An 84,030-nucleotide genomic window follows, 5' to 3' on the forward strand; every position below is an offset into this window, starting at 1 on the left:
AGCCTGTTTTACAGGCAGATATCAATTCAGTCAGGATACGTTGGAGTAGCCAGACCTAAAGCCCTTTGGGCTTTTCGCCTTATATCCCCGCCCGCACTGGGCAAGGGTTTACGGCGGTTTTTGCTAACTTCTAACTCGAACCAGCCAGGTGTTACCTCTCTCGCTCCTGCCCAGCGGTGATAAAATCGAGCCAAACATTCGTCATTAAGGGGTGAATCAACCAAGGTATTAACTTGACCATAAAGCCAACTACCCGGCCCAAGCATTTCCATAGTCACTTTTGCCAATAGATAAAGAGGAGCAAATGGATTAGCAAGTCCCTGGCGTTGCCGGGTTCGGCGCAACATAATGATCCAAACCCTCGGTGCATCATAGCGCCAGGCAATTTCACAGCCTTCACACCGCACACGCCAGCCAAGAGGAATTGAGCTATTCCCCATACAGTGAGGTAGCACCGAATAACCGTGCGCTTCAAACCACGGGGTGAGCGGATCATGATTCATAGACAAACCCTACCAAGAGGCTGAATATTAATCTGTTGAGTCAACTCTTGGTATGAAAGGACTGGTAAACCATGGTGATCACCCTCAATTAACTTACGTACATAGCGACGAATATCCATTGATACGATCAACACTGGCTTATTCTGCATCTGCGTTAAATCGCCTACAGTTTTCTTCATCTGTTCAAGGAAACTTTGAGTCACCACTGGGTCCAGCGCCAAATAACTCCCTGCACTCGTCTGGCGAATTCCTCCCCGGATCTGTTCTTCTACCTGTTGGTCCAGCAGATAAGCAGGCAGAATGTTATTGCCGTTAGCGTATTTGTAACAAATGTAACGTTTGAGGCTACTACGAATATACTCCGTCAATTGCACCACATCTTTCTCCTTTTGCCCCCATACCACCATGGCTTCGAGAATCGCACGTGTATTGCGAATAGAGATATCCTCTCCTACCAGTCGTTGTAGTATCTCTGTCATCCGTTGCAGTGGGATTATGCGCATAGCCTCCTTGACCAACTCACCATAGCTGCCTTCCATCTGCTCCAAAAGATAACGGGTTTCCTGAACACCAATAAAATCTTCCGCATATTCCCGCAACACATGTGACAAATGCCAAGTTATTACCTGAGACATTGATAAAACCGCCAATCCAGACTTAGATAAACGCTCTTGGTGTGCTTCAGCTACCCACAAAGTAGGTTGATTCGGTAACAACGGCTCTCCTTCCTCATAGGGAATAGCCAACAATTCCAACTGACTGACCGGTTCCTGTACCAGTAAATGTGCCAAACGCAACCGACCACGGGCAACAGGTACCTCTTGTAGTTGGATCAGGTACTCTCCTTCCTTCATACCCTCATTAAAGCGTAAATGGATACCTGGAAATGGGACTCCCAAGTCTAAATAGAGCGCGCGTCGTACCCGTATTAATTCATCATTAAGCGAAATAGCTTCCAGCTCAGCTTGTAACCCAGCATCCACATCAATAAGTAAAGGAACCGTCATAGCGAATTCCTCTTTCTCACTAAGTTTCCCACCTTTGGCCTTACTACCGATCTTAGGCTTAGATTTAGGTTTAGCTGCCGGAGCCCCCGCCCCTTGAGCTAACAAACTAGGAAGGTCAGTTTGCTGGCTAGCGTTGACTTGCCGCTGACGTTGGAACAAAAAATAGCCTCCACCAGTCACCACCAGTGCAAGCATCAAAAAGGTTAATGTAGGGAACCCGGGAATAAGTCCAAACAATACCAATAAAACACCACCAATCAGCAGCGCCTTAGGTTGAGCAATGATCTGCTCGCCAATCTCATTACCCAGATCCAAGGAATCTTCCGATGAAACCCGAGTAACAATGATACCCGCCGTGATAGCAATCAGCAGTGCCGGAACCTGAGCAACCATGCCATCACCAACGGTCAAAATAGCGTAGAGTTGCAATGCCTCAGAAGCTGTCATCCCCTTCTGAGTAACACCTATAGTTATTCCCCCCAAGATGTTGACAAAGATGATGAGGAGACTAGCAATAGCATCACCCTTAACAAATTTCATTGCGCCATCCATTGAACCAAACATCTGGCTCTCTTTTTCGATAATGCTGCGCCTCTCCCTAGCTTCATTGACGTCAATCACTCCAGCACGCATATCTCCGTCAATGCTCATCTGCTTACCGGGCATAGCATCAAGGGAAAAGCGGGCGCTGACCTCAGCCACACGTTCCGAACCTTTGGTTATGACGATGAATTGTACGATAGTGATAATCAGGAAGATCACTATCCCTACTATCAAATTTCCACCAACAACAAAATTACCAAAGGTATAAACAATCTTCCCGGCATCAGCCTGCAAAAGGATCATTCGGGTGGTACTCACTGAAAGCGCCAAGCGAAACAGCGTTGTTACCAACAAAACTGCCGGGAAAGCAGAAAATTGCAAAGGTGAATTTATATAGACCGCCATCATCATTAGCACGACAGAGATAGTCATATTAATGGCGATCAAAATGTCAAGCAGGACAGGAGGAAGTGGCAACACCATCATGAAGACAACAGCCAGCAACAATATTGCTAGCATAATATCTTTACGCTCGCCGAGCAGACTTAATAACTCAAACCCACGATTCACAGTGGCGTCCCTTGGGAGAGATAACGCTGATAAGCACTACGAGCCTCTTCCAAATCTCCCTCTTGTTGGCAGGCTCGGCTGACACAAAGCCAGAGGGCTGCACCTTGTTCTCCCTGCTCCTGTAAGAGCGTACAATGCTCTTTTGCCACACCTCCCCGTTGCAGCTTAAGTAATGAAACTACCAAAGCTCGACGTCCTTCTTGATGCTCAGGATGTAAAGCCAGCAACGCATCCAACAAAATGCGAGCTCGTTCAGGATGACCGTACTGGAGTTGAAGCCAACCTAGCAGTAGCAAAGCGCTCTGCTGTTTAGAACTGAGAGTCATGGTCATACCTTGTGTAACAGATGCAGAGCCATCTGCAACAACTGTTCATCTTGATTCATATTTTCCAACAAGGAAACGGCATTCCGTACCCTAATATTATCACCTTGTTGTAAAGTCGCTCGCAGGCTACTGACAGCCTGACGGAAGTCCTGCGGACGCAACAGAGAATGAAATCCATCTTTTGGGCAAGCAAAGGCCAGTAAAGCCTGATCAGCTTTGTTAGCTGGATAAAGACGTGCAGAATGGGTCTCAACGGATTGACCATCAGGCAATAACGCATAGCGTTCGGGCAAACCAACTGCTATCTCTTCCCGGCTGATCGCCGTCAGTTGCTCAATTCCTATATGGGCGGAAGCGATTCTACTCACGAAGCGAGCACCTCACGCTGTACCCTTAATAAAGAGCAAAATGCCTGATGCAGCAAAGGCAGCGTTATGCACCGTTCATCTAATGTAACAAACAATAACAGACGATCATCCCCCAACCAGCCACAACGCAGAGGCAATTCAGGCCCCAGCCCGCTAAAAGTAAGCGACATTGCCTTAACCATCACGTCGCCCCCCTGATGCCAAGGGATTTCACGGGCCAGCCAAAGCGTTAATAACTCACCATAACGCTCAATCTGTAACGTGCCAGAGTACTCAAAATCTATTTGGATCAAAGGACTGGAAGCATCAGACATTTCCACACCCAAATCCTGACAAAATTGAAGCAATTGTGGCTCTACCCAGTTCATGATGTTCCTTCTCCTGACCACAATTCATCTTCGCTCTCAATTGCCGTATCAAGTGCCGATTGACAAGAATTAAGCAGGTTTTGGCGCTGTTCCTCATCACTAAACACTTCCACCGGAATCAGCCGAATCAATCGTTTCAATTCCCGGTAGAAATGAATTTGAGTTTGGCTATCCTGCAACCCTAAAGCATGACAGAGCATTTCAACATCCCGCACATTGGCCCAGCGTTTCTCGACCAAGGAAACAACATCTCCCATAAGGTCAGAAGGCCCGTATGCCATGACTTTCCCCTTCGATCACGCTTTTCCACAACTGCTCAACCTGAACTGACAAACTGTTAAGCAAACGGAGCTTATGCATGTCACTCATCACGCGCTCCAGCTTCACAGGATCAAGGTGCCGCGGTTGGCTGTCCAGATCAGCACTCAAGGCTTTCATGATAAACCCGGTCACATCCATCACAGAACTACACTTGAAATGGGACTGGATATCCCGCCAAGCAGCCGATAACCCTTGATAATCCATAACTGCATCACGATAGATATTACGCAATGCCTGCAATTCACCCACTCCATCTTGAGCCGCTATTGTCGCATCAGGAGTAATGTGAGCACCTAATTCAATAGCTACACCTTGCTCTTGTGCTAAACGTGACAATTCATGTTCAATCAATGTCAATATAGCGCGTGCTTCTGGCTTACCTGTTAACGCTTCGCGGGCTTGACTTAACGCATAAAATTGCTCACTCACCTCTTCAGAGAAACTCTCTAGGTAAGCTTGTAGCTGAGAAATATTAACCAGTTGACCGTTATTTAAGTGAGAGATCAATGACTTGATCTTTTGTTGACGCTCTAAATCCGGTATCTTCTGAAAATATTCACTCACCAATGCCTCAATTTCCCTCACCCGGGCATGCCCATCACTAACCTTACGTCTGGAGAGCGGCATATCCTTACGTTCCGAAAATGCAAAGGTAAGTTCTTCAGCTGCATCAGCAAAAGATTGGGATGCAGCTACCAGCACCGCTTTTTCTCCCTGAAACTGACCGACCTCCGGTCTCTGTTGTGCTGCAATCCCGGCATCAGGTTCTGGCAAAGTCATCGAATGAAGATGATTTTGGATAATACCCACGGTTTAACCTGTCATATCAGAGTTAATAATGGACAAATTATAAAGATACCAACCCAGTGTCTATGCCAAAATCAGTCGTGAATTTTTAGCAAAATCCGCCAGAAACTGCCCCTAAAGCGATTGGGGAATCGTCATGTCAACTACAACCATTTTCTAAAAACTCCCGACTCAGACTGTAATCCTTCTTTTATTCCCTACTTTATAGTGTTGGTAGTAAAGATTACATATAACGACTATGAAGCTTTCCCTAGACCACATTCCTGACCAAATGCACCACGCCATTAGGGAATGTCGACTGATTCAGATTCGCGGTAGAGTTACCCAGGTTACAGGCACCCTGCTCAAAGCTGTCATTCCTGGTGTACGGATAGGTGAGCTTTGTCACCTGCGCAATCCTGATAACACATTGTCGCTCTTGGCGGAGGTTATCGGTTTCCAGCAACATCAAGCTCTGTTGACACCACTTGGTGAGATGTTTGGTATCTCTTCGAATACAGAAGTGAGTCCAACTGGTGCTATGCATCAAGTTGGAGTTGGTGATTATCTATTAGGACAAGTCCTTGACGGATTGGGTAACCCATTTTCTGGCGGCCAATTACCAGAGCCACAAACTTGGTATCCAGTTTATCGAGACGCTCCAGCACCAATGAGTCGTAAACGGATTGAACACCCGCTCTCACTTGGAATCAGAGCTATTGATGGCTTGCTAACCTGTGGTGAAGGGCAACGTATGGGGATTTTTGCCGCTGCGGGTGGTGGAAAAAGTACGCTGTTATCTACATTGATTCGTAATGCCGAAGTTGATGTTACCGTGCTAGCACTCATCGGTGAACGAGGTCGAGAAGTACGAGAGTTCATCGAATCGGATCTAGGCGAAGAGGGATTAAAACGCTCAGTGCTAGTAGTAGCTACCTCAGATCGCCCAGCAATGGAGAGGGCTAAGGCAGGATTCGTAGCCACGTCAATCGCCGAATATTTCCGCGATCAGGGCAAACGAGTACTACTATTGATGGATTCCGTGACCCGTTTCGCCCGCGCTCAACGAGAAATAGGTCTGGCGGCAGGTGAACCACCAACCCGACGAGGATATCCTCCATCAGTCTTCGCGGCCTTACCACGGTTAATGGAACGTGCGGGTCAATCTGACAAAGGTTCGATTACAGCCCTTTATACTGTATTGGTAGAAGGGGATGACATGACAGAACCCGTGGCAGATGAAACTCGTTCTATCCTAGACGGCCACATTATTCTGTCACGCAAGTTGGCCGCTGCTAATCACTACCCGGCCATTGATGTATTACGTTCGGCTAGCAGGGTGATGAATCAAATTATCACCCCCGAGCACCAAGCTCAGGCCAACCTGTTACGCCACTGGCTAGCTAAATATGAAGAGGTTGAACTTCTGCTCCAGATTGGGGAGTACCAAAAAGGGCAAGATCCTGTTGCCGACAACGCTATTGCGCATATTGAAGCAATACGTGGTTGGTTGCGTCAAGGTACTCATGAGCCAAGTGATCTGCCGCAAACTCTGGCGCTCTTACAACAGATAACGAAATAATGATTGATCGCTTACAACGTATAAAAGCGTTACGTGTCAAACGCGCTGAACAATATCTGTCACTGCAACAAATGAAGCTTCAAACGGCTCATCAGCGCCACCAACAAGCCTTGCAAAACGTACAAGATTACTATCAGTGGCGAATAAAAGAAGAACAACGTCTTTTTAAACTGTGTCAAGGCAAACTCATTGACCGCAAAGGGCTTGAGCATTGGCAGCAACAAGTTGCCCAGTTGCGCGAAAATGAAGCGCAACTGGAGAAGAAAATCGCTGAAATACTCGAACAAGTGGAGCTAGAGTTCCGCCAATTACAAGAGTGCCAACGCGTATTGCACCACGCACGCCGTCAACAAGAAAAATTTAATGAATTGAGTCGCCAGAAACAAGAAGCGCTCCGTATCCAAAGTGAATACCAGGAAGAGCTGGAACAAGAAGAGTTCCATCGTCAAGAAAGAGTATAAAACAGAAAGCATGAACCCACTGACAGCTATCGGCAAAGGTGTATCCCCCCTCCCAGAGCCCTCCGTGGCGGCAGACGCAGACTTGCAACGCCGTTTCGAGCTGGCTATCACCTCTCACACACGTCAGCCAACACCACCACGGTCGGAACAATCGTTAAATGACACAAAGACAAATAACAGAACAGCGAATTTGCATTCCACGGATGACTCAAATGAGGAACTTTCTTCATTCGACTCCATGCACCTAACAACCAATGACCCGGGTATACATTCTTTACCACAGCCACACCATAGTATCTCTCCCGTTTCACATAATAGTAGAGAAGAGAGCCAGGCTAGCCCAAATCAGAGGGAAATCTTACCAACATTTGTTTCTCCCCCTGCGGAGACAATCATTGAACACAAACAGAGAAACACCATAGCTGTACAGAAAGACGCAAACGGTGAACCAGCATATTATCCAATGACTAAAACAACGCCAAACATATTCGCCACCCAACCAAATACACAGCAAACGACTCTCCAGCCACGGCTAAACCGTGATGCACCAACCCTCTCTCAAGGAGGTGATATAAACTCTAGCCACTGGGAAGCTGAACTGGATCAGAAAGAAAATCTATCGGCATCTGTTCATCACCTCAATGAAATCGCGATTGAAATAAAACAGTCTCTGACACATAAATGGACAGGCTCTCTGGCAACACCTGATATATCCACACGACTAGACACACAACAAAGGGTAATTCCTCGCCAGCAAGAAGATCTGACTTTACCTATACCTATCTACCATCCCAATGAACTTGGTATTGCAGAAAGCAAGCTCCTCAACGAATTAGAGATGCCCCCTCTGTCGGCGTCGAAGCCAACAGAATCTGACACTCAGCCCTCTTACCCTAACGAATCAGATGGGAAAGGGCTTTTCTTGCCACAAACACAACTCCTGCCAGGAGAGCGCATACTAGCTACGATGCAAGCAGCCTCAGCCTCTTCTCCCCTTTTAGCGGCGCTGATTGATAAACTGGGTATAGAGATCAGTATAGAACTAACACGACATCCACATCCGACGACATTACATCTGACACTGCCTAACCTAGGCGCTCTTGAGATCCAACTAACCAACGAGAATGGCAAACTTCAAATAGAGATTCTGGCGAATCCGACAACCCAACAACTACTGAAGCAGGCACGCTTTGAGTTGCTTGAACGTTTACAGCTCCTTTATCCAACACAAACGATCGAACTCTCTCTTCCCTCTCAAACGGATAGCGAGCATGGTTCACGCCAACGTCGCAACATATATGAAGAATGGAAAGACGATGTATGAATAGCCTGACCTTACCCAAAGTCTCACTGGAAGAATTGACCGTGCGTCAAACCTTGAGTCGTCATCAGCAACAATTTAGCTGGGCTAATGGTCACCTCTCCCTAGATGTCGTCTCTCCCCCGCAAACCTTGGACAGAGTACTACTTGCCCATTGGAAAGGGCATACATTCTGTTTTTATTGCCATGCAGCTGAACTGAGCCTGTGGCTTGCTCCTGAGCTGCAACAAGCGGACTTATCCTCACTTCCTCAGGATTTACTGCTATCACTACTGGAACACCAGAGTAAGATGCTATCCGATCTATCATGGTCAGCACTGCGTACCACATCGGCTCCCTCTTTGTCAGTCTGCTTACTATTGCGCTTTGAACGGCAAGGTGCCACATTACCGCTCTGGTTACCAGAACCCTCTCCCTTATTTGCCATATTGCCAAAACGTCAACCGGGCGAATACCTGACCATTCCATTACTACTTTCTCTACAATGGGGAGCAATAAACCTGACCTTGAACGAATTTCGCACCCTGGAATCTGGGGATGTACTGCTATTGTCCCCCCAGCTGCAACCAGATACTCCTCTGTTAGGGTACCTGGAAGGGCGCCCCTGGGCCTACTTTAAATATCATGAATATAAACTGGAGTTAATCACTATGCACACACCCTCTCCTGACAGTCCCAGCAACACTTCGTCAGTAACGGACTTAGACAGCTTAGAGGTTCATGTCAGTTTCGAAGTAGGTCGCCAGATTATTGATTTGCATACACTTACCAGTCTACAACCCGGTTCATTACTTGATCTTGGTATCCCGCCAGATGGCGAAGTGCGTATTCTCGTCAACCAAAAATGCCTCGGCTCAGGAAGGCTAGTGGATATTCAGGGACGTTTGGGAATAAGAGTTGAGCACCTTGCCATGGAAAAAGAATCATGATCCAGCTACCGGACGAGCTAGATCTCATCATCGGACTTGCACTACTATCACTGCTCCCTTTTATTGCCGTGATGGCCACCTCTTTTCTCAAACTGAGTGTGGTATTTTCCTTATTACGTAATGCCTTGGGAGTACAACAAATCCCGCCCAACATGGCTATGTATGGGCTGGCAATTATCCTCACTATCTACGTGATGGCTCCTGTGGGGTTTGCTACTCAGGATTACCTGCGTCAGAACGAAGTTTCATTTAGCAACGCACAATCAGTAGAAAAATTCCTGGAAGAGGGCATGGCGCCTTATCGGAACTTTCTCAAACAACATATTAAGCCCAGTGAACGCACTTTCTTTATCGATAGCACCCGACAAATTTGGCCAAGCCAATACGCAGACCGGCTAGAACCAGACAGCCTGCTAATCTTACTACCAGCCTTTACCGTCAGTGAGTTAACCCGAGCATTTGAAATTGGGTTTCTTCTTTATTTGCCATTTATTGCGATCGATCTCATTATTTCTAATATTCTGCTCGCAATGGGAATGATGATGGTTTCTCCCATGACCATTTCTCTTCCTTTCAAGTTACTACTATTTGTCCTGCTGGATGGCTGGACACGCCTGACACACGGCCTTGTCATCAGTTATGGAAGTTAAATATGAGTAACGCTGACATTCTACATTTCACCAGTCAATCTCTCTGGTTAGTGTTAATCCTTTCCCTGCCACCTGTACTGATGGCTGCCGCAGTGGGAACACTGGTTTCTCTGATCCAAGCACTCACCCAAATACAAGAACAAACATTAGGTTTTGTCATCAAATTAATTGCGGTCATCATCACTCTATTTGCCACTGCTACCTGGCTTGGCAACGAGCTCTACAGCTTCGCCAACATGGCCTTTCTCAAGGTGCCATTGATCAAATGACGCTACAAGAGCTTCAGCAACACATACTTGCCTATACCCTGCTGTTACCACGCATTATGAGTTGTTTTGTGATATTCCCTGTCCTCAGCAAACAGATGCTGGGAGGTGGAATGATTCGTAACAGTGTAGCTTGCTCACTGGCCCTTTATGTTTACCCAACGATAGCCGGTAGCGCCCTGCCCACTTTTGGCAGCCTGGAATTGATGCTGCTGCTTGGCAAAGAAGTCTTGCTTGGCTCACTAATCGGCTTTATCGCTTCTATCCCATTTTGGGCCATGGAAGCCACAGGTTTTATTGTGGATAACCAGCGGGGAGCAGCAATGGCTTCAGTACTTAACCCTTCCCTTGGAAGCCAAACTTCACCTACCGGTCTGTTATTAACTCAAACTCTGATCACACTTTTTTTCTCCGGCGGTGCTTTTCTTAGTCTACTTAGTGCCCTATTTCAGAGCTATAACAGTTGGCCGGTAGCTCAGTTCTTCCCCCAAATCACCAACCAGTGGATCAGTTTTTTCTATGGTCAGTTCAGTTATCTGCTACAACTTTGCGCCTTGATGGCTGCCCCCCTGTTAATTGCCATGTTTCTGGCAGAATTTGGATTGGCATTGATTAGCCGTTTTGCTCCCTCTCTCAATGTTTTCGTGTTAGCAATGCCGATCAAGAGTGCAATTGCCAGTCTGCTACTGGTTATCTATATCTGGTTACTGATGCACCATGCCTATGATAAGGTGCTGTTAACCCTCTCTCCTTTGAACATGTTAACCCCGATCCTGGAGGTCCCATGAGTGGAGAGAAAACTGAAAAACCTACGCCCAAGAAACTCAGAGATGCCCGCAAAAAAGGCCAAGTAATCAAGAGTGCTGAAGTAGTATCTACCTCCTTAATCCTGGGACTGATTGGTATGATAATGGTTATGTCTGATTACTATCTGGAACATCTGAGTAAACTGATGTTGATTCCTACTAACCTGCTGGAGAAACCCTTCCCCCAAGCCCTCAATCATGTCGTTGAAAACCTGATGCAGGAACTGGTCTACCTTTGCCTGCCAATTTTGAGCGTTTCCGTTTCATTATCGCTGGTATCACACTTCGCTCAATACGGTTTCCTGCTGAGTGGAAATTCAATCAAACCTGATATTAAAAAAATCAACCCTGTCGAAGGTGCCAAGAGAATTTTTTCTATCAAGAGCTTGGTAGAATTCGTCAAATCAATACTCAAAGTAGGTCTACTCTGTACCCTAATCTGGGTTACTCTGGCAGGTAATCTACAGGGGCTACTAAACCTACCGGAATGCGGGTTAAGATGTATTATTCCTGTACTTGGTATGATGTTAACCCAGCTAATGACTGTATGCGGTATCGGGTTTGTTATTATTTCTATTGCCGATTATGCCTTCGAACATTACCAACATATTAAACAGCTCAGAATGAGCAAAGACGAGATTAAACGGGAATATAAAGAAAGTGAAGGCAGCCCAGAGATCAAAAGTAAACGGCGCCAGTTTCACCAGGAATTACAATCAGGCAATATGCGCGCCAGCGTCAAGAATTCATCAGTGATAATTGCTAACCCAACTCACCTAGCCATCGGTATCCGTTATAAAAAAGGAGAAACACCTTTACCTCTCATCACGCTCAAGTTTACCGATGCCCAAGCCCTACAGGTCCGGCGTATTGCCGAGGAAGAAGGTATCCCCGTATTACAGCGAATCCCTCTCGCACGAGCACTTTATCAAGATGCTCTCATCGACCACTATATTCCAGCTGATCTGATCCAAGCCACCGCCGAAGTTCTACGCTGGTTAGATCAATGGCAGGATCGCTCTCCTGAATTATAACCTTCTCCATATATTATTAGACTTTTGATAATGCAAAACCGTCCATACTGATAACACCACAGGTAAATGTTCACTATGTTTCGATCATCGTCGGCAACTCTATTTATTTAAGGTTTGTTCAATTTATAGCTTGTTAAACCACTTTTCTTTTAAGCGACGAAGCAACTTGATAAAAACTCGACTAATTACGTAAAACGATTTGTGTGTCTTGCATTAGTATCTCTCTAAAATTCTTTTGGAGAGTATCTAAAGATGCAAATTCAAATTAATCCTTTAAAAATATCTTCTCCTGCTCATGAAGCAACAAAAAATTATACGTCTCCAACAAACGTTACCAAAGACCCCGTAGTTCAAAGTCTCACCAATGCTTTGAAAAGTGCAGCGGCAACTTTACGTCTCCCAGCCGAGACGACCGTTCGTAACCTAATCCAGTCTCCAGCCGCACGGGGCAACGCCACTGTTATGGCAGAAGATGCTGGAAAACGACACATTACGTTAAAACAATTTGAAAATGGTAGTGTCAGCCTGGAGTTGAATCGCCCGCCATTAACTAGCCTGGTACTCAGTGGAGGAGGAGCTAAAGGCGCCGCCTATCCCGGAGCTATCAAAGCCTTAGAAGAGCAGGGAATGTTAAAAGGCATCCGTACCATGTCAGGTTCTTCTGCGGGCGGGATTACTGCCGCACTATTGGCATCGGGTATGAATGCGGCAGGCTTTAAAAAACTTTCTGATGAAATGGACCTAATTTCCTTGTTAGATAAACCCAACAGCAAGACACAATCAAACTCGCCCCCTATCACCCGCTCCGGTAAACAGTTTGCGGGTCCTTTTGGCGCACTAGGAAAGCTGGTTGACCTACTTTATAAGCTGCTTCCGCGTATACAGTCCAAAGCTATACCACTGGAAAAAGTTATCCGCCAGGAATCCGCTAAATCAATGCTAAAGCAGATAGCAGCCCACCCAGAACTTTCCAATAAACCTGACATTACGTCCATCCGTGATCGGCTCAGCAATGGGGGAGGAGTAACATTTAAAGATTTGGATATTCTGAGTAAACACATTCCCGAAATAAAAGCACTGAATATTACCGGAACCGCAATGTTTGATGGTAAACCACAAATGGTCGTTTTCAGCTCAACGCTCACCCCATACATGGAAATTGCGCGTGCTGCCCATATTTCAGGCTCTTTCCCCATCGTATTTTCCAAACCTGAAGAGCACAGCCAACCTTTCCAGACAGAACAAGAAATTACCCAATTCCAAGACGGCGGTGTGATGTTAAACGTACCGGTCCCTGAGATGATCAACCCACATCATCAACACTCTCCTATTCGGCAAAATGATAATCTGATCCTGGAATTTGAAGGAGAGAAGGTACATGTACCAGCCAAAGGTAGCCTTGGCTCCACAATAGTAGATTGGATCGTCGGTGCACCTGTAACCGCCAGAAGTGCATTACAGGTCAAGGATCTGAAAACGTACAAAGAACAAACCGTCACAGTCCCGCTAAAAACAGAGATGGGTGATTTTAGCAATACGCTCAGCGGAACGTTGAATTTCACCATGAGCGGCGAGATAAAAAACCACCTACAAGAAAAGCTGAGTTCCACAGTAACAGAACACTTGCAGAATCGGGAAAAACAAACAGAACAGCACCGTTTTGATAACCTGGAACAAGCATTACTATCTCTGGATGATGAAATGTTCTCAGCTGTTACGGCACAATCCAGAGAAGCAACCTCAGACATTGAGCAATTCCGTGCTGAAGCCCGGGAATTCCTGTCTGAATTAGCGGCTGTGATTATCAGTGAAGAGAACGATCATCAGTTAACCATAACCCCATTCATGCAATCTACATTGCAGAAACTGGATGCCTTAGCGACGACACCTGAGCGTAAAGCATGGATTGCTGGCGAATTGAATCAGAGCGATAACCCAATATTCCAACGATTACTCAGTGCCAGTGCAGGGAAAAAAATTGACTCCCCTGTATTAGGACAAGCACTGACAGAAGCAAGACGCAGAGATGTCGCTAATATTGCGTTGAATATTACACGTGAAGTCGTTTATCCATCATTATTCCGAATGGGACAACCGGCCTCTAACATCGCACTATTACGTAAAGTCGAACATAGCCTTGCCAGAGCAACAACCGCCGAGCAAGTCAATCAAGCTCTCACAGAACTGGCGGATAACTACGGAGCAAGAATGAAACCTTGGAAAAAACCGTTCTCTTCAACAACGGTAGAACTGGCTAAAGCCTGGATGATCAAAACGGCATAGGAATAATATATGTTACAAGAATGGTTAAAAAAATATCAACTAGAGTTGCCTGTAGCGGGAGAAACGCTGTGTATCAAAAACAAACAAGCTCCCGATGTCCTGCTAGAACGGTTTGATGAGAATTATTTGCTAGCAGTGAAATTAGGTGATTATCCAGGTAAAGTTCTGCAAGGCGTTATGCTGCAATTATTGCAAGTGAACAATCCCTTTTCAACTTTATACCCTGTACGGCTCACTGCTGATGTTGCCGGGGATTTGCTACTATGGCTGCCCCTTTCCACAGAAGCAACAGAAGACGAATGTGATTCTGCTTATCATAAATTACTTGATGGTCACCAAGCCCTAAGTCCTATATTAAATCCACCTGACGACGACATTACTAAACCAACGGAGATGATGTTTGTTTAATTCAGATAAACATCACCACCGTGAATACAGTAAACATAATATAATATGAATTGAGCATTGGCGTTAAAGTATTTCCCAATGCTCAATGCAAACAAAAATGACTCAGGCTATCGTTACCAAATTGTATAATTACAATAAGTTTGAGATAAAACAATAAGTTTAAGATAAAACAATAAATTTAATAAAAATTACCAATGATGGCGTAGTATTCTTTAAACGATATTAAAATAAACAATTCAATGCGCTTGGGTTGATTTCTTATTTTTATTTATCAATCAAATCGTTCAAACCAAATTTGAATTTCTTATCAAATGATCTATTATTATGCGAGGACTATTTGAGCTATTAAGTTTCATTTTATACTGATTTTGTATCTTTTAATCAATAACATTCAGCTAATCATTACAATAATTGACATATTCTGAATTATTTATACATCATTTGAAATAAAAAGGAGAAAATTTAAGTCTGGATAAAAACTCAGTTTATACCTAATGGATTTCAAGATGCATCGCGACGGCAAGGGAACGAATCCCCGGGAGCATATACCCAATAGATTTCAAGTTGCAGTGCGGCGGCAAGAGAACGCATCCCCAGGAGCATAGATAACTATGTGACTGGGGTAAGTGAACGCAGCCAACAAAGCAGCAGCTTGAAAGATGAAGGGTATAGATAACTCTGTGACCAGGGTGAGTGAGTGCCGCCAACAAAGAGGCAACTTGAAAGATGACGGGTATATGACTAACTGCTTATCCATTAGGTTATCTTATTTATTTGCTGCGTTGTTTTAATGTAATAACAATGCAAATCTGAGCAGTGTTTACTACTCATACATAAGAATGTCATTCAAAAAAACGGTATGCAACAATTCACACTTACTGAGATAAACGCTAAGAATACTAAATCTATAGGTACTTGTTATTATGAATAAAAATTTATCACTTTTTATCTATCGTTTATAAAACGTAAAAATAATACTATTATTTAGGTAGGGATAGTAAACCCACCAAAAGAAAAACTATTTTAATCAAAAGGCATTACAATTCACTATCCAATTTAAGTATGCAAAATTATTCTTCCTGTCTATTACAGGTAGTAAAATTAAAGAAAACATATAGTTAATATCAATAAAAATAACGTGATTTATATTTTTTTAAGACAACACCAATAGATCCAGGACAATAAAATGAACGGCATCATAACATCAGGGAAAGGAATGGATATCACTCTATTCCAGAGTAGCATGCCTGCCTTCAACGTTATAGAACATCATCAGGAAGGGATATATATCCTGCTCGAAGGTGAAATGACATGGCAGGACAGTACCAATACCTACGATATCTCCCGCAACGAGCTGCTTTTTGTTCGTCGTGGCAGTTATGCAGCAAAAACTCGTAGTAATACCTGTAAGGTACTCTGGTTGCCTCTGAGTACAACTTTTCTTCACGGTTTTCTGCAACGTTTTGGTACTCTACTTAGTGAAGTCGAACGACACAATGTGCCAATGCCCGAATTAATTACATTTACCTCATCCCCTCTATTATCTCAAAGTATTCACGGACTGGTTGATCTATTGGCTCATGATTACCCTCCAGCCTTGGGTCAACTAAGAACAGAAGAATTGTTATTGTTGTTAGCATTTGGGGAGCAAGGTACTTTGCTCATGTCAGTGTTACGACAACTAAGCAATCGCCAAGTAGAACGTCTGCAAAGTTTTATGGAAAATCACTACCTCAAAGAGTGGAAACTCAGCGAATTTGCGAAAGAATTCGGTATGGGATTAACCACTTTCAAAGAGCTGTTTCGTTCTGTATACGGAATATCACCACGGGCCTGGATCAGTGAGCGCCGTATTCTTTATGCACATCAGCTACTCCTCAATAGCGAAATGAGTATTGTTGATATCTCTATGGAAGCTGGATTCTCCAGTCAATCCTACTTTACTCAAAGCTACCGACGGCGTTTTGATTGTACCCCCAGTCGGGCCAGATATGGCAAAGAGTAACGATTGGCTAAAATAATCTGACGTTTTTTACAAGTTAACCATTGGCCTGACAGATAAAATAAGGCCATTCCTAATTTAATCGACAAAAGTGACTAGCAGCAAGATGAGCATAGCATGAGCCAGCAAGACCATAATCAGACTCGAACCAGCATGTTTCTTGGTCGCAAAATCTCTGTCATGCAGTCTGGGATTCCGCGCCGGGATCAATTACTCGGAAAATCACAGGCAGCTCAGTGTCAGACTGCTGACATTATCAATAGCCAGCAGTCTGTTTTATTACAACGTCTCCTACCAAGACACCGTCTGGAAAGCTTGGTGAAATCGGTCTGGTTTCGCCGAAGATTAAATTGTGGGCAAATTTTGAGACGTGATGAACTACAACAACTCATCAGAGCAGCTACGCAACCAGAATGCGACTGGAATAAAGTACTGGGCGACCACATTAACCTAGCCGACAAATGTCTTTTACAGCACTGGGTACTACAGCCACTATTTAACTGGTGGCTCTGCCTGCTAGAACCAGAGATTGAACTCTGGTTCACCGAACTTGAACAGTTACAGATTCAAGAACGGCAATTACGTGCTAAAGCACATTTTTGGCAGCAAGCTGAAAACGTACCATCACAATATCGGGAACGACATCAGCAAGAGGTTATATCCTTGCAAACAGAGCTTAACCAACGCAAGCAACAGCTAGAAAAACAGCTAGTTACAATTGAAACCCAAGCCCGCGAAGCATGGCCAAATTGGTTTACTGGGCTAGATGCACTCCAGACCGACGGCAACCTGATGGCTTTTATGCCAGTACCCAAAGCATTGTCATCATGTTGGGCTTGGTTAGCGGCCGTAGAATGTGACTCCGAGGCGGCCAACCATTTGCAACAATGGCTTTGTGCCCAGGCTTTATGTTTACCACAGGACAATTTTTACTGGCAATCGACGATAGCCTAATTATTCAGAGGAAACATGCAAACTCTACTCAATCATTTGGCCAATCACTTGGGCCATAAGCCTTTTGTTTCCGACAGACAAGGACACTACCATCTGCACATTGATAACTACAACCTGTTCCTTCGCCAACAGGGAACCGAACTTGTGTTATCCAGTCCGCTAAACTGGCGTCATAACCTAAAAGATCCGACAAGCGCTGAATTACTAAAAATATTACTTCAACAAGTCACTCACTGGGGACGCTATGCTCCTCAAGCACTCGTCCTGGATGAATCAGAGAATCTTATTCTGGAAGCACGTCTTGATCCTGACAATCTGGATGTTCAAATACTGGAACAGATGATAGCCATGCATATCGACCTACTGGAACAGGTAATGATTTTATTACCAGAAACGCCATCTGCCCCACCATGGAAACAGGTAATATGGCAGCCATGAAGCAGTTCCAACGGATATGCCGTTTCTTACTGTTGTCATTAAGTATCAGCGGAATGATGCTCCCCTCTGCATTTAGCCAGGATCTAGACTGGTTGCCCACACCTTATAACTATCTGGCTAAAGGAGAAAGCCTACGGGATGTGCTGGTTAATTTTGGTGCTAACTATGAAGCATCAGTGATTGTCAGTGATAAAGTGACTGATCAGGTTAGCGGTCATTTTGAGCAAGATAGTCCTCAGGCATTCCTGCAACATTTATCTTCTCTCTACAATCTGGTCTGGTACTACGATGGAAGTGTGCTTTATGTATTCAAAAATAGCGAAATACAATCGCGTCTCTTTAAGCTTGAACAGACCAACGCAGCAGAATTAAAGCAGGTATTAATACGTGCTGGCATCTGGGAATCACGCTTTGGTTGGCGCCCTGACTCAACCAACCAACTAGTTTACGTATCTGGCCCTCCCCGCTATCTTGAACTGGTCGATCAGACCGCTTCTGCATTAGAACAACAGTCACTATTACGTAGCGAAAAAACGGGCGCATTAACCATAGAAATGTTCCCACTTAAATACGCTTCAGTTGTCGATCGCAAGATCCAGTATCGTGATACCAATATTGAAGCTCCGGGTATAGCCACCATCCTCTCCCGCCTGCTTAGTGATGCCAATGTCACTACTGTCACTGGTGAAAAGTCATCATCTATGGGAGGAAACCATTCAAGCCGTGCTGTCATACAAGCAGAACCCGCTTTAAATGCAATCATTGTACGAGACAATCCTGAAAGGATGTCCATGTATGCGCATTTAATCAATGCACTGGATAAACCATTAGCTCGTATTGAAGTTGCCCTTTCCATCGTTGACATCAACGCGGACAATCTCTCAGAGTTGGGTGTCGACTGGCAGGTAGGCATCAACACCGGTCCACGTCATGTGATTGATATTACAACCTCAGCTAGGGAAAGAGAGAAGAGCGGAGGAAAAAGCGAAAGCCCCAGTTCAACTGCATTGGGTAGTTTAGTCGACCGCCGTGGCCTGGATTATTTACTGGCCAAAATAACCTTGTTAGAAAGCAAAGGCAGTGCTCAGGTAGTTTCCCGCCCGACACTTCTCACTCAGGAGAACACCCAGGCAGTCATTGACCACAATGAAACCTATTACGTAAAAGTTGAAGGTGAGCGGGTGGCTGAACTTAAGAGTCTTACCTATGGCACCATGCTACGCATGACGCCCAGAGTCGTCAAAATAGGAGATGCCCCTGAAATCAGTTTAAATCTACACATTGAAGATGGTAACCAGAAACCCAATAGTTCAGGCTTAGGTAGCATTCCTACAATTAACCGAACCATTGTCGATACAGTTGCCCGGGTTGGGCATGGTCAAAGCCTGCTAATCGGCGGGATCTACCGTGATGAGATGAGTGAAACTGTACGCAAAGTACCATTCTTAGGCGACATCCCCTACTTGGGTGTCTTGTTCCGCACTACCACTGAACAGGTCAGACGATCAGTACGATTGTTCATTATTGAACCACGACTAATTGATAGCGGAATAGCTAATTATCTGGCTTTGGGTAACGGTCAGGATCTACGTACCGGATTACTGGCAACACAAGATATCTCTAATCAGAGCATTTCTCTGAGTAAAGCACTAAGTAGTGCACAATGCCAACCATTATCCCCTGCCCGTCAAGTACAAGAAACGTTACGGCAAGCAGGTAAAAGCTCATTTCTGGCCTCATGCCGAATGGGCAAAGTTTATGGATGGAGAATCATCGAACAACAATGTTCACTTAAGGATAATTGGTGCGTTCGTGCACAAAATAAGGCGAGCAGATGAGTTGGAAAATTCGCTTTTACCGCGGGCTAAATAAAAGTATTGAGGTCAATTTAGCTGAAGGACGTCTAACCATCGGCTCCGACCCTCTACAAGCAGACATCGTCCTGGTAGATGAGGATGTTGCCCCTGTGCATCTCATCTTAGAAGTAGAACCAGACGCAATCCGTCTGTTGGAATGGGCTGGTGAAGCACCACCAAATCAGAACGGCGAACCGTTGTCGCCGGGTGCCTTATTGCAAGCGCTGGCCCGTCAGGAAGCAGGCCCATTGCTATGGGCTTTCTGTGACCAACAACATACCTTCCCAAACCAACTTGCCGAGCCAGTGACAACCCCATACCAGCACCCCGCCCGACAAAATCGCAACCGAGTCGCCGGCTGGATGTTGGTATTCTGTTTGGTACTGGCACTCGGTTTTCTGGCTCTACTTGGGCATGAAGGATGGAAAAGAAGCAACACGTCCAATGGTATAGCCGAGCAAGAACTACGCCGTTTTCTTAATGACGACTCAGCCTATCGTCAAGTTAGTGTACAAATGACACCTAATAACGGGCCTCTACTGATAAAGGGTTATGTGGACCGCAACCACCATCGGCTGGTACTGCAACAATATCTTGATACTCACCCTCTTAATTACCGCCTAGAGTTACGTACTATGGAAGAATTACTTCAGGGAGTAGATTTCATCTTACAGAAATTAGGTTATACCCACATCCAAAGCAGCAATAGCAAACAACCTGGTTGGATTCGCCTTACCGGAGAATTAACTGATGCTGACCAGAACTGGAATGACATCGAATCACTGCTTAAACGCGACGTTCCTGGATTGCTTGGCATAGAAAACCAGACGATGCAAACCGGTAGCCATCTCAAGAGACTACATACGCTACTGGCTAAACATGATTTACCCAGCACACTAACCTATCAGGATAAAAGTGATCGTATCGAGTTCACAGGTCAATTGGATGAACACCAAACTCACAGCTTCTACCGCTTACAGCAAGTATTTCAACAAGAGTTCGGTAACCGGCCAGCTCTGGTATTACTGAATAACAACCGGCTCTCCCGCCATGATGAACTGAACTTCGATGTCCGAGCAGTTTCCTTGGGACGCGTACCCTATGTGGTACTAAAAAATAACCTGCGTTACCCGGTTGGAGCAACGACAGAAAATGGTTTAAGGATCGAAGCAATCCGCAACGATGCCATTGTCATTATCAAAGGTGAACAGCAATTTATCATCAAACTTAACAGGAGCCCCGCTTTATGATGACATCCCTGGAGGCCCGACTGTTCGGTGCTGATCCCGATTATGTCAACGAAATACAACACCGCCTCTCTCGGGCGCTAAACGATATCAAACAACGCTTGAGACGTGGAGGTTCGGTACAAGAATACCAACAGTGGCAGTTGGAAGCTGATGCCATCCAAGCTGCAATGACAATACTTAACACAACAGAAGGGGGCCATCATGGCTAAAATTTTTGAACACACAGGCACAGTCAATACACTCGATCAGGTTGCTGAAAAGCTTAGTACCCAAGCCAACACAGCTAACACCGACGTTAGTAATGCAATCACCGCTCTTAATAGCGGCCCTGATAACCCCGCGTTGCTGGCTGAATTGCAACACAAGATTAACAAGTGGTCGGTAATCTACAACATTAATTCTACTGTCACCCGGTCTATGAAAGACCTGATGCAGGGTATATTACAGAAGATCTAATCATGACACGTTCACTCAAAGGGTTACTGGCAGATATTGCTCTGGTTGGAAGCGGTCATCACTGCCATAACGAAGCCAACATTATTGCCGATTGGCTGATGTCAAGCGATGAAGGACAAGAAGCAGCAAGCCTGATTCGGCTCTCTTCTTTGACGAACCAAGGTAAATATCAACAGGCTCTGGATTTTGGCCGGGACCTTCCCTGGCCTGGCCTCGAACCTTGGTTAGCTTTGTGTGAGTGGCGTCTGGGGCTGGCATCAGCTCTGGAACAAAGGCTGACGCGAATGGCGGGCAGTGACGATCCACAATTGCTCTCCTTTGTTGACGGCATGCGGGAACAACTGACTCATGAATAGGATAGAAGGGTCATCCTATAACACCGTGTCGCAACCAACGACACAGACTCCGGTCAGCTCTGGGCATCAACACAGCTTCGAGCAAGCACTGGAAATCCTGCCCGATCAGCAAATGCTGAAAGAGCGGCAGCAACGCTGGATTCAGGGCGAACCGCTGGAAACTGTCTTAGGCGACTTCGATTCAACGACACAGCGTAAAACTATCTGGCAGTGGTATCAGACCTTATCGCCTGAAAGCCAACCTTCGCAACATGCCCAGTTAGAGGCCAAACTTACTACCCCTGTCCAAGAACGCTTGTGGTCGCAGTTTGGTGGCTTGGCATTGCCCGTCAACCCATCCCTAGATATACCAGAACTCAGAGCAATTGTTCGTGAATTCGCGCCTACAGGCCGCCAACAGGAAACCGTACTTCTCAAGGTACTGGGTAAAATTGAACCGTTAGCAGGTAATGAGTACCTGAATGACCTAATCCAACGTGAGTTAAAAACACTGATCCCCCGTAACGGTATGATGGATAACCTGCTACGAAACTCACACAAACTCGATTTGGAGGAATAATGGACCTACCACAAATAAGCGAGACACTGATAACCAACCTGGATGAACTCAACACACCTCAGGCCAGTGCCGAAAATATTGCCCGTTTTGAACTTGCTATGTCCAATCAAAATCAGGGAATTGAAAACAACCTGATCAGTGAATTGGGTCAGCTCAAACAACAGATTACTCAAGCTAAACAAGAACTGGAAACACAGCTAGCTATCCCTGGCAGTGATCCCAATAGCCTGATGCAAATGCAGTGGTCTCTGATGCGCATCACCCTGCAAGAAGAGCTGATTGCCAAAACGGTAGGACGACTCAATCAAAACGTTGAAACTCTAATGAAAGCCCAGTGAGGAGTTGTGAAGAAACCCTATATAATCTGCGTTATGCTCGCTGTCCTGATGCTAACTGGCTGTAAAATCGAACTCTACACCGGAGTTAGCCAAAAAGAAGGCAACGAAATGTTAGCCTTGCTCAGGGAAGCGGGCATTTCCTCTGATAAGCAGCCAGATAAAGATGGCAATATCAAATTGTTAGTTGAAGAATCTGATGTCGCACAAGCTGTTGAGGTGCTCAAGAGTAAAGGGTATCCACGAGAAAACTTTTCCTCTCTACAGGATGTCTTCCCCAAAGATGGCCTTATCTCCTCCCCGGTAGAAGAACGCGCTCGGCTCAACTTTGCCAAAGCACAGGAAATTGCCCGAACACTTTCGGAGATCGATGGAGTACTCGTGGCACGAGTACATGTGGTTTTACCGGAGGAGCAAGACAGACTGGGTAAAAAATTATCACCGGCCTCTTCTTCCGTGTTCATCAAACACGCGGCTGACGTTCAACTGGACACTTACATCCCCCAGATAAAGCAATTGGTCAATAACAGCATTGAAGGGCTGAGTTATGATCGTATCAGCGTCGTATTAGTTCCTGCGGCTGGCGTGCGTCAAGTACCATTAGCACCAAGGTACACGACTTTATTCTCTATCCAAGTCACTGAAGAATCACAGGGGCGCTTGGTTGGGCTTTTGGTTTTATTATTAGCCTTGCTATTTATCAGCAATTTAGCTCAGTTCCTGTGGCACCGAAGCAAGGTGCAATAATGGCAACAGAATTAACCCCCTACCAGTTCCGATTCTGCCCTGCCAGCTATATTCATTCTGACCATCTGCCACCAGAATGGCTTTCAGTCTTGTCCTCCCTTCCTGAATGGCGTAGCTCTCCTAGGATCAATAGGCTGTTGTTGACTCAATTTGATCTGAATGTGGACTATGAATTTCCGACCCGGTTGGGAAATATCGCCCTATTAAAGCAATCCTATCTAGAGCAGATTCTTACCTGGCTGGGAGCCTTACTTCATGGACAAGCTATTCGCCATTGCCTGCTGGCGACAGAACTTCGCCACTTGCATGACTCACTCGGGAGAGAGGGACATCATTTTTGCTTAAAGTACCTCGATATCATCATCGGCAACTGGCCGCCTGGTTGGCAACGTCCATTACCGCCTACAATTACTGCGAACTATTTTCGTACCAGCGCGCTACAGTTCTGGCTAATGGCAATAAGTCCCCTTCCCGCTGACTTCGTTAAATGTCTGAACCTGCGGCTTCCTCTCCATGAAAACCTCCCAGACTGGCCGGTCAATCAGACCGAACGACCATTGGCACAAGCATTGTGTCTCAAATTAGCTAAACAAGTGAATATAGAATGTTACCTTTTATTAAAATAACAAAAGAACACCTTCAACTATCTCCTGAACTTCTGATACTACGTAAAGCAGACTATCAGACCTGTCTCAGTGCCGAATCATTGCTTGATGCCGCCCGTGCCCAAGCGAGAGAAATTGAACGAGAGGCTCAAACAGTTTATGAACAGCAAAAAGAGCTGGGTTGGCAGGCAGGAATTGATGCCGCTCGTGCAGAACAAGCTAGCCTGATTCATCAAACTCAATTGCAATGCCAGCAATACTACCGGCAAATTGAGCAACAAATGAGCGACGTGGTATTACAGGCTGTACGAAAGATCCTGAAGAATTACGATCAAATTTCCCTTACCTTACAGGTGGTTCGAGAAGCGCTTTCATTAGTCAGCAACCAAAAACAGGTCATCCTACGTGTTAATCCTGAACAGGCCGCAACAGTGCGCGAACAGATATCTCGAGTACATAAAGACTTTCCTGAAATTGGCTACTTGGAAGTTACTGCTGATGATCGCCTCGATCAGGGCGGTTGTATTCTAGAAACAGAAGTGGGGATCATTGATGCCAGCTTAGATAGCCAACTCGACGCGCTCATGTCCGCGATTAATAGCAAATGGAAAAGTTAATGATTTTGTCACCTTGATAGATTCACAAACAACCATTTTCAACGCGATAATCCATGAACTCATTACCACCAAACACGTCAGATTCGTTATTTCTGAAACATACACAAAAATGAGGTTAGTACGTTTTAAAGAGAGTTTTACAACACTGCGGAAGGGCTAGACAGGAGTTCACTCTAAAGGTGAAAGCACCTTTAATTGGAAGTCAGAAAAGACGATTCCATGTTAATCCTCTAGTTTCTATTTAAACAGCCAATACGAAAAAGCCGAACAGAAAATCAAATAAAATACGGCTACCACCAACAAAAAACCCGCAATCAAGCGGGTTTTAACTTATTAACAACTTTAACTGCTCAGGATATCACCTTCATCGCTATCGTAAAGTCGCTAATGGATTCAAGCAACTAAGTCAAATCAGGATAATACGATAACATTTACTGCTGCTGGGCCTTTAGCACCATTCTCAATAGAGAATGAAACTTCCTGACCTTCTTCTAGTGTTTTGAAATTATTGCTCTGAATTGCAGAATAATGGACAAAAACATCCTTACTACCATCTTTTGGAGAAATAAATCCAAAACCTTTATCGTTATTAAACCATTTTACTGAACCAGTCATTGCATTAGACATAACATTTTCCTTTAATTTTATTAAGTTGCCACGAGGCGTATGAGGTCTGTTTTTCAGTTTTACTTATGGGTACTAATTAGAAGGAATTCGCAATGAAGAGGTATCAGGGATAACGCTAAATGGTGAACTGCTTTAACTTTCTTTTTCATAAATAGGTCTGTACTTCCAAACCAGTGACGCTATTAACTCACATTTATTGACCATTAGCAAGTTTTAATTTCTTTTATTTTTTCTATTAGTGTTCCCCTTTATCTTAAATTTCGGCTTTACCATAGCCATAACTAACTAATTATAAAAAATTTTTATCCACAATCTCTATTTGCCAAGATTACGGCACTGATTTGAATTTACAATTTTTCCATAACACCCTAATCAAGCTACAATCCGTAGCCTGAAATTAATGAAAATAAAGTTAACATCTATAAGTCTTTAAATAACCATCGCAGTTAACGAGCTGTGATACCTTAGAATATGGGAAAAACCGAGTACCATTCTCAACAACTGGTCCATGAGCAACACGACATATACCTGTCATTTATCATATATTGCTAATGGTTAAATATAGCTAAAGTTCCATCCTTTACCACTAAATTCCTAACATTTTATCCAACATTCATATTCATGGCTAAAGGGGAAAAAATACAGGAAAAGCCGTCATTGATGTTGCACCAAAAGATGCTAATGCTTATGGTCTGAATACCATGTTGCGTAAGAATTTCACAGCCATCAACGGAAAGGTAGTAGAAACCGTAGACCAGATGAAATATTTTGATTTTAATTATGGAAAAGATATCCGCAACGGTAATCATGTCGGAACTATAACTATTTCTCTTAGAAATCCTGACCTACAATTACCTTAGCAAATAGATTAAAGGTACGACATAAAATACCATGTCGTACCTCTCAGCATTACCAAATTATCCCGGCACCATACACCTATAAGGCTAGAGTTAATCAAACCCATTAGAAGCCCTTCACACTTACCCATTTTCGCCCTTGCTCCTGCTCAACAACACTTTCTATACTCCCAATCACCGCTTTCCCCTTACTCTGAACGGCGAGGTTTTTCGGAGGCTAATTGATGAAGCAGGAAGTCAATCAACGACACCGTGCCCTTTCCGATAGCTACGGCTGGGAGCGGATCTTGACTAACAGCCCCAAAATGATGGCCTTATGCCGAGATACAGCGAAAATTGCCCGCAGCCATGCGAGGGTATTGATCACCAGCGAAAGTGGCACCGGTAAAGAACTAATCGCTAAAGCCATTCATTACAACAGCCCACGGGCTAAAAGACCGTTCATCAAAATCAACTGTGGAGCTTTACCTAAATCTTTACTGGAAAGTGAACTGTTCGGCCATGAAAAAGGGGCCTTTACTGGCGCACAGATACAACGTCAGGGTCTGTTTGAACGCGCCAATCAGGGCATTCTGTTGCTGGATGAAGTTGGCGAGATGCCACCTAACTTACAAGCCAAACTACTGCGTGTATTACAAGAAAAAGAATTTGAACGCCTAGGCGGCAACCAGACTATTAAAACCGACATTCGCTTGATTGCAGCAACCAACCGTAATCTGACTGCTATGGTGGAAAGAGGAGAATTTCGTCATATAAGTCAGCTTCTGTACATCATATAAGGGAATAAATATGAAAAATAAATGCATTAGCATCCAGCAAGCCACAAAGCATTTTTATGATGGCATGACTATCATGATAGGCGGTTTTATGGGCATAGGGACACCTCCCCGGTTAGTCTCCGCATTACTAAACTCCGGTGTAAAAGATCTGACCCTCATTGCCAACGATACTGGTCACATCGGCATGGGTATTGGTCTTCTTGTGACGAATGACAGGGTGAAAAAAGTCATCGTCTCACATATTGGTACTAACCCAGAAACCGGACACAAAATGATTGCTGGAGAACTAGAAGTGGAACTGGTTCCTCAGGGGACGTTGATTGAACGTATTCGCTGTGGCGGAGCAGGTTTAGGCGGATTCTTGACCCCTACTGGAGTGGGTACGGTTGTAGAAGATGGAAAACAAAAAATAACCCTCAATGGAACAGACTATTTGCTGGAACTGCCACTGCGCGCCGATCTAGCACTCATTCAAGCCCATATTGCCGACTATCATGGTAACTTGACCTACCAATTAAGCGCGCGGAATTTTAACCCTTTGATCGCTCTGGCTGCTGACGTCACGCTGGTTGAGCCGGATGCGCTAGTTGAAGTGGGAGAAATTGCACCGGATTGCGTTATCACACCTGGTGCACTGATCGACTACATCGTTTATCCAGGAGAAAACAATAATGAATGCTAAACAACTTATTGCCCACCGCGTTGCTCTCGAACTACAAGACGGCGACGTTGTCAACCTTGGCATTGGCATTCCCACGCAAGTCGTGAACTATCTGCCCGATAATATTCATGTTACCCTCCAATCAGAAAACGGTTTTCTCGGCTTGGGTCCCATTACAGAAATCCACCCCAATCTGGTTAACGCCGGTGGAAAACCCTGTGGCATTCGGCCCGGAGCCTCCATGTTTGATAGTGCCTTCTCTTTTGCTCTGATCCGAGGTGGTCACGTAAACACCTGTGTTTTGGGCGCTCTTCAAGTTGACCAGCATGCCAATCTGGCGAGCTGGACAATACCGGGAAAAATGGTCTCCGGCATGGGGGGCGCCATGGATCTTGTCACGGGTGCCCGCAAAGTGATCATTGCAATGGAACACTGTACCAAAGATGGTTCTGCAAAGATTGTCAAGCAATGTACTCTGCCACTTACCGCCATCAACAAAGTCAGCATGATTGTCACTGAACTGGGCGTCTTCTACTTTGAACAAGGCCAGTTAATCCTGAAAGAACATGCACCAAACGTCACACCAGAAGTTCTGCGGGAAAAAACTGAAGCAGAATTTAGCATTGCGCATGACCTCAAAGTTATGCCTATTCCGGTACAAGAGAACGGCGCATAATTAGCAGTAACCAGCTGGTTTTATAAGCCATTATTTCACCAGCCCACCAAATTGCCATACTATTGACCATGGACGTTCACCTGATACAGAATATGTTTTTAACATAGAGCTGTGCCTCGCCGGATTATAAATAAAAGAAAACCGAACAACAGTGAATAAATATACCCGTCATCTTTCAAGCAGCAGCTTGAAAGATGACGGGTATATAATTTTTTATCGATTATAAGTTACGTATAAACTGATTTATTTTTTCACCAACACATAATACGCATAAAACAGAGTGAAATGATATAAAAAACATATTACTTAGAACAAATTCAATATATTTTACCTTACTAAATATCCATACAAAATATAAATAGCTTAGATATATTTCTGGTTTAAAAATATTAAATAATTTATTTACACCAATTATACAAAAATAGTTAACCATCTAAGTTATAAGAACATTTCATTATTCTCACTTCGAACTAAACTGTCATTAACGTGCATCTCAGAGAGTTACTTTCATAATAATTTAATACATTTACCATAAAACGGCATTATTTAATTTGAGGAGAGTATATGAGTACGAAGAATGATTTTAAGGCTTTTTCTATTAGCAATAATGCAAATGTAGTAAGCCAAGAAAGATATGAAGAAGAACAAAGTTTGAAAACTGGGTTTCCTCCAGAGCATATTACCACTCATGTGTTAAATAAGGTATTACGTCAGTCATCAACCATATCATCTGTCGTAGCTAATTTTATAGAGACACAATCTGGCAATGATGTTCTGGATGATGGAAATATAGTCAAACTCACTACTCAATTAAATAAAGCCTTAGAACAAAAGATCGCAACAGAAGTTCCCAGTGCTTCATTAACTCAAAAAGGAATAGTTCAACTCACAGACAAAACCGGCAACAGTAATTCACTTGCAGTCACTCAGAAACTTGTTTCTGATGTCAATGAGAATGCTAACAACAAATTGGCAAAAAACCAAAATGGCGCAGACATTCCTGATAAAAATGCGTTTGTGAAAAATATCGGATTAACGGAAACGGTGAATCAGGCCAAGAATGCCGTGCCGAATAGTAGAAAAATTAACGGCAAGGCGTTGACCGGAGATGTCATTCTGAATGCCGGGGATGTGGGAGCATTTAAGCTCGGATTAACAGAAAGATACACTGTTAATAATCAAGTCCCCTGGAACGCAAACACAGGGTTATATGATTTGCTGAACCCTGGAATAGATTCTTCGCATATCGCTCATTTCAATAACGGCATTGGAAGTTGCCCCGCTTTTCAATTGAAAGTGCAATACAGAAATGGCGGAATTGCTTATCGCTCTGCCCGTGATAGTTATGGTTTTGAGGAAGATTGGACTTATATTTACACAACAAAACATAAACCAACTGCGGCGGATATCGGAGCATATGCAAAATCCGAAGGATCTGAATTTATCCAACCAAAATATGTGACTCAAGCGAATATAACTGATTTTACAGCATGGATAAAATCATTGCCGCAGGGCGGTCATTCATTCAGATTTAACGGGGATCATGGTATTGGCTATCCATGGTCAGGCGGCTATATAACCAGAATGCATGACATATGGGCAGGATTTGTCGCGCATTATGACTATGCCGGTATTAGCTTTATCCACGGAAATGATGGGGGCGGAAATACAAAAGTTAGCCGACTTTGGACAGACAAAAACGCACACCCTGACGCTAACGGCATTCTTAGAAAAGCCAGCCCAGTTGTAGATATTCATCCAGACGGAACTTACGAGTTAACCTGCGAAGCTGAAGGAATGACTGTTAAGCGTGTAGATACCGGGAAATATCGTATCAGCGGCTGCAACGGTTTTGCCAAAGATGGAGCATGGGGAATTCACGGTGGCACTGTCGTTCCAGCAGACAGCAACGGGTTAAATCTTATTTGGGTTCGCGAATCGGTAGACACATCCAGCGGCGATATAACTATCGAATGTTATCATCGTCAAAATACCGACGCGCCAGAGTTTGCTCAAAACAAGCGCGTCAAAAGCATAACTGCCATAGGAGAAATCGTTTATTACAATGATGGTGAACTATGCGATATTCCAGACGGAAGAATGATCAATGTTCGTGTGCAAGCACCTGAAAAACCATAATAATGGCAATCAGGGCTATATAGCCCTGTAATAGAATCTCGGTATTCCTCTCCAGGAGAAATAAAAGCTGTGTAAATATGTATTACCAATAAAGCAATAAACATTCTCATTGATATAATGCCAAGTGAAAAATCACATTATTTCACTTGGCAGACAACAGCCCACAATTCCCTATTCTTACTTTTGGCATCCCCGGCCATCCAACATTAGTAGCTTGTAAAATATCTACCTTGCTTAGTAATACTCTGTATTACTTCCATTCCGGTAAAGTTGCTTCTTGTGTTTTTTGGGCTTTCAATAAGCATATTTTTGTTCAGTCATTATGCTGCTCTTACTATGTAATTAAAGGCAATATTGCGGGGACGGGTTTCGTGCTCACCATTCATTCCAATAGACTTTCTTTCCCCTAAACCCCCTCGATAGCTAGCTCCTCCAATCAGACTACCACGCACGGGGTCTGTATCCTCAAGAGTTTTACTCGGGCTATTAGTAGTCGAAATACTGTGATTGTGCCTTTTAAACGCATCAGCCTGAGTACTCAATAGATTACGTCCAATATCGATGCCACGCCCATCATCCCATCCGCGGATAAACTCATCTCTTAAATCGGGTAATCTCCCATCAGGATAAGCTTCAGCTAATTTTGGGTACTGTAATTTATTAAAAGCTGAACCGTTACAAGTGAAATAGCCAATAGGTGGATGGGGCAACAGCCATGGAATAGGAGAACCGATAGGAACTTCACTGGCTATGTTAATCCTATTATCTATCTCTTCACGGGTATATTCACGTAATGAACTTATTACCTCCTGAATAAGCTTTTGTGTAACCGCCAATGTGTCGCTATTGCCAATCACATTTGTCAGTTGGACAACACCTTTTTGTGTTAATGAAGCACTGGGAATATCTGTTGTAATTTTTTGCTCTAAAGCTTTATTTAATTGACCGGTGAGACTGGCTATATTTCCATCATCCAAAACATCATTGTCAGATCATGTTGCAATAAACTCAGCTACGACAGATGATATGGTTGATGCTTGACGCAATACTTTATTTAACAAATGAGTAGAAACATTATCCGGTGGAAATCCAGTCTGCAAACTCTGGTTTTCTTCATATTTCCCCTGGCTTATTACATTCGCATTATTACTAATAGAAAAAGCCTTAAAATCATTCTTGTGACTCATACACTTTCTCCTAAAATTAAATAATGTTGATAGATTCACATAATAAGTGCAACATCATTAATTATATAAGCCTTCACTTTGAGTGACTTTTTCTCTGGCAGGAGTATTTTATGCTTGATTACCGCCCTGAAAACTCAGAATAAGTACTCGACCACTGACGGGCACTTATTAACAGTATTATTGAGCAAAATCATCTCACATTTAAGTAAATCCTGACTTTCGTTTTATGAGAACATATTGACTGCTCAGTAAAAGACACTCTCGCCCACTGTTCTTGTAGCTCGGGCGAAATTAATATTATTGCAGTGCTTTTCTATGATATAAGTAGATTTGGTTATTTTCAGGATAATGAATATTAAGATAAACATCTTGCCTGTATAGAAAATGCAATTTAGTTTTTAAAGTTAATATGCTTTGAAAAATAGATCCTAGGAGTAATTGAATAATGTTCAACAAGTTTTTTCCATGACTGTAAAGCCAGTAAGAATTGAATAGAGTTTTTTTCAGTTATCCGTTTAATATCCTGTTCAAATACGAACCAAAGAGATGCATATTTAATTTCCTTATCACTTTTAACCCCCCCATTTAGGATCAATTCCAGTGCATCCTTCGACTGCTCAATGTTGTAAATTAGCTCTTTATCTTTAGCAGAGATTTTCACAGAAATTATTTCCCCATCTTTATATAAATCAGCAATTTCAAGCTTATATTTCTTCTTTTTATTTTCAATAGAATTTATTAGCGTTAGCTCTCTATCTAACAATTCATAGCCTTCTTCATTCGATTTCTTCTCATTAAAATAATATTCCCTGTAAGTTAATTTGTTTTCAACATACTCTCCTTTTTCGATCTTATCCTTTTTGACTGAAAGCCATTCCAAATAATCATTTTCATCTAAAGGATCTTGGATCTTTAAATCAATATTGTTTAGAGAGTCCCTTAAATAGCTCAAAAAAGGTTGATTAAAACAACACCAATCACCATTACTTAGAAAATAGTGAACATCACCGCTCTGGATATATATATCTAAAATTTCCTTAAGTGGCCTCGTAAACTTACTGCCTTTATCCTCTATGTCAAATGTGATTACTAAGTCATTTAAAGATTTTATTTTAGGATATGCTTTAACGTATTTGGATATAGCTTCAATACTGATAGAATTGCCGAGTTCTTCTTTAAGAAGATGTTTCCTACCAATCTTTGTTGCAATTTTATAATTATATTCTGTAAAGCTAAAACAAAAGTTAACACCATAAACTTGGAACTCTTCTAATCGAAGAGAAGCATCATTTCGCTTTAAATAATCAAATAGCACACAATCTAAGTTTAATGTTAATTCCTCATCAGTCACCATCTCTCTTTTTGGAAGGCGGATGCTTTGCGTATCCGCCATTGCCAATATTATCTTATCAAAAATATGTGCTAACTCTTCTGGTTTTTTATCAATATCCATTTGGATGGAATCAGCAAAGATAATATTTTTCGCTCCCCAAACATCCTTGTCCGTAGCTTTTAATTTCAAATGGTCTACTGATTCTCCCGGTTCATAACTATCTTTTATGAAATTTTTATATGACGATATCTCTTGCTTTTTTGATCCAGAAAAATACGTGCTTTTCTTTAGCAAGATAGTTTCTTCGTTCGCAATCCTGATAGCTAACTCAATACCAAAGTTCCGTTCGATAAACTTATTAACATAAAAATGAGACTTACCAAGTGTTATTGCAAATCCAAAATCAGGGTTTTTGATATTTTTTATACAAATAAGCAAACCATAATAAAATTTATTTTTAGGTTCATCCACTGCCTCATCAAAAAACTGCCTATACGTTTCCCACCACCATATTGGACTCCCCTCTAATCCTTTAGAAAAGTAAAAACACATTTTATAATCATCAATATCTTTTTCCTTTTGTTTGATCAGTCCAACTGAAATGGCTTTATCAATCAGTTTTTTAAGATTAGAAATGCGAAATCTATAAATATTGTATGTGTTAACCATAAATACTTATCCTTCTTTAAGAATCAACGAGCAAGAATACCCAGTGAATTAAGTATTTGAGTATCCAAAGTTTCGGTTGTAGGAGAAGGCAATCCATTCTCAACACGATATGTTCTTAAAGCTAACCGTGTTAAGGGTCCCATCTTTCCATCGATTGTTCCATTGTAAAATCCTTTATCAAGCAATGCGAACTGAACCCGCATAATGAGTCTTTTACGCTTTTCTGAATCTGAAACTAAATCATTTGATGATCTGTCTACTCCAGTGATGCTTGATGAGTTAGTTGTGGAAGAATTGTTGTGACTGTTTGAACGAAGAGAACGGACTGAAGAAGATGAAGAACCTGAGCTCGAGTTATCAGATGAACTTGGTGAGCTATATTTTTTTGGATAGTAAGGAGCACTACCTCCATAATAACCACCGCCTGATGATGACCTGTGAGAACTATGGCTACGGTGTGAACTGTGACTACGATGCCCAGCAATGTAGAACGGAACTTCTGTATTCAATGGAGCTATCACCAAATCATGCTCGTTAAGTGTCATGCCAGGTAGCTCACTCGCTCCAGTAGAAGAATCACTTGCCCAAACGGAGTTATTGAGTGCAAGAAATCCCGGAAGTAATGCAGCAAAATTGAATTTTTTCATTTAATTGGACTCGGAGGTTGATGAAAACGGCCTTTTGATGAACTGAAATAACCAGCACAGGAAGATTTCTGAGTGCATTCATCACATTCTTTTGGGTAAAAATTTTTCCAGTCAGAGATTGATTGTGTAGCTATTCTCCACGCCTTTCTGGGTAAATGACAAAGAGGAAAATTAAATATGGCCAGAGGGATACCACATCTGTGAGCACTATCAATGGCAGATAGCAGACTATCAGTATAACTTTCATGCTCAATGAAAATCGCTGACCAGTTTTTTCTTGCCCAACCAATCGACTCCAGTCCCATGAGTGATATCTGGTTGATATTTGAGAAAACCCTCCCTGAAAACTCAACTATTTCGTTTAGTTCGTTATGGTTATCTTGAGTAGGAATGATCCTTAGTTCAATGTTAATGCCAGAATTTCCGGCATTTATGAGTCCTCTTACCGTTTCGTCAAATGCTCCTTTACTACCTACTAACTGGTCATGTACCGCTTGCCTGGATGAGTAAAGTGGAATTCCAAAGGTTATCTTAAGCTTTTCGCATCGATCTTTAATCTTCTCTGCAAAGCTTGCATCTGAAAATTTTCGTCCGTTAGTCAAAATATGCAGAGAAGTTTCAGGCGAGTTTTCTATGATGAAATCGAGGAAGTTTAGAAAATCATCCCCATACAAAAGAGGCTCCCCACCGCTTACCCCTACCACTCCATCTAAAGCGAAGGAGGCTATGGCAAGTGCAGACTGGTTGAGTAACCAATCATCATTTCCTGTTTTTGGAGGTTGAGAACAGAAAAGGCAAAGGTTATTACATCTCTCTGTAACTAGAACAGTATTGTGGTTGGCTTTACGAGACAGGATAACCCTGATCATATTGCCATTATTAACTATCCCAATATCTCCATCTTCAATCGAATCGTATAACTGCTTACTACACACTGAACCTAAGTAATAAGGAGGATTACTCGAATCATCGAGATTTTCCTTGATTAAGAGGTTTGGAAGGTAAAACTGCGGATTCACTGGCTTATACTTACAAAGACGATAGAACCCCCGCTGAACAATCTCTTCAGATGAAAAGTGAAAAATATCGTTTCTCAACACCTCAGACATAAGCCCAGCCTTTGAGCATTTTTGCCATCGCTCCATCCTTGGAAATCTCGTTTAACAAATAACGGAACATTCCTTTGTGGTAATGGCAAAAGGTAGACCGACTTTTGTCACCTACTGGTTCTCCATGAACACTTATGCTCTGGCAGGGATCAGACCCGCAGAAAGGCTGATAAGCACAGGTGTCACAGCCAGGCATGGCGAAGTTGAATGATGATACTAACGAAGATTGATAATATTCATTGCTACTGAAAGACAGTGATGAGAAATTCCCTGCACTGAAATCCGCTTCTGGATTTGCTTTCTGAAGCATACGGCTTTCATCACTACCATACGCCCTACCGTCATAGTTGAAAAGGATACAGTTGAGCACCACCCCACTCGGTGATTTCAAGTCTGCATAACCGCTAAAGCCCGGATTGAAGATACGTTTAAGGTGTATCGCGGCTGAATGCTCAACTACAGGGATTCCCTCCTGGTTCTGCCAGAGGATTTCCTGCATTAGTTGATCATAAAATTCAAAATACTCTGGCATCGAAAACGTACAACTTTGCTTGTGAGCAAAACCATAGGGACTAACAGGTCTGATAAACATATCCTTCAGACCTAACGACAAGTGAGCTTCAACTATTGAGGCAGGATCAGCAGTCAGTTCTTTGGTTACGGTAGTTACTGTTGCTACACGACTTGGACCAAGTTCATCACGGATAGTCTGGATTCCTGCGACCACCTTAGAATGGGCTTTTGCTCCGGTCAAAATTCGATTTTTATTGTGAACATCTTCCTTACCATCGAGGGAAACAGAAAATGTAATGTTCCGATCTTTCACCCAGTCAATGATCGAAGCATCCAGAAGCGACAGGCTAGTTGCGATCACCATTTCAAAGGCATCATGCCCAAGTAAACTTTGGCATTCGTCATATATCCTCTGAACAAGATCAAACCTAAGGAGAGGTTCTCCTCCCTGAATCTCAATTTTATATGGGGTTGTTCCAAGTTTCTTAATAACACTGACGATTTCAGGGATCAGTGCAGGGTCCAAGTCGTAACCATTCGCCCCAACCGCTGCTCTACTGACCTGACAATACTTACAGGTATGGTCGCACCTCAGTGTTGGAACGATCATAAAGATAGGTCTGACAGCCAACTCATTCATCAATCGTTTAGCGAAACCAGAACTTAATGAAGCTTTGGCTAAAGCTTGAGTAGAATCCCCTGTTATAAACAGTCGCCCTTCCAATTTTGCAGAGGACGGATGATCGCTAGGGAAACGGTTTTGAGAAAGAAGTCGCAGCTCTTCGTCTTCTACGAAGTTATGGAAGCCCGCCAGGTTGCTAATGAAGATTTTGCCATCATTCAACCGGTCAAAGTTAAACGGCATGGTGTTCATTGAGCAAGTCTCGAATCAATGCTTTTGAGGACATTCTCGATGATCGAATTCCTGACCTGCTCTGTCTGGCTCTGGAGTCTTTCTCGAAGCTTATAGTCGTTGAGAAGTCGTTCGAATTCGAACTCAACCTCTCCACTATAAGTATCGAAGGACACGATCCAATAGTCATCATACTCATCCAGCTTCCAACGGCTATAGGCACTCATCCAGTAAAGGCTGTTTCTAATGACCCATTCTGAACATGCTGTTTTTCTTATGTTTTTAATCAAAGTCATTACCTCAAAATATACGAGTAAATCTTCCAATCTACTTGGATTAAACTTTTTTAATAAAGCGTCGTGCTTGTTTAAAACATTAAAAATGAAAAAAAAACACAATCAACTGTTTTCTAATAATTTTTTTTCAAAGCGATTTTACGGATGATTCTCATTGAAGGAATATTAATCACTATATTTTCAGATGTAAATTTTTTTTACCAAAATTGATAAGCCATGAAGATATATTTAAAAAATATAATGAATAATTTGTCATCTAATCTTATCGTTTTTTGCGGTGTTAAAGTGAGAAAACTCGATGTAGCTTACTGATAACATGCTGTTTATGAAGAAAATATGAGGTTGGCAGAAACGATTTTTTTAGAGCTTTATAGAACAAAGAACATGGGCTTCAGTGACACTCACCTTCGTTGCTATGTGTTGTATGATGATTATAGTAATCTAAGATTAATAAATTTCTTAATCTCAATCTCAGAGATATCTTTTCTTGGGAAGATATTCTTTTTACGTCTTTCTTCAGCTAAAAATTGTTTGAATGCCTGATAAAGCACATCATCTTTTGCAGCCAGATTAACACTAAGATACCATTCAGAGCGGCTATCTTCGGTTCCTTTATAAGTAATAACGTTGTCATTAACATAATTTTCGTCTTTCTCAATGAGAACCTTATGTATGAATTCATCAGATGATAAATCACCAATGGAATGCTGATGAGCGGTAAACTGGAGATCAACATCACTCATCGTATGTAATGGCAACTCCATATATTCACGAAGAAATTCTTTGTTATAATTTAAATAATCAAGAGATAAAACAGTTTTAATTTCAATATCATTGATAAATTGATTATATTTTTCAACCTTGTCATCAATAATATCTGACCTATAGTTTTTTTCCTTATAGAAAGAACGTAATTCTTTTATTTTTGTGGGAAAATTCCAATATTCATGCCGTATTTTCAAAGCCAGAAACCATTGTTCATGGTTTAAGGAATGAACATATTCTTCATATTTATCGATATCAAACCAATTTAAACAGCAATATTCATTCATCAGCATTGTTCAAAAGCCATCCTAAAATGTTCAGTTAATACAGATTAACATATGGAACTTATCCACTACGCCCTTTTGCCAAATTTTCCGATCAACACATTTTCACCTCGCTCCAACATATCCATATAATCCGCATACCATTGCAGCATTTCCCTACGACCATCCAGATATTGAGCGTGATTGTAAGTTCCCCGAATACTGTTCTTATCAACATGTGCAAGCTGTGTTTCAATCCATGCAGAGCTATAGCCTTGTTCATGCAAAATTGTACTCATTGTATGGCGGAATCCGTGGCCTGTTGCCCTTCCATCATAACCTATACGCTTAAGAACCTGATTAATGGCGGCTTCACTCATTGGCTTGCCTACGTCATTCCTACCATGAAAAGCAAAGTTAAATCGGCCTGTGATCGCTTCCAACTCTCTCAGCAAAGCCAAAGCTTGCTCAGAAAGCGGAACAATATGAGGCCGACGCATTTTCATGCGCTCTTGTGGGATTTCCCAAATTGCTTTGTCTAAATCAATTTCTGTCCAAGTAGAGGCTCGCAGCTCTATTGTTCTTAATCCGGTAAGTAAAAGTAATTTGGTAGCGATTTGAGTAATTTTACTTCCACTATAGAGGGAAAGCGCCTGTAAAAATGCAGGTAATTCATCAACATTCAAATGTGGGAAATGCTTGGCTTTTGGTGTCGCTAATACGCCAACCAGTTCAGCCGCAGGATTATATTCTGCTCTTCCCGTGACAATTGCGTATCTGAAAACTTGATTACATGCCTGTCTGATCTTTTTCAACTTATCAAGAACGCCGCGTTGTTCCATTTTACGCAGGACGGTGAGCATGTCTAAGGAATTGATATCGGTGATAGCGTGTTTACCGATATAAGGGAAAATATCTTTTGTGAAGCCTTCTAAAAGATCATCTGCGTATCCCTTTGACCAGTTAGGAGCCTTGCAAGCGTGCCACTCAAGGGCAATTTTCTCAAAGCTATTATTTACGATGAGAGCCTTTTCCCTTTTTTCCTGCCTTTTGTCATCGCCATTTGCCAATATTTTCTTGGCGTCTTCTCTTTTGTTTCTGGCTTCTGCCAAAGTTACGGTGGGATAAGTACCAAATGCCAATCGCTTTTCTTTGCCAGCAAAACGATATTTTAGCCGCCAACATTTGGAACCATTCGGGAAAATTTCTAAGTACATGCCCCCACCATCGGAGAGTTTGTACGATTTGTCTTTGGGCTTCGCGGTCTCTATCTGTCTGGCTGTCAACTTCATTTGGGGGCATTCATTTTGATTGAACCTAACAATGCCCCCTATTATGCCCCCAGAGATCTGTGGATTTCAACATACTCTAGTAGACATCGATAGATTGTAGTTTCTTGATTTTTTTGTTTTTTAAGGAATTTGTAGACTTCAAAAGACGTTTGGATACTTGGAGATGGCGCGCCCTACAGGATTCGAACCTGTGACCTACGGCTTAGAAGGCCGTTGCTCTATCCAGCTGAGCTAAGGGCGCATCTTGGGAGATGAGCTGCATCAGTAATGCTTCGATGCGGGGTGAGATTATACGGGGACAAGCCCTTGAGTCAATGGCTTTTCTTCTTATAAATCTTCATCTGGCTATTTTCTGATTATCAATAAAACTGACAGCACGTTCATGTTCTGACAAAATAGACGATATCCCAATGTTTGATTTATGGATTTATGAGTACATGCCAGCAAAAATTATTGACGGGAAAACGATTGCGCAGACAATTAGAAGTGAAGTAGCCGAACGTGTTCAACAACGTGTCGCAGCGGGAAAACGTGCTCCCGGTCTTGCCGTTGTTTTAGTCGGAGAAAACCCTGCCTCTCAGATTTATGTCGCAAGTAAACGTCGTGCCTGTGAAGAAGTCGGGTTCGTGTCCCGTTCCTATGACATGCCAGATACCACCAGCGAAGCAGAATTGTTGAACCTTATCGATCAGCTTAATAAGGATTCAGATATTGATGGGATTCTGGTTCAACTTCCTTTACCAGCCGGAATTGATAACGTCAAAGTTCTGGAACGTATCCAACCTGATAAAGATGTTGATGGCTTCCATCCTTATAATATTGGCCGCCTGTGTCAACGCGCACCAAAGCTACGCCCCTGTACTCCACGCGGCATTGCAACTTTGCTTGAGCGTTGTGGAATCAATACTTATGGCCTGAATGCCGTCATTATCGGTGCCTCAAATATTGTTGGTCGTCCAATGAGTCTGGAATTGTTACTGGCTGGCTGTACCACTACGGTTACTCATCGTTTTACCAAAGATTTACGCCACCATGTGGAACATGCAGATCTGCTAATTGTGGCGGTCGGTAAGCCAAACTTTATCCCTGGTGAGTGGATTAAACCCGGCGCCATTGTTATTGATGTCGGTATTAATCGTCTGGAAGACGGTAAAGTCATCGGTGATGTTGATTTTGAAACCGCATCAGAACGAGCAAGTTGGATCTCTCCTGTTCCAGGTGGTGTCGGTCCAATGACAGTAGCTACGCTTATTCAGAATACTTTGCAAGCTTGCGAGGAATATCACGATGTGGAAAAAAACTGAAGGTTGTTAATGGAAATTTTTTATTTGGAAGGTCATCCCCATGTGGAACTGTGCGATCTGTTGAAGTTTCAAGGATGGAGTGAAAGCGGCGCTACCGCCAAGGCAGTGATTGCCGAAGGTCTGATTGAAGTCAATGGTCAAACAGAGATACGCAAGCGCTGTAAAATTACAGCCGGACAGGTTGTCACCTTCAATGGTGATTCTGTTTGCATCAAAGAATAGTTAAAATAGGCTCCCCCAAAAAGGGAGCCTTAATTATCAAGGCAGTTGCACTCTATTGAGCTTACTTACGACGCCAGCTCGTCCCTTGCGGACCATCTTCCAGTTCAATACCCATCTCATTTAACTGATCACGAGCAGAATCTGCTAGCGCCCAATCTTTGTTTTTACGGGCATCATTACGTTGCTTAATTAATGCTTCAATTTTAGCAATGTCTTCATCATCAACCTGAACACTACTATGCAGGAATTGCTCCGGCTCTTGTTCCAATAGACCTAAAATTCCAGCCAGTTTACGCAACGTAGCCGCCAAACCATTCGCGGCGGATAAATCGTCTGATTTCAGGCAGTTGATTTCACGTGCCATATCAAACAGTACTGAATAAGCCTCCGGGGTATTGAAATCATCATTCATTGCTTCAATGAAACGCGCTTCAAACATTTCACCGCCTGCTGGCGAGACAGAAGCATCCGTGCCACGCAGAGAAGTATAAAGACGTTCAAGCGCGGTGCGTGCCTGTTTCAGATTCTCTTCCGTGTAGTTAAGTTGACTGCGATAATGGCCTGACAACAGGAAATAACGTACCGTTTCTGCATCGTAATATTTCAGTACATCACGGATAGTAAAGAAGTTGTTCAGCGATTTGGACATCTTCTCTTTATCCACCATCACCATTCCCGAATGCATCCAATAATTCACATACGGGCCATCATGAGCACAGGTAGACTGAGCAATTTCATTTTCATGATGTGGAAACATCAGATCCGCGCCACCACCATGAATATCAAAATGATTACCCAACTGTTTATTGTTCATTGCAGAGCATTCAATGTGCCACCCCGGACGCCCTTTTCCCCACGGCGATTCCCAGCTTGGCTCACCTGGCTTAGACATTTTCCACAATACGAAATCCATTGGGTTACGCTTAACATCAGCCACTTCTACTCGTGCTCCTGCCTGTAACTGACTAAGATCCTGGCGGGAAAGCGCTCCGTAATCCAAATCACTTTCGACAGAGAACATGACATCACCATTATCTGCGACATAAGCATGACCACGTTTTATCAACGATTCGGTTAGTTCAATAATTTCCGGTATATGACGAGTCGCACGTGGTTCCAGATCAGGGCGTAAAATGTTTAGCGCATCAAAATCTTTATACATTTCAGCCAACATACGGCTAGTCAGTTCATCACAACTTTCATGATTTTCGGCTGCACGTTTGATGATCTTATCATCAACATCGGTCACATTCCGCACATATGTCAAGTCATATCCCAGGTAACGCAGGTAACGAGCAACCACATCAAAGGAAACAAATGTTCTGCCGTGACCAATATGGCATAGGTCATAAATCGTGATACCACACACGTACATCCCTACTATCCCTGGATGAATTGGCTTAAATTCTTCTTTTTGACGACTGAGGGTATTGAAAATTTTTAGCATCGGGATTTTCCGTAAATTCACTGTACGCGTGATTAAAAATAACAAATTGATAATTCTGGATTTATGTCCTTATCTCATGAATAAATTCTCGATATGGCATAGTCCAACAAGATATTGAAACCTGATATTAAGCACTTTGCAAGGTTGACGATCAAGATAGCTTACTGAAATTAATAGGTACTGACTCATTATGGTAGATGTGATATAAAAGCCACCTGGTCCGAATGCCCTGAATCGGGTTAATCAAAACTATTATTAGGATTTCAATCATGGTGACTTTCCATACCAATTTTGGCGATATCGTAATTAACACTTTCGCCGATAAAGCTCCTGTAACTGTTGAGAATTTCTTAAACTACTGCCGCAATAGCTTCTACGACAATACTATTTTCCACCGTGTTATTAACGGTTTCATGATCCAAGGTGGTGGATTTGAACCTGGTATGAAACAGAAATCGACTGATGCAGCTATCAAAAATGAAGCCAACAATGGTCTGAAAAATAACCGTGGTACTCTGGCAATGGCCCGCACCAACGATCCACACTCAGCGACCGCACAATTCTTCATTAATGTTGTTGATAACGATTTCTTGAACTTCCGTTCTGAGCGCCCTGATGGTTGGGGTTACTGTGTATTTGCAGAGGTTATCGAAGGTATGGACGTTGTTGATAAAATCAAAAGCGTTTCTACTGGCCGAAGCGGTATGCATCAAGACGTACCACGTGAAGATGTCATTATCGAAAGAGTGACCATCAGCGAGTAATTTACTGCGTATGTGCACACTTTTTATCGCGGATTTACATCTAAGCGAACACGAACCGGCTATCACTGCCGGTTTTCTGCGTTTTCTGCGTAAGGATGCTCTCCAGGCAGATAGCCTTTATATCCTCGGTGATCTGTTCGATTACTGGATTGGTGATGATGATGATAACCCTCTCCACCGTGAAATCGCCAGTGCATTAAAAACACTGCATCAACAAGGTGTTACCTGTTATTTTATTCATGGCAATCGTGATTTTTTAATCGGTTCCCGCTTTGCTAAAGAAAGTGGAATAATCTTGCTGCCACAGGAAAAAGTCCTGGAATTGTATGGTAAGCGGGTGCTAATCCTGCACGGAGATACCTTATGTACTGATGATGTAGGTTATCAACAATACCGTAAGCGGGTTCATACCCCATGGATTCAACGTCTGTTTTTACTATTACCGCTGTTTATCCGTCAGAAAATTGCCGTAAAAATGCGGGCAAATAGTCAATCTGTCAACCGCCGAAAATCAGAAGCCATTATGGATGTCAATCAGCAAGCTGTTATTGATGCTTTTGAGCGGTATCAAGCTGACTGGATGATCCACGGGCATACTCATCGTCCTGCGGTACATGAAGTTGCTCGACATAATAAAATGTATCACCGCGGTGTGCTTGGTGCATGGCATCATCAAGGATCAATGTTCAAAATAACGGACAAATCAACCGACCTTATCTTTTTCCCATTCTGAATCACCCTTACCAGGTATCAAAATGCAAAGTATAAAGTAACGCAATCGTTTTCCTTAGCGTGTGAGCATGATATGATCCGCGGCCTTAAAGCGCTATATTCGTTCTGGTGGACGTTAAAATACAGGAGCATTTGATTTATGACTGCCCGGCCTGATTCAGCAGGAACAGCTCAGCACAACGCTAAAATCGCCATTGTCATGGGGTCTAAAAGCGATTGGGTAACCATGCAGCACGCAGCTGATATTCTCACTTCTCTTGATGTACCTTTCCATGTTGAAATTGTTTCTGCCCACCGCACACCAGATAAATTATTCAGTTTTGCCGAGCAAGCTGAACAAAATGGTTTCGATGTCATTATCGCTGGCGCAGGCGGTGCCGCCCATCTACCAGGAATGTTGGCCGCTAAAACCTTAGTGCCGGTTCTGGGTGTACCCGTACAAAGTGCCGCGCTTAATGGCGTAGACAGCCTTTACTCTATCGTACAGATGCCGAAAGGTATTCCTGTCGGCACACTGGCGATTGGGAAAGCAGGCGCCGCAAACGCAGCGCTGTTGGCAACACAGATTCTGGCTCGTCATGATAAAGATTTGCTGAAACGCCTTACTTATTGGCGTGAAACACAAACTCAGGATGTACTCGATAATCCCGATCCACGGGAGGAAATATGAAGCCAGTTTGTGTATTAGGTAATGGTCAGCTTGGACGGATGTTACGTCAGGCCGGTGAGCCTTTAGGTATCTCGGTTTATCCTGTTGGTCTGGATGCAGAACCCGAAGCCGTTCCTTACCAGAATAGTGTGATTACCGCCGAAATTGAACGCTGGCCGGAAACAGCCCTTACCCAAGAACTTGCTCGCCACAAAGCTTTCGCTAATCGGGATATTTTTCCTCGTCTGGCAGATCGTTTACCGCAGAAGCAATTAATAGATAGCCTGGGGCTTGCAACTGCTCCGTGGCAATTACTTGCTGATACCAGCCAGTGGCCGCAGCTGTTCACTGAACTCGGTAATCTGGTCATCGTTAAACGCCGTATTGGTGGTTATGATGGTCGAGGACAATGGCGCATTCGTCCCGGGGATGAAACAGAGTTACCGGATGATATTTATGACGAATGTATTGCTGAGCAAGCCATTCCGTTCTCTGGCGAAGTTTCTCTGGTCGGCGCCCGCAATGAGAATGGCGATTGTGTGTTCTATCCATTAACATACAACTTGCACCAGGATGGCATTCTGCGTACCAGTATTGCTTTTCCTTCGGAAAATTGTCATCTACAGCAACAAGCTGAAAGCATGTTGTCAGCCATTATGCATGAGCTGAAATATGTCGGTGTGATGGCAATGGAATGTTTTATTGTCGGCGATAATTTACTGATTAATGAACTAGCGCCGCGGGTTCATAACAGTGGTCACTGGACTCAAAACGGCGCGTCTATCAGCCAGTTTGAACTACATCTCCGCGCTATTCTGGATTTACCCATGCCTCAGCCAGAAGTTAACGCGCCATCAGTCATGGTTAATTTGATTGGTACAGATGTCAATCCGCAATGGCTCAGCTTGCCATTGGTACATTTACATTGGTATGAGAAAGAAGTTCGCCCGGCACGTAAAGTTGGTCATCTTAATCTTTCTCACACAGATAAAAACGAGTTAAAAAATACATTGCAGAAACTTATTCCAATGCTGCCGCCTGAATACCATAGTGGCCTTGAATGGGCGCAAGAAAAATTAATTTAGTTAGCCTCAGCTTTGCACAAGCGAAGCTGAAGTTAAGTCTGATACTGACATTGTTTGTTTATGATCTGATTATCTTATTGATTTATAAGAGAACTGAGCAAGAAGTTCTTTTATATCGGATCGGAAGCCATGCAAAGTTATTCAAGATGTGAGACTTATCTTTAATAGCCCAACTCCTTGGGCTATTTTTTATTAAATTAGCTGAAAAAATCCCCCATGAATCAGGAGGATGTAAGGATTATTACTCTGAATTCCAACCTATTTATGTTATTTCAATTATTATATTGATCTATTCGTATTAATCGTTCTGGTTGTTTGATCTATTTCATAGTTAAGTAAATCATCAATTCTAATATTACCCAGATTAGTAGCCTTTAACGTTTCTGGAATTAAATTAAATTCTATGGTTTTATTTTCTTCATTTATGCTATTGATTGTTAAGCTACAACCATGTAGCCCATTTTGCTCAAATTATTACGTTACCGGAAAATTGAAATATTATTTTTCTGTTGATAACGGCATATGCTACCAGTAAGGCCGGTATCTCTTTACCGCAATATCCTTATTATGACACACAACAAAAAAGCGGTATAATACCGCTTTAATTCATTGATAAATTTGATCTCTTTTTAATTCTAACCTGTTACCAATTCAATAGGACCACACTGTCGTTGTAATGGTTATTGTTGCCACTTTCGGCACCAATAATGACAGTCCCCGGTTTTCCATCAAGTGTGTTATAGGCGTAGCGGAGTTTGCATGGTTTGCCATCTCCAGCGATCTCAATACAGACTTTGCCTGCACCCGACGAATAGGATTTGGTAGCTATTAAGTTATCTATTCCCTTACCGGTTAATGTATCTACCAGAATGTCATCAACATACACTTTTACAGTTTGCTGATGAACATCAGTATTTGTGTAAGTTGTCAGCCTAAATTGGGTGTTTTTAGATAATTGGAAACAATATTTACCGGTATCATTATTACCACATGTTCCGCCATATTGTTTGCTACCTAATAAGTCAGTATCGACTGATATAGCAGCTTGAATTTTTTTGAAATCGACGCCTATCCAATTAGTTTTATTAGGGGTATATGGTCCTCTATCAATGGCATTTAATTTAAGATTAAATCGGATATTAGAATTACCTTTGAAAATGAAGATATAATGGTATCCTCGGGTTCTCCATAAAATAGCTGCATCAATATTTGCACTGAATTCTGCATATTTTCCTGTGGCTCCTAATTTTTCCGAGATAGTTTTCTGGTTAATCGTATGTAAGCTCACTGTATAATCGATACAATCGCTACCCTTAAAGAAACAAACAACATCTGTTTTGTCTGGGGCATTTATATCTATCCATTCCGTGGCTGCATCTATCCCATTTTCAAATTCGGTTCCTGCTAATCTAGGCCATCCTTCGATAATCGGCTTCGGTCCATCACTTACTTGCGCTTTCTCTATATCGAATTTAAGATATTGTGAACCTTTAAAAAAATACAAATAGCCATTTAAATTAATAATATCGTCGATATGCCTTTGAAATTCTACAGGAAGGTTAGGCCAATCATTATTGATATGTTTTGGATAACCTGCATACACTCTATTAGAAACAGAGATTTCATTGTACTTAATATTTTCTGCATTAAGAAAGAGATAACTTGATGTATTCATTATTACATATCCTTTTTGGTATTTATACTCTTCATCTTTCAAGTTGCTGCTTTGTTGGCTGCAATTTAAAATCTATTGGGTATATATATAGGATGAATTATATTATTTAAATTAATACTTCTGATCGGTCATAAGCAATATTATATATTATCAACTCGTTAATAGGTTTAATGTTTTTATTTTCCTGTAACCATTTATGCTTTCATAACAATATAGTCCTTAATAATATTTAACTTAGGTTACAATTAATACCTGGTCATAAAAATAACATCTTCATGATTGGGTGGTAATTATTTCAAAGAGATTAAAGATTTCCGTTGATAATTTTCATAAGTTATAGCAATAAAATAAATCATATTTTTGTATAAACTTTAACGAACATCTTAAATAATCCCTTTAATTACGAGGAATGACATCAACTAAATTGGCTCATAAAATGATGACAAATCATGTTATAGAAATATAGAAATATAGAAATATAGAAATATAGAAATATAAAAATATAAAAATATAAAAATATAAAAACCATTTATTCCATATAATCATAAAAAAAAGAATGTCAAGTGTTTCCGCTGAATTTCTTCCTTAAATAGATTACGGGACACAGACTAAAATAAATATCCATTTATTATTTTAGTCTAAACTCGAATTAATTAACAATCATTTTTCAAATTCTCAACACAAAATTAAAAAACCATCGTTAATTAAATAATCAATATATTACTAATACTAAAAAATCACTAAGGTTAAAATAATCTTATTTTTCTATTCTCCTCACCTTTTATCAATAAAATCAAATATCCCTTTGACAAAACCATCCTATCAGATCAATGCTAACTACCATCAGCCCAATACCGCATAAGAAGGGGTACCTTCGTGTTATTTGCCTCAAAAACCCACGATACGAAAAACTGCCCGCTGCTTTTTTTCTCTTCAAGGATCTCTTTTCCACTTTATTATACCGCTTATTTGGCACTCATCCGTCGCTGGATCAACACCCGCTTAAAGAAGAGCCGATTACTTTCAATACTTTTATTGCTGCCAGCAATCAATCAAGCTCAAGCCAGTAATTTTGTTAATTTTCAATCTATTGATACCAGCCTTTATATGCAATTTGAGAATCGGGTCGATCCCAGAAAAACCCTTTCACCGATTTTAGAGGCTTTCGGCGACTATAGTGTCGGCGATATGTACGTCTATAGTATTTGGCAAAACTCGCTGCAAAATGATTATAAAGGTGATAAAAGCACCTATTATTATAAAGTTGTACCAAGAGTGAGCTTTAGTAAAGTCACGGGAAATGACATCTCTTTTGGGCCGTTAAAAGATATTTTGTTCGCTCAATGGGTTGCTAAAACTAAAGGCATAGATTACGACTATTTCCCCGGTATCAGTATTGACTGGCAGACAAATTGGACTAGTTGGTTGCGTACAACCTTTTATTTTGAGAATAACGGCAATAGTAGCTGGAATGATCAGCGAGTTCATATCGATTATGGAATTCCCTTCAACAATCGTTTAGGTGATTTCCGCATTGTTGGGACTTTTGATTATACATTAGGTTTACATGGGAAACCTGAAACTATCGATTTCAAACCAGAATTGCATTACGATTTAGGAAAACACCTCGGTAACCAACCCGGTCATTTATGGGTAGGCATTGTCCTGAATCCAATAAAAAATAAATATAAAATAAGAGATACATCTTATTATCGAACTGATCAATTTAGCTATGGAGCCTTTATTCGATATAGTTTCTTCTGATACCAAAATAAAATATCAGGAATTTTTTGATCACTTCTATCCATTATGGAGTCAAGATGCCCATTCAACATGACAGGTTCGGACGTATTTATCAGTGGCTCCTGCTGATACTGTTGGGTTTAGTTTACTTTTTGGTCACCGCAACCACATTTACTTCATTGGGCGTTGTGTTACCCAGTATGATCAAGGAATTACACTGGAGTTGGACTGATGCAGGTCTGGGATTCACTTTACTTGGTCTGTCATGTGGACTGGCCAGTTATCTCCCGGCAATGTTTATTCGCCGTACAAATGTTCGTGTCACCTTACTGATCGGTACACTCACTTTTATCACCGGCTTTTATATCCTCTATAACACTCACAGTCTCACCGCTTATTTCACCGGTACAACACTATTAGGCATCGGCTTTAGTCTTATGGCTACTGTTCCCGGAACTTATGTCATCAGCCGACTTTTTGAAAAACAATCACTCGCTTTTGGTATCTATTTCACCATTGGAGGATTAGGTGGTGTGGTGGGTCCGTGGATCTATTTCCTGGCAACGGTATTTTGGGGAAGCTGGCGTATGCACTGGGCAATTTCCGGGGTATTACTGACGTTGATCAGTCTATTGACCATTTTAATTATGCGAGAAGGTAAAAAGGAAAATGCCCATGCTGAAAGAGTCAGCCAAAATCAACAAGACCATGTCCCTTCCAGTATCTATCGCACGAGGGAAATATGGAATGTCCGGCAAGCACTGCACACCTGGCAATTTTATGCCATTGCAGCCGCTTATACTTCTTTCTTATTGTGTGGAATAACCGTCAACAGTTTTGCTGTAGCCCATATTACTGAAAATGGATTTAGCGAATCTGTCGCTGCTTCCTCGCTCAGTATTTTGGCTTTTATTAACGCATTCTCAAGATTTGCAGGAGGTGCTGTTGGTGAATGGCTCGATCCCAAGAAACTGCTTATCGGCAGTCTGTCGATAATTATCTGTGGTCTTATCGCACTCAGTGCCGCTACCTCATGGACATTTTTAATCCTATTCACTTTGTGTATTGGCATCGGTTATGGCATGACCTTTCTGGCATCCAGCATATTACTGTTCAATTATTTTGGTCGCGCGCCCTATCTGGAATTATTTTCAGTGGTGAACTTAATCTCCACTGTCGCGTGTTTCGCCCCTTTTCTGGTGGGAGCCATTAAGGATTATTCAGATAGTTTTACACCGGCATTTCTCATTATTGCTATACCGGTGCTTATCATTCTGATTATCACATTTACGATGAAACCACCTTTACAAATAGCAAGGAAACATTCTGGCAACAGTTCCTTGCTTAACTAAATTTAAAAATAAAATAAACCTATACCCTGTGGATTTCAATTTGCAACGCGGCGGCAAGTGAAAGCAGCAACTTGAAGGATGAAGGGTATAAAAAGGCATTCCTTATAACACACAAACAAGGAATTAATGATGGCAAATAAAGAATTCGGAGTATTTCTACCTATCGCCAAAGGTGGATGGATTATTTCTAAAAATACCCCACCACTGGATGCTTCTTATCAGCAAAACCGTGAAGCAGCTATTCTGGCTGATCAAATTGGCCTAGATTTTATTATGTCCATGAGTAAATGGCGTGGCTTTGGCGGTGAAACAGAACATTGGGGCAGTTCGTTGGAATCAGTCACAATGATGGCAGGTATTGCCGAAGTCACTCATCACGCCCGACTTATCGCGACCATGCATGCCGGGCTGCATAACCCTGCCGTGACAGCCAAAATGATCGCGACATTGGATCAGATAAGTCATGGACGCGCCGGACTGAATATTGTCTCTGGCTCCTTTAAAGACGAATTTGAACAAATGGGAGAATGGGATAGCCATTTAGATCACGATCAACGTTACGCAATGACCGAAGAATGGACTCAATTGATCAAACGACTTTGGTGTGAAAAGCAGGTTGATCATCAAGGGGATTACTTTAATTTAACTAATTGCGTTTCCGAACCTAAACCTATTTCCGTTCCTCGCCCTTATTTGGTATGCGCCGGTCAGTCAGAACGTGGGCTGCGTTTTAGTGTACGCCATACCGATGTGTGTTTTATTGGTGGTAAAGATGAAGAAGAAACACGACAAATCAGTCTGATGGCTAAACGTATTGCAGCAGAATACGGTACCACCGCCAAAACCTTTTGTATGAGTACGATTATCTGCGCTGAAACAGATGAAGAAGCTGAAACGCTGGCACAGTTCTATCGTGATGGTCTGGATATAGAAGCCGTTAAAAGCATGATGCACAGTTTTGGCGTCGATGTTGGCGAAAAAAGCAATGCTATGGTTGAAAGATCCCAAAATGCCTTCATGACCCACACAGCTATTGGCAACCCGGAAACATGTCGCAAACAATTATCAGATTTACTACGTGAATGCGAATTAGATGGGGTTATGTTAATCTTCCCTGATTATGTTAAGGGCTTAACCACTTTCGGCGAAAAAATCCTGCCACAACTCAGAGCTGAATTTGCCTATACCCAATAGATTTCAATTTGCAACGCGGCGGCAAATGAACGCATCCCCAGGAGCATAGATAACGATGTGACTGGGGTAAGTGAACGCAGCCAACAAAGAGGCAACTTGAAAGATAACAGGTATAAACATCGATAAAGAGAGCTACAGATAAAACACCAACTTCTAATCAGGGAATGGGTTCACAACAAACCTACCCATTCCCTGAATGCCTGGCAATTATCCCTTTTGAACCTGCCGATGTAATCCGGTTCCTCGTAACAACCTGATCCCCAGCCAACTACCACATAAAGAAAGCAATAAGCTGCCGATGATTGGCAGTAAGAGCCACATCTGCCATTCTGGTTGCCATGGAAAATCAAAAACCTTTGTTTGCAATAACCAAAGCGCAGCTTCTGCGCCTAATGCCGCAGCAAAACCCGCCATTAATCCAAGCAAAGCAAATTCACTCCAGAGGGTACGGCGCAGTAATGGCTTACTCGCTCCCAAGGTACGGTAAACCACGAGTTCAAGTTGCCGCCGGTGCATTCCTACCTGAATCTGAGCTAACAGGAGTAAGATGCCACATACCATGACCAACCCGACCATAACCTCCAGTGCTTTGCCTACCTGTTGCAAAATATCCTGAATTTGCTTAATCATGGCCCCCGTATCAAGCAAACTCAATGTCGAAAACTGACGATTAAGTTCGGTCAGAAGGCGGCCATCACCTTCATAATGGAAGCTGGTCAACCAGGTTTGCGGCTGATTTTCCAATGTTCGTTTTGGGAAAATAAATATGAAATTTGGCCGCAAGCTTTCCCAATCCACCAACCGGATACTACTGACTATGGCACTGAATTGCTGCGTATCGCCACTGAATGTCAGTTTATCGCCGATTTTGATTGCCAAACGCTCAGCAACCCCTTGTTCAATAGAAACCTCATTTTCTGTTGGCGGCCAACTACCTTCTGTCAAAGTATTAAACGGGGGTAGTTCTTCTTTCCATGTCAAGTTCAATTCCCGCCGCACAATGTTGCTTTCTGGTTCTTTGGTATCTGCCCACGCTATGGCTGATTGATCATTAATTCCCGTCAAGCGAGCCAATACCACTGGATAAAACTCCGCAGGTTTAACCTGATACTGAGCCAGTAAATGCTTTACCTGTGGAATTTGCTGCCCAGTCATATTAATCAGAAAATAGTTTGGGCTGTCTGGCGGCAATTGTTGCTGCCAGCGGTCAAGTAAATCGCCCCTGACCACCAACAACAAAGCAAGTAACATAAATGATAAAGAGAAAGCCGCCAATTGAGTCACCGTCTGAAATGGCTGCCGCAGCAATCGGCTAACCGCTAAACGAAAACTGAGATGGCGGGATTTCAGATGACGCAATAGCCACAATCCTCCCCAACCGAGTACAGCTAATAACACCGCAACAATCATTACACCAGCAAGTAACGCCCATAACATAGGACTGGTACCAACCAGAAAAACCAGCCCACTCACCACAACCAATGTCACCAATGGCAAGTAATAGCGTAATGGCCAGATGGGGGCGATAATATCATCACGCAGTACTCGTGATGGCTGAGTTGTCATTAATTGCCGATATGGACGCATTCCCACCAGCAAAGCAATCACAGATAATGCCCCCAATGCCCATACCCACGGCCAGAATCCTGCTTCTGGTAAAGCCTTCGGCAACATAGACGCCAGGATGTGTACTAGCAGATATTCAAACATCAATCCTAAAAGCGCGCCCACTAATGCCGCCGCACCCAATAACGCCAACCACTGACCAATCACCCACTTACGCAAGGCCCAGCGCCCCGCACCCAATGTTTTAAGCACAGCGATCAAGTCATGACGGCTCTGGCAATAGTGAGTCATGGATACTGCCACGGCAGCAACGGCAAGTAATAACGTGAGCAAAGCTGATAACAACAGGAATTGTTGCGCTCTAGCAATAGATTTTGCCAGCGCGCCACTATCCTGCTTCAAGGTATACCAGCGCTGATCAGCCTTAAGTTGTGGATCAATCAACTGCTGATACTGATAAACTGCTTCTTTATCACCGGAAAACATATAACGGTAAGTCAGGCGGCTACCCGGCTGAATTGCCCCTGTAGATTGCGCATCATCAAGACTGATTAAAATCCGCGGCGCAATCTGGAATGGGTTGAAGCCACTGTCTGGCTCCTGAATTAATTCTCCGCTGACTCTGAGTGTGGTGTCACCTACATCCAGATTATCGCCAATTTTGATTTTCAACAGTTCAAGTAAGCGAGGAGCAACCAGAACGGTACCTTTTTCTACTTTCAAACCAAGTGGATGAGTTTCCAGCTTGCCATATAACGGATAGAGACTGTCTGCGGCTTTCACATTTGCCAGTTGAGGCGTATCCCCGGCATAGGTCATCGTGGTGAAAGAGAGCTGGCTACTCAACTTTAACCCAAGATCTTTCGCCTGTTGTAACCATCTATTATCTACCGGATAAGAAGCCCGCAGCACCAGATCACCCGCCAGAAAATCCCGGCTCTGGTAATGAACACTTTGATCAATGCGATCACTGATCCTGCCTAATGCCAACACGCAGGCTACTGCCAGAGTGAGGGATAACCAAACAATCAATAAAGAGGGAGTGCGCCATTCGCGCCAGAACCAGCGCCAAATCATCTTTCTTCCCTCAATGTTCCATCAACCAGCCGCAAGCAACGTTGGCAACGGGCAGCAAGCTGGCTGTCATGAGTGACCAGAATTAGCGTTGTGGCATAATCACGATTTAGAGAAAACAGTAAGTCAGCAATGCGATCACCAGTTTGTCGATCCAAATTACCGGTTGGTTCATCAGCAAACAGAATTTTGGGCTGGCGGCTAAATGCCCGAGCCAACGCCACCCTTTGTTGTTCACCACCAGAAAGTTGGGCTGGCATATGTTTTAAACGCTTCCCCAATCCGAGTTGTTCAAGCAATTCAATTGCCTGCTTTTTACTACTACTTTCAGACTCACCACGTAATAAAGCAGGAAGCTGGACATTTTCCAATGCATTCAAAGTCGGAATTAACATAAATGACTGAAATACAAAACCGACATTCTCAGCCCGTAGTTGCGCCCTCTGTTCTTCATTCATCTGGCTTAAATTATGTCCCAACAGCCGGACTTCACCGTCACTACCATCATCCAACCCGGCAATAATGCCAAGCAGTGTGGATTTACCCGATCCCGACTCTCCCACCAAAGCAATAGTCTGCGCAGGCTCGACAACCAGCCCGACTCCCTGCAATATAGTGATCCGGTGTTCCCCCTGACCAACGTGCTTACTGAGATGCTGAACTTCAAGAATATTTCCCGTTACCATTTACTTTTCCTATTACTAGTGGTGTTATCCAGCGCCAGAGCTATTGCGGCGGATACCCTGCTGATTCTCGGTGATAGCCTCAGTGCAGGTTACCATCTGCCTGTTGAACAATCATGGCCTGTTCTGATGGAAAAAAAATGGCAGAAATCCGGCAATAAAATCACTGTCATCAACGGCAGCATCAGCGGTAACACTGCCGCTCAGGGCCTTGAAAGGCTACCTGGATTACTTAAACAACATCAACCCCGTTGGGTGCTGATAGAATTGGGTGCCAATGATGGATTACGCGGTTTTCCCCCACAACAAACAGAACACGATCTGCAACAGATCATCACCTTAGTGAAACAAGCCAATATTCAACCTTTATTAATGCAGATCCGTCTGCCACCAAACTACGGGCGCCGTTATACTGAATCTTTTGCCAGAATTTACCCCAGACTGGCAGAACATAATCAAATTCCCCTGCTCCCGTTTTATATGGAACAAGTCGCGATTAAACCGGAGTGGGTACAACAAGACGGATTGCACCCTAATCTGGCCGCCCAACCATTTATCGCTGATTGGATGTCCGACACACTATCAGCACATCTTAATTATTCTTAAGTAGTAAACTATTAGTTTCAACAAATTGATGTATATAAATAGGTAAAGTTATGCAAAAGTCAGTTCTTATCACCGGCTGTTCCAGTGGAATCGGTCTGGTAGCGGCTAAAACACTACATCAGCGAGGCTACCGAGTATTAGCAGCCTGCCGAAAACCCGCAGATTTACAACATATGCGCGAGCTAGGACTGGAACCTATCGAATTGGATCTTGATGACAAGATGAGTGTTGAACGTGCCGCTGCCGAGGTCATCAGGCTAACCAATGGCCGCCTTTACGGACTGTTTAATAATGGCGGCTTTGGTATTTATGGCCCTTTGAACACTATCAGTCGTGAACAACTGGAACACCAATTCTCTACCAATCTGTTTGGTACACATCAACTTACCTGTTTACTACTCCCAACCATGCAACTTCATGGTGAAGGTCGTATTATCCAAACCAGTTCGGTTATGGGACTCATTTCAACCCCAGGCCGTGGTGCTTACTCTGCCAGTAAATATGCTCTGGAAGCATGGTCAGATGCGTTAAGAATGGAATTGGCAGGTACCGGCATTAAAGCCAGCTTGATTGTGCCAGGTCCGATAAAAACACGTTTTACCGAGAACGTGAATCAGACACAAAGTGATAAGCCGGTCAAAAACCCCAGCATTGCCCGCCATTTCACACTGACACCCGAAGCCGTTGTGCGTAAATTGATTCATGCTTTAGAAAGCCCGAATCCTAAATTACGTTATCCAGTGACCTGGATAACTCACGCGGTAACCATTATGCGCCGGATTTTACCGGGCAGATTAATGGATAAAATACTGACTAAACAGAGTGGTACAACTTGAAAGTTAGGAAAGTAACCTCATCTGTTCAATAATACCCTACAACATCGAATTTAAGAGACCCATTATATGCTAACAACCACTACTGGAATTGACATCAACGAAAGTAATCTGCATCAAACTATTGAACAGTCTATGACTGTGCCGGTTTTATTTTATTTCTGGTCTGAACGTAGCCCTCACTGTCAGGAATTAAGTGTAACGCTGGATAAACTAGCCGCAGAATATGCCGATCAATTGGTCCTGGCAAAAGTGGATTGTGATAAAGAACAAATGATCGCAGCACAATTTGGTTTACGAGCCATTCCTACTGTTTACATTTTGCAACAAGGCCAACCCGTAGATGGTTTTCAGGGTCCACAACCCGAAAAAGCGATTAGAGAGATACTTACTCGCGTACTGCCCAAGCCGGAGGAGTTAAAAGCTGCTCAAGCTGAGGAACTTATCGCAGAAGGAAAACATCAGGAAGCACTACCGTTATTGAAAGAAGCTTGGCAATTAGCCCCCAAAAACAGTGAAATTGCACTAATGTTGACCGAAGTGCAAATTATGCTCAATAATATACAAGAAGCCCAGGAAATTCTGAATCTTATTCCATTACAGGATCAAGGCTCTCATTATCATAGTTTACTGGCTCAAATTGAGTTACAAAAGCAAGCGGCGGATACACCGGAGATCCAACAATTGCAACAAGAGTTCTCTATTCAACCGGAAAATGCAGAATTGGCTGTTAAACTCGCGCTGAAATTGCACGAAGTCAGTCGTAATGAAGAAGCTCTGGAATTACTACTGGGCTTCCTGAAAAAGGATCTTTCTGCTGCCAATGGTGCAATACGGAAAACAATGATGGATATTATGTCTGCAATGGGAACCGGTAATGCTCTGGCTTCGCAATATCGTCGCCTGGTTTATTCGCTGCTTTACTGATTTATTTGATTAAGGAATTGCTATGGATTTATTTGCTTTTGGTGCCGTACCTATTCTGATATTCATTGCAGTGGTGATTGTATTTACTTGCGTAAAAACAGTACCGCAAGGTTATCAATGGACAGTAGAACGCTTTGGCCGTTATACCCGAACTTTATTGCCGGGTCTGCATATTATTATCCCTTTTATCGACCGCATTGGCCGTAAAATTAACATGATGGAGCAAGTGCTGGATATTCCTTCACAGGAAGTTATTTCCCGCGATAACGCCAATGTGACCATTGATGCGGTCTGCTTTATTCAGGTCGTCGATCCTGTTCGGGCTGCCTATGAAGTCAGCAACCTTGAGCTGTCTATCATTAACCTGACAATGACTAACTTCCGTACAGTTCTGGGTTCGATGGAACTGGATGAAATGTTATCTCAGCGTGACTCCATCAACAGCCGTCTACTGCATATCGTCGATGAAGCCACTAACCCATGGGGAGTAAAAATTACCCGTATTGAGATCCGTGATGTTCGTCCACCGAAAGAACTGATTTCTGCCATGAACGCTCAAATGAAAGCAGAACGTACAAAACGTGCTGATATTCTGGAAGCGGAAGGTATCCGTCAGGCTGCTATTCTGAAAGCAGAAGGTGAAAAACAGTCTCAGATTCTAAAAGCAGAAGGGGAACGTCAGTCTGCATTCCTTCAGGCAGAAGCGCGTGAACGGGCCGCCGAAGCAGAAGCACGGGCAACCAAAATGGTTTCTGATGCGATTTCTGACGGTAACATGCAGGCAATTAACTACTTTGTTGCCCAGAAATATACGGACGCGCTAACCAGTATTGGTGCCTCCAATAACAGCAAAGTGATTATGATGCCTCTGGAAGCCAGCAATCTGATGGGCGCGATTGGCGGTATTACTGAACTGATTGGCGAAAGCAAAAAAGGTAAGTAAACATGATTGCACAGATTACAGATCAGATCCCCTGGCTCTGGTTCTCCTTCGGGGGCTTACTGTTAATCGCAGAGCTTCTGGGAACCGGCGGTTATCTATTATGGACGGGTACAGCCGCTATCGTTGTTGCACTTGTCACCTGGTTTCTGCCGGGAATGAGCTGGGAATGGCAAGGTATTCTGTTTGCAACTCTGACACTGCTATCTGCGATACTGTGGCGCTACTGGTTACGTCGTCACCCAGCAAAAGGTAACGATACACTGAATCAGAAAGACCACCAGCTCATCGGTATCCATGCCAAACTGACCGCCGATACCGAAAATGGTTACAGTCGGGTCAAGCTTGCTGATGGCAGTTGGCGAGTTCACTGTAACAGTGAACTACCAGCCAATACCGAAGTAGAAGTCATTGCTGTTGATGGTATTACTCTGAAAGTAAAACCCATCAATTCTCAGTGATGAAGGCAACAACCCGATAAATGATCTATGATGGGGCATACCGCCCCGTCATCTCCAGGGCACTCTTCCGCCAAAGAAAGCAATTTACTTCTGATTTTCTGTAACTCTTCAATCGTCTTTTCTATCTCAGCCACTTTATGCAGCGTTGCCGCTTTTACATCAGCACTGTGACGATTGGGATCGCGAAATAACATTAAAAACTCACGACATTCATCAAGCGTAAAACCGACCTGTTTCGCCTGCCGCAACAGCGTTAATTCATCAATATGTTTCTGCTGATAATAACGGTAGCCATTATCTCCTCTTTCAGGCGGTGTGATCAGATCCTTTTCTTCATAAAACCGAATAGCTTTACTGGTCAGGCCGGTTTTTCGAGCAATTTCACTGATGTTCATTTTTTCCCCTTGACCTTCCCCTGACGGGAAGGTTTAACCTTCGTAACAAGCCAGAGATTCACTTGGGTTGTAGTAAATATAATCAACAATTATTACACAAGTGTGAAAAATAATTACGTCACTATGTATTAGGAGGTTTTTTTATGTCACATACAACTATTTTAACCTTACAGGGACTCTCCTGTATGCACTGTGTTAACAGTGTGAAAAAAGCATTAGGAAATCGTGCAGACGTGAAACAGGCAGAAATTACTCTCGATTACGCTAAAATCACTGGCGAAGCCTCCCCTGAATCATTAATCGAAACGATTAAGGAAGCCGGTTATGATGCTGAAATTGCCAACCAGCCTGATATCGAACTGGCGCTATCTGGCCTCAGTTGCATGCATTGTGCCGGTACAACACGTAAAGCTCTGGAAGCTGTAGATGGTGTTGTTGCCGCAGACGTGAATACTAAAACAGCTAAAGTGTATGGCAAAGTCGATGCCGATATGTTGATTGCGGCAGTTGAACGGGCGGGTTATCACGCAGAACTGGCTTCTGGTCAACATTTCCCAAAATCTGAGCCGCTGACAATACCTGCTTCAAATAGACCGGAACCTTTGGCAGCGGCAATCTCTTCTGTTCCGGTCGAAAAAACTGACGAATTCATGATCAGTGATAGCGATGACAGTATCCAGTTGCTGCTGGATGGCATGACTTGTGCCAGTTGTGTGAATAAGGTTCAGAAAGCGTTACAGAGTGTCGAAGGCGTGGAAAATGCCAGAGTAAACCTTGCGGAACGCAGCGCTTTAATTACCGGTAGCGCATCACCTAACGCACTAATTCAAGCCGTGGAAAAAGCCGGATACGGAGCAGAACTGATTCAGGATGAAGCCAAGCGTCGTGAACGTCAGCAACAAGTTTCCGAAGCCAATATGCGCCGTTTTCGCTGGCAGTCAGCATTAGCATTGGTCGTCGGTATTCCCGTGATGGTGTGGGGTATGATGGGCGATAATATGATGCTCACACCAGAAAACCATACTATCTGGCTGACTATCGGGATCATTACGCTTGCTGTGATGATCTTTGCCGGTGGTCACTTCTATCGCAATGCATGGCAAAACCTAAAAAACGGCAGTGCCACCATGGATACACTCGTGGCACTGGGAACGGGTGCAGCCTGGCTTTATTCTATCAGTGTCAACCTGTGGCCAGATATTTTTCCACCACAGGCACGCCATCTTTATTACGAAGCCAGCGCTATGATTATCGGCTTGATAAATTTGGGCCATGCTTTGGAACAACGAGCCCGCCAGCGTTCCTCAAAAGCACTGGAACGTTTACTGGATCTGACACCACCGACAGCCCGTGTAGTGACAGAAGATGGCGAAAAAGAGATACCATTGGCTAATGTTAAACCGGGCATGACATTACGTTTGACGACCGGTGATCGTATCCCTGTTGATGGTGAAATCATTCAAGGTGAAGTTTGGATAGATGAAGCAATGTTGACCGGTGAACCGATTCCCCAGCAAAAATCCAAAGGCGATAACGTTCATGCCGGTACAACTGTACAGGATGGCACAGTACTGTTTACTGCCGCCGCAGTGGGTAATCAAACGGCATTAGCACGGATTATCAAACTGGTACGTCAGGCACAAAGCAGTAAGCCAGAGATTGGTCAGTTGGCAGATAAAATTTCCTCAGTGTTTGTTCCGGTTGTCGTCGCGATAGCTCTGATTTCAGGTGCTATTTGGTACTTCATTGGCCCAGCACCACAGATTATGTATTCGTTAGTCATTATTACCACGGTGCTGATTATTGCCTGTCCTTGTGCCCTTGGGCTGGCAACACCTATGTCGATTATTTCTGGCGTTGGTCGAGCAGCAGAATTCGGTGTTTTGGTTCGGGATGCCGATGCCTTGCAACAAGCCAGCAAATTGGACACGATTGTCTTCGATAAAACCGGAACGCTGACTGAAGGCATGCCACAAGTTACTGATATCCATACTCTCAATGGGTACAGTGAACAAGAAGTCTTGTTTTGGGCAGGCGCACTGGAAAATGGTTCGAACCATCCATTAGCCAAAGCAATACTTGCCAAAACCGAAGGATTGTTATTACCGCAAGTTGAACAATTTCGCACTATAGCTGGGCTGGGTATCAGTGGTGAAGTGCATGGCACAACCTTGTTGTTGGGTAATCAAACATTACTGGAACAAAATCAAATTGATACAGAGGAACTAAAACCACTGATTGCCCAACAGGCAGAGAAAGGCATCACACCGGTTCTTCTGGCCGTGGGCGGTAAAGTTGCGGCAGTGCTATCAATTCGCGACCCACTTCGTGAAGATACCATTGCTGCATTGGAACGATTACATCATCAGGGCTACCGTTTAGTGATGCTGACCGGCGATAACCCAGTGACTGCCAATGCGATTGCGCAAGAAGCAAGGATTGATGAAGTTATCGCAGGTGTATTGCCTGATGGCAAAGCGGAGGTTATCCAGAAACTTCAGGCGGCAGGTCGCAAAGTTGCTATGGTGGGGGATGGTATTAACGATGCCCCTGCACTGGCACGGGCTGATGTCGGGATTGCAATGGGAGGTGGTAGTGATATCGCCATTGAAACCGCGTCGATGACCCTGATGCGCCACAGTTTGCATAGTGTCGCCGATGCGGTTGAATTGTCTAAAGGAACTCTGCGCAATATGAAACAGAACCTGCTAGGGGCATTTATCTACAATACACTGGGTATTCCAATCGCAGCTGGGGTGCTCTATCCGTTTACCGCAACATTGTTAGATCCCGTGATAGCGGGTGCAGCAATGGCACTTTCTTCAATTACAGTGGTGAGTAATGCTAACCGTTTGTTGAGATTTAAGCCTAAATCATAATGCATCGACTTGGTTAGATCGTAAAAGTGCGGTATCTACAATCGCACTTTACATCTCTCACCTATCTGACTGACAAATTAACAGCCAAGGCGTTCTGGTTTGTTTAAGTGACAGATTGCATTACATCTTTGTTACCTTCCATTTCTGAATTACTCCGGTTATGACCACTTCTGCTGGCTGGCTGCGATCAATGTAGCCCAGTCATCGGGTGGATTTCACCGTCCCAGCATCTTCCCGAAGATCGCATAGGGGTCAGACTTACTACCTTCCGAACGCAACGTCTCCTCATCGTTGACCCAGGCATACACAATGACCTTAGCCTTGGAATCATAACAGGAGTAAAGAAACAGCAATGGAAATAAATAAAGATACAGCCGAAGTACCGCTGTAATATTAGCCTGAAAATAAATGCTGAACCGGAGTACAAATGGGACGATTGATTAAATATCTTACTAATATGCTGGGGCTGAACCCTTCCCGCCGTTATCCCTATCCAGCTTATGATATTACTCTGACAGGTGATAAACATTTGCATCTGGTGGGCAGTATTCATATGGGAACTGAAAATATGTTTCCACTTTCTGAAATATTAATGGATCAACTTAATCAATCCGATACATTAATTGTGGAAGCCGATGTTACTCAAGCAGGTTTCCCATTTCATAACGAATTTCAATCACACTCTCGTATCGAACAACGTCTATCTTCTGAGATGTATCAGGATTTTCGGCGCTATTGCAATGAAATCCGCCAACAAGAAGAACCACTCAATTTATTACCTTCATGGCAAATCGCGTTAATTTTGCAAGCAGGGCAAGCGCAAAACCTTGGATTGCATCCTCACTACGGTATTGATTATCAGCTACTGAATGCAGCCAAAGCACAAGGAAAAATGATTATCGAGCTTGAGGGGACTGACTCACAGATTCATTTACTTAATCAGCTCCCGAATAATGGTCTGTCACTACTAGAAGATACATTGTTACATTGGCACGCCAACGCCCGTGCTTTACAAACAATGATAAGCTGGTGGATGGATTATCAACCTAAACAACAAACACATTCTTTCCCAACAACTTTCAGTGAAGATATCTATCAACTACTGATGATTGATCGTAACAGACAGTGGAATAAATACTTACGGGAATTGCCTGCCGGGCGGTATCTGGTTGCTGTTGGCGCTTTGCACCTGTACGGCGAAGGCAATTTACTTCAGATGTTGCTAGAAAAATCGAGATAAAAAAAGGCCAATATTTCTATTGGCCTATCAAAGAGGAATAACATGTTATTTTCGTTATTCTTATTTGTTCGGAATATTACCTGTTTATATACAGACAACAGAGCCATAATTAGAGTACCAATTTCAAGACTCCATTTCATCCATTGTCCTTAATTATAAAATTATTCTATGTAATGAAATTGTGACACTAGTGATCATTTTATAATAGAAACAGAACGTTAACTTTACCTTTCATACTTTTAATATCACCTCAAAAGGGCTGCCAGATTGCAACCCTTTTTGATTTATACTTTATCCGGGGTCATTGATAAACAATTTCACCTTTTGGCGCATAGTTAGTCGCTTTCAAGGGTGAATGCTTCTCGATATAATCTTTCAGAACTTCTGCATCAACAAAACCCGTGTTGACATAGGCTGGATGATTATCCAGACGTGGATAACCATCACCACCGATAGCATTAAAGTCAAGCATTGCCAGGCGGTAAGTTTTATTCAGATCCAATGGCTTCCCACCGATTTCGACATCTTTAACCCCCTTGCCATCAACAATCAAATCAACATTCAAGAACTGAGCATAAGCACCGGAGTCAACTTTCATGTTAGCAACCACTGCCAGATATTTTTCAACTTCACTACCTTTCAGATCAACATAAACCAATGAGTTGGCAAATGGATGCACTTTCAGTACATCTTTATAAGTGATATCGCCGGATTCAATTGAATCACGAATACCGCCGCCACTGATAATAGCGAAATCAGCATTCGCGCGTTCCATCAAAGCAGAAAGGATAACATGAGCCATATTGGTCTGAACAAAACGAACCTTGTTACGATCACCTTCCAGTTTACCTTCAACAGAACCTACTTTTACGTTTAACTGTTTATCACCTTTATTCTGGTAAGGTGTTAGCAACTTTATCATCTCCGGGTTTTGCGCAATTTCATCAGTGTAATAAACACGTTCAGTAGAACCGTCTGATTTTTTCACATTTTTATTAAGATTAATGGGAATTAACTGATAATGTGTCAGCTTAAATTCACCATTGCGGAACTCAAAATCAGCACGGCCAACATATTTACCCCACTCGTGCGCCTGAACAATCCAAATACCATTCTGACGATCAGGCGAACATGGTGTTCCCGGTACATAATCGATCTGTTTGTAGTTTTTATTTTCCGCAGACATACAAACCGGATCTTGTGAATGGCCACCTACAATCATATCCAAATAACCCGCAGGCAAACTACGCGCCATTTCAACATCACCCGGCGCGTTAGAACCATGATTACCGTTGTCATAGTGCCCCATATGGGTTGCTGCAATAATCACATCTGGTCTTTCATTTTTTTTCAGTTCCTCTACAACCGTTTTCGCTTCTATCGCGGGAACACGAAATTCAACATTAGGGAAATTAGCAGGATTACCGATTTTCGCCGTATCATCAGTCGTCAGGCCGATAACCGCAATTTTCACCCCTTGTTTATCAAAGATGGTATAAGGCTTGAACAAACGTTTACCGGTGCCGGTATCGTAAATATTGGCCGCGAGGAACGGAAATTTCGCCCATTTTTCCTGCTGACGCAATACTGACAGCGGATTATCAAACTCGTGGTTACCCAACGCCATTGCATCATAACCTACCAGATTCATTCCTTTAAAATCAGGCTCCGCATCTTGCAAATCAGACTCTGGTACGCCAGTATTAATATCGCCACCGGAAAGCAATAACACACTGCCGCCTTTCTTGGTGACTTCTTGACGGATTTCATCAACAACTGTTTTTTGAGCGGCTAAACCATATTCACCGTGGTCGTTATACCAAAAATGCCCATGATGGTCGTTAGTGTGCAAAATAGTAATGTCATAGGTTTTATCTTTTTCCCATGCATTTGCCATTGCTGGAAGTAATGTCATAGAAACAACCAAAGCACAAGCTGAGGTCTTAAACGAAAACTTCATGGTATATCTCCATGTTTTTTTAAGTGAATTGCCATGCAAAAACAGCTTCAAAAGCTAACAAGGCGGGATTAACAAATCATTTCTGAAATAGGTTACGTTATGTGATTATTAGAACATGTTTCGTTTCATTTTTTTGAGCGTATCATCAAACTATCTACGGTGTAGTAAAAAATTAACTATCAGCCTAATATATAAAATGTAACAAATAACTAACAAACTCCCCCCTAAGACACGCTGGCAGTCAATATGAACGAACAGAGCAACACAACGACAGTCTCCTCTCATGCAAGCAAAACCAAGAACACCGTTTTTACTATTCTTGGGGCGATTAGCATCTCACACTTATTGAACGATATGATCCAATCGCTGATCCTGGCGATTTATCCTTTATTACAATCAGAATTCAACTTGAGTTTTGTGCAAATCGGTATGATCACGTTGACCTACCAAATTACCGCGTCGCTATTACAGCCACTGATAGGTTTCTATACCGATAAACATCCACAACCTTATTCATTACCCATTGGAATGAGCTTCACCTTATCAGGTCTGCTACTGCTGGCTCACGCTAACAATTTCCCGTTAATTCTATTAGCGTCCGCATTAATTGGCATTGGCTCTTCGGTATTCCACCCGGAATCATCACGCGTAGCACGTATGGCATCCGGTGGCCGTCATGGACTAGCTCAATCGCTTTTCCAGGTCGGTGGTAATTTCGGTAGTTCCCTCGGACCTTTGCTAGCCGCTATATTTATTGCACCTTATGGCAAAGGCAATGTTGGCTGGTTCTCTCTGGCCGCATTACTGGGAATTATCGTACTATTGCAGATCAGTAAATGGTATAAAGCTCAGAATTATATTAAGAATAATCAAGTCAGAACGGGTCATATCGTTAAAGTTTTACCAAAAAAAGCCGTGATAGGCTCTCTGATTATTTTGTTAATTTTAATATTTTCCAAATTCTTTTATCTCACCAGTATCAGTAGCTATTATACTTTTTACTTAATCCACAAATTCGACATTTCCGTACAAAGCGCCCAGCTCCATCTGTTTGTTTTTTTATTCGCAGTTGCAGCCGGAACCATTATTGGGGGACCTCTTGGCGATAGAATCGGCAGGAAGTATATCATCTGGATATCTATCCTCGGAGTAGCTCCTTTTACATTAGTTCTGCCTTACGCTTCTCTGTACTGGACAAGTATTCTGTCAGTGATTATTGGTGTGATTCTGGCATCTGCGTTCTCTGCAATCCTGGTATACGCACAGGAACTTATTCCCGGTAAAACCGGGATGATATCCGGTCTATTTTTCGGACTCGCTTTTGGTATGGGAGGTATCGGCGCAGCGGTACTTGGTAACATTGCGGACAGAACAAGTATTGAACTAGTTTATCAGATTTGTGCTTTTCTACCGTTACTTGGGATATTTACCGCTTTATTACCTAATATAGAAGACAATAACTAGAAAAATCACCATAATAGCGCCACATAAAAGTCATTTTTTATGTGGAAGTAGCCTTTATATACCTCATAAATAATCAAACATATCAATACAAATCCCTGTTACGGGTAATTTAATCCTTTCAATCGATATTTTTTGATGTTTTATTCATTTTTTTAGCGAATTTACCTCGAATTATCTATAAAATACTATGACACCTACCTCTTCACTATGCTATTTAATAGCCTCAGCAAGAAGGAATCTTAATGGAGCATTCGACACCACTTATCACCACTCTCGTTGGCGGGTTTGTCCTCGCTTATTTGCTTGGCATGCTGGCACAACGCCTGAAAATCTCACCACTGGTCGGTTACCTTACCGCCGGTGTACTCGCAGGCCCTTTCACTCCTGGTTTTGTCGCTGATGCCTCACTGGCACCGGAACTGGCAGAAATTGGTGTTATCTTATTAATGTTCGGTGTCGGGCTACACTTTTCACTTAAAGATCTGCTGGCAGTAAAATCCATTGCTATCCCTGGCGCTATTGCACAAATATTGGTCGCAACACTGCTTGGTGTAGGACTATCAGCAATACTGGGTTGGGAATTATTTAGCGGTATCGTCTTTGGCCTCTGTTTATCAACCGCCAGTACCGTTGTTCTGCTACGAGCGCTAGAAGAGCGCCAATTGATTGATAGCCAACGAGGTCAGATAGCCATCGGCTGGCTGATTGTCGAAGATCTGGCAATGGTGCTGACTCTGGTATTACTGCCTGCGGCTGCCGGTATCCTTGATAATAAGGAAGCCAATATCGGACAGTTAATTATGGAACTTGCGATTACAGTCGGAAAAGTTGTTGCCTTTATTTTACTGATGATTGTTGTTGGGCGCCGTCTGATCCCATGGATACTGGCAAAAACCGCCAGTACCGGCTCCCGAGAACTATTCACCCTCGCAGTATTAGTCATTGCTCTGGGTATCGCTTACGGCGCTGTTACGCTGTTTGACGCCTCATTCGCACTAGGTGCATTCTTCGCCGGGATGGTACTGAACGAATCAGAACTCAGCCACCGCGCCGCTCAAGATACGCTGCCGCTCAGAGATGCTTTCGCCGTCTTGTTCTTCGTGTCCGTTGGTATGCTGTTCGACCCAATGGTACTCATCCAGCAGCCACTGGCGATACTGGCAACACTAGCAATTATTATTATTGGTAAATCTGCCGCTGCCATGTTACTAGTGAAAATGTTCGGCCATTCACGCCGTACTGCACTAACAATTTCGGTCAGTCTGGCTCAAATCGGTGAATTTGCCTTTATTCTGGCAGGTCTTGGTGCTGCACTTGGCCTACTTGATGGGGATGCCCGTAATCTTGTTCTGGCTGGTGCAATTGTTTCTATTATGCTGAACCCAGTTCTGTTCAGCCTGCTGGATCGCTATCTGGAAAAAACAGAAACTATTGAAGAACAATTATTAGAAGAAACTCTGGAAGAAGAAACTCAAATTCCTGTCGATATCTGTGGTCACATTATTATTGTCGGCTATGGACGTATCGGCAGTTTGCTATGCCAGCGCCTACAGGAACAAGCATTCCCGCTAGTTGTTATTGAAAATACCAGAGCCAAATTTGAAGAATTGGGTGAGCAAGGTATCAGTGCCGTCATGGGCAATGCCGCCAGTAAAGATATTATGTCACTGGCGCGTCTGGACTGTGCCTGTTCCCTATTACTGACAATACCGAATGGTTATGAAGCGGGCGAGATTATCGCCAGTGCAAGAGAGGTTCGTCCAGATCTGAATATTATCGTTCGAGCTGACTATGACGACGAAGTGACCTATATCATGGAGCGTGGAGCTAGCCATGTCATTATTGGCGAGCACGAAATTGCTAAAACAATGGCAAATGTGTTGGCAAGCAGTAAAAGCCAAGACCATTTAGTTGAGCCTCCCCCTGCATCACCCTTTGTACCATTAATTTGAGGAAACGCAGAGCCGCTGATGGAATAATTCTTCATTCTCATCATAAGCTGGAACCATGACTTTACCCTGTATTCTATGACACCACATGAGCCGTTCTTACCATTTTCGTTCTTACTACTTCAAGTAACAGTGATAGGGACGGCTCAGAGAGAACAACACTTTCATTAAAAGAAATTGAGACAAAGAAACCCTACACAATCCGTCTCTCCATACCCCCAATATGAAAAGACCAATAAAAAGGTAGCACCAAACCTTTACGTCAGAGATATAAAACACCTTTTATTGACGTATAAAACATTGAGAACGAAAAAACAGATAACACTAAAGAAGCAAGACGATAAAACAGTTCGGGTTTTAAACATCCTTTTCCCTGATTGCCCAGATACAGCACTTTTCCCGCACCCACCCAAATCAAGGAAACAGGTAATAACGCACAAATAAAAGCCGCCATGGAAGGAATATATTCTGACCACACAGTAAATGCAGTAAGAGGAAATATGTATGTAGCAAACACAAAAGCCTTAGGATTAAGCAAAGTGGCAAATAATACTGTGTTAAAATGAACGTTTGCCTCCCCTTTACCTAATGAAAAATGCCAAACTTTAAAAGCCAAATAAGCAATGTATGTCGACGCGCAAAGCTTTAAGGCAACCAACAACCATATAAAAGTTTGAGAAATTGTAGATAAAAATAACCCCCACAAACTAATTGCTGTTAAATAACCAAATGCCTCAGCCAAGATCAGCCTGAGTGTACTAATAAAACCATGTGAATATCCAGATGATACCAGAAGAGTATTTGTTGGTCCCGGCATAATTAAGACCATACTCACCATACTGGCAATGATTATATAATCGTAATAGCTATTCATAGTATCCTCAATGGCTGTTATATATAATAATTAATCATTTGAAGTGTAATAGGAAACTCTCAATACAAACTTCATCATGTGCCTTTATCTCCTTAAATTAATAATCATTAAATTATTATCATTACTCTCACTTAGCAGCGACTATACCCTTCATCCTTCAAGTTGCTGCTTTGTTGGCTGCGTTCACTTACCCTAGTCACATAGTTATCTATGCTCCTAGGGATGCGTTCTCTTGCCGCCGCGCTGCAAATTGAAATCTATTGGGTATAACTGCATCTTTTATTAGAATGTTAATAATCTCAATCTCTCCGATTTAACAAAAAACCAGATAAAAAAACCTGTACAAATATCGGCAACAAAACCAAACAATTGCGACAGGCGATAAATATTTCACGGAATGATCTTTCTAAATTATCAAGCATCTCTAGAGCTGCACTATCGAAACCAGAATCGGTAAACCCTAACCTAAGTATCGATACAGCCGATGCCATCACCATTGTACTACGCCTCCCTTGCGGCGATCTCCTGGCAGGAAATAACGAACAGTATCCCTATTTAGAAAAATGCCAATCTATGAAAGGATTACTATGCAAAAAATATAAATTTCTGTATCGTCTTACGTCACATAAACATGACATTTCTAATCCATATATAACCAATGTTATTTTTATATATCACGAATAAAGTAATCTTTAATAACCGACTATCTTGATTCTAGTTAACAGAATCATAAATTGTAAAGGCCCGCTGAAAAGTTTTTTATAAATTCAGATTCTGGCTCCATCCATTCTCCAGCCAAGCTGAGATTTTCCTGACATAAATCGCAAAATCAAAGGGTTTGGTTGATGATTTTTACCTAAATCATTTTCCTTATAAATAAAGAAAATAAAATAATTCCATTCCTATACTTTGAAATAACCATAAAAATACAATAGATAAAATAACCATGTTCTTGCAAGTAAAATGCCTATACTATAACTAATTAAGTTAAGGTAATATTCACCAATGAATAATTTTCACCTCCTGTTTACTCTTTAAATTTCATCGACTATTTCCAGCACTCATTTCCATTTAATAAAAACAGCCACTAAAATTATTAATATAGCTTCCTTCTACAATACTTAATTAAATCGTTAACGTAGAGACTCCACCCATACTCACGATTTTTAATAATTATATTTTCTTCAACAGCGATAAAAATCAGATTTCTATGATATATCTTTTGAAGATGTTTAATAGCCGTATAATTATATCCCGCTTACTACACGAAACTGCGATAGATTACCAAGATTAATCATATAACCAACAATGAGGCTGAAAATCACACTAAACTATTTGAGTGATAGTAAAGTAAAAAATTATCTTATGCAGAAATCTAAAACCATACAAAACCAATTAAATCAAACGATTAATTTAAAGTTATAACATAATGAAATAGAAAGATAATTTGACAATTTTAAAAAAAACATCATTTTTTTTGTTTAAGCTGTTGAAAAAGATCATATTTTAGTTAATACTCCCCAGCGTCGAGTGATAATAGTCCTACAGAAAAATGAAAATTCCGAGTTATAAAAAATTTGAAGATATTAGAGAAGAGTTATTGCCATCATAATCATAACCGGGATGGCAGTTTTCCTAATTCTATTTCAAAAGAGTTTCTCACTGCATTATAGCCATCATCTTGTAAGAAATTCATTATTGGTATGACTTTTTACTGCACTTTACTGCTTGCAATATTATCATAAAAGTGAGAATCATTATCGATAACACTAAGTTATTTACAGTAAGAGATGATGTTTTCGAGAACAAAAAATAGGCTTCCTTGGACTAAAATTAATATCAGAGATTATTATCAACAAACATGATGATATGCTCGGGGTAAATTCTTGCCTTGAGTAAACACCCAGAGAATAACGAAAACCATTCAAAAGTGGTGATATATGCAAGCTACAGTAAACGAGAAATAAGTATCCAAATGAGTGTAACCTATTCATCACAGAAATATTCAAGGAGATTATAAAAAAATCATTTATTAGTCATGACTTATTCACATCAATCAAAAAAGACAAGAATAGAGGTAAACTCAATTGAGTTTCACACCACTATAAAAATGTCTTCAATTATATAATCAACCATTAAATTATCACTTTGGTTAGATATATAGTTTTATTATATATACCCAATAGATTTCAAATTGCAGCGCGACGGCAAGTGAACGCATCCCCAAGAGCATAGATAACGATGTGACTGGGATAAGTGAAAGCAGCAACTTGAAGGATGAAGGGTATAGACAAAACTAAAACACATCTTTATTAAGGTAAGGAATTTTTAAATGAGAAAGAATTTTATTTGGGCTTCTTTAGTGATGATATTAGGGACTTTTAGCAGTTTCAGTGCATTATCTTATGATGGGAAAATTAAATTTACAGGTCAGATTATTGAAAATGGATGTACTGTAGACACAGGAACAGCAGGAAAAGACATTACCGTAGATTTCGGTAAGTTGTCAAAAAACGTATTCCAAAATAACCTGGGTGAGATTACAACAAATATGGTTGGAAAAAGTAAAAACTTCACTATAAATTTATCTTCTTGTAGTGTTACCGGAAGTCTGGGAATCTTATTCACGGGTACTCCAGATGATGGTAATAAACATTTTTATGCTTCAGGGGTTGATGGGGTAGGTATTAAAATACACAAACAAGGTAATGATACAGCAATAGCCCCAGGAGTAAATGTCGCTGATATCGCTACAATCAATTCAAAAAAAGCAGCTATGAATTTCGTAGCAGAATTAGTTTCAACAAAAACGACTATTGCTACTAATAACATTGATAAAACACTCAATTTCACCATCATATATCCATAATTACCCAATAAACATCTTTAATTAGTAAAGGAGTAAAAATGCTTCGCTTTATTACTCCCTTTTTACTTGTCCTTTTTATAGGACAAGTACAAGCAGGGATTACTTTAGGCGGAACTCGCCTTATCTATAATGGCTCACAAAAAGAAGCCACGATTTCTATCACTAATTCGGATACAGAAAGACCTTATCTTGTTCAATCATGGGTAGATAATATCGATAACAGTCAAAACAAAGTGCCGTTCATTATTACGCCGCCATTGTTTAAGATAGCGAAGGAAAGCGAGCATCAAATTCGAGTTTCATATGTGGGAAATTACCTACCATCGGATCGGGAATCGATATTTTTGCTCAATGTTAATGCAATTCCGGCGGTTGAAAAAAATGACAACAGCAAGATGATCATAACCATCAAAAACATTATCAAACTGATTTATCGCCCAACAGGGCTATCTGATGATGATGCGAATAATGCTATTAATCGTTTGGAAGCATCACATAACACCAATGGTGTTCAATTAACTAATCCCACGGCTTATTACGTTAATCTTAATGAGATGAAAATCGATGGAAAACTAATAGCCAGCCCAGGATTTATTCCGCCTTTGGGTCACAAGGTATTTCCAGCCCAAAGTGGTATAAAAAGCGTGACGCTGACGGCTATCAATGATTACGGTGGCACAACGGAAGAGCGCCAGTTTAATTTCTGATAATATTATCTGATGAGAGTATCGTGAAAAAAGTAATTAGCTTTGCTTTAATAACTTTTTGTTTATCATTGCCAGTACATGCAGAGCTGTACTTTGATATAAATGCATTACAATTATCAGATGAAGACAGAGAAAATATTAATCTGGACAGTTTGGCAAAAACCGATTCCCACATTCCGGGCATCTATAAAGTGAATGTTATCGTCAATCAACAGGATATTGGCATTAAAAACCTATCCTTTATTGACTGTGGTGAAAAACTTTGCCCTGAATTATCTGTCAGCTTACTGAAAGAAATCGGGGTAAAAACAGAAAGCTTCCCTGAATTAGCATCACTTTCTGAACAGGAAATCATTTCTCAACCGGAGAAATATATTAAATATGCATCAGCAGATTTAGATTTAAGCCATCTTACTCTAACGCTGAATTTCCCGCAGGCTGCAATGAAATCACAAATCAGGGGAGATATCTCTCCTGATCAGTGGGATGATGGTTTGCCTATGTTTTTTACCAATTACAATCTAACAGGCATGCAATCCTGGAATAAAAATCAAAGTGAACAAAATCAATACCTGAATTTACGTAGCGGCTTTAATTTAGGTCCGTGGCGCGTTCGCCATAATAGTTACTATAATCATACTGATACGACATCTGAATGGAAATCGCTTAAAGCCTATGCTGAACGAGATATTCGCCCATTAAGGTCCCGCTTAGTATTGGGGGAAACAACAACTGATAGCACGGTGTTTGATAGTTTCAGTTTTAATGGCATTAAACTGATGTCCGATAGCCAAATGTTACCAGATAGCCAGCAAAGTTTTGCACCTGTCGTTCGCGGTATTGCTATGACTCATGCAAGGATAGAAATCCATCAAAAAGATAATCTGATTTATCAGACTTTTGTTCCGCCAGGCGCGTTTGAAATTACCGATATTTATCCCAGCAACTTAAGTGGTGATCTGGAAGTCTCTATTTATGAAGCAAATGGCAAAGTCAGAAAATTTACTCAGCCCTTCTCTGCCTCACCATTGATGATCCGTGAGGGCCAAATAAAATATTCGGTTAATATCGGTAAATTCAGTGGTAATAAACAAGCCAACAAAAAAAGGTTTGTGCAGACAGAAGCTACTTACGGGCTATGGGACAGTACCACAATTTATGGTGGAACAATTGTTTCTTCCGACTATCAAAGTCATGCATTAGGTTTAGGGCATAATCTCGGCTCATTTGGTACTGTATCAATAGATGTCACAAAGGCAGCAACGCGTTTCCCAAATAGAGAAAAGAAAACCGGTCAGTCTTATCAGATACGCTACGATAAAGGTTTCACTGCAACGAATACCACGGTGACACTGGCTGGCTATCGTTACAATACCAATGGTTTTTTTAGTTTTAGCGACGCTAATAATAACGACCAATTTACTGATAATAGCAGAAATAGTGCGCCGAAAAATCATATGCAAATAACCCTAGGACAGAGTTTAGGACAATATGGCAATCTTTCATTATCAGCCTGGCAACAAGATTACTGGCAAGATAAAACCAGCAAAAATCAATCATACATGATGTCTTATAACACCAATATTCATGATATCTCCTTATCATTGAGCTACAATTACCATCGTAATCGTTCAAGTATTAATAACGATCAAACTTTTTCGTTAAATATTAGTGTTCCCTTGGATAAATGGTTGCCATCTGGTCATCACAGTGCAACTGTAGATTATGATACTACTTATAATACAGATGGCGACAGCCAACATACGATGACATTATCTGGCTCTTTACTGGAACAGCAGAATCTAAACTATATGATTTCTCAGAATTACAGCTACGAAAAATCAGAGAAAGAAAAAGAATCAGGTAATTCAGTCAGCTTGTATTATAGAGGATCATATGGTTCAGTAAATGCAGGTTATACCACTAATCATAGAAAAAATAAGCGTATTAATTATGGATTAGAGGGCGCAATTATTGCGCATCCTTATGGTGTTACCCTGGCGCAAAATATTAGCGAAAGCGGTGCTAGTGCCTTAATTCGCGCTCCAGGGGCAGCCAATGCAAAAGTATTAAATAATACTTCTATCAGCACAGACTGGCGAGGATATACCGTTGTTCCCTATATATCGCAATATCGGGAGAATGCTTTATCTCTTGATACCAATACATTTAGTACTGACGTAGATATTGATAACCCAACCACTAAAGTTATTCCAACAAAAGGTGCGTTGGTATTGGCGGATTATTCTATTCGCGTTGGTCATCGAGTATTTTTAACATTACAGCATAACGGTAAAAAACTTCCATTTGGAACGGTAGTCACGGGCCAAAATGGTATCAATGGTATGGTGAATGAAAGAGGAGAAGTCTTTCTCAGTGGTGTTAGTGATACAGTAAAATTAAAGGCTGATTTAGGTGATCAACAAAGCTGTTACATTAACTTTGATAGTAAAAGATACCAAAAAATTAATGGTATCATCCTAGCTTCATTGAATTGTCAATAATTAAAAACAAATCTCAACCGGAATTTATATGAAACACTACTTATGGTTATTCATTACTTCTATACTACTGTTGAACAGCAACAAGTCATTCGCCGAATGTCAATTAAATCCAAACGCCGCCCCTATTTCTTTGTATTTTAATTTAAAAGAATCTGAGAAAAAAATTAACAAAGCGAATAATAAAGACATTAACATAAAAACTTTCAGTGCTGAACAGATAGCCTCAGAGATGGGTATTGATGTAAACGCTCCAATTTTTTCATGTGATGAAGAAAATATACCTCTAATGTTTGGCGACAGCGTTCTTACTGGAAAACCGGGTAATACTGAACATGGCACTGGTGGATTAAAAATAATTGAAGATAAGTTATACTTATATTTTGTTATTTCTGGAGGCAATATTGGTAAAATAGGTTATCCTAAATCAGATGGAACTAACTATTCATATAACCTTGGAACAAGAAAAAAAATCACCTGGAAAGATATAGGAAACGTTAGTATTTATCTTCACAAGAAAGGAGCAATGCATTCAGGAAAATCACTATCTTCCGGAGTCATGTTTAAATTAGCAGCATTAGGAAGCCCAGTACTAAATTTAATTTCAGTAAGGCATTCAAGTACATATAGATTTAAGACCATGGGTTGCATGACAACAACACCATCACCAAAAGTAAACTTCGGTAACGTACAAAGTTCTTTATTTAAAGGAAAAGGAACCACTGCTGGCTATGCTAATTTTGGTATCATCATTCATTGTGTAGAGAATGTTATACCTAAAATTACTTTTTCAGGGAGAGGAATTAAAAACCCTACAGACACTCCAGATAGTGTTATTAGACTCGATAACAGCAACGATGCAAATACAGCACAAGGTGTTGGTGTCCAAATCTTATATCATGGAACACCTGTTTCTCTAGGAAAACCGCTGTTTTTGGATCACACATCACAAGATTCTGGCGATATAGCCCATTTTACTGCCCGATATTACCAAACCAGAAATAAAATAACCGGCGGAACAGCTAATGCCACCGCACATTTTACAATTAAATATGAATGATATTAATATAAACTGTATAGCATTTTCTTATCTGGATAATCAACATGGAACAAACAGTTATACACACCAGTCAAGCCACACTGCCGAAAGATGGTAATGGATTTATCACTCAAATCGAGTATGGAACGGTTATTCAATATCCTCAAGTACATCTCTGGCAGGCTCGTTTTGATCTCTCTTATTATCACGATGAACTGTTCGGGCGATTAAACCTTCCCTTCCCTGCTCAATTAGCCAAAGCCGTCAATAAACGACGGGCTGAATATCTGGCAGCACGTTATTGTGCCCGTCAACTTTTAGCACAATTAGGACAACCAGAGTTTAATTTGATATCTGGCAATGATCGTGCCCCAATCTGGCCACAGGGTATTTGTGGCTCTGTTTCTCATTCAGCGCAACATGCAATTATACTGGCAGCACCGCAAACTAATAACCGATTAATTGGTGTCGATATAGAAACCATTGTCAACCATCAAAATATGGATGAAATGATAAAAATGGTATTGAATGACAGAGAAATACCCTTCCTGAATCATTGTCATTTATCACCTGAGCAGATGTTCACACTGGCATTTTCTGTAAAAGAAAGCCTGTTTAAAGCGCTCTATCCACATGTAAAACGCTTTTTTGGTTTCGAAGCAGCCGAAATTATTACCTTATCTCTCGAAAACAACGAGATAATATTACAGTTGCAGGAAACACTCACCAATAACTATCCAGCAGGTACAATATTCCGTGGACAATTTATTATCTACCCACAGGAAATATTGACGCTCATTATTCAGTAGCCCAGACCCGTACAGAGTGGTTATTTATCTCAGATTTTTTACCTGGATAAATAGCCTTAGTCCGTGTAGATATCCATGCTCGTTACGAATCTGACCTCTCTGATTATCACCCCAAATTAATATAATATTGAAATCCAATGGATAAATTTGGCATTATTAGAGGTTAATATGAACCTATGCCATTGTACGTCATCATTTGAAACGAATTTGGTGTGATCCGTAAACAAAGAGCTAGCTTAATGTCTATCAAAGAAACACGATGACTCGATTACGTAGTATAAAAGCACGATAAACAAGAAACACGAATTAACCCTAAAAAAACCCAACTTTTCAGCTAATAGGATTAGTCTTAAGGTAAATCACCTAAAGTATTCTATGATTTAAATCACACTTTTTTAAATTAAACAGAAATCCATCTATCAAATATCCAAGACACTTTAAATTTTTTATTATATTCTCCTAGTTATATATTAATCGGATGAAAGTATTGGTGACCGCTCTTTATCCTCCCTGGGCAGCGGACCCGATAATCCGGCATCACGATATTGACGGACTTTCCCGGTCTGGCTTCTTTACCCCCTTGATGAGTTATCACTCACGTAGCAGAGCGTCGCCGGGCTGACAATGCCGTGCATGAAACCCTTCAGTAATAATCAGGAGCCCTTTATATATGTCATTCCAGAAAACATCCGCCGGGTTGCCCAGTGCGCTAAAGCAACTCGCTGACCGATTCAGTACCCAGAGCGCCGGGGGCTTACAGTTCACCCTCACTGCCGGCGGCTTACCGCCTCACACCTTTGTCGTTGCCGCTTTTTCATTAAATGAAGCCTTTTCCATCCCGTTCAGCCTTGACGTCAGCTTAGCCAGTGCCGACCCAGCGATTGATTTTACCGCCGTCCTCGATAAACGTGCCACCCTGTCCATCCTGCGCGAAGGGAAAGTCCAACGCACCGTCACCGGCATGGTCGCCAGCTTTGTTCAGGGCAATACCGGTAAGCATCAGACCCGTTACGAAATGACTATCCGTCCTGATATGTGGCGCACCACCCTGCGCCAGAATTCCCGCATCTTTCAACAGCAGGATATCAAAACTATCATTACCACCCTGCTCAAAGAAAGCGGGGTCCAGGATGTCATTTTCAGTCTGCGTTATCCGCACCCGGAGCGAGAGTTTTGTGTCCAGTACCGTGAAACCGATTTTGATTTTCTGCAACGGCTGACTGCGGAAGAGGGCATCTTTTATTTCTTCGAGTTCGACGGCAACAAAAACACCCTAGTGTTTGCTGACGATGCCGGCTCTATTGCCAAAGGGCCAGTTCTGCCTTATCACCCGGAGGACGCGGCCCAAGCCCAACAGTTGTGTATCACCGCCTTGACCCGCAGTGCTCAGGTGCGTCCGGCTGCCGTCGAACTCAAGGATTACACCTTTAAAAATCCAGCCTGGGCCGCCGAGTTTCGCCAGCAAATGCGCGAAACCGACCTCCAGTATACCGGCTATGAACACTTTGATTTTCCCGGGCGCTTCAAAGATGAGCAACATGGCGCTGATTTCACCCGCTACCGGCTGGAAGCCCTGCGCAGCAATGCTCTGATGGGGTACGGAGACAGTAACGATGCGGCCATGCAACCGGGCGTGTTGTTTACCCTGACCAACCATCCGCGTCATGACCTCAACCGGCTCTGGCAACTGGTCAGTGTGGCGCATACCGGCAGCCAACCACAGGCGCTGGAACAGGCTGGCGGTGAGTCGGGCACCGTCATGAGTAACCACTTCACCTTTATCCCTTATGACCAGCACTGGCGGCCAGCTCTCCGGCCCAAACCGGTGATGGACGGCCCGCAGATTGCCAAAGTGGTTGGCCCGGAAGGGGAAGAAATCTTCTGCGACCAGTATGGCCGTATCCGGTTACAGTTTTTGTGGGACCGTTACGGCCAGAGTAACGACCGCAGTTCCTGCTGGATACGAGTGACCCAGCCGTGGGCCGGTCAGGGCTGGGGCATGCTGGCTATCCCGCGTATCGGTCAGGAAGTGGTGGTGGATTTCCTGCATGGTGACCCGGACCAGCCAATAGTCACCGGGCGGACCTATCATGCCAGTAACATTCCGCCGGGAACCCTACCAGGCAGTAAAACCCAGATGGCCTTCCGTTCAAAAACCCATAAGGGAGAAGGCTATAACGAACTGCGCTTTGAAGATGCCAAAGGCAGTGAAGAGCTGGCGTTGCACGCCCAGCGCGATATGAATACCGTGGTGCTCAATAACCGCGAAACCCGGGTAATGAACGACCACACCGAAAGCATCGGCCATAATCAGGTGCTGTCGATTAGAAATGACCGCCATAAAGAGGTGACGGGCAATGAAGTCAGTGCCATCACCGGCCTGCGTCAGGTCACGGTAGAAAAAGACAGCCTGCTGAACGTGAAAAATAACATTCAAATACATTCCCAGGCTGGTGGTATCGAAATTGCCACAGCCGGAGGCAGCATTACCATCGACAGTGCCGGCAATATCAGCATTCAGGGACTGAATATCACCATCAACGGCAAACAGGTCAATGTGAACTGACCGGTATTGACGCTCAGCAACTTAATTTAATGCATGACCTTAACTAATAACGGAAAAAAGCATGGAAAACACAGTGTATCAGATGAATGAAGGCACCCTGACTATCCCGGACAACTGGCGGGATGAGTCCATGCATGTCTTTGTACTGCCGGATGACAGCGGCATTAATCTGGTGGTCAGCCGCACACCGGTCCCCCTTGGCGTGGATAATAACACTTACTATGAACAGACTCTGGAACAGTTCCGCACCCACCTGCCCGGTTACCAAGAGCACCAGCGCAGCGAAATCCCCCTCAGCCAGCAACCAGCCCGCCGTCTGGATTACCAGTGGAAAAGCCCGGAAGGCGATATGTACCAGACCGTGGTACTGCAAATCCGGGGCACACAGCTGCTGACCTTCAACCTGACCTCTCCTGCGCCTTTTGAAGCCGGTCAGCGTGATACCCTGCTGGCAGTTATCAGCAGCTTTCAAGCAGCCTGACCCGGCAGGAGGCACAACATGTCACTTGGTGATGAAATTGTCACCCGGATTGCCCGGGTCGGTGCCCGACACGCTGCACCCGTTTCCCCTCCTCAAGGGACGCCCGGCCCGGCAGCTGCCCGTGAGGGCGACCCGATTAAACATGCCAGCTTCCTCGGCGCGCTGGCCGGTGCCATTACCGGCGCTCTGATTAGTGCTACGGTCTTTGCCGTAGCCGCTGCGGTGGTGGTGGGTACCGGTGGCTTAGCCACCGTTGCGGTGATTGCATTGGGCACTGCCGGCACACTGGCTCTGGGGAATGTTATCAGTGCCGCCAGTTCTGCGGTCACCCGCATGGTAGACAGTATTGGCCCGCCCGACGGCAAAATAATAAACGGCTCGCCAGATGTGTCCATTGAAGGCAAACCGGCAGCCAGAGCCACAGCCGATACTGCCGCCTGTACGAAACACCCTGCTCCGCCCCTGATTGCTCAGGGCAGTGAAACGGTGTTCATCAACGGCTACCCGGCAGCCCGGGTGGATGACAAACTGGTCTGCGGCTCCACCATCAAATCCGGTGCCAAAACCGTGTTTATCGGCTCCGGTCAGGGCACCTATCTGGACATTGAGGAAGAGTTCTCCGCTTGGGAGCGGGCGATTCTGATAGCTGTGGAATTTCTGGCACCACCATCCCGGGGCGCCATTAAGGGCATCGGTAAACTGTTCACTAAAGCGGGTCGTAAAACGGTGCTGAACGGGGCAAAAGCCGGCGCCCGGCATGCCGGAAAAATCGTGTCGATGGGTACGATTTCCTGTGCCAAAACCGCCTTTAAAGAAACGCAGGGCGCGAAACGTTACTTGGAAGCAACTAAAAAATTCTTCACCGGCGACCCGATTGACGTTACCACCGGCCAGCTGTTTGACCAGCGTACCGATATCGCGCTCGGCCAGACCCTGCCGCTGGTGTTTTTACGCAGCTGGGTCCCCGGGGAACAGGGCTTACTGGGACCGGGCTGGACTGACAGCTTTTCCGAATGCATCCGGGTCACCGGCGACCGGGTGGAAATCAGCACCACCGAAGGGGCTTCACTCTATTTTGCTTTACCTGCCACCTGTACCCACAGTATCAACCCCGACCACCCGGATTTTACCCTGAGCCGGGGCCAATCTGGGTATATCCTCCGCCACCGCGATTCCCCGGTACAAAAATATTTTGCCCTGCCTGCACCGGCTTCTGACGACGACACCCAGAGCTGGCTGCTGACTGAACACCGGGACGTGTATGATAACCAGCTGCGTTTTGTCTATAACAACCGCTATCAGCTGACAGAAGTCATCCACAGTGACGGACCAGTGCTGACACTGCGTTACAACCTGAGCGGACAGCTGACGGAGATTCTCCGCACCGATGAAGGGTTGCAGGAAGTGATGGCCCGGTATCGCTACCATGATAATGGCCGGCTGGCGGAAGCGGACAGTACCCAGCAATTCCACCTGTACTATGAATACAACGCGCAGGGCCTGATAAGCCGCTGGTCTGACGGCGACCAGACTTGGGTGGATTACCGCTACGATAAACAGGGGCGCTGTACTGACAGTGTAGGGTCTGGAGGCTTCTATCCTGTCCACCTGGACTATGCTCCCGGCCTCACCCGCTCTACCACACCACAGGGGCACACCACTACTTGGCATTACAATGACCAGCATCAGGTCACTGAAGTTCACACTCCTGGCGGCGGTATCACCCGCTATGACTACGATAACTGGGGCAATCTGATACAACAGACGTTGCCGATGGGAGAAACTCTGACCCTAACCTACCTGGCCGATACCGGTCGGGTGACTTCACTTACTGATGCGACCGGGGCAGTCTGGCAATACAGCTATGATGCGGACACCCTGCAACTGACCGGTATGACTGACCCACTGCAACGCACCTGGCTACAACTGTATGATGAGCTGGGCCAGCCGAAAGGATTTATTGCCCCAGACGGTCGGAAAACCACCCTGACCCGTAATGCTTTCGGGCTGGTGACAGCGGAAGAAGACACCGACGGTAACCGCCGTACTCAGGAATATGATACCCATCAGCGGCTGGTAAGACTGTTTGATGAAGAGAACCGCACCATCAGCCTCGGCTATGACAGTCAGGACCGGCTGCGCAGCTTGACCGCCGCTGGAGCGCTGTGGCGCTGGCGTTACGACCGACATCACCGGGTGGCCGCCAGCGACCGGCCCGATAACAATCTGGAACACTTTCACCATGACCGGCACGGTAACCTGACCCGCTGGACTGATGCTCTCGGAATAGACTGGCTGGTGGAGTACGGGCCGTTTGACCTACCGATAGCACGTGTTGATGGTGAGGGGCACCGCTGGCAGTACCGCTATGATGCGGATACTCTGCAACTGACTCAGGTGATAAACCCACAGGGCGAAAACTACACGTACATTCTCGATGCGGATGGCCGGGTGGTCACTGAGCAGGATTATGCCGGCACCCGCTGGCACTACCGTTATAACTTATCGGGCAACTGCATTGAGAAACGGGACGGAGAAGAAACGGTTATCCGCTATGACTATGATGCGGCACACCGGCTGACTGCCCTGCACACCCCGGAAGGCACCACGCATTATCATTACGATATTGTGGGACGGCTGCTGACAGTTGAGTCACCGGATAACACCCTGTCTTTTGAATATGATGAACAAGACCGGATAGTCCGGGAAATCCAGCCATACGGGGAAATTCAACGCCACTACCCAGATAACCGCACGGTGGAACGACAGCTGCTGACCGGAGAAACCGACCCCGCAGAAGGACCGTCCCGGTTCACCGGACAGACTCACCCGAAACACTGGCAGAGCCGGATGCAAGTCAACCGGGCCGGGGAACTGACCGGGTTAACGCTGGAGGGGCAACTGCCTCTGACCGTGGAACGGGACGACGCCGGACGGGAAACAGGCCGTTACACCGAAAGCGGTTTCATCCTGCGCCAGCAATATAACCTGATGGGCCAATTAACGGCACAACGTGCCGGCTATAACCCACATTTTTTCCGGCAGACTGACTTGGCGGATATTCCTGACCCCACCTTTGCGGGTCTGGTGCGTCAGTATGAATATGATGCCACACTGAACCTGACAGCCGCCAATGATGACGGACAGCAGTTACGCTACCTCCTCAACGGCAACGGCCAGGTGATGTCGGTCGGTGACGGACGGAATTTACGTGAACACTATCAGTATGATGCAAGCGGTTACCCGTCACGGCGGTTCGACGGGGTGCAGGAGATTATGGGGGAAACGCTATACCAGGAAGGTCACCGCCTGAACTGGATTGACTCGCACCGGTTTGTCTACGACCGGGCTGGTCGTATGAAAGAGAAACAGCGTTTAGAAGAAGGTTACCGTCCAGCACTGACCCGATACCGCTGGAACAGCCAGAATCAGCTGACGGGCCTCATCACCCCGGACGGTATCCGGTGGGAATATCGCTATGATACCTTTGGACGGCGGATCGAAAAATGCTGTATCCAAACCGGTAAACTGACTACGTATGTGTGGGACGGCGACGTGCCGGCGGAAATCCGCGAGTATCAGCACGGCCGGCTGAAAATGATCCGCCATCTGGTGTTTGACGGCTGGGAACTGGTGGCGCAGCAGACGCAGGCGTTTACGCTTAATC

General features: G+C 43.1%; 75 protein-coding genes, 1 tRNA gene and 3 pseudogenes. 53 read left to right on the forward strand and 26 right to left on the reverse strand.

The window, feature by feature from the left end; translation table 11 throughout:
• Positions 1-26: 26 nt before the first annotated feature.
• From AM629_RS06865 to sctW, 7 genes are read right to left on the reverse strand one after another with little or no spacing between them, the layout of a single operon-like run.
• Positions 27-503, reverse strand: coding sequence for an LcrR family type III secretion system chaperone (locus AM629_RS06865; RefSeq protein ID WP_083451891.1), 477 nt, complete (start codon positions 501-503; stop codon positions 27-29).
• Positions 500-2,572, reverse strand: coding sequence for a type III secretion system export apparatus subunit SctV (sctV, locus tag AM629_RS06870; protein WP_054477540.1), 2,073 nt, complete (start codon positions 2,570-2,572; stop codon positions 500-502). Before sctV ends, AM629_RS06865 begins: the two co-directional genes overlap by 4 nt.
• A 47-nt stretch (positions 2,573-2,619) precedes the next feature.
• A complete protein-coding gene (gene sctY, locus AM629_RS06875; protein WP_054477406.1) occupies positions 2,620-2,949 on the reverse strand; it encodes a type III secretion system chaperone SctY in 330 nt (109 codons plus the stop codon).
• 2 nt (positions 2,950-2,951) lie between these two features.
• Entirely contained in the window at positions 2,952-3,317 is a 366-nt protein-coding gene (sctX, locus tag AM629_RS06880) for a YscX family type III secretion system protein SctX (RefSeq protein ID WP_054477407.1), read from the reverse strand.
• Positions 3,314-3,685, reverse strand: a complete 372-nt coding sequence (sycN, locus tag AM629_RS06885) for a type III secretion chaperone SycN (protein WP_054477409.1) — start codon at positions 3,683-3,685, stop codon at positions 3,314-3,316. Before sycN ends, sctX begins: the two co-directional genes overlap by 4 nt.
• Positions 3,682-3,966, reverse strand: coding sequence for a TyeA family type III secretion system gatekeeper subunit (locus AM629_RS06890; RefSeq protein ID WP_054477411.1), 285 nt, complete (start codon positions 3,964-3,966; stop codon positions 3,682-3,684). The genes sycN and AM629_RS06890 overlap by 4 nt, the downstream gene beginning before the upstream one ends.
• On the reverse strand, positions 3,947-4,816 hold the full coding sequence (gene sctW / locus AM629_RS06895; RefSeq protein WP_054477412.1) for a type III secretion system gatekeeper subunit SctW: 870 nt from the start codon (positions 4,814-4,816) through the stop codon (positions 3,947-3,949). The genes AM629_RS06890 and sctW overlap by 20 nt, the downstream gene beginning before the upstream one ends.
• Positions 4,817-5,051: 235 nt before the next feature.
• On the opposite strand from sctW, the gene sctN reads away from it, so the two are divergent.
• The 23 genes from sctN to AM629_RS07010 all read left to right on the forward strand — a co-directional run bounded on the left by sctN (position 5,052) and on the right by AM629_RS07010 (position 24,707).
• Positions 5,052-6,374, forward strand: coding sequence for a type III secretion system ATPase SctN (gene sctN / locus AM629_RS06900; protein WP_054477414.1), 1,323 nt, complete (start codon positions 5,052-5,054; stop codon positions 6,372-6,374).
• On the forward strand, positions 6,374-6,835 hold the full coding sequence (locus AM629_RS06905) for a type III secretion protein (protein ID WP_054477415.1): 462 nt from the start codon (positions 6,374-6,376) through the stop codon (positions 6,833-6,835). The genes sctN and AM629_RS06905 overlap by 1 nt, the downstream gene beginning before the upstream one ends.
• 10 nt (positions 6,836-6,845) lie before the next feature.
• The gene (locus AM629_RS22980) at positions 6,846-8,159 is read left to right on the forward strand and encodes a type III secretion system needle length determinant (RefSeq protein WP_054477416.1); all 1,314 of its coding nucleotides are present in this window, start codon (positions 6,846-6,848) and stop codon (positions 8,157-8,159) included.
• A complete protein-coding gene (gene sctQ, locus AM629_RS06915) occupies positions 8,156-9,085 on the forward strand; it encodes a type III secretion system cytoplasmic ring protein SctQ (RefSeq protein WP_054477419.1) in 930 nt (309 codons plus the stop codon). Before AM629_RS22980 ends, sctQ begins: the two co-directional genes overlap by 4 nt.
• A complete protein-coding gene (gene sctR / locus AM629_RS06920) occupies positions 9,082-9,735 on the forward strand; it encodes a type III secretion system export apparatus subunit SctR (RefSeq protein WP_054477421.1) in 654 nt (217 codons plus the stop codon). Before sctQ ends, sctR begins: the two co-directional genes overlap by 4 nt.
• A 2-nt stretch (positions 9,736-9,737) precedes the next feature.
• Complete coding sequence (gene sctS, locus AM629_RS06925; protein ID WP_021323784.1) at positions 9,738-10,004, forward strand: type III secretion system export apparatus subunit SctS; 267 nt, start codon at positions 9,738-9,740, stop codon at positions 10,002-10,004.
• Positions 10,001-10,789, forward strand: coding sequence for a type III secretion system export apparatus subunit SctT (sctT, locus tag AM629_RS06930; protein WP_054477423.1), 789 nt, complete (start codon positions 10,001-10,003; stop codon positions 10,787-10,789). Before sctS ends, sctT begins: the two co-directional genes overlap by 4 nt.
• Complete coding sequence (sctU, locus tag AM629_RS06935) at positions 10,786-11,841, forward strand: type III secretion system export apparatus subunit SctU (RefSeq protein ID WP_054477425.1); 1,056 nt, start codon at positions 10,786-10,788, stop codon at positions 11,839-11,841. Before sctT ends, sctU begins: the two co-directional genes overlap by 4 nt.
• Before the next feature lie 252 nt (positions 11,842-12,093).
• Positions 12,094-14,124 (forward strand): patatin-like phospholipase family protein, encoded by a 2,031-nt coding sequence (locus AM629_RS06940; RefSeq protein WP_054477426.1) that lies wholly within the window; start codon positions 12,094-12,096, stop codon positions 14,122-14,124.
• Positions 14,125-14,133: 9 nt separating this feature from the next.
• Complete coding sequence (locus AM629_RS06945) at positions 14,134-14,532, forward strand: type III secretion system chaperone family protein (protein WP_054477428.1); 399 nt, start codon at positions 14,134-14,136, stop codon at positions 14,530-14,532.
• Positions 14,533-15,718: 1,186 nt separating this feature from the next.
• The gene (locus AM629_RS06950) at positions 15,719-16,537 is read left to right on the forward strand and encodes a helix-turn-helix transcriptional regulator (RefSeq protein WP_054477431.1); all 819 of its coding nucleotides are present in this window, start codon (positions 15,719-15,721) and stop codon (positions 16,535-16,537) included.
• Between the two features lie 114 nt (positions 16,538-16,651).
• On the forward strand, positions 16,652-17,488 hold the full coding sequence (locus AM629_RS06955; protein ID WP_054477432.1) for a T3SS regulon anti-activator ExsD domain-containing protein: 837 nt from the start codon (positions 16,652-16,654) through the stop codon (positions 17,486-17,488).
• Between the two features lie 15 nt (positions 17,489-17,503).
• Positions 17,504-17,926 (forward strand): YscB family type III secretion system chaperone, encoded by a 423-nt coding sequence (locus AM629_RS06960; RefSeq protein ID WP_054477433.1) that lies wholly within the window; start codon positions 17,504-17,506, stop codon positions 17,924-17,926.
• Positions 17,914-19,764 carry a type III secretion system outer membrane ring subunit SctC gene (gene sctC / locus AM629_RS06965; protein WP_054477435.1) on the forward strand — a complete coding sequence of 617 codons (1,851 nt, stop codon included), beginning with the start codon at positions 17,914-17,916 and terminating at the stop codon, positions 19,762-19,764. Before AM629_RS06960 ends, sctC begins: the two co-directional genes overlap by 13 nt.
• Positions 19,761-21,032: a type III secretion system inner membrane ring subunit SctD gene (gene sctD, locus AM629_RS06970; RefSeq protein ID WP_072161834.1), complete on the forward strand. Its 1,272-nt coding sequence runs from the start codon at positions 19,761-19,763 to the stop codon at positions 21,030-21,032. The genes sctC and sctD overlap by 4 nt, the downstream gene beginning before the upstream one ends.
• Positions 21,029-21,241 carry an EscE/YscE/SsaE family type III secretion system needle protein co-chaperone gene (locus AM629_RS06975; protein ID WP_054477437.1) on the forward strand — a complete coding sequence of 71 codons (213 nt, stop codon included), beginning with the start codon at positions 21,029-21,031 and terminating at the stop codon, positions 21,239-21,241. The genes sctD and AM629_RS06975 overlap by 4 nt, the downstream gene beginning before the upstream one ends.
• Positions 21,234-21,488, forward strand: coding sequence for a type III secretion system needle filament subunit SctF (sctF, locus tag AM629_RS06980; RefSeq protein ID WP_054477439.1), 255 nt, complete (start codon positions 21,234-21,236; stop codon positions 21,486-21,488). The genes AM629_RS06975 and sctF overlap by 8 nt, the downstream gene beginning before the upstream one ends.
• Before the next feature lie 2 nt (positions 21,489-21,490).
• A complete protein-coding gene (locus AM629_RS06985) occupies positions 21,491-21,844 on the forward strand; it encodes a YscG family type III secretion system chaperone (protein WP_083451892.1) in 354 nt (117 codons plus the stop codon).
• Positions 21,837-22,403, forward strand: coding sequence for a YopR family T3SS polymerization control protein (locus AM629_RS06990; protein WP_054477443.1), 567 nt, complete (start codon positions 21,837-21,839; stop codon positions 22,401-22,403). Before AM629_RS06985 ends, AM629_RS06990 begins: the two co-directional genes overlap by 8 nt.
• Positions 22,403-22,741, forward strand: a complete 339-nt coding sequence (gene sctI / locus AM629_RS06995) for a type III secretion system inner rod subunit SctI (RefSeq protein WP_054477445.1) — start codon at positions 22,403-22,405, stop codon at positions 22,739-22,741. Before AM629_RS06990 ends, sctI begins: the two co-directional genes overlap by 1 nt.
• A 6-nt stretch (positions 22,742-22,747) precedes the next feature.
• Positions 22,748-23,485, forward strand: coding sequence for a type III secretion system inner membrane ring lipoprotein SctJ (sctJ, locus tag AM629_RS07000; RefSeq protein ID WP_276525717.1), 738 nt, complete (start codon positions 22,748-22,750; stop codon positions 23,483-23,485).
• Positions 23,485-24,111, forward strand: a complete 627-nt coding sequence (locus AM629_RS07005; RefSeq protein ID WP_054477449.1) for a Yop proteins translocation protein K — start codon at positions 23,485-23,487, stop codon at positions 24,109-24,111. The genes sctJ and AM629_RS07005 overlap by 1 nt, the downstream gene beginning before the upstream one ends.
• Complete coding sequence (locus tag AM629_RS07010) at positions 24,090-24,707, forward strand: HrpE/YscL family type III secretion apparatus protein (protein ID WP_054477451.1); 618 nt, start codon at positions 24,090-24,092, stop codon at positions 24,705-24,707. The genes AM629_RS07005 and AM629_RS07010 overlap by 22 nt, the downstream gene beginning before the upstream one ends.
• A gap of 411 nt (positions 24,708-25,118) precedes the next feature.
• Here the strand turns inward: AM629_RS07010 and cspE are convergent, their stop codons facing one another.
• Positions 25,119-25,334 carry a transcription antiterminator/RNA stability regulator CspE gene (gene cspE / locus AM629_RS07015; RefSeq protein ID WP_054477453.1) on the reverse strand — a complete coding sequence of 72 codons (216 nt, stop codon included), beginning with the start codon at positions 25,332-25,334 and terminating at the stop codon, positions 25,119-25,121.
• 1,105 nt (positions 25,335-26,439) lie between these two features.
• On the opposite strand from cspE, the pseudogene AM629_RS07020 reads away from it, so the two are divergent.
• The 4 genes and pseudogenes from AM629_RS07020 to AM629_RS07035 form a co-directional block, all read left to right on the forward strand.
• A pseudogene (locus AM629_RS07020) lies at positions 26,440-26,940 on the forward strand (sigma 54-interacting transcriptional regulator); the annotation flags it as partial.
• Positions 26,941-26,980: 40 nt separating this feature from the next.
• A complete protein-coding gene (atoD, locus tag AM629_RS07025; protein ID WP_054477455.1) occupies positions 26,981-27,652 on the forward strand; it encodes an acetate CoA-transferase subunit alpha in 672 nt (223 codons plus the stop codon).
• Positions 27,642-28,307, forward strand: coding sequence for a CoA transferase subunit B (locus tag AM629_RS07030; protein ID WP_054477457.1), 666 nt, complete (start codon positions 27,642-27,644; stop codon positions 28,305-28,307). Before atoD ends, AM629_RS07030 begins: the two co-directional genes overlap by 11 nt.
• Positions 28,308-28,871: 564 nt before the next feature.
• Positions 28,872-30,446, forward strand: a complete 1,575-nt coding sequence (locus tag AM629_RS07035) for a phage tail protein (RefSeq protein WP_054477459.1) — start codon at positions 28,872-28,874, stop codon at positions 30,444-30,446.
• 320 nt (positions 30,447-30,766) lie between these two features.
• Here AM629_RS07035 and AM629_RS07040 read toward each other — a convergent pair.
• The 9 genes and pseudogenes from AM629_RS07040 to AM629_RS07080 all read right to left on the reverse strand — a co-directional run bounded on the left by AM629_RS07040 (position 30,767) and on the right by AM629_RS07080 (position 39,614).
• Positions 30,767-31,633 (reverse strand): annotated as a pseudogene (locus AM629_RS07040) (tail fiber protein).
• Between the two features lie 391 nt (positions 31,634-32,024).
• A complete protein-coding gene (locus AM629_RS07045) occupies positions 32,025-33,635 on the reverse strand; it encodes a DUF6119 family protein (RefSeq protein WP_054477461.1) in 1,611 nt (536 codons plus the stop codon).
• Between the two features lie 23 nt (positions 33,636-33,658).
• Entirely contained in the window at positions 33,659-34,282 is a 624-nt protein-coding gene (hxsA, locus tag AM629_RS07050) for a His-Xaa-Ser repeat protein HxsA (protein ID WP_054477463.1), read from the reverse strand.
• On the reverse strand, positions 34,279-35,391 hold the full coding sequence (gene hxsC / locus AM629_RS07055) for a His-Xaa-Ser system radical SAM maturase HxsC (protein ID WP_054477465.1): 1,113 nt from the start codon (positions 35,389-35,391) through the stop codon (positions 34,279-34,281). The genes hxsA and hxsC overlap by 4 nt, the downstream gene beginning before the upstream one ends.
• The gene (hxsB, locus tag AM629_RS07060) at positions 35,384-36,778 is read right to left on the reverse strand and encodes a His-Xaa-Ser system radical SAM maturase HxsB (protein ID WP_054477467.1); all 1,395 of its coding nucleotides are present in this window, start codon (positions 36,776-36,778) and stop codon (positions 35,384-35,386) included. Before hxsB ends, hxsC begins: the two co-directional genes overlap by 8 nt.
• On the reverse strand, positions 36,775-37,053 hold the full coding sequence (hxsD, locus tag AM629_RS07065; protein WP_054477541.1) for a His-Xaa-Ser system protein HxsD: 279 nt from the start codon (positions 37,051-37,053) through the stop codon (positions 36,775-36,777). Before hxsD ends, hxsB begins: the two co-directional genes overlap by 4 nt.
• A gap of 431 nt (positions 37,054-37,484) precedes the next feature.
• Entirely contained in the window at positions 37,485-38,111 is a 627-nt protein-coding gene (locus AM629_RS07070; RefSeq protein WP_054477468.1) for a DUF6387 family protein, read from the reverse strand.
• 59 nt (positions 38,112-38,170) lie between these two features.
• Positions 38,171-39,373 carry a tyrosine-type recombinase/integrase gene (locus tag AM629_RS07075; RefSeq protein ID WP_054477470.1) on the reverse strand — a complete coding sequence of 401 codons (1,203 nt, stop codon included), beginning with the start codon at positions 39,371-39,373 and terminating at the stop codon, positions 38,171-38,173.
• 164 nt (positions 39,374-39,537) lie between these two features.
• Positions 39,538-39,614: transfer RNA gene (locus AM629_RS07080), tRNA-Arg, on the reverse strand.
• Between the two features lie 196 nt (positions 39,615-39,810).
• Here AM629_RS07080 and folD point away from each other — a divergent pair.
• Both folD and ybcJ read left to right on the forward strand, forming a co-directional pair.
• A complete protein-coding gene (folD, locus tag AM629_RS07085; RefSeq protein ID WP_054477471.1) occupies positions 39,811-40,677 on the forward strand; it encodes a bifunctional methylenetetrahydrofolate dehydrogenase/methenyltetrahydrofolate cyclohydrolase FolD in 867 nt (288 codons plus the stop codon).
• 9 nt (positions 40,678-40,686) lie between these two features.
• On the forward strand, positions 40,687-40,899 hold the full coding sequence (gene ybcJ, locus AM629_RS07090; protein ID WP_054477473.1) for a ribosome-associated protein YbcJ: 213 nt from the start codon (positions 40,687-40,689) through the stop codon (positions 40,897-40,899).
• A gap of 61 nt (positions 40,900-40,960) precedes the next feature.
• Here ybcJ and cysS read toward each other — a convergent pair whose 3' ends face one another.
• Positions 40,961-42,346 (reverse strand): cysteine--tRNA ligase, encoded by a 1,386-nt coding sequence (gene cysS, locus AM629_RS07095; RefSeq protein WP_054477475.1) that lies wholly within the window; start codon positions 42,344-42,346, stop codon positions 40,961-40,963.
• Between the two features lie 269 nt (positions 42,347-42,615).
• Between cysS and ppiB the strand changes: the two genes are divergently transcribed.
• From ppiB to purK, 4 genes are all read left to right on the forward strand, one after another.
• Complete coding sequence (gene ppiB / locus AM629_RS07100; protein ID WP_054477477.1) at positions 42,616-43,110, forward strand: peptidylprolyl isomerase B; 495 nt, start codon at positions 42,616-42,618, stop codon at positions 43,108-43,110.
• A gap of 10 nt (positions 43,111-43,120) precedes the next feature.
• The gene (gene lpxH / locus AM629_RS07105; RefSeq protein WP_054477479.1) at positions 43,121-43,843 is read left to right on the forward strand and encodes a UDP-2,3-diacylglucosamine diphosphatase; all 723 of its coding nucleotides are present in this window, start codon (positions 43,121-43,123) and stop codon (positions 43,841-43,843) included.
• Between the two features lie 138 nt (positions 43,844-43,981).
• Positions 43,982-44,512: a 5-(carboxyamino)imidazole ribonucleotide mutase gene (gene purE, locus AM629_RS07110; RefSeq protein ID WP_054477482.1), complete on the forward strand. Its 531-nt coding sequence runs from the start codon at positions 43,982-43,984 to the stop codon at positions 44,510-44,512.
• Complete coding sequence (gene purK, locus AM629_RS07115; RefSeq protein WP_054477484.1) at positions 44,509-45,576, forward strand: 5-(carboxyamino)imidazole ribonucleotide synthase; 1,068 nt, start codon at positions 44,509-44,511, stop codon at positions 45,574-45,576. Before purE ends, purK begins: the two co-directional genes overlap by 4 nt.
• Before the next feature lie 279 nt (positions 45,577-45,855).
• Here the strand turns inward: purK and AM629_RS21980 are convergent.
• A pseudogene (locus AM629_RS21980) lies at positions 45,856-46,020 on the reverse strand (riboflavin synthase); the annotation flags it as partial.
• Between the two features lie 199 nt (positions 46,021-46,219).
• Positions 46,220-47,251, reverse strand: coding sequence for a fucose-binding lectin II (locus AM629_RS07120; RefSeq protein ID WP_054477486.1), 1,032 nt, complete (start codon positions 47,249-47,251; stop codon positions 46,220-46,222).
• A gap of 876 nt (positions 47,252-48,127) precedes the next feature.
• On the opposite strand from AM629_RS07120, the gene AM629_RS07125 reads away from it, so the two are divergent.
• The 3 genes from AM629_RS07125 to AM629_RS07135 all read left to right on the forward strand — a co-directional run bounded on the left by AM629_RS07125 (position 48,128) and on the right by AM629_RS07135 (position 51,540).
• Positions 48,128-49,015, forward strand: a complete 888-nt coding sequence (locus AM629_RS07125; RefSeq protein ID WP_235525410.1) for an outer membrane protein OmpK — start codon at positions 48,128-48,130, stop codon at positions 49,013-49,015.
• 56 nt (positions 49,016-49,071) lie between these two features.
• The gene (locus tag AM629_RS07130; protein ID WP_054477488.1) at positions 49,072-50,346 is read left to right on the forward strand and encodes an MFS transporter; all 1,275 of its coding nucleotides are present in this window, start codon (positions 49,072-49,074) and stop codon (positions 50,344-50,346) included.
• Between the two features lie 129 nt (positions 50,347-50,475).
• Positions 50,476-51,540: an LLM class flavin-dependent oxidoreductase gene (locus tag AM629_RS07135; RefSeq protein ID WP_149617125.1), complete on the forward strand. Its 1,065-nt coding sequence runs from the start codon at positions 50,476-50,478 to the stop codon at positions 51,538-51,540.
• A gap of 207 nt (positions 51,541-51,747) precedes the next feature.
• On the opposite strand, the gene ybbP is transcribed toward AM629_RS07135, so the two are convergent.
• Positions 51,748-54,183, reverse strand: coding sequence for a putative ABC transporter permease subunit YbbP (gene ybbP, locus AM629_RS07140; protein ID WP_054477492.1), 2,436 nt, complete (start codon positions 54,181-54,183; stop codon positions 51,748-51,750).
• Positions 54,180-54,866: a putative ABC transporter ATP-binding protein YbbA gene (gene ybbA / locus AM629_RS07145; protein WP_054477494.1), complete on the reverse strand. Its 687-nt coding sequence runs from the start codon at positions 54,864-54,866 to the stop codon at positions 54,180-54,182. Before ybbA ends, ybbP begins: the two co-directional genes overlap by 4 nt.
• Between ybbA and tesA the strand changes: the two genes are divergently transcribed.
• The 5 genes from tesA to AM629_RS07170 all read left to right on the forward strand — a co-directional run bounded on the left by tesA (position 54,834) and on the right by AM629_RS07170 (position 58,630).
• Positions 54,834-55,469, forward strand: coding sequence for a multifunctional acyl-CoA thioesterase I/protease I/lysophospholipase L1 (tesA, locus tag AM629_RS07150; RefSeq protein WP_054477544.1), 636 nt, complete (start codon positions 54,834-54,836; stop codon positions 55,467-55,469). The genes ybbA and tesA overlap by 33 nt on opposite strands.
• 50 nt (positions 55,470-55,519) lie before the next feature.
• On the forward strand, positions 55,520-56,305 hold the full coding sequence (locus AM629_RS07155) for an SDR family oxidoreductase (protein ID WP_054477496.1): 786 nt from the start codon (positions 55,520-55,522) through the stop codon (positions 56,303-56,305).
• Positions 56,306-56,371: 66 nt separating this feature from the next.
• Positions 56,372-57,229, forward strand: coding sequence for a co-chaperone YbbN (locus tag AM629_RS07160; protein ID WP_054477498.1), 858 nt, complete (start codon positions 56,372-56,374; stop codon positions 57,227-57,229).
• A 22-nt stretch (positions 57,230-57,251) separates the two neighbouring features.
• A complete protein-coding gene (locus AM629_RS07165; RefSeq protein WP_054477501.1) occupies positions 57,252-58,172 on the forward strand; it encodes an SPFH domain-containing protein in 921 nt (306 codons plus the stop codon).
• A gap of 2 nt (positions 58,173-58,174) precedes the next feature.
• The gene (locus tag AM629_RS07170) at positions 58,175-58,630 is read left to right on the forward strand and encodes an NfeD family protein (protein WP_054477503.1); all 456 of its coding nucleotides are present in this window, start codon (positions 58,175-58,177) and stop codon (positions 58,628-58,630) included.
• Here the strand turns inward: AM629_RS07170 and cueR are convergent.
• Complete coding sequence (gene cueR, locus AM629_RS07175; RefSeq protein WP_054477505.1) at positions 58,624-59,025, reverse strand: Cu(I)-responsive transcriptional regulator; 402 nt, start codon at positions 59,023-59,025, stop codon at positions 58,624-58,626. The genes AM629_RS07170 and cueR overlap by 7 nt on opposite strands.
• Positions 59,026-59,168: 143 nt before the next feature.
• Between cueR and copA the strand changes: the two genes are divergently transcribed.
• Positions 59,169-61,904, forward strand: a complete 2,736-nt coding sequence (gene copA / locus AM629_RS07180) for a copper-exporting P-type ATPase CopA (protein WP_054477507.1) — start codon at positions 59,169-59,171, stop codon at positions 61,902-61,904.
• A 215-nt stretch (positions 61,905-62,119) separates the two neighbouring features.
• Here the strand turns inward: copA and AM629_RS21985 are convergent, their stop codons facing one another.
• Positions 62,120-62,257 (reverse strand): type II toxin-antitoxin system YhaV family toxin, encoded by a 138-nt coding sequence (locus AM629_RS21985; RefSeq protein WP_425312801.1) that lies wholly within the window; start codon positions 62,255-62,257, stop codon positions 62,120-62,122.
• Positions 62,258-62,331: 74 nt separating this feature from the next.
• Here AM629_RS21985 and AM629_RS07185 point away from each other — a divergent pair, with 74 nt between their 5' ends.
• Positions 62,332-63,144, forward strand: a complete 813-nt coding sequence (locus AM629_RS07185) for a TraB/GumN family protein (protein ID WP_054477508.1) — start codon at positions 62,332-62,334, stop codon at positions 63,142-63,144.
• 301 nt (positions 63,145-63,445) lie between these two features.
• Here AM629_RS07185 and ushA read toward each other — a convergent pair whose 3' ends face one another.
• A complete protein-coding gene (ushA, locus tag AM629_RS07190; RefSeq protein ID WP_054477510.1) occupies positions 63,446-65,104 on the reverse strand; it encodes a bifunctional UDP-sugar hydrolase/5'-nucleotidase UshA in 1,659 nt (552 codons plus the stop codon).
• Positions 65,105-65,350: 246 nt separating this feature from the next.
• Between ushA and AM629_RS07195 the strand changes: the two genes are divergently transcribed.
• Together AM629_RS07195 and ybaL are read left to right on the forward strand one after the other, a co-directional pair.
• On the forward strand, positions 65,351-66,568 hold the full coding sequence (locus AM629_RS07195) for an MFS transporter (protein WP_054477512.1): 1,218 nt from the start codon (positions 65,351-65,353) through the stop codon (positions 66,566-66,568).
• 242 nt (positions 66,569-66,810) lie between these two features.
• Positions 66,811-68,520, forward strand: coding sequence for a YbaL family putative K(+) efflux transporter (ybaL, locus tag AM629_RS07200; RefSeq protein WP_054477515.1), 1,710 nt, complete (start codon positions 66,811-66,813; stop codon positions 68,518-68,520).
• A gap of 259 nt (positions 68,521-68,779) precedes the next feature.
• On the opposite strand, the gene AM629_RS07205 is transcribed toward ybaL, so the two are convergent.
• Positions 68,780-69,391 carry a LysE family translocator gene (locus tag AM629_RS07205; protein ID WP_054477517.1) on the reverse strand — a complete coding sequence of 204 codons (612 nt, stop codon included), beginning with the start codon at positions 69,389-69,391 and terminating at the stop codon, positions 68,780-68,782.
• Between the two features lie 2,332 nt (positions 69,392-71,723).
• Here AM629_RS07205 and AM629_RS07215 point away from each other — a divergent pair.
• The 8 genes from AM629_RS07215 to AM629_RS07250 all read left to right on the forward strand — a co-directional run.
• Positions 71,724-72,260, forward strand: a complete 537-nt coding sequence (locus tag AM629_RS07215) for a fimbrial protein (RefSeq protein ID WP_054477521.1) — start codon at positions 71,724-71,726, stop codon at positions 72,258-72,260.
• Positions 72,261-72,298: 38 nt separating this feature from the next.
• Positions 72,299-72,967, forward strand: coding sequence for a fimbrial biogenesis chaperone (locus AM629_RS07220; RefSeq protein ID WP_054477523.1), 669 nt, complete (start codon positions 72,299-72,301; stop codon positions 72,965-72,967).
• A 23-nt stretch (positions 72,968-72,990) separates the two neighbouring features.
• Complete coding sequence (locus tag AM629_RS07225) at positions 72,991-75,471, forward strand: fimbria/pilus outer membrane usher protein (RefSeq protein WP_054477525.1); 2,481 nt, start codon at positions 72,991-72,993, stop codon at positions 75,469-75,471.
• Between the two features lie 28 nt (positions 75,472-75,499).
• Positions 75,500-76,528 (forward strand): fimbrial protein, encoded by a 1,029-nt coding sequence (locus AM629_RS07230; RefSeq protein ID WP_054477527.1) that lies wholly within the window; start codon positions 75,500-75,502, stop codon positions 76,526-76,528.
• 44 nt (positions 76,529-76,572) lie between these two features.
• The gene (locus tag AM629_RS07235) at positions 76,573-77,316 is read left to right on the forward strand and encodes a 4'-phosphopantetheinyl transferase family protein (RefSeq protein WP_054477529.1); all 744 of its coding nucleotides are present in this window, start codon (positions 76,573-76,575) and stop codon (positions 77,314-77,316) included.
• Between the two features lie 670 nt (positions 77,317-77,986).
• The gene (locus tag AM629_RS07240; RefSeq protein ID WP_054477532.1) at positions 77,987-79,882 is read left to right on the forward strand and encodes a type VI secretion system Vgr family protein; all 1,896 of its coding nucleotides are present in this window, start codon (positions 77,987-77,989) and stop codon (positions 79,880-79,882) included.
• Between the two features lie 61 nt (positions 79,883-79,943).
• Positions 79,944-80,363, forward strand: a complete 420-nt coding sequence (locus tag AM629_RS07245) for a DUF1795 domain-containing protein (protein ID WP_054477534.1) — start codon at positions 79,944-79,946, stop codon at positions 80,361-80,363.
• Positions 80,364-80,381: 18 nt separating this feature from the next.
• Positions 80,382-84,030: PAAR domain-containing protein (locus AM629_RS07250; RefSeq protein ID WP_054477537.1), on the forward strand; the 3,649-nt coding region annotated here is incomplete at its 3' end.

The organism is Photorhabdus heterorhabditis, assembly GCF_001280945.1.
GTDB classification, from domain to species: domain Bacteria; phylum Pseudomonadota; class Gammaproteobacteria; order Enterobacterales; family Enterobacteriaceae; genus Photorhabdus; species Photorhabdus heterorhabditis.

Bases quoted from the DNA above. Each gene is read 5' to 3' on its own strand.
- folD (WP_054477471.1), top strand. From the start codon at position 39,811: ATGCCAGCAAAAATTATTGACGGGAAAACGATTGCGCAGACAATTAGA.
- AM629_RS07070 (WP_054477468.1), bottom strand. From the start codon at position 38,111: ATGCTGATGAATGAATATTGCTGTTTAAATTGGTTTGATATCGATAAA.
- cysS (WP_054477475.1), bottom strand. From the start codon at position 42,346: ATGCTAAAAATTTTCAATACCCTCAGTCGTCAAAAAGAAGAATTTAAG.
- sctT (WP_054477423.1), top strand. From the start codon at position 10,001: ATGACGCTACAAGAGCTTCAGCAACACATACTTGCCTATACCCTGCTG.
- AM629_RS07135 (WP_149617125.1), top strand. From the start codon at position 50,476: ATGGCAAATAAAGAATTCGGAGTATTTCTACCTATCGCCAAAGGTGGA.
- sctN (WP_054477414.1), top strand. From the start codon at position 5,052: ATGAAGCTTTCCCTAGACCACATTCCTGACCAAATGCACCACGCCATT.
- AM629_RS07120 (WP_054477486.1), bottom strand. From the start codon at position 47,251: ATGAATACATCAAGTTATCTCTTTCTTAATGCAGAAAATATTAAGTAC.
- sctY (WP_054477406.1), bottom strand. From the start codon at position 2,949: ATGACTCTCAGTTCTAAACAGCAGAGCGCTTTGCTACTGCTAGGTTGG.
- sctQ (WP_054477419.1), top strand. From the start codon at position 8,156: ATGAATAGCCTGACCTTACCCAAAGTCTCACTGGAAGAATTGACCGTG.
- ushA (WP_054477510.1), bottom strand. From the start codon at position 65,104: ATGAAGTTTTCGTTTAAGACCTCAGCTTGTGCTTTGGTTGTTTCTATG.
- AM629_RS07005 (WP_054477449.1), top strand. From the start codon at position 23,485: ATGGCAACAGAATTAACCCCCTACCAGTTCCGATTCTGCCCTGCCAGC.
- AM629_RS07130 (WP_054477488.1), top strand. From the start codon at position 49,072: ATGCCCATTCAACATGACAGGTTCGGACGTATTTATCAGTGGCTCCTG.
- atoD (WP_054477455.1), top strand. From the start codon at position 26,981: ATGAAAAATAAATGCATTAGCATCCAGCAAGCCACAAAGCATTTTTAT.
- AM629_RS07035 (WP_054477459.1), top strand. From the start codon at position 28,872: ATGAGTACGAAGAATGATTTTAAGGCTTTTTCTATTAGCAATAATGCA.
- AM629_RS22980 (WP_054477416.1), top strand. From the start codon at position 6,846: ATGAACCCACTGACAGCTATCGGCAAAGGTGTATCCCCCCTCCCAGAG.
- AM629_RS07230 (WP_054477527.1), top strand. From the start codon at position 75,500: ATGAAACACTACTTATGGTTATTCATTACTTCTATACTACTGTTGAAC.
- cspE (WP_054477453.1), bottom strand. From the start codon at position 25,334: ATGTCTAATGCAATGACTGGTTCAGTAAAATGGTTTAATAACGATAAA.
- sctS (WP_021323784.1), top strand. From the start codon at position 9,738: ATGAGTAACGCTGACATTCTACATTTCACCAGTCAATCTCTCTGGTTA.
- sctI (WP_054477445.1), top strand. From the start codon at position 22,403: ATGGACCTACCACAAATAAGCGAGACACTGATAACCAACCTGGATGAA.
- ybcJ (WP_054477473.1), top strand. From the start codon at position 40,687: ATGGAAATTTTTTATTTGGAAGGTCATCCCCATGTGGAACTGTGCGAT.
- AM629_RS07010 (WP_054477451.1), top strand. From the start codon at position 24,090: ATGTTACCTTTTATTAAAATAACAAAAGAACACCTTCAACTATCTCCT.
- lpxH (WP_054477479.1), top strand. From the start codon at position 43,121: ATGTGCACACTTTTTATCGCGGATTTACATCTAAGCGAACACGAACCG.
- sctU (WP_054477425.1), top strand. From the start codon at position 10,786: ATGAGTGGAGAGAAAACTGAAAAACCTACGCCCAAGAAACTCAGAGAT.
- AM629_RS07165 (WP_054477501.1), top strand. From the start codon at position 57,252: ATGGATTTATTTGCTTTTGGTGCCGTACCTATTCTGATATTCATTGCA.
- ybbP (WP_054477492.1), bottom strand. From the start codon at position 54,183: ATGATTTGGCGCTGGTTCTGGCGCGAATGGCGCACTCCCTCTTTATTG.
- AM629_RS07240 (WP_054477532.1), top strand. From the start codon at position 77,987: ATGTCATTCCAGAAAACATCCGCCGGGTTGCCCAGTGCGCTAAAGCAA.
- hxsC (WP_054477465.1), bottom strand. From the start codon at position 35,391: ATGTCTGAGGTGTTGAGAAACGATATTTTTCACTTTTCATCTGAAGAG.
- AM629_RS06940 (WP_054477426.1), top strand. From the start codon at position 12,094: ATGCAAATTCAAATTAATCCTTTAAAAATATCTTCTCCTGCTCATGAA.
- hxsA (WP_054477463.1), bottom strand. From the start codon at position 34,282: ATGAAAAAATTCAATTTTGCTGCATTACTTCCGGGATTTCTTGCACTC.
- sctV (WP_054477540.1), bottom strand. From the start codon at position 2,572: ATGCTAGCAATATTGTTGCTGGCTGTTGTCTTCATGATGGTGTTGCCA.
- AM629_RS06975 (WP_054477437.1), top strand. From the start codon at position 21,029: ATGATGACATCCCTGGAGGCCCGACTGTTCGGTGCTGATCCCGATTAT.
- AM629_RS06955 (WP_054477432.1), top strand. From the start codon at position 16,652: ATGAGCCAGCAAGACCATAATCAGACTCGAACCAGCATGTTTCTTGGT.
- ppiB (WP_054477477.1), top strand. From the start codon at position 42,616: ATGGTGACTTTCCATACCAATTTTGGCGATATCGTAATTAACACTTTC.
- ybbA (WP_054477494.1), bottom strand. From the start codon at position 54,866: ATGGTAACGGGAAATATTCTTGAAGTTCAGCATCTCAGTAAGCACGTT.
- sctD (WP_072161834.1), top strand. From the start codon at position 19,761: ATGAGTTGGAAAATTCGCTTTTACCGCGGGCTAAATAAAAGTATTGAG.
- AM629_RS06990 (WP_054477443.1), top strand. From the start codon at position 21,837: ATGAATAGGATAGAAGGGTCATCCTATAACACCGTGTCGCAACCAACG.
- AM629_RS07045 (WP_054477461.1), bottom strand. From the start codon at position 33,635: ATGGTTAACACATACAATATTTATAGATTTCGCATTTCTAATCTTAAA.
- copA (WP_054477507.1), top strand. From the start codon at position 59,169: ATGTCACATACAACTATTTTAACCTTACAGGGACTCTCCTGTATGCAC.
- sctR (WP_054477421.1), top strand. From the start codon at position 9,082: ATGATCCAGCTACCGGACGAGCTAGATCTCATCATCGGACTTGCACTA.
- AM629_RS07235 (WP_054477529.1), top strand. From the start codon at position 76,573: ATGGAACAAACAGTTATACACACCAGTCAAGCCACACTGCCGAAAGAT.
- AM629_RS07220 (WP_054477523.1), top strand. From the start codon at position 72,299: ATGCTTCGCTTTATTACTCCCTTTTTACTTGTCCTTTTTATAGGACAA.
- AM629_RS07195 (WP_054477512.1), top strand. From the start codon at position 65,351: ATGAACGAACAGAGCAACACAACGACAGTCTCCTCTCATGCAAGCAAA.
- AM629_RS06890 (WP_054477411.1), bottom strand. From the start codon at position 3,966: ATGGCATACGGGCCTTCTGACCTTATGGGAGATGTTGTTTCCTTGGTC.
- ybaL (WP_054477515.1), top strand. From the start codon at position 66,811: ATGGAGCATTCGACACCACTTATCACCACTCTCGTTGGCGGGTTTGTC.
- hxsD (WP_054477541.1), bottom strand. From the start codon at position 37,053: ATGACTTTGATTAAAAACATAAGAAAAACAGCATGTTCAGAATGGGTC.
- sctC (WP_054477435.1), top strand. From the start codon at position 17,914: ATGGCAGCCATGAAGCAGTTCCAACGGATATGCCGTTTCTTACTGTTG.
- AM629_RS06865 (WP_083451891.1), bottom strand. From the start codon at position 503: ATGAATCATGATCCGCTCACCCCGTGGTTTGAAGCGCACGGTTATTCG.
- AM629_RS06950 (WP_054477431.1), top strand. From the start codon at position 15,719: ATGAACGGCATCATAACATCAGGGAAAGGAATGGATATCACTCTATTC.
- sctF (WP_054477439.1), top strand. From the start codon at position 21,234: ATGGCTAAAATTTTTGAACACACAGGCACAGTCAATACACTCGATCAG.
- AM629_RS07030 (WP_054477457.1), top strand. From the start codon at position 27,642: ATGAATGCTAAACAACTTATTGCCCACCGCGTTGCTCTCGAACTACAA.
- AM629_RS07170 (WP_054477503.1), top strand. From the start codon at position 58,175: ATGATTGCACAGATTACAGATCAGATCCCCTGGCTCTGGTTCTCCTTC.
- sycN (WP_054477409.1), bottom strand. From the start codon at position 3,685: ATGAACTGGGTAGAGCCACAATTGCTTCAATTTTGTCAGGATTTGGGT.
- AM629_RS07215 (WP_054477521.1), top strand. From the start codon at position 71,724: ATGAGAAAGAATTTTATTTGGGCTTCTTTAGTGATGATATTAGGGACT.
- AM629_RS07155 (WP_054477496.1), top strand. From the start codon at position 55,520: ATGCAAAAGTCAGTTCTTATCACCGGCTGTTCCAGTGGAATCGGTCTG.
- cueR (WP_054477505.1), bottom strand. From the start codon at position 59,025: ATGAACATCAGTGAAATTGCTCGAAAAACCGGCCTGACCAGTAAAGCT.
- AM629_RS07075 (WP_054477470.1), bottom strand. From the start codon at position 39,373: ATGAAGTTGACAGCCAGACAGATAGAGACCGCGAAGCCCAAAGACAAA.
- purK (WP_054477484.1), top strand. From the start codon at position 44,509: ATGAAGCCAGTTTGTGTATTAGGTAATGGTCAGCTTGGACGGATGTTA.
- purE (WP_054477482.1), top strand. From the start codon at position 43,982: ATGACTGCCCGGCCTGATTCAGCAGGAACAGCTCAGCACAACGCTAAA.
- hxsB (WP_054477467.1), bottom strand. From the start codon at position 36,778: ATGAACACCATGCCGTTTAACTTTGACCGGTTGAATGATGGCAAAATC.
- AM629_RS06960 (WP_054477433.1), top strand. From the start codon at position 17,504: ATGCAAACTCTACTCAATCATTTGGCCAATCACTTGGGCCATAAGCCT.
- AM629_RS06985 (WP_083451892.1), top strand. From the start codon at position 21,491: ATGACACGTTCACTCAAAGGGTTACTGGCAGATATTGCTCTGGTTGGA.
- AM629_RS07160 (WP_054477498.1), top strand. From the start codon at position 56,372: ATGCTAACAACCACTACTGGAATTGACATCAACGAAAGTAATCTGCAT.
- AM629_RS06945 (WP_054477428.1), top strand. From the start codon at position 14,134: ATGTTACAAGAATGGTTAAAAAAATATCAACTAGAGTTGCCTGTAGCG.
- tesA (WP_054477544.1), top strand. From the start codon at position 54,834: ATGCTGAACTTCAAGAATATTTCCCGTTACCATTTACTTTTCCTATTA.
- AM629_RS07205 (WP_054477517.1), bottom strand. From the start codon at position 69,391: ATGAATAGCTATTACGATTATATAATCATTGCCAGTATGGTGAGTATG.
- AM629_RS07245 (WP_054477534.1), top strand. From the start codon at position 79,944: ATGGAAAACACAGTGTATCAGATGAATGAAGGCACCCTGACTATCCCG.
- AM629_RS06905 (WP_054477415.1), top strand. From the start codon at position 6,374: ATGATTGATCGCTTACAACGTATAAAAGCGTTACGTGTCAAACGCGCT.
- AM629_RS07185 (WP_054477508.1), top strand. From the start codon at position 62,332: ATGGGACGATTGATTAAATATCTTACTAATATGCTGGGGCTGAACCCT.